Raw genomic sequence first — 115,343 nt, forward strand, 5'->3', positions numbered from 1 at the left:
CCTAAGTTAGCGCCTATACAAGTAGTAATTGTTCCTATTTATAAAGGAGAAGATCAATTAGAAGCTATTTCTGAGAAAATGAATGTAATTGTAAAAGAATTACGCTTAAAAGGAATCTCTGTTAAATTTGATACTAGAGATACATATAGACCGGGTGCAAAATTTGCAGAATATGAATTAAAAGGAGTTCCTGTTAGAATTGCAGTTGGGAATAGAGATTTAGAAAACGGAACTTTAGAGATTGCCAGAAGAGATACTTTAGAGAAACAAATTGTTGCACAAGAGGATACTGTTTCTTTTATTGAAAATCTTTTAGAAGAAATTCAAGAAAATTTATTTAAAAAAGCAATAGATTTTAGAGCAGCCCATACAACTGTTGTAGATGATTTTAAAGAATTTAAAAGCGCAATAAAAAATAAAGGAGGTTTTGTTTCTGCCCATTGGGATGGTACAGAAGAAACAGAAGAAAGGATAAAAGAATATACTAAGGCTACAATTAGATGTATTCCTAATGATGCTAAAGAAGAAATAGGTGTTTGTGTTTTAACAGGAAAACCGTCTTCTAAAAGGGTGCTTTTTGCAAAAGCATATTAATTTTGAAAAAAAACTATTTTTTTTTCAAAAACTATTGCAAGATATAAAAAACATTGTATATTTGCACCCGCAATTGAGTTATGCTTGATTGTTCTGGTCCGTTCGTCTAGGGGTTAGGACGCATGGTTTTCATCCATGTAACACGGGTTCGATTCCCGTACGGACTACAATGTTTTAATACAAAAAACAAATTAAAGGAATTATGGCAAATCACAAGTCAGCATTAAAGAGAATTAGAAGTAACGAAACTAAAAGGTTACGTAATAAATATCAGCACAAAACTACTCGTAATGCTGTTAGAGATTTACGTACTGTTGAAGATAAAAAAGATGCAGAAGAAAAATTAGTTAAAGTTATTTCTATGTTAGATAAATTAGCGAAGACTAATATTATCCATAAAAATAAAGCGGCTAATTTAAAATCTAAATTAACAAAGCACGTAGCTGCATTGTAAGATTTATTTCCTGAAAAATTTAAAACTCTGAATATTTATATTCAGAGTTTTTTTTGCTCCTATTTTAAATTTACTTCACTTTAAGGACCAAGGATCAAGAACCAAGGATCAAGTCAAAAAGTTGTGGGATTTAAGAATTACGCAAAAATAGTAGTAAGTCTATATAAGAAAAAATCCACATTTCTGACGCCTCTAAACTGTGCTCTAAAGGCTTTAATTTTAGCATTGAATGATTCTGCTGATGCATTCGTACTTCGATTATCAAAATAGTTTAAGATGTTTTTATAATGTATCGACATCGTTCTAGCTATAGTGTTGAAGCTTTTAAAGTGTGCCTGTCTTACTTTTTCATCCCATTTAGCAAGTCTTATAAGTGCTGATGTTTTGTCTGTAGTGTTATTGAATATCCAAGATAGATTTTGACATAACTTGTATGCTTTCTCTATATCAGGATATTTTTCAAACAATATTTCTGCTCTTATAGATTGATTTTTAGTCCATTTACTACTTGATTTATATAATAGATATCTGCTTCTAGCTAATAGTTGTTTGAGTGTATCTCCATTTGGTAATAGTTTTTGGGTGTATTTTAAAGATTTACTTCTGGCGTTTTCAATGGCATCATTCTCAACATCAATCGCTTCCCACCGATGTTTAATTCTTATTTCTTGCAGTGCATCTAATGCTAATTTTTGCACATGAAAACGATCTATTACTAAGGCAGCGTTTGGAAAGGATTTCTTGACTATAAGCCCCATATTTCCTGCCATATCCAAGGTTACTTCCATGACTTTCTTCCTATGTTTTAAAGGAATTTTATGAAGTATTTTTATGACAACTTCAGCTTTGGTTCCTTTAACCATGGCTACTATTGCGCCTTTCTTTCCTTTAGCTGATTTATTTGTTATTATGGTATATAAATCACCGTTGGAAAAGGCAGTTTCGTCAAGTGATAAGTGAGTCCTTAAATTCTTTGTGAACAATAACCAGTCTGTTGCGTGCTTCTGTTGATCCCATGCTTTAAAATCACTTAAATAATCCTTATACTGTCTTTGTAAACTTCTAGGGTTTACGCCGTAGAAATTAGCTACAGTACTAGTGTTAGTTGCGTTATTACTGACTGATATCTTTTAAAAAAGCAGCAAATTCACTAGTTATTCTAGTGCCTTTTGCTACTAATTGCCAATCTCTAGTAACTACTTTTTTAGAATTTTCCTCAACCCAACGTCGTCTAATAACATGTAGAAAAACGTTTTTACCTCGAATTGGAAAATCTTGAATAGTAGCTTCAGAAAAAAAACCTTTAGAACTTAATTTAAGTGCTTTAAATTCTTCTGGAATTGTATTTAATTCTGTGAAATGGAAATGAAGTTCTCCATTTTTAACTTCGTGTTTCGTTAGTTTAAAGTAGTCAACAAGAATTTCTGGTAATAATAGTTTTGTAAGCTCAATTGAAGTGTCCAAAATAGAGATTTATTAGACTGTAAAGTTCATGCTTTTTAATTTACTCCACAACTTTTTGTGTTGATCCGACAAAACTTGTGTGATTTAGGAATTATGTGTAAATAATAATTAATTAGAGATATGAATAAATTAAACTTGCACAAAACAATGGGTAAAATTATTTTAAACTTACTTAAAAAAAGTAGTAAACTATAAATAGTTACCCTTTATTTCTAAATTTATTCAGTTTTAAGAAATGGTCTTATTTATTAAATAATCGATATATTTCTTATTATTTTTAATACAGAATAGAATTGTATCGCTGGTTATAGTTTTATTTTCGAAAACCTTTTTTTCTATGCCTCTGTAATCTATTGTGTACTTTTATGGAGTGGGTTACTTTTCTAACAACAGCAAATATGCCACCAAGCATAGCGCCAAGAAATGCACCCATTGTAATTGGATCGAAATTATGGCCTGTAATAAGGTATTTTAGATAGAAAATAATGATTCCTATAAATATAGCAACAAGAAATACTTTTAGTTTAGATTTAGATAGATGTGCATAAATACCAACAAAAAAACCTGTTATTATTGATGTTGCTGTAATTTTCGTTAGAATTAATTCAATGATATTAATTTCATCGGCAATAAAGATTGATGTTACAAACATGCCTAATAAAAGACCTGAGATTATACCAATTAAAATTTTTTTAATCATTTTTTAATAAAATTATAGCTTATAAAAGTACATCTTTTTTTTTATTAATTTAAGCTTGTTTCTTTTGCCCTTTCGTTCTTCTTTTTTTTGAAGTTTTTAGCTTCTAGATTAGAAAAGTAAACAAAACTTAATAAATTGATTTTGGTTTAAAATTTGATAAAAGATAACTGAGTCTTTATTTTTGATTTTTTCAGCTCTAAACTCTTTAAAAACTGCTGATGTTGTGCTGATTTTTCATTAAAAGGTCTGTGAGATATTCCTTTTTGAATTACTTCAATTTCTTTCATCATCGATTTTGAGCTTTCAGAAAACCAAGTTTCAGAAAACTTTTCCCAAATGTAATTGATGGCTGTTTTATTTGGGTGAATCATATCTTCGGTATAAAACCGATAATCTCTTAATTCATCCATCATAATTTCATAAGAAGGAAAATAGAAGGTGTAGCCTTCATTAAGTATATTGTGTATTGCAGTAATTAAATGCGCTTTACTTAACGTGTTTTCTATAAAACCGTCTTTTAAATGTCTTACAGGAGAAACCGTAAAAAGTACTTTTATTTCTTTATTGATAGATTTTAGCAGTTCAATTATGGCTTCTAAGCTTTCAGAAATCTCATCTACAGATAATAATTCTTTTAAGAACTTTTTCTGCGGAATTTTATGGCAATTAGCAACAATTGTATCTGTTTCTATAAAACGATACACCCAAGAAGTACCTAATGTTATAATAACATGTGTTGCAGCTTCTAATTGATTGTTAGTCGATGAAATTGCGGTATTCAGATTATTTAAAAGCTCGTTTTTATCAGCAGAACTTAAATTAGAATGCGCATCAAAACAATGCCAACGTTCATTTTGAAAGGTTAAATCGTCTACTGTATAAACTTTTTCATTAATAGCGTTTGTAATTAAATTCTCAACAGCTTTTGGATGAAATAGAATACCGAAAGGATTTTGATTAGATTGAAACTTATAATAGGTTAATTTATCTCCAATATTTTCTGAAAAACAAGAACCTAATAAAACAATTTTAGAGTTGTAGTCTATGGTGTTTTTTATTTCTTTTTTTAAGGGAATTTTAGTTTGGAGTTGCATAGTTTTTCTCGGAAAGCTTTAAAGTTTAATTTTTTCTCGCAAAGGCGCAGAGTCGCAAAGTTTTGGTTTTATAACTTGTTATAAAAATTTCTTCGCATCTTAGCGCCTTTGCGAGATAACTTATTTTTACACTAAATACTCTTTTGCTCTATCTAAAGCTTTAGGAATTCCTCCAGGGTTTTTCCCGCCAGCAGTTGCAAAGAAATTTTGTCCACCACCACCACCGTGTATTAGTTTACCTAATTCTCTTACTACTTTTCCTGCATCGTAACCACGTTCATTTGCTAATTCTTTAGAGATATAACAGGTTAACATTGCTTTGTCTTTTGCTGCAGATGAAGCAAAAAATAAGAAAGCATTTTGATGTTCTTTTCCTAATTCGAATGCTAGGTTTTTAATTCCGTTTTGGTCTAAATCTACCTTTGTAGCTAAAAACTGAACACCATTAATTTCTTGAATTTTATTTTTTAATTCGTCAGATAAATTTTGAGCTTTATCTCGTAATAATTGTTCAATTTGTTTCTGTAGAGAAGTGTTTGCTTCCTGTAACTTCTGAACAGCTTTTACAGGCTCTTTTGCATTGTTTAATAAATCTTTAATTTCCAATAATGATTTGTTATTTTCGAAATAAAAGTCTTTTACTGCTTCATTTGTAATAGCCTCAATTCTTCTAATACCAGAAGCAACTGCGCCTTCAGACTTTATTTTAAAATGCCAAATATCACTTGTGTTTTTTACATGAGTTCCGCCACAAAGTTCTATCGATTTGCCAAATTTTATAGCTCTAACAGTATCTCCATATTTTTCTCCAAATAAAGCCATTGCACCATCGTCAATTGCTTCTTGCATTGGTATATTTCTTTTTTCTATTAAAGGAAGTTTACCTTCAATTCTTCTGTTTACAAAGTTTTCTATTTCATGTAATTCTTCTACTGTTAATTTAGAAAAATGAGAAAAATCGAAACGTAAAGACTTAGAATGTACTGCAGAACCTTTTTGTTCTACATGTGTTCCTAAAACCTCTCTTAAAGCTTGGTGTAATAAGTGTGTTGCTGTATGGTTACATTCTGTTCTGTGGCGTTGTTTATCATCTACAACAGCCTTAAAAGTTTCTTTTATATCTTTTGGAAGGTTTTTTGTAAAGTGAATAATAACGTTATTTTCTTTCTTGGTATCTAAAATGTAAATTACATTTCCATGTACATCTTCTAAATAACCTTTATCACCAGCTTGTCCTCCTCCTTCAGGATAAAAAGGGGTTAAATTAAAAACAAGTTGAAACATTTCTCCGTCTTTTTTAGACGTTACTTTTCTATATCTTGTTAGTTTAACGTTTGCTTGTAAAGAATCGTAACCTATAAATTCTTCAGTAATATCATCAACTAAAACAGTCCAATCTTCTGTAGATGTTTCACTAGCTGCTCTAGATCTATTTTTTTGTTTTTGAAGGTGCTCTTGAAATCCTTTTTCGTCTAAAGTATATCCTTTTTCAGATAAAATTAAAGCAGTTAAATCTACAGGGAAACCAAACGTATCATATAATTCAAAAACTTTTTCACCAGAAATTTCTTTTGTCTTAGAAGATGCTATAATACCATCTAATATAACCAAACCTTGGTCTAACGTTCTTAAAAAAGAAGTTTCTTCTTCCTTTATAACATTTTCTATTAATTGCTTTTGTGCTTTTAATTCAGGGAAAGCTTCTCCCATTTTCTTACTTAATACATCTACCAATCTATAAATAAAAGGTTCTTTTTTGTCTAAGAATGTAAATCCGTAACGAACTGCACGTCTTAAAATTCTTCTAATTACGTAACCAGCACCAGTATTACTTGGTAATTGCCCATCTGCAATAGAAAAAGCAACCGCTCTAACATGATCAGAAATTACACGAGTTGCAATGTCTTGTTTCACGTTAGTACCATATTTTGTGTTTGTAATTGTGCTAATTTCACGAATAATAGGTTTAAAAATATCAGTATCATAATTAGATTGTACGTTCTGTAAAACCATACACAAACGTTCAAATCCCATTCCGGTATCAATATGCTTGTTTGGTAATTCTTCTAAAGTTCCGTTTGCTTTTCTATTGTATTGCATAAAAACTAAATTCCAAATTTCTACAACATGCGGGTGGTCTTCATTAATTAAAGAGCTACCAGCTACTTTTGCTTTTTCTTCTGCCGAACGAATATCTACATGAATTTCAGAACAAGGCCCGCAAGGTCCTTGCTCTCCCATTTCCCAAAAGTTATCTTTTTTATTTCCTTTTAAAATTCTGTCTTCAGGAATCAATTTTTTCCAGATGTTATACGCATCAGAATCCATTTCTAAATTGTCATCATCATCAGAACCTTCAAAAACGGTAACATATAAAATGTCTTTATCTATTTTGTAAACTTCGGTTAATAACTCCCAAGCCCAAGCAATTGCTTCTTCTCTAAAATAATCTCCAAAAGACCAGTTACCTAGCATTTCAAATAAAGTATGATGATACGTATCGTAACCAACTTCTTCTAAATCGTTATGCTTACCAGAAACACGCAAACATTTTTGAGAATCTGCTATTCTATTCTTTTTTGGAACCCCATTTCCTAAGAAGTATTCTTTAAAAGGCGCCATTCCAGAATTTACAAACATTAAAGTTGGGTCGTCCTTAGTTACCATAGGTGCAGAAGGAACAATTAAATGAGATTTTTCCTTAAAAAAGTTTAAAAACGTAGCGCGAATATCTTGTGATTTCATAAAAAAAGAAGTTTCCAACAAGTTGGATTATGTTAAATTATTTTTAAAAAAAACTGCGAATAAAAAGCAGTTGTAAAACATTTTGTAAATTCGTAACTTAATAGATACGAGTTTTAAATATAAGACTCTCGTTACAGAACAAAAATAGTATATTTAGCATTATGGCAAAAGTAAAATATTATTACGATGCAGACACACTTTCTTACAGGAAAATTGCTGTAAATAAGGGTGATTACTACAAGAAATCTGTTTTTGGGGTATTGGCTATCGTTTTAACAGCTTTCTTTGGTTTTATTATTTTAAGTCAGTTTATAATGTCGCCAAGAGAACGTTCTCAAAAAAGAGAATTAGAAAATTTAAAGTTGCATTACGAGTTGCTTTCTAAACGAATGGAAGAAGGTTCTTCTATTTTGGCACAACTACAAGAAAGAGATAATAATATTTATAGAACTTATTTTGAAGCAAACCCTATTTCTGATGAACAAAGAAAAGCAGGTTTTGGCGGTGTAAATAGGTATAAATATTTAGAAGGTTTTGATAATTCTACGATGATTACTAAGGTAACTAAAGATATAGATTTACTTTCTAAACAATTGGTTGTGCAATCTAAATCTTTAGATGAAATAGTATTGTTAGCAAAAGAAAAAGAAAAAATGTTAGCTTCTATACCTGCGATTTTACCTGTTAAAATTAAAGATTTAACAAGAATGGCTTCTGGTTATAAATGGAGAATGCACCCGATTTTAAAAATTAGAAAATTCCATAAAGGAATGGATTTTACAGCCCCAATTGGAACACCAATTTTTGCCTCTGGTAATGGAGACGTAATTAGAGCGGAGAAAAGTGCAACTTTTGGTAATGTGGTCTATATAGAACATGGGTATGGGTATAAAACTATTTATGCACATATGAGTAAAATTAAGGCTAGAAGAGGTGATAAAGTAAAACGAGGAGATTTAATTGGTTATGTAGGCAATACAGGGCGTTCTGTCTCTTCTCACTTACATTATGAGGTTCATAAGAATGATAGAGCTGTTAATCCTATCAATTTTTACTACGGAGATTTAACACCAGAAGAATTTTCTGCGATGCAAAAAGCAGCAGAAGAAGAAGGACAATCTTACGATTAAAATGGTGTAATTGCGTAATCGTTTATCTGTTTAAATGAATACACAATTATACTTATACACAGTTAAACAATTACACAATAAAAGATGCACGTAGACTTACCAGAAAAAAGGTATTATAAAATAGGTGAAGTTGCTAAAGCGTTTAACGTAAATACTTCTTTAATTCGTTTTTGGGAAAAAGAGTTTGATATTATCAAACCTAAAAAGAATGCCAAAGGAAACCGTTTATTTACCCAAGAAGATATTAAGAATTTTAAATTAATTTTTAGTCTTGTAAAAGAACGCGGTTTTACGTTAGATGGAGCAAAACAAAAACTAAAACAGAATCCCGAATCTATAGTTCATAATCAGGATATTATTAATAGGTTAGAAGGGGTAAAGGCAGAATTGATTAAAATTAAAAATCAATTGTAACATTTTCTTTATTTAAGTGTCTAATAAATTGATAGGTGCCAATATCCTTTACGTTGTCAAGAATATTCGGTAATTTTGTGAAACAAAAAATCAATCAAAAATTTAAAAATAGAAATTATGAAAAAATGGTTAATTCCGGTAATAGTAATATTAGTAATTGTTTTCGGACTTTACAATTGGGGAAAAGGTTTTAATAACGAAGCTGTTGTTTTACAGGAAGATGCAAAAACAACTTGGTCTAATGTAGAAAGTGCTTACCAACGTAGAAACGATTTAATTGGTAATCTAGTAAAAACAGTACAAGGAGCAGCAGATTTTGAAAAAGAAACCTTAACAGATGTTATTAATGCAAGAGCAAAAGCAACTTCTGTAAATATAAATGCAGGAGATTTAACACCAGAAAAAATGGCACAATTTCAACAAGCGCAAGCAGGTATGAGTGGTGCTCTTTCTAAATTATTAGTTTCTGTAGAGCGTTATCCAGAGTTAAAAGCAAATGCAAACTTCTTAGAATTACAAAGTCAATTAGAAGGAACAGAAAATAGAATTAACGTTGCCAGAGATCGTTTTAATGAAGGGGTAAACGGTTATAATAAGCATATAAAAGTGTTTCCAAATTCTTTGTTAGCAGGAATGTTTAATTTTGATGAAATGGATCGTTTTAAAGCAAACGCAGGATCGGAAAATGCACCTGATGTAAACTTTGATTTTAACAAGAAAAAATAAGAAAAATGTCTAAGGTAGAAGCATTTCTTTCTCCAGAAGAAGAACAAGAAATTATTTCTGCGATTAGAGTTGCAGAGAAAAATACTTCTGGCGAAATTCGTATACATATTGAGGCTTCCACAGAGAAGAATCATGACAAGAGAGCGTTAGAAGTATTTCATCTGCTAAAAATGAACAACACTAAAGATGATAATGCGGTGTTAATTTACGTTGCCGTAAAAGACAAAAAATTTGTTATTTATGGTGATAAAGGAATTAATAAAGTAGTTCCTACAGATTTTTGGAATACCACAAAAGATGTGATGCAAAATCATTTTAAAAAGGGTGATTTTAAACAAGGAATTGTAGACGGAATTTTAAAAGCAGGAGAAGAATTACAAGCTCATTTTCCTTGGCAAATTGATGATGAAGATGAACTTTCTAATGAGATTTCTAAAGGATGAATTTAAAAAAAGTTTACAGTTTTCGATTTTCAGTTTCTAGTAAAAAGGCATTTACTTTACTTGCTTTTTTATGTACGTTAAGTCTTTTTTCTCAAGGATTTAAAATTCCAGAAACGCCTAAATTTCAAACAAGTGTTTATGATTATGTTGGGTTACTTACTCCGAATCAGAAAACGAGTTTAGAAAGTAAATTAGTACGTTATTCAGATACTACATCTACCCAAATTGTAATAGCTATTATTGCATCCACCGAAGGTGAGAATATTAGTTATTTAGCCGCAAATTGGGGTGAGAAATGGGGGATAGGAGATGCAGCAAAAGACAATGGTGTTTTAATATTGTTGGCTCAGAATGATAAAAAAATTGCAATTCAAGCAGGTAGAGGAACAGAACATGTATTAACTGATTTTCAATCGAAAAGAATTATTGAAAGAGTAATTATTCCTGAGTTTAAAAGAGGAGGTTTTTATAGCGGTTTAGACAAGGGATCTGATTATGTTTTTAAAACCTTAAACGGAGAGTTTGAAGGTACTCGCCAAAAAGAAGCTGATGGATTTGATCCTGGAATTATCATTTTTATCATAATCATTATTATCTTTTTTATTTTAATTTCTAGAGGAAATAAAAATAACGGAAGTGGTGGTAGAGGTTTTAGAAGAGGTTCTATTGCAGATACTATTTTCGATGCCATTATTTTAAGTAATGCAGGTAGAGGTGGCGGAAGCTTTGGCGGCGGCGGTTTTGGAGGGTCTTCTGGAGGAGGCAGTTTTGGAGGCGGTGGCTTTGGTGGAGGCTTCGGTGGCGGTAGTTTTGGTGGAGGTGGCGCTTCTGGAGGCTGGTAATAAACAGGTCTTTTACTTTTTTTAGAAATAAAATTCATAGTACATAAAAATAAAATTAAAAATGAGTCCCTTCTGGTTTTACAAAAACTAGAAGGGCTTGTTTATTAACACACAAAAGGTTCTTTATGAAAAAAATAGTTATTGTTTTTAGTTTCTTACTCTCTGTTTCTTGTCAGAATTTTGGCAGTTTAAAACTTATTTCAGATTTATCGAAAGACTTAGAAGAAGTTTCTGGTACAGAAGTAGTTTCTAATTCAGATTTAATTTGGATGTTAAATGATGGTGGAAATAAGCCTAAAATTTATGGGGTTTCTTCTAGAGGAAGCATCGAAAAAGAGCTTACCATAAAAGAAAAAAATAACGATTGGGAAGATTTAACTTCTGATGAAGATGGAAACCTTTATATAGGTGATTTTGGAAACAATGATAGCAAAAGGAAAAACCTTGTTATTCTAAAAGTAAATCATGAAGATTTAACAAGTGATAAAAAAGTAAAAGTAGAAAAAATTAAGTTTTATTACCCTAATCAAACAAAATTTCCACCTAAAAAGAAGCAACTTTTTTTTGATGCAGAATCTTTCTTTTACTATAAGAACTCGCTTTACGTTTTTACAAAAAGTAGAGTAAAAAGTAAATTCGGAAAAACTTCTTTATATCGAATTCCTGCCAAGGAAGGAGAATATGAAGCTCAATTTATTTCTGAATTTAATAATTGTGATGAAATGGATTGTTGGATTACTTCTGCCGATATTTCTAATGATGGGAGTAAAGTGGCATTGTTATCACCATCTTATGTTCTTCTTTTTTCTGATTATAAAGACGATGATTTTTTATCAGGAAAATTCACGAAGATTCATTTAAAGTACAGTTCTCAAAAAGAAGGAATTACTTTTAAAGACAATAACACCTTGCTAATTACCGATGAAAAAGCACATGGTGCTGGTGGTAATTTTTATGAGTTAAAGCTGTAACGTTGTTTTTGTTTTAGAAGTTAAAAAGTACCTTTCGGAAACTATGTGCTTTATCCTTTTATGAGGATTATTATATTTAAGGTATAATAAAAAAAATAAAAGTTATGAAAGTATTCGTTTTAGCATTTAGTATGTTTTCCTTCTTGTTTTTTATGGAAATCGAGAATAATCCAAAAGAAAATCAACCTAAAATAGAGGTTGTAATTGGTAGTAGTTTTAAATTGATAAATGATACAAAAAACAAAGTAAGTATTTATACAGGTACTGGGTTTGTGTCTTTAAACAAAGGTTCTAGTACAAGTGTTGGTTGCAATGTAGGTAAAGAAGTTTGTTGGGCTAGCAAAGGAAAAAAAGGTAAAGTTATTTTTAAAATAGCATCTACACATTGCGGAAAAACAATAAAACTATCTACTGTACTTTAATTCTTTAAGATGAAATATCTAAAATATTATAGGTTAGAATTATTACTCTTTTTTCTATATAGTTTTATATGTTTTCTTCTGGTTGTATTTTAATTTTATAGGTAACCAAAATTATAAAAATAGCCGAAAATAAATAGGTTTACAGCTATTTTTTTATTACTTATATAAACTTATAAATTAACAAGCCCCAACCCAAAATTAAGCACAAACCACCTAATGGAGTAATTGGGCCTAAAAAGCTTAACTTTTTATTATTGGCAGACGAAATAACCAGACCATAAATAGAAAATGAAAATAAAAGAATTCCAATGATAAAGAAGTAAACAATGTAGTTGTCTAAAGTGAGTTGTTGGTTTAATTGAAAACCTAAAACAAGTAAAACGATTGCATGATACATTTGGTATTTTACACCTGTTTCAAAACTTTGTAATTGATCTGTACTTAGTTTTTTCTTTAAAAGATGTGCTCCGAATGCGCCAAAAACTACTGCTGTTAACCCAAAAATTGCTCCTGAAATTAATGCTAATTTATCCATAGTTTGTTAAAAATTGAATCCTAAATTAAATGTAACTCTTAAACCATCATCACTATTAAAAGCACCAATATTTGCTACTAACATATTTGCAGCATTAAAGAAAACGCCTCCTCCAAAAGAGGTGTTAAATTTACTGTTGTTTAATGTTGTATTATCTTGTCCCCAAATAGTTCCGTAATCAAACCCACTATAAATACCCATGTTTAAAGGTACAATACTTGTTTTAAACTTACTTAAAAGTAAACGTAGGTCTGTAGATTGATAAATGGAGTTTTTACCCGTAAATCGTTGGTTTCTAAAACCTCTTAAACCATCATTTCCACCAATGCTTGCAGCTTGATAAAACTCGTAAGAATCCCCAAAATTAAAATGACTTTTTACTTTAGTTGCTAAGACTAATTTTCCGCTAGACACTAATTTATGATCAAAAGAAATAGCAGGAATTAAGTACCCAAAATTGTTGTCATTATTTAAGTTAGAAGTAAATCCTACTTTTAGAGATGTTTTTATCCCCATTGTTGGAAAAGCATTATTATCTACATTTTCGAATTCGTAGCCCGCTTCTGTATTTATAAATTGTTGATTGCTAAAAATAGTAGAATTTGAATCAAACTCTTCAAGTATATATCTAAAGTCGGTTTGTTCTACTTTATAGTTTTGCAGGTTAACACCAATTTTAATTTTTCCACCCAAATCTCCTTTCCAATGCACAAAAGAACCGGCTGTAATTTCTCTTATTCGAACCCTATTGTAGTCCTCTTCTTTTTCTTCATCGTTTGCATTAAGGTTTATAGAATTATTTCCTATTCCAAAATAGTTCATTGCAAAATTAGGACTCGTAAAACGTGCATTTATACCAAGATTCCAATTCTTAAAAACGTTTGCAAACTCGCTTGAATAATTCAGTTCAAAACCACTTGTAGCAAAATAATAAGAAGCATTTAAAGTGTGTTGCGACGTAAATGGGTTTCTCTCAAAACCATAAGCAGTGTATACGTTAGAAATCCCTATTTTTAAACCATCATCCGGATTAAAGCCAATTGTTGGTGTTATTAAAAATTGATTGTTTTTAAGCTTTCTGTAATCATAGATATTTGTTTCGTAATCATCCGTCAGTTTTCTGTTTCCTTTATTGGTGATAAACGTGTTTTTCTTCGATTTGTAATCGTATATTTTTACTTTTTTACCGTTTATAATATTGTAAATATCATTGTTTTGTCCGCCAATAATTCTAACCTTAATTAAGTTTCTATCTTCTCCTTTTACTACAAAATGATCATCATCATCTAAACCATAAATCCAAATTTCTTTGGTTTTAGATTTGTTATATGTTCGTTCATGAAAAACAGGGCCTTTTTCTCCTTTTATAATACGATATCCTATAATTTTTGTGCTACCGTTAGGTAATCTATCAATATCAAACCAATCATCTTTATTTGTTCCCTTTATTACCTGAAACTTATTGATATGATCAAAATAAGTATCAGAAATTTTCTGTAAATTTCTTCTTCTGCCTTGTAGTTTTGTTTTTATTTCTGCCACTGTTTTATCTCTTACTTCAACAGGGAAATTAGTAAAAGCGTCGTCTATTATTGCATCTGTAAGATGTGTCGTTATCATTTTTACTTGTGCATCCCAATCGGCTTTAGTTGCTTTTGTAATTAATGCCATGTCTAAAGGATACGGTTCTAAATTAAACCATTTAGGGCTATTTAATTCTTCTTCGTAAGACTGCATTAAACGTAAAGTGGGTATTATTTTTGTAGCAATACTTAACAAGAATCCATCACCAAAAATAGAAAATGCCTGGTCTCTATCTCTAGGAACTGGTCTATAAATCGTTTGTTCTCCTTCTTCAAATTCAGCCCATCTCCATTGGTCTTCATGTCTATCCCAATCTCCAATTAACATATCAAACAAACGCGCTCTTATGTAAGATTTTTCGTCTAAAATATGATTTTCGTTTTTATTTAATTTCTTCAATAAATCGTCTGTACTAATTACTTTATCAGAAAAACCAAAGCTTTCTTTGTCTCCATGCCCAGAGGCAGCACGTTCTTCAATCATGTATAATTCGTCTCCAAATTCATCATTAAAACTGCCTAAACTATTTTGTTTAGGAATGTAATATAAAACAGGGTTTGTATGATAAATGCCAACCGCGTCAGACAATTTACCAATGGTAAAAGGCGCATATGGGTGCGAGCCTGTAAAAACATCACTTAATAAATCTTCTGTAGCCGTATCATTAAATTGACCTTCTATATATTGATCTTTAAAAGCCACTGCTTGTAAATATTGTACTGCATTTTTACGTAAGGCACGCATTACATATTCTCTTCCTTTTTTATCTTCTAATCTTAAAGATTTAGATTGATGACCGCCACCTTTTCTAACGGGTTTTAAACCACCAAAAAGCGTGTCTAAAGCTACTGTTGGTGAAATTACTTCTGTACCAAAATATTTTCTGTAACGTTTTCCCCATAAAAAACAGTAAACGCCGCTTTTATCAACCTCTTCTTTGGTGTAAATAGAAGATTTTTTCTCTGTAATGTTATTTTTAGGAAACGCAGTATCGTTTTTCTTTTCATTTGCTGGTAAAACGGCTGTTTCATAAACAACTGTATCATCTTTTACAGCATAAAAACGAACGTTAGAAGAACCGTCTTTGTAAATGTCTAATTTAGCAAAACCTTGCGCTGCATACGTAAATTTAGCATTACCGGTTAATTTAGTTGGTGTTGTTTTAGAGCCAGAACCACTAACTATTTGCGGAAGATTGTCTTCTACTATGTATTGTAAATTATGATCGTGACCAGAAACAAAAATAGTTTTATCATTCTCTTGAGAAAGCGTTATAATACGTTTTCTAAGCTCATTGTATTTTTTATTTTGAATGTCGGTATTTGAAAGTCCAGATGTTTTTCTAATTAAATTTTTAAGAGAACCTAAAATTGGTAATGGATTTGTATGACTCTTAAAAGAGTATTTTCCTCCATGAGAACCGTTTGTAAACATTGGGTGATGCAGCGCTACGATGGTTGTTTTTCCTCTTGCCTTTTTGATTAAGCCTTCAAACTCATCAAAGAATTTAGATCTTGTTTTAATTTCACATTCATCATTTATTGTTGGATGCTTGTCCCAATTTGTTAAATACCAATGTGTGTCTACAATAATTAAAACAATGTCATCAGAAATATTAACTTTTTCTAACGGACAACCATTATTCGGTAAAAAAGCTGATTTTCCCAATGCTTTTTCAACTAGTTTTTCTTCTCTTTTTAGGCCATCTAAACCATGATACCAATCATGATTACCAGGAATAAATATAGATTTTCCTTTAAATTTCTTAGCAACATTGGTTTGTGCTTCAATTCTTCTTTTGGCTAAAGGATAGTTTTTAGATGATTTTTTTGGAATACCGGTTTCATACACATTGTCTCCTAAAAAAAGTAAAGTGGACTTTTCTGAAGCGTTTTTAATATGCTTTTTTAAATATTTTAAAGCAGGTGAATCTTCTTCTAATGTTGAGTTTCCTGCGTCTCCAATTAAATAAAAAGTATGTTCAATTTTAGAACTATCCTTTTTAACTACTTTATGTTGGTTTTCTGCAATTTGTTTTTTTATGGTTGCACAAGCAGAAATCAATAAAAAAAGTAGAGAAAGTAATGAGTATTTGAATAATTTCATAAGTACGAAAATAACTGTTTTAAATTGATTTTTTATAATGTAGCAAATCTTCTTTGGTATCTATATCAAAGAAATTGGTGGATTGTTTGGGGCAAATAATTTCGTTTTTTCTTTTGTTGATGAATTCTTTTGCTCCTTTATCTCCTTCAATCAATAATAAATCGGAAAAATATTTTTCAGGAAAAATAGCTGGAACCCCTAATTTTTCTCCATAATTGGAAGCCATAATTACCTCTTTATTTTGTTGAAATAAATGCAACATTTCTTCTAAATACCGAACTTCAATTGCGGGTTGATCTGCTAATAAAATAAAAATACCATCAAAATGATATTTCTTCTTTTTAAAATAAGTGATTCCGGCAACGATGCTAGAACTCAATCCGTTTTCGAAATTTTCGTTTTTAATAAATTCGATATTGTTTGTATGTATTTTAGATTTTATTTTATCCGCATTTGCGCCTAAAACACAATAAATTGTTGAAGAAAAAACAGTTTTAATATTCTCTAAACTTATCTCTAAAAGTGTTTTTTTATTGATTTTTTCTAACTGTTTTATACCATTCATTCTAGATGATTTTCCGGCTGCTAACACTAAAATTGCAATATTTTTCATCAATTTAGTTGTTTATTTTACCTGTAAGATTTCTTAAAGAAAATGGTTCTTTTTTTCTAATTACAGATAGAATTTCTGCAACAATAGAAACCGCAATTTCTTCTGGAGTTTGTGCGCCAATATGCAAACCTGCTGGTGTGTAAATATTGTCTAAAAAAGTATCTGAAAGATCTGGTACAAAATCAAAAAGTTCGTTAAACAAACGTTCTCTTCTATTTGGTGCACCTAAAATACCAATATATTTTGGGGTGTATTCAGACAGTTTTACAACATATTTTAAATCTTGTACATAACTATGATTCATAATTACAATGGCAGTATTTTCTTCGATATTTTTAAACTGAATACTTTCTGGAGAATCTCCAATAACTGAATTTGCCCCAGGAAAATCTTTTAGTTGTTTGCTATCTTTTGCACAGGTAATTACATCAATTTCCCAACCTAAAGTTGCGGCTACTTTACAGAGTTTAACCGCGTCATGTTCACCACCAATTATAATCAATCTAAAACTAGGTTGTAAAATTTGAGTGTAAATTGCAACCTCATTTTTATGCTGAAAATTAAAGTGTTTAGAAAATACAAATTGTGTTTTATTGTTAAAAGTTACTACAGATCCAAAATTGCCAAAAGCTTCATCTTCTTTTGTAAAATGACTGTCAATTTTTATGATTTCTCTTTTAGAATTAGCATCAGAAAACTGATTTATAAATTCATCAGAAATTAAAAAAGGTTCAATTAAAATATATAAAATACCTTCGCAGCCTAACTTATATCTACCATCGTAGGTAATCATTTTTGGTTTGTTATCAACAAAAACACTTTTAGCTCTGTGTATAATTTCTTTTTCTACACAGCCACCACTAACGGCACCAACAGAATTTAAATCTTCAGAAATTAACATTCTTACTCCCGGTTTTCTATAAGAAGAACCTTCTAAATGGACTACCGTTGCTAATACATTTTTCAATCCTTTTTGTTGATTGATAACTGCCTGATGGATGATTTCTTTGAGTTCGTGATTCATTGATAAAAACTAAAATTGAGACCTAAATATAAACCTTTAAAAGTTATAATTTTTTTGATGATTGCAATAAAATATATTTAGTTTAATAACACTTTCAACTTAAAAAGAATAACCAATTGCAAAGTTAAAAACAGGTTCGTCTGCTCTAAAGTCCCAACGTTTTCCTTCTTCTAAAGAAGGATCATGAAACGGAGCCGCCAAATCGAAACGAATTACAAAACCTTGTACATCTACTCGCAAACCAAAACCTGCACCCATTCCTAATTCATTTATAAAGTTGGACGTAAATTTGTCTCTAACATTACCATCCGTATCATTAAAGTCAGAATTAGAAACGGTGTTCCAAACATTTCCTGCATCCGCAAAAACAGCTCCTTTAAGAAAAGAGTAAATAGGAAAACGATATTCTAAATTTGCTTCTAACCGAACATTACCTGTTTTATCAAAAAAAGAACTTGCAGTGTTTGTGTCATTGTCATTATAAGTTCCGGGCCCAAGAGATCTAATACTAAATGCTCTAACGCTATATGGGCCTCCAGAATAATATTGCTTTACAAACGGAATAACATCAGAATTGCCATACGCATAACCATAACCGGCAAAGATTCTGGCAGCAATTGTTTGCTCTTTTTTAGCACCAAAATTATAATGATATCTTGCATCAACATCTGCTTTTGCATATTGTGCATATTCCAACCCTAAAAAAGTATTCGTTTCTGTTGTTTTTTTATCAAATAAACTAATAGAGTTACCAGCCACATCTAAGGTAGATTGTAAATAAAATTGATGACTTTTGGCGGCATTCAACATTTCATTGTAGGTAAAAGAAAAGGTAAGTCCGCTTATAAATTGCTGATCAAAACTGCTCTGTAAATAAGAGTTGTTATCTAAAATTTCTTGAAACGCTGCAGTTGTATTTGATAAACGCGTATAATTTACAGAAATAGGGTTTACCTCATAGGTAATATATTTATTTGCATTCCAGGTATAACCAAAAAGAGCGGTTCCAGATAATAAGGTGTATAATTGACTTCTGTTTAAATACGTTGCACTTAAACTTACTTTTGTTTTTGGAATAGCATAATCAAAATAATCTTTATTGATAGAAAAAGGGGAGATAACTCTAGGGAAAACAAGTTCGCCTTTTAGTCCTAATTCTAAACTGCTTAAACCATTACTATTGCTAGAAATTTGGGTTTCATAACCAATATTTGTGCTGATGTTTAACGTTTCTCCTCCTTTAAATAAATTTCTATTGCTATAGGTTAACGATAATTCTGGACCTGCAAAATTGTTAGATTTGGTAACAGCTTGTAGTTCTGCACGTATAGCACGTTTGGTTAAGGGTGATAAATAAATGTTGGCTTCTAAACTAGCTAAGGTATCTGTAATAGGGTCTTTTATTTCTTTATACTGAATGTTTACAAACTTATATACGCCAATAGAAGAAAGCCTTCTTGCCGTGTTTTTAGAGGTTTCTGGATTAAAAAGAGCGCCTTCTTTTAACGTGATAAATTCATCTAAATATTTTGGATTAAAAAATAAGGTGTCTTGATAATAGTTTTTATCTTGATAACGAATGCCTTTTACTTCTGTAGAATCATTTAAATTATAATTCGGATATACATTGATGTTTTTAATTTGATAAGGAACCGTTGCTTTTTTAGGTACGTTGGCTTTTAGTGTTAAGAATAAATCGAATTTTTTACTCTTGTATCTGTTAGTGTCCGCTTCAAATAGTAAAAACTCCGAATTAAAATTATAATATCCTTTGTTTTTTAATTCGGTATCTAATCGTTGTCTTTCTAGTTTTAAATTCCCCAAGTTAAAACGCATCTCTTTTTTAATTGGAGATGTTGTACTAACACTTTTAATATCTTTATAAATAGGCGAAGCCATAGTATCTATTTGGTAAGTAGCCATTTTATAAGGAGCAGGTATTTTTAAACGATATACTATAGCTGCTTCCTTTTTCTTTTCTTTAAAACTAGACGCAATGGAGCTATAAAAAAAACCATAATTTTCTAATTTATTTCTTAAAATTTCTTTATTCTCAATAGCATTTACATCTGATTGATACACTGGTTTTTGCCCTATTTTTTTATACAACCATCTGTTTAAAAAGTTGGTTTTTTCTTGCTGATTTTTATAGTAATAATACAAGCCAATGTGCATCCCTAAAAATTTTGTATTGGGTTGTTGACTTAATACAGAAGATAAACTCTGTTTTAATTCACTTACTTTTTGTACGGTTGAGTCTGCTTCAATTTCTATAGAAGCACCCGTATACAAACGTTTGTTTTCTGGAATGTATTTTTTAATACCACAGCCGTAAATAAATACGAATAGTAGAATTATAAAAGAATGTTTTTTATAGGATGCTTTCAAATTTTAATTACTTTTTAGGTTCTGAATCATCATCGTTCTTAATTAGTTTTGGTGTTGTTTTACCTTGTTTTTCTTTTACGTTCTTTTTGTCTTTTTCTGAACTTAAAATAGAATTCCAAAGTTGATGAAACTCATTGAATTCTTTGGTGAAAATCAATGCAATTCCGTTTACAATTATTTGTCCGTCTATGACGTTTTCAAATTCACTTTTTCTAAAACCTTTAAGTCGATACCTGCCATCTTCGGTAATTTTGTACTCTAAACTTACATTTCCTATTAAAGGAGATTTTTCTTCAGTAGCACTACTTCCTTGCAAGTCTACTTCGCTACCAACTCTTACGGTTAAACGATCATTAAATAATTTTTTCTGAGCGGCAACATCTAATTGCGTTCTATCTGTTGGCGTGTCTCCTTGGTAGTCTGTATAACTATTTAAACCAAAATCTAATTCGATACCAGAACTCCCTAGAATTTTATCAGAAAAAGCATTTAATTGCCCAGAAACAGCATCATTTAAATTGTTTCTCGCAATGGTTGCAAACCCACCAGAACTACCATCGCTACCAGCATCTGGATAAAAACGATTTAAAACTAATAAAGAAAAAACTTGTTTATTTAACTCTTCTTCTTGTTGATTAATTTGTTGTACACGCTCGTAAACTTGACCACTTATTGCGCCTTGTTGCTCTTCTGGCATGTCTAAATTAAATGATATTTTTGGTTGCAACAATTCGCCTGCAATATTTAAATATACATTAAAAGGTAAAACCTGTTTGTATTTGTTTTTTGTTGATGCATCTTCGCCAGAAGTTTGCGAAGCCATTAAATCTGAAGCAGAGGTTTTTAAGGTGTAAGATGTACGGATGTCTAACTTGGCATCAAAAGGGTCTCCGGCCCAGGAAATTCTACTTCTAGGAACTAAAACAAATCTTCTATCTACTACATTGTATAAGTTTAGTTGGTAATATCCTTCGGAAACTTCATAAGCACCCGTTAAAGACAAACGTCCATTAGGGTTCATTAAAAAGATGAAATCACCATCTCCAGAAACCTTAAAATTATCGCCCGTTTCTTTATCTATGATAATATTTACGGCTGCTTTTTTATCAATTTTTAGCAATGCTTTTATATCAAAACCTGTAATTGTAGCCGTTTGTTCTTCTTTCTGTGTTAAAATAGCATCCGGATTTTCTCTATTTACAAAAGCAACAACACCGTCTCTTTCTTCTATATTTGTATAGCTAGAAGGCAAAACGTAGGTAACATCTGTGTCTGAACCCACAACTAATTTTGCGTTTAATTTAGGTATTTGTAAATCTCCCGTTAGTTTTGCATCAACATTAAAAGAAACTTTTCCGTACAAAGATTCGTTATTTTCTTTGGTGGCATTTAGTACTCTAAATTTATTAGCTTTAACATCTAAATTAAAAGAAGGGTTTATAAAACTCTTCGTTTTGATGTCTCCAGAAAGCACTAACGAATTTTTTTCTGCATCTAATATGGTAAAATTAGATAGATGTAAACCACTGTTGTCTACCCGTAAAGTTTCGTTCTGTAAATTGAATTTTGCGTTTAATTTAGCAACTTTAAAAGCAGCATTTGTAAAAAGTAAATTCCCATTATAGTTAGGGTTAGATGTTGTGCCTGTTACTTTAAAATCACCAGAAAAACTACCCGAAGTTTCTTTAATTTCTCCGAATGAAAGGGTGTTTAACGCTTTCATTTTAAAGCTATTAATCAACAAATCTAAATTTAAATTGGCGTCGTTATTATCTACCAAATAATCGCCTTTTAAGTCTAAGTCGATACTTCCGTCTTTTAATGCCGCATTAAAATCATACTTTCCGTTTTCTAAAGATTTAGCATCTAAACTTAATTCCCCAAAGTCAGTTTTTAATACTTGTAACTCACTAATATTTAGATTTGCAATAATACCAGTGTCTCCAAAAGGTTGTTCTAAAATAAAATCTCCATTTAAAACTCCTGTGCTAATTTCGTTTTCTGGACTTAAATAATTAAAAATTTCATTGATTTGAAAGTCTTTATAATTGATAGCAATATGATCTTTTGTAATACGCGGAATTTTATCTGTAATTTCTATAGATTGCTTGCCTTTGCTAATTTTAAAATCGGAAAATGTAAGTTTATTATCTTCAAAAAAGATGGCATTGGTTTTAGGGATTTTCCAATTATGGCTATTTAAAAATAAACTGTCTTGGTTTATTGTAAACTTTAATTGATCCCTGTTACCAGTAATGCTTGTGTTTACATTCATTAATTTTTCTCCTTTATAGAAACCTAAAAAATTAAGCGATAATTCGTTGTCTTTTTGTGTACCTGTAATGATTGTTTTGGGCACATTTAAAGGACCTGCGGTGATTTCTTTAAAACCTAAATTAAAGTTGAAATCGTCTTTATCTGTATGCATAGAAAAGGCCAAACTATCTAATTCATTATCACTAAAGTTAATGTGAGGAGCAGTAATATTTGCGGTCAATTTTCTTTTTTTCTCCTTAAAATTGACATCAATATTTATGGTATCTAACTCTTTTAAATTGACCAGAAAAACATCTTTTAAAAGTGGCGTTTGAGAAACTTTAGCTTTTAAAATTAAATTTACTGGGTTTGCAATGGTATCAGAAAGCGTAACATTTCTATAAAAATAACAAGAAACATGACGCTGTAATGCGGTACTAAATGTCTGCGGATCTGTGTTTGATTCTAAATTTAAATCAATCATTTTATTTTTTATAGAAACCGCAGTTGTGTCTTTGTCTACAAAGGCATTGGCTATTACATCACCCAATAAAAAGGTTCTATTATTATAGACAACTACACCGTTTTTTATGTTGCTTTTTACGGTATAATTTTCTGCATTTCCTGCAAAGTCTAAAGAAAGTTCCATGCCGGTTTTTACTTTGCGTTGTATTACCCCAAGTGCTTCTAAATCTGCACCAAATAGGTTTAGATTTACAGTTGCTTTAGAGTTTATAGAATCTAATTTTACAAAGGCATTTAGATCTAAATTTAGATTTTCATCTTTATAAGTAGTCGTTATTTTTCCTTTGCTATTTTTTAAATCGCCTTCTAAATGTAAATCTTTAATGGTGTATTTTTCTAACTGAAACTTAGAAATAGTCGTTTTTAAAGTAGCGTCTAAATCTTGCATGTTATTACCACTTCCTGTGGATGTTAAAGCAAGGCTTAATTCTCTAAAATTAGGATTCATTAAAAGAGTACCAATATTATAATTTTCAATTTTTAGGTCTGCATTGTAACTAATTTTAGTTTGGTTTTTAAAGTTTCCTTTAAACGTTGCAAGACCTTGCGATGTTGTTATTTGTGTATTTGTACTGATGTTACTTAAAGTTCCTTTTGCGTTACTCGTTATTAAAATATCTTCAGGTAAATGAATGCCAAAAGCTTTTTCATCTACAATTTTTAAAAGATCATTTCGTTTTGTCTTTGCTTTAAAATTAGCAATATTCAGTTGTAGTTTATTTGGGTTTGTGCTGTTTTTGATGTTTCCATCTAAAGACATTTTAGTTGCAATTCCCCAATTTAAATTTGTATTAGCAATATTTAAATCAGCTAAAACTCCGTTTATATTTACTTCACCAAAAAGTTCTTTTTTACTTAATTTTGATACGTACTCATTTTGTTTTAAACTAGGTTGAAACGTAAAAAAATCATCTAAAAAAATAGAGAAATTAGGAATGCCTAAGTTAATTTTTGCGTTTTCTGGTGATGAAATTAATTGAGAAATTGATTTATAATTAGCGTTTACAAAACCAGCAATCATACTTTTTCCTAATGAGACTTTAAGATTAGAAATTTTTAATTCTGTATCTGTTATTTCTGTGTTTAGTGTAAATTTCTTTAACCTAAACCCTGATTTTTCTTTAAAATTAAATGCAGACAATTGCAAACCCGCTTTTTTATCTTTTAAGAAAATATCGGAAACTTTTAAGGTAAACTTTTCTAAAACAAGTGCATTCGGATTAAAACTATTTTCGACAACTTTCTCGTTATTTACAAAATACTGAATCTTGTTGTTTTCTAGATTGATGTCATCTATTTGCACGTCAAAATCTGGCCAGTTAAATGCGATTTCTTTGTTTGTAGTTCCTTCTTTAACGTTTTTGGTATTTGTTGAAGCTGTTTTTAAAAGAATATCAGAATTTTTAAGCTGAATAGTACTAAGGTTAATGCTGTTTTTAGACAAATTAATTTCAGGAATTTCAGTATAAAATTCATCTATATGTACATCAGCAACTAATTGATCTTGCGGATTCTCATAATCTATTTTTACATTTTTTAGAGAAAAATTATTTATAGATAAAGTTGGTAAAGCAGTTTCTGTAGTTGAGGTACTTGAAATTACAGGGTTCTGAATCAGTCTAATATTTGAATTAGAAAGAGCAATTTTATCAGCATTAAAAATCATTTTCTGTAAATCAACTTTGTCCATGTTGGCAGCTAGATTTCCAATTTTAAAATGACTGTCAATTCCTAATACTTCATCATTAAAAACAACATGAATGTTTTTTAAATCAAAGTTTCCTAGAATAATTTTTAAAGGTTTGGTTGTAGGTTCTTTAACAACCGGAGTAGAATTTTCAGATGCAAATGCATCAATTAAAAACTGAAAATTATAGCCAGAAAGGGTGTCTTTTCTTTTAATGTTGGCACGTAGGCCATCCCAATTTAAATTATCTATACCAACAGCAGCTCCCTTAATCATAGACCAAAGAGGTAGGTTTGCTTCTAAAGATTTAGAATAAACTAAAGTATCTCCTTTGGTATCTTCTACATATAAATCCTCTAATTGCAAGTTGCCTTTAAAGGTTAGAAAAAGCTTGTTTACAGTAATTTTTGTGTTGGTTTTGTCGGTAACAAAGTTTATGGCTTTATCTACAATAATGCTTTGTCCCCAAGGACTTCTAACAAAAAGTAGCAACAAGGTAATAAAAAGTATACTTCCTAAAAAGATTCGTAAAAACCTTCTTAAAAATAGATATTTCTTATGTTTTACTTTTTTCGACACTGTGTTAGACAATTTTAGTTGTGCAAATGTAACTTGCAAATGTTAATCAAATTGTCCTTAAATCAGATTCTTTTAACTCTTTTGCTAAAAATTTAACAATTTTAGGGAAATCCATATTTAGGAATCATAAAAAATGGATTAGATTTAAAAGAACCGCATATATAAATTGTTATTTGTAACCAATATTACAAGTTTCACATTGATAAGTGTCTTTGTTAATAACAATACCACTAATATTACTTTCTACAATTTTATTGATAAAATTGTTATAGGTTTGGTCGTTCCCAACCAATTTATTTCCTTTATTTTGTTTATAGAAATCTCCTTCCCATTCTTGTTTTCCCCAACAATTTGGGCAAATTCCAACAGGTGCTTTTGTAGAAGTGTTTCCTTCTGCTTTAGAGTTAAAGTAAGTTTTTATATTCTCTATAAGGTTCATAATTTGTTGCTTTAAGGTTAGACTAATTCTGTTTCAATAATAATTTCACTTTGTAATGTTTTGTGTACAGGACACTTTGCCGCAATCTCTTTTAGACGTTGTTTTTGGTTATCATCTAGATTACCAATAAAATTTAATTTCTTTTTTAAATAATCGTAACGAGTTGGTTTTTCTACATCAATATCTAAATCGTCACTATGTTTTTTTGAGTAAGTGATGTATACAAAGACTTCTTGTAAATCCCATTTTTTACGCTCTGCATACATTTTTAACGTCATTACTGTACAAGCTGCTAAACCTGCGCTTAAAAAATCATACGGAGAAGGGCCAAAATCGTTTCCACCAACACTAGTAGGTTCATCAGCAATAAAAGAATGATTTTTAGTCTGAATTGATGTTGTAAAATTATCTTCTAACAAGTTTAAATGACCAACTAACTGTTCGCCATCCGTAGAAATCATTTTGTTTTCTTCTGGTTTAAAATAACGTTCTACCCAAGTACCAATCATATTACCCACATAAATGCTATCTGATGATTTTGATAATAAATGATCTGCATCCTCTAAACTTACAAAACTCTTTGGATGCATGGCATTATGATAAATTTCATGCGCATTTTCTATGCCAACTACTTTATCAAAAGGAGCGTGCATTACCAAAATTGGCTTGCGCAAATCTTTAATAATTTTTGGTAAGTCTGTTTTATGAAAATCGTTTACAAACTCTTGGTTTATTTTAAAAGGACGACCGCCTATTTTAACTTCTACATCACCTTTTTCTGGAATAGTATCTATTCCGTGAGAAAATAAATGTGTTACGTGCCCAACAGTTGCTGGTGCACCAACAGTTGCCACAGCTTTTATGTTTTCTAATTTTGATGCAGCTACAATAACTGCCGCACCACCTAAAGAATGACCAACCAATAAAGAAGGTGCTTTGTAGTTTTTATCTAAAAAAGCACTCACATCTAACAAATCTTCTACGTTGGCAGAAAAATGACTTTCTGCAAATTCACCTTCACTTCTTCCTAAACCTGTAAAATCGAAACGTAAAACGCCAAAACCGTGATTAGATAAAGAACGGCTGATGTTTTTTACGGCATTAAAATTACTATTGCAAGAAAAACAATGTGCAAAAATGGCAAATTGATTGGGTTTCTGATTTGCGGGTAATTCTAAATATGCTTGTAATTTTAAGCCTTTTCTATTTTTAATTTCTAATCTAACGGTGTTCATTCTTTTTTTGATTTCTTAAATAGTCGAAATAAGGTGATGAACTTTACATTTGTCTACGTTTTTAGAGAATTGTTGTAATAAAAGTTTCAACTTTGGGTTGATATAATTCTTACAAAATGGCTTCTCTGGATTTGATTGATAATAATTTTGAAATTCATAGGTAGAAGGTTTAAAGGTTTTAAATGCTATTACTTTCGTAATAATGCTATCGCTGAAGCTTCCTTGTAATTGTTCAATAATTTGTATGCTTTCTTCTTTTTGTTGATGATAAAAATAATATATCGCAGACCGATATTTTGTTCTCATAGAATGATTACTCGTGCTTTTATGCGTTAATAAATGGATTTCAATAAGCGTTTTTAAAGCTATTTTTTCGATATTAAAATGTACAATTACGGCTTCAGAAAAAGTGTTGTTTATATCTGTTGATGCAACCCAACCTTGTTCCACTTTTTCTACTCCAATTAGAGTCTGAAAAACGGCTTCTGTACACCAATGACAACCACCACCAAAAGCAATTTTGGTTAATTCCATTGTAATTGCTTTCTTTCTGTCCAGTATGCATCTGGAGAAACTTTTAAAGAATTTAAGGTTTCTATGTCATCAGCAGATAAGGTAAAAGAATCCATTTCTAAATTCTGTTTTAATTGTTCAATAGAGCTTGCACCACTTAAAACCGTGCTTTCCGGAATTGTTTGTGCGCAATATTTTAATGAAAGAGCATCCACACCAACGTTGTGTTTTTTTGATAAACTTTCTAAAGTGGCGTACATTCTAGTGTAATTCGTGTAGTTTTCATTCTTAAAAACCCTTCCATTAGCCAAAGCTTCTTTAATTACAATCGATTTATTTTGACGAACTAATTCCCCTGAAATTTCTATGAAACTTTGGTCTAAAAAATTATAGGTTACTTGAAATAAATCAAAAACCGGCGCTCCATCAACCAAAACATTTAAAGCTTTTTTAATGACTTCAACTTGGTTGGTTCCTGTTGTTGTTAATCCTATTTTTAGGTTGTGTTCCTTTTTTAAGAAAGCCAATTGCTTTAAAACTTCTGTATTCTCTAAAACACCAGTTTCTAAAGTTGCAGAATGAATTTGATACACTTTTAAATAGGGTAGTAGCTGTTTAGAGAAATTCCATTGCTCATTTAATTTAGACAAACTATGCTCTTTTACCTCGTGAACCGTTGCATTTGCATCAAAATTTGCCGTGTATGTATATCCCCATTTTGTAGCAACTTCAATAGAATTGTCATTTTTGGTTTGTATCCATTCTAACAATAATTCTTCTGCTAAACCGTAACCCGGAGCCGTATCAAAATAACGAATTCCTAAATGATAAGCCTCTTCTAAAACTGCAAAACTCTGGTTTCTAAATTCCGATAAGTCAGAGTTATCACATGTTTCTGTTCTAACATTAATGTATTGAGGTCTTCCTAAAGCTGCGGTTCCTAATCCTAATTTCATTTTTGTATTATTTTAAGAGACCTCACAGGTTGTGAGGTCTTAATTTGTAAATAGTTTTATGAACTACAAGATAACATAGAGCAACCTACTTTGTTTCTTGCCCATTCTGGTCTTTTTGCAAACCATTTTTCGTTTTCTGGTTGTTCTGCGTATGGATTTTTTAAGAGTTGAAATAATTCATCAATTAAAGCGTAATTTCCGTTATCTGCTTCATCAATTGCCATTTGAGACATATAGTTTCTAAGCACATATTTAGGATTTACAAGATCCATTTTTTCTTTTCTTTCTTCGGATGAAATTCGTTCTATTTGAAGACGTTCATCGTATTTCTTGAACCAAACGTTCCAGCTATTTTTTACTTCATCAGAAATATTTTTAGAGTCGTAAAAAGCTTCTTCTATCAACTCTAAACCCGATTTTTCATCCGTAAAATTGCTTAAATTTCTAAAAAATACTGTCATATCTGTTTCTACCAATTGTAAAGTATCCTCTAAATTCTGAATCAATTTTAGATCGTCTTCATCCGAAGTAGATAAACCTAATTTAGATTTCATCATCTGTAAAGATTGTATTTCAAAATCGATTTTATATTGTTCTAAAATAGCATTTAAAGGATCTACTTCTTCAATTATTGGATATAAAGCATTTGCAAGTTGATACAAATTCCACAAACCAATATTTGGCTGATTTCCGTATCTATATCGTTTATGCTGACTGTCGGTTGTATTCGGAGTCCAGCCAAAATCGAACCCTTCTAGCCAACCATAAGGTCCAAAATCTATGGTTAAACCAAGAATAGACATGTTATCTGTATTCATTACTCCGTGTACAAAACCAACACGTTGCCAATGAATAATCATGGCTAAAGTACGTTCTGAAACTTCCTTAAAAAACTGAATATAATTTTCTTTGGATGGTGCTCCTAAATGCGAAAAATGATGTTTGATGGTATAATCCATTAAACCTTTTAAGTTTTTAAGGTCTTTTCTAGCGGCAAAAATTTCGAAACTACCAAAACGTAAAAACGAAGGAGAAATTCTTGAAACAATGGCACCTTTTTCATAAGCCGGATTTCCATCATATAAAACATCACGTAAAACTTGATCTCCTGATAAACTTAAAGACAAAGATCTTGTGGTTGGCACACCTAAATGAAACATGGCTTCTGCACACAAATATTCTCTAACGGATGATCGCAAAACCGCCAAACCATCTGCTGTTCTAGAATACGGAGTTTCGCCAGCTCCTTTTAATTGTACTTTCCAGTTTTTAGTATGGTGTTCAATTTCAAACAAATTAATAGCTCTTCCGTCTCCTAATTGTCCTGCCCAATTACCAAATTGATGTCCCGCATAACACATGGCATACGGTCTTGTATTTGGATAAATTTCGTTACCGGTTACAATGTTTTTAAAAAACTCAGATTTTACATCTTCTTTAGAAATACCTAATTCAGTAACCATTTCTGGTGAAACGTGTAAGACTTCTGGTTTTGCTGTTTTCTTTGGGTTTACATAAGAAAAAGCAGCATTTTCTACCTGTCTTCTTGTGTTTTCCAAGTTAACATCCGAAGGTAATTCTGCCGTAAAAGTGTCTTTTATGTTTATGTTCATCATAATGTATCAATCCATTTAAGAAGGTCTTTATCCGAAGGATTTCTTAACTTTTTAGTGTTCATTGTAATTGTAGGAAAATTTAGTTTTCTATTTTCATACAAGTTACGTAATTCCTCTGCATTTTCTATAGACTTTTCTATATCTAAAAACGCGTAATCTATATTACGCGTTTCTAAAAATGTTTTATAATATTGAGTTTTATGGCATCTTTCTGTGCCAAATAATTTAATCATCTTATTTTAAAAAACTTCTAATTCCGTAACTAGCTAAAACGCCTTCACCTGTTGCTGCAGCTACTTGTGCAATTGCGCCTTCTCTACAATCTCCAGCAGCAAAAATTCCATCGATAGAAGTTTGAGCTAATGCGGTAGTTTGTATAAAACCTCTTTTATCTAAAGCTACAATTCCTTTAAAAGATTGTGTGTTTGGTATCAATCCGATAAAAATAAAGACACCATCTGCTTCTAATAAAGACTCTTCGTTTGTAGCATTGTCTTTTACTTTTAATGTTTTAAATAATTCTTTTTCATCAGAAATAAATTCTAAAGATGTTTTATTCATATATGTAGAAATATTATCGATACTTGCTAGTTTCTCTACATAGGTTTCAGATGCAGAAAAGTTTTCTGAACGATGTACTATTTTTACACTTTTACAAAAACCAGCTAAAAAGATACCTTCTTCTAAAGCAGAATTTCCACCACCAATTACAATAATATCTTTATCTCTATAAAAAGCACCATCGCAAGTTGCACAAAAATGAATACCAGAACCAATTAATTCTTCTTCATTAGGGATACCAAGTTTTCTATAGGTAGAACCTGTAGATAATACCACAGATTTCCCTAAATAAGTGGTTCCTTTTGTTTCTATAGAAAATAAATTATCCTTCTTTTCAATACCAACAACTTCTTCTCCTGTTTTAATAACTGCACCATAAGTTTTGGCTTGTTCCTCCATCTTTTCCATTAATTTTGGACCAGAAATAGAAGTAAAACCAGGGTAGTTTTCAATCTTTTCGGTTAAGAAAGCGTTTCCACCAATGGTGGATTTCTCTAAAATTAAGGTGTCAAAACGATCTCTTTGTGCATAAATAGAAGTTGTTAAACCTGCAGCGCCACCACCAATAATAATGGTGTCGAATATTTTATGTTCTTTTTCTATATTTATAGAAAGTAGGTCTGTAAGCTTTACGTTATCTGGGTTTGTGTACGGTACATTGTCAATTAAAATAGTAGGAATAATACGTTTTCCGTTATTAATTTCTTCTACTTTTTTTGTAGCCCAATCGTATTGATCTACATCCACAAAATCGAAATTAATACCATTGTCTCTTAAAAAACTTTTTGCTCTTCTACAATCTGGACACCAATCTGCTCCAAATAACTGAACTTTACCAACTTCATTGATTCCTAAAACAGCAGCCAATTCTACATTGTTAGGGTTTGTATACGATTTTCCTTTGATAATAAGCGTAGGAATAATACGTTTTCCGTTGTTAATAGCTTCTACTTTTGCGGTTGCTTCTTTGTCTAAATCTACATCAACAAAAGTAAACTCTATATTATTTTCTTTTAAGTATGTTTTTGCTCTTCTGCAATCTGGACACCAATCTGCTCCGTATAGTAAAATCTCAGTCATTTTAATTTTTTTTCATACATAGATTTTAGGTTATTTATTCCCTAAAATCTATTTTGTTATTTTAATTTATCTGCGTGTAATTTTCTCAATTTAGTCAATTTTGGGGCAATTACAAAACTACAGTATCCTTGTTGCGTATTTTCTCTGTAATAATTCTGATGCTCTTCTTCAGCCTCATAAAAAATAGCTAAAGGACTAATTTCTGTTACAATTTTATCATCATAATAAGGTTGTACTTGTTTTAAAACTTCATCAGCAATTTTTTGCTGAAGCTCATTATGATAATAAATAACAGAGCGATATTGAGTTCCTCTATCTGCACCTTGTTGATTTAAGGTTGTAGGATCGTGAGTGGTCATAAAAATAACCAAAACATCTTCATAAGAAATGATATTTGCATCGAAAGTAATTTGAATAACTTCTGCATGCCCTGTTAAACCAGAACAAATTTCTCTGTATGTTGGTTTGCCTGGAGCGATCCCTCCTGTATAACCAGAAATCACTTTTTCTACACCTTTTACTTCTTGAAATACAGCTTCTGTACACCAAAAACATCCACCTCCTAAAGTGGTAGTTTGTAAATTTTTATTCATTTTATACCTTTTTGTCAAAACGAGGAAGAATAACGAAGTAATCTCTAATTTAATAATAGATTGCTTCGTAAACTCGCAATGACGTTTTAAATTCCTAATTTCATCGATTCAGAATTAATACAATAACGCAAACCACTTGGTTCTGGTCCGTCAGGAAAAACGTGCCCTAAATGTCCATCACAAGTATTGCACATCACTTCTACTCTTACCATACCAAAAGAAATGTCTTTGTAATATTTAATAGCATTTTCTTTAATCGGTTGTGTAAAACTTGGCCAACCAGAACTAGAATCGAACTTTATGGTAGAATCAAATAAAGGGGTGTTGCAACAGACACAGTTGTATTGGCCTTCATCATAAATAGAACATAAAGCACCTGTATGTGGTCTTTCTGTACCTTTTTGTCTTGTAATTCTAAACTGTTCTGCCGTTAATTGAGCTCTCCACTCTTTTTCGGATTTCGCTACTCTTTTATCTGGAGTTGGATTTCCTTTTACACTAAAATTGATAATCTCTTTCCAAGTAAGCATATTTTGTTCTGTTTCTTTTCTAAATTAATATTGAAATACAATTTGCTTTTTTGACGTAAAAACACTTGTTACCTTACAAATAATTCTTAATTTGTAAACTGTTGAAAGCAATCCATAAATTTACGACGAATATTAAGAAAGTCGTGAATGGAACTATAATTTCTTCTTATTTATTTATAAAATAATTTTACAATGAGCACATTAATTGTTGATGCTGAAAAGCATGTATTTAAGGTTTTAAATACGGATTTAGAGAGAAACTATGTATATCATAATTTAGCTCACACACAAAGAGTCGTGGCAAAAACAAAAGAACTTGTTGAAAACTTAAAAGTAGATAATGAAGCGGCAGAAAATTTAGAAATTGCTGCTTGGTTTCATGATACCGGTTTTATAAAAGGTGCAGAAAACCATGAAGATGAAAGTGTGAAAATTGTTACAGCATTTTTAAAAAAGCATACTATTTCTGAGGAAAGAATTAAGGAAATTACAGACCTTATTTTGGCGACGAAAATAAATTATAAGCCAAAAAATGATTTAGAAAAAATTATTGCAGATGCAGATTGTGCGCATTTAGCTTCTAAGAACTTTTTTGATTATACAGCATTATTAAGAAAGGAGTGGGAGTTAACAGGTTTTAAAAAAGTTTCTGATTCGGAATGGGTTGATGGGAATATTGAATTCTTTACGCAAGATCATCGTTATAATACGGAGTATGCATTAAAAAACTGGACAAAGACAAAAGAGAAAAATTTGTCTAAATTGATTAAAAATAAGAAGGAATTAAAAACCGATGCTAAGAAATTTAATCAGAAACAAGAAGCATTAGATTTAAAAAAAGAAAAAGGAGATGTGCCAGATCGTGGTGTAGAAACAATGTTTAGGGTAGCATTAAAAAACCACATGACTTTAAGTAATATTGCAGATACAAAAGCCAATATTTTGTTATCTGTAAATGCAATTATTGTTTCTTTAGCATTGTCTAATCTATTGCCAAAATTAGATAAAGCTTCTAATGGTTATTTAATTATACCAACCGTTATATTTATAGTATTTACAGTGGCTTCTATTATTTTATCAATTTTAGCTACAAGACCCAATGTTACAGAGGGTAAGTTTACCAAGGTAGATCTTATTAATAAAAAAATTAACTTATTATTTTTTGGAAATTTTCATCAAATGGAATTACCCGATTTTGAATGGGGAATTCAAGAAATGATGCAGGACAAAGATTATTTATATGGCTCTTTAACTAAAGATTTGTATTTTTTAGGACTGGTTTTAAATAAGAAGTATAAAATATTAAGAATTACGTATACCGTTTTTATGATTGGTATTTTAGTAAGTGTATTGGCTTTTGCAATTTCTTTTTATTATCAAGGAATGCCAGCATAAAACCTAGGTATTAAACTTAAGAAATAGCTTATGCTTTATTTTTAAAAGGGCAAAAGAAGAGAAGTCTTAAGCTTCAATTTCTTTCATTAAATCATTAAAAGTAATTGTTTGATTTTCATCAAAACTTGTTTGATATATAACTTCTACTCTTAACGCTTTTAAACCAGTAACACCTTGTAGGTCTTCTAAGTCTAGAAATTCTATTTTGCCTAATTGCTTTTTAGATTGTAAATAGTTTATGTATTTTACATATTCTAAAGCATCTTTATTTTGAGAATATACAATTGCTATTTTCCCTGGTACTGTTAAACGATCTTTTGTGCCTTTTATATGCGCTTTATCTATACGTTTTTTAATGATTTCGTATCTAATATTATAAGCACCATCTACATCAAATTGCTTTTCGTCCATTCTAAATTTTATTGCCATAGGATTACTATGTACTAAAATTAAAGAAGCAACTCGTAAATCGTGTTTCATGTTTTTACGTTCGTAAAAGGCTAGGTTTTCCATTTCATAGGTAGTCTGTAATTGCCATAATCGAAGGTTGTATAGGTATAAACTATCAAAATTTTTATTTTTTGTAATAGATTTTCCTATGTACATGTTGTATTCTACACCATCTGTTTTATATCGCTCAAAATAATGAGGAAACATTTCTTGCGCTTGTATTTGCTTGTCGTCTAAGAATTTAGCGAGCTTATCATTTAATAATGTAACACTGTTTTCGTATTCTTTTCTTTTTTCATACACAACGTTTAGTTTTTTGTCTAAACGATTCATATAAACACTCACCTTTTGAGAAAGCGCTGTACTTATGTTTTTTATATGATTAAAAACAGGGTAGATTTCTCTACTTAAAAAATCTAAGATACTTACTTCATCACCAGCAGATAAGCCTTTTTTTACATCCTTTAAATAAGAAGCAACCCGAAACATTAACTCATTATATATAGGTAGCTGTTCTGTTTTACAGGCATCTTTTAATACTGTAATTGCTAGTGTTAATTGTGTTGTTAAATCTTCTTTTATTGCTAAATTTCTTGCATCAGAAGAGCCTTTTATATCACTTTGTCCAAATAGAGGGTACACCTCATTAAATACAATTTCGTCTAATTTTGCATTTTTATCTATTTGACGTGATACGTGATATTTTTCTGCAGCCTCATAAAAACGCCATTTTACAGAATTATGTATCGATGTGTAGTTTTCTTGAATGGTAGCTTCTAAAATATTTTGTCGTTCTTCTGAAGTTCTTTTTACAGCGGCTTCGAAAACAGGAATAATATCTTTTAACTTGTTGATGTTTACCGAGTTTAAATCAAATGCTCTTGGCGATGCAATTTCTAATAAAGCCAAATCTCCATTATTGGTTGCTTTAATAGGAATTAAAATAATACTTTGAATTCCGTTTTCTTGAAGGTTCTTAGAAAAAAGATTGTGATCTGTATTTAAACCATATTGATCTACATCAGAAATGATAAATGTTTCATGGTTTTTGAACACTTTTTCCATAATTGCATTACAAAAGTAATTGGAATCACAATTTATTTCTGCTCCATGATTTAAAATTAAACTGTTAGATTTATTAACCTTTGTTTCACAAATTTTTATGTTGATATTGTCAAAAATAGAATAGCCTAATTTTAAGTCTTTTATGCTGTAAAAATCTCTTAAATTACTTTGTAGCTTAGGTATTAAATCTGTGCCACCTTCTAATAGGTTTGCTTTAATAGATGAAAGCATCTCTTCGGATGTAACATCAAACAAACTAATAAGACCAAAGCCTTTAAAAATATAACTGTTTGGAGGAAATTTTTCTTTCCAAAGTGCTATGTTATCAAAATTATTAAGTAATTCTTTAAAGTCTTTTTCTGTTAGTAAAGGTGCTTTTTTAGTAGCCGTAATTTCAGAAAAATCTGCATTAAAAGTAGTTCTATAATATTTCATTGTTCCAGATGTTTTATCTGGAATATCAAAATAGAAAGGTCTTTTTACATCTACTTTAAAGCCATAAACATGGCCTAAAATAAATGTACATGCCATAATATACATGTCATCATCTTCAAAATTACGAACAGTTAATTCGTAATTTTCTCCTGCATTTTGTATAATATCTTCAAAACGATCTGTAAATTTAAACGAAGTAAAAGAGAAAGGAATACTTGCTGCTTTTATTTCGTTAGATAGTAAAGGTTCTGGAAATAAAGGGTTTAATAGTAAATTTATTTGATCTTTATATTTGTCTAATAAGGCGTAGTCTGAAAAACCATCATTTAATTCAGGATATTTATTAATTAAAGTTACCATTTCTTTTGCAGAACTATGAAAAGGGTGTTTTGCATGTTCTATATCCGCATACTTTTGAAACAAGGTAAAAACCTTATTAAAAGATACGTTTAGTTGTAATGGTAATTCCGATTCTGAAATTAAATTTGGTTTTATAATTTTCATATCTTATAAATGTAAATAAATTTACAATGTTACTAAGCATTTAGACGTATTACAGTAACAAAAGTTACAAAATGGTATTATTTCTGTCTAAAATAAATAGTAATAGGTACTCCAGAGAAATCATAAATATCTCTTAATTTATTTTCAAGAAAACGTCTGTACGAATCTTTTACATATTGTGGTAAGTTACAGAAAAACACAAATTGTGGTGTTTGTGTAGGTAATTGCATACAATATTTAATTTTTACAAATTTCCCTTTTATAGCTGGAGGTGGAGAATTTTTAATGATCTCTAACATTGTTTCATTAAACTTACTTGTCTGTATTTTAGTTTTTCTTCTTTGAAAAACTTCTACGGCAGTTTCTATTGCTTTAAACAAACGTTGTTTTGTTAATGCAGAGATAAATACAATTGGCACATCTGTAAAAGGCTCAATTTGTTTTCTAACCATTGCTTCAAAATCTCGCATTGTGTTGGTTTCTTTCTCTACTAAATCCCATTTATTAATTAAGATAACAACACCTTTTCTGTTTTTTTCTGCTAACCAAAATATATTTTGATCTTGTCCTTCAAAACCACGAGTGGCATCTACAACTAAAACAATAACATCAGAATATTCTATAGAACGTACAGCACGCATTACAGAATAAAATTCTAAATCTTCTTTTACACGAGATTTTTTACGAATTCCGGCAGTATCAACTAAATTAAAATCGAATCCAAAACGATTGTATTTTGTATCAATAGAATCTCTTGTTGTACCAGCAATATTGGTAACAATATTTCTATCTTGCCCAATTAAAGAGTTTATAAAAGATGATTTCCCTGCATTTGGTCTTCCAACAACAGCAAATCTTGGTAATTCTTCTTTTTCTAAATCTACTTCTTCTGGAGCTGGCATTTTTTCTGCCAAAGCATCTAATAAATCTCCAGTACCACTTCCGTTAATAGAAGCAATTGTATGGTATTCTCCTAAACCTAAGTTGTAGAATTCTATAGCATCAGGTTCACGCATTGCGTTATCAACCTTATTTACTACGGTAAAAATTGGTTTTTTAACCTTACGTAAAAGTTTAGCGACTTCTGCATCCATAGGTGTAATACCATCTTCTACATTTACTACAAAAACAATTAAATCTGCTTCTTCTATGGCTAGATTTACCTGTTTTCTAATTTCGCCTTCAAATATATCATCAGAACCAGTAATATATCCACCGGTATCAATTACAGAAAATTCTTTTCCATTCCAGTCAGATTTTCCATAATGTCTATCTCTTGTAACTCCACTAACGGAATCTACAATGGCTTCTCTTCTTTGCACCAATCTATTAAAAAGCGTTGACTTTCCTACATTTGGTCTTCCTACAATGGCAACAATACTATTCATTTGACTTGAAATTTTTGCAAAGATACAATTTAAGGTTGTAAGAATGATATTAAAAAAAAAGTCTTTAAGCAGTAAAACCAGCAAATTTCTTTGCTGGTTTTCTTACTTAAGAATTGAGTATTATATTTAGTTGTTCTCGTAAATAGTAATTGTACCACTATCTTCGTTAGAAACTACTAATAAATCTTTACCTGTTGGGCTATCATCTGCAGAAATTACTAATAATCCTTCTGGAGCTTCATCACCAGAATGAGAAAGTATTTGTAAAAACTGAGGAGAGGTTGGGTTTGTAATATCATATACTAAAACCTGATCGTTTCTTTCTAAACCTACAAATAAAATATAGCGTTCGTTGCCAAGGTTTAAGATTTCTACACTTTCTGGTTCTGCACCTTTGTCATCACTTCTTTTATCACCATCATTAAATCTATCTGGAGTTAAAGCCAATGTTTCTGTTGCAATGCTATTTCCGCTATCATATACTAAGCTTCCGTTTGCAGACCAAATACTAAAAGAACGCGCTCCGTAGCTAAATAATTCTTCTACTTTACCATCATTATTTGCATCACCTAAAGTGGTAGTTGTTTTTAAACGACCAAGATTTATTTTGTTTAAATAATCATCTGCAGCAGGAAAAATTGTTTCATCTAAAGTTAAATCGTCCATTCTAACTTCTTCACTAAAACCATCATAATCTCTAGAATCTCCTTCGTTTGCAGAAATAATATATTCTACACCGTTAATTTTTACATACACAATTGCATCTGGCATATAAATCCCTTTTACTGGCCAATTTTTTAATTGGGTAGCATCATCTTTATCACTTGCATCTATAGAATTATTTGCTAATGAATAATCTTTATAACCTAAAGGATAAATATTCTCTATAGTTTTTGTTGCAAGATTTATTTTAGCAATTCCGTTGTTTTCTTGTAGAGAAACCCAAGCAGTTTTAGAGTCTTCAGAAATTGCTACATATTCTGGCTCAACATCCTTTGCTAAATCTGCATTAGGACCAAAAACTCTAAATCCATTACTCTCTAGCGCTGCTTCTTGATCATTAAAAGCTGTAAAATCTAAAGTAGTTACCGTATTATTTTCTAGGTTAATGATACTTACACTTCCTTCAGGATCATTTGTGTAATCGTCACTTGGTTCGCCTTCGTTTGCAGAAACAATTGTTTTTCCATCAGGTGAAAATTTTACCATATCTGGTAATGCACCAACTGTATATTCATTTAATAAAGAATTATCTGCGGTACTAAAAACTAAGACTTTGCCAAGGTTTTGTTTTACATGATTTTCTACAGCTATGGCTAATTTACCATCAAAAACAGCAACACTATTAGGAGAGCCATACGCATTTAAATTGATAGGTGTTTCCTTTATTGGAGCATTTAAATCGCTAATATTATTGATAGAGATTTCATTTGACTCCACATTAACGGTAAATAGTTTTTTTGATGTTTTATCAAATGCAGTAATTTCTGATGCGCCTTCATCTCCAATATTTATTGTGGTTTTATGCTGAAAATTGACAGAGGTATTTACGGGAGGTAATACAGGGTCGCTGGTTTGTTGGCAACTGACAACAATTGCTAATAAAGTTACTAAAATAAGTTTTTGTAAGATTTTCATTATTTGGTTTTTATTTTTTGCAAAAGTGCTTCCAAATATTAAAATAAGTGTTAAGTGAATTATAAGTAAATATTAGTATTTTTATCTGTTTGTAAAGAAAAAGGTTGTTTTTTAAGTGTTTTCTGATTGATTTGTTAACAAAACGTAATTTTTGATTACTTTTAAAAAATAATAAGAATTGAATGAGTGTTCAAGAAACAAGAAATAGTGATTTTTTTTTACGACCTAGGTTTTCTATTGATCTAAATGAGAATTCTGATGAATTATTAAAAAGAATTACAATGTACCTAAAAAGTGATGCTTGTATATATAAGAGTAGAGTAGTAGAAAAGCATGTTTTTATTGATATTGCTGATAATAAAAGTCATTTTTGGTCTCCTCAATTGCATTTTGAAGTAGTAGATGTAGTAGAAAATTCATCAACCTTAAAAGGGTTATTTGGACCCAAACCTCAAGTTTGGACACTTTTTATGTTTGTCCACTTTGTTGTGGCAACTTTGTTTTTAGGCTTTTCGGTGTTTGCTTATGTAAAACATCGTCTAGGTGAAAGTTTAGTATTTCCTGTAGCAATTTTGGTTGCACTTCCACTAATATGGATGTTATTGTATTTCTTAGGAAGTATAGGAAAAGAAACCGAAAAAAAACAAATGAAAGAATTACATGACTTTTTAATTGCTATTATTGAGCAATAAGATTTAAAACAAATTCCCGATACCACAATTAAGTGAAGTAACGGGAATGATTATTTTGAATTGAAATCTTTAAACCTATATAATTATGGTTTTTTATTAACTTTGATTATAACCAAAACGTTTTAATTGTGTTTTATCGCTACGCCAGTTTTTATTTACCTTTACATATAGTTCAATAAATACTTTTTTCTCAAAAAACTTTTCTAAATCTTTTCTCGCTTCGGCACCAACACGTTTTAGTGCAGATCCTTTATGGCCAATAATAATACCTTTTTGAGTTTCTCTTTCTACCATTATTATAGATCTAATTCTAACAATGTTTTCTTCTTCTGTAAACTCTTCCGTTTCTACTTCTACAGAATACGGAATTTCTTTTTTGTAATGCATTAGAATCTTTTCTCTAATTTTTTCATTTACAAAAAAGCGTTCTGGTTTATCTGTTAATTGATCCTTCGGATAAAAAGCAGGACCTTCTGGTAATAACTCTTTTATTTTTTCAAAAACTGCCGGAACATTAAATTTTTCTAGCGCAGAAATTACAAACACTTCTGCATTAGGTACTTTATTTTTCCAATATTCAATTTTTTCTTCAACTTCTTCTTGAGAAGACTTGTCAATTTTATTTAAAAGTAGAATAACAGGAATTTCACTATGGATGATTCTTTTAAAGAAAGCTTCATTTTTTAATTCTTTTTCGCCAACTTCTACCATATATATAAGTACATCTGCATCTTCGAAGGCAGATTTTACAAAATCCATCATAGAAGATTGCAACTCGTATGCAGGTTTTAAAATACCTGGAGTATCAGAAAATACAATTTGATAGTCGTCTTCATTTACAATCCCTAAGATTCTATGCCTCGTAGTCTGTGCTTTAGCTGTTATAATAGACAATTTCTCACCTACTAATGCATTCATTAATGTTGATTTACCTACGTTAGGATTTCCTATAATATTTACAAAACCTGCTTTATGCGTCATAGTGCAAAGATAATTCCTTTTTATATTTGTTTAGAATTTAGGGCATTAAAAAATAATTAAAAAATAATCGAAAAAAGTTTGGTCAGTTGTTTAGTTATGTTGTATCTTTGCAGTCGGAAATAACGAATCGAAATTATGAGTCGAAAGTTAAAAGCTAAGAAGTTGTTTTCGGAATTACAACGCGGGATAGAGCAGTAGGTAGCTCGTCGGGCTCATAACCCGAAGGTCACTGGTTCGAGTCCAGTTCCCGCTACTACTTTAAATCATTATAAAACAACAGTTTAGTTCGCTAAACTGTTTTTTTATGCAATCAATTCACGAATTCATTACCTTTACTTGGATCAAGTCAAAAAGTTGTGGGATTTAAGAATTACGCAAAAATAGTAGTAAGTCTATATAAGAAAAAATCCACATTTCTGACGCCTCTAAACTGTGCTCTAAAGGCTTTAATTTTAGCATTGAATGATTCTGCTGATGCATTCGTACTTCGATTATCAAAATAGTTTAAGATGTTTTTATAATGTATCGACATCGTTCTAGCTATAGTGTTGAAGCTTTTAAAGTGTGCCTGTCTTACTTTTTCATCCCATTTAGCAAGTCTTATAAGTGCTGATGTTTTGTCTGTAGTGTTATTGAATATCCAAGATAGATTTTGACATAACTTGTATGCTTTCTCTATATCCGGATATTTTTCAAACAGTATTTCTGCTCTTATGGCTTGATTTTTAGTCCATTTACTACTTGATTTATATAATAGATATCTGCTTCTAGCTAATAGTTGTTTGAGAGTATCTCCATTAGGTAATAGTTTTGGGTGTATTTTAAAGATTTATTTCTGGTGTTTTCAATGGCATCATTCTCAGCATCAATCGCTTCCCATCTATGTTTAATTCTTATTTCTTGCAGTGCATCTAATGCTAATTTTTGCACGTGAAAACGATCTATTACTAAGGCAGCGTTTGGAAAGGATTTCTTGACTATAAGCCCCATATTTCCCGCCATATCCAAGGTTACTTCCCTGACTTTCTTCCTGTGTTTTAAAGGAATTTTATGACAACTTCAGCTTTAGTTCCTTTGATCATGGCTACTATTGCGCCTTTCTTTCCTTTAGCTAATTTATTTGTTATTATGGTATATAAATCACCGTTAGAAAAGGCAGTTTCATCAAGTGATAAGTGAGTCCCTAAATTCTTTGCAAACAATAACTAGTCTGTTGCGTGCTTCTGTTGATCCCAAGCTTTAAAATCACTTAAATAATCCTTATACTGTCTTTGTAAACTTCTGGGATTTACCCCGTAGAAATTAGCTACAGTACTTGTGCTAGTGGCGTTATTACTGACTGATATCTTTTAAAAAAAGCAGCAAATTCACTAGTTATTCTAGTGCCTTTTGCTACTAATTGCCAATCTCTTGTAACTACTTTTTTAGAATTTTCCTCAACCCAACGTCGTCTAATAACATGTAGAAAAACGTTTTTACCTCGAATTGGAAAGTCTTGAATAGTAGCTTCAGGAAAAAAACCTTTAGAACTTAATTTAAGTGCTTTGAATTCTTCAGGAATCGTATTTAATTCTGTGAAATGGAAATGAAGTTCTCCATTTTTAACTTCGTGCTTAGTTAGTTTAAAATAGTCAACAAGAATTTCTGGTAATAATAGTTTTGTTAGTTCAATTGAAGTATCCAAAATAGAGATTTATTAGACTGTAAAGTTCATGCTTTTTAATTTACTCCACAACTTTTTGTGTTGATCCAAAAGTTGTGGGATTTAAGAATTACGCAAAAATAGTAGTAAGTCTATATAAGAAAAAATCAGATCAATACAGAAACTTGTTGATTATGGTAGTGTGATTTGTATTTGTTGTAGAATAAAAAAAAGCTGAATATTTAAAAAATATTCAGCTTTTTGTCGGGGTGGCAGGATTCGAACCTGCGACCTCCTCGTCCCAAACGAGGCGCGATGACCGGGCTACGCTACACCCCGAAAATGATTACTCATTTAAGGACTGCAAAGATACACTCTTTTTGTAAATAGCAATCATATTTTTAATCTTTTTTCATAAAATTATTTAATTATATCTTTTTATGTTTCTATTAGTAAAATTTATAAACATTTGTATTTATAAGTATCAAAAAATGATACTTTTACACTTCTAAATTCGATACAGAATATTATGTCAGATACAATAGAAAAAATTAAATGTTTAATTATAGGTTCTGGTCCTGCAGGTTATACTGCGGCAATTTATGCAGCAAGAGCAGACATGAAACCTATAATGTATACAGGGATGCAAATGGGAGGGCAATTAACAACTACAACAGAAGTTGATAATTTTCCAGGATATCCAGAAGGTACTGATGGTACTGCAATGATGACAGATTTACAAAAACAAGCAGAGCGTTTTGGTACAGAAGTCCGTTTTGGATTGGTAACTAGTGTAGCCTTAAGTGATAAAGTTGGAGGAATTCATAAAGTTATTGTGGATGAGTCTAAACATATTGAAGCAGAAACTATTATTATTTGTACAGGTGCAACTGCAAAATATTTAGGAATAGAAAGTGAACAACGTTTAATTGGAGGAGGAGTTTCTGCATGTGCTACATGTGATGGCTTTTTCTACAAAGGACAAGATGTTGTAGTTGTTGGAGCTGGAGATACAGCAGCAGAAGAAGCTACTTATTTATCAAACATTTGTAGTAAAGTAACAATTTTAGTGCGTAAAGACTTTATGAGAGCTTCTAAAGCGATGCAACATAGAGTTAATAAAACAAAAAATATAGAAGTACTTTACAATACAGAAATAGATGAGGTTTTAGGATCTAATGTTGTAGAAGGTGTAAGGGCTATCAATAATCAAACAAAAGAAACTACAGATATTGCTGTAACAGGTGTTTTTATAGCTATTGGTCACAAGCCAAATTCAGATTTATTTAAAGGAGTTTTAGATATGGATGAAACTGGGTATCTAATTACCAAAGGAAAATCTACAAAAACAAACTTACCAGGAGTTTTTGCAGCTGGCGATATTCAAGATAAAGAATATAGGCAAGCGGTTACAGCTGCAGGTACAGGTTGTATGGCTGCTTTAGACGCAGAACGTTATTTAGGAGCTTTAGAATAAGTTTACTTAAATTAGAGCATAAAAAAAAGAGATTACATTAATATGTAATCTCTTTTTTGTTATCTATCTTTTAAAGAAAGTTCTTAAACTGTAGCAGAAGCTTTCATAGATTTTCTATAAGTAAAAGAATTAAAAATATTTCTTTTACCAAAATTATTCATAGATTTTGCGTTTACAAATTTTCCGAAAAGTATTTTACTAACACCAAAGTATTCGTATTTATTTCCGTCTGTAAAAGTAACCTCTAAAAGCATACTTTTATGGTGCCAATCTGCAACCTGAAATTCTGTTATTGTTGTTTTATAAGCATCTAAATTAGCTTCTTTAGTTTCTGGTGCTATACTTACCAAGAAATGATACCCATCAATAATTTGAGTACTCATAACATCAGCTTCCTCTTTTTTTACTTCATCAGTAAATTTATCTGGATGCCATTCTTTTACTAAACCTCTATAAGCTTTTTTTAAATCTTTTAAATCGATAGGGCCTTCTACTTTAAAAAGTTTTTGATATTCTTTAATACGTTTCATTCGTGTGTTTTCAAATTGCGTGCAAAAGTACTGATATTAAATTGATTGTGATGCAGAAAATAATTATAAATTAGAAATCATTTTTTTACATCATTTTTATTTTTACTACTGTTTTTGTTTCAAAATGTAAAAATCTATTTTAAGTATAAAATTAACGTTTACTGATTATTATCATTTTATTACCCTTTTTTAAGTTGCATCTTTAAAAATATCTAAATTATTTTATTATGAAAACAAGCATTTCTTATTACCAAAGCAAAAATGAGTTTCGTCTTTTTGTGACCAAGTCATTTTCTAGTTTAGTAAAACTAAAAAAAGATGATAATCAAGATTCTTTTAATAAATTGGTATTACAAATTTTACCAGAAATAAGAAAATATGTAAATCGAAGATTTAACACCGCGATAAAGAAAGGACATTTTTCTAAAAAGAAATACAAGGCTGATGACATTATAGATCAACTTTTTATAATTATTTATGATAACATTGGAGAAGTTGAAGGTGAAGATGATTTTTATTTATGGTTATTTAAAAAAACGAATGAATTATTAGAAGATGTTATTATAGAAGAAGAATTTAATGACTTATTTTTTAAAAATATTGATGATTATTCTAAACCAGAATGGAATGAGATGCAAGAGGAATTTAGTACAGATGGAGGTGGAGATTTACTTATGATAGAAGAGTTAGATGATATATCTTACAACCATAATGATTATAGTTTAGACCATGTCTTTGTAGAGGATAATGAGAAAGGTTTGGCAGATCAATTAGATAAGGAAATAGGAGAAGATAAAATTAATGAACATATAGAGTTGGTGCTACATAAAATGCCTTCGGCCATGCGTATTGTTTTTTATCTATTTACAAATCAAAAATTAAGGATAGAAGAAATTTCAGAAATACAAAAGAAAACGATCTCTGAAGTTGAAAAACTTTTAAGTGATGCAAAAAAAGTAATTCAACAAAGTTTATTAAACCGATATGTTGTTGGTAAATAGTGTTTTATGCTTAAATTAAGTACACACTAAAAATCCCTTTTTATAAGATTGATAAAAGAATCAACTTAATAAGAAGTGATTTTTGGCACAATTTCATAAAGTGTGTAAGTTTTAAAAACTCAGGATTGTTCAAATTCTGAGTTTTTTATTTTTATTAACTTTAAATTTAATATACTTATGAGACCAGAAGATTTATTAAACGATGATTTTTTAAAACAATTTAACAACGAATCAGGGCTAACTAACTTCATTGAACAACTTCACAAACGAGGAACTAAAAGGTTTTAGAAGGTGAACTCGATGCTCATTTAGATTATGATAAACATCAAAAAAGTAAAGTCAATAACTTAAGAAATAGCTGTTTCAGTTGAGTTATTTCTTCCCTTTTTATTGATTTTTAGTTATTCGTTTTGTGTGCTTCTATAGGGTGAAGTAATAATTGCTTTAAACTCTCAAGATATTCCGCCATCACTTTGGTATTCATTTTTGGATGATCGATTGAAGGAATAGTTATTGGATCTTCATCCAAATACCTGTATAGTTCAGGGTAATTCATTTCAATCTTTGTGGTTATTTGTGTAATTTCAGTTAAAATTGTTTGAAGTTTTTTCATAATTAATTGTATTTAATTAATGATAGTTTCAATCATTTTGATTTTAAGTAAATTTATGAATTTTAAGTTGTTTGCGTGAGTTTAATATACAAAAAAACCATCATATTAAATGATGGTTTTATAACAAACAACTAATTTTAATCTAAGAATAAAGATTAATTTTTTAATATTTATTTGATAGTCAGTTGAGCTTGAAAAAGAATATGAAAACTTTAACAAACTCAATTTGACATCAAGAGGTTTTAGAAGCAGTATTTATTTTCTGCTTTTACTTTTTCTGCTATTTCGTTACGTAAATCTACAATATCCGGATAGTTTTGGTATTTTGTAAAACGCTTTAAGCCCATTAACATCATACGTTGCTCATCACCTTCAGCAAAAGAAATAATACTTTCTTTCCCTTTTTCTTCAATAATATCTACGGCATGGTATAAGTATAGTTTAGACATTGCAATCTGTACAGATTGTGCTGCTTCACTGGTGCGTTTTACATTTTTCTCTGTTCTTAAAATAGCAGATTCTGCCATATAGATTTCTATTAAAATATCTGAAGCAGCAATTAGTAACTGTTGATGCTTCTCAATTTCTTGACCATATTTTTGAAGTGCTGCGCCTGCAACCATTAAAAATGTTTTCTTCAACTTAGCAATCATGTGTTTTTCTTCAGAAAATAATTCAGAATAATCTGGTGTATCAAAAGAAGGAATCCCCATTAAGCTATTTGCAACTTCTGTTGCAGGGCCTAATAAATCTACATGCCCTTTCATTGCTTTTTTAATTAACATACCAACAGAAAGCATTCTGTTAATTTCATTGGTACCTTCATAGATACGCGCAATTCTTGCGTCTCTCCAAGCAGATTCCATAGGCGTTTCTTCAGAGAACCCCATTCCACCAAAAATCTGAATTCCTTCATCGGCACAACTTTGTATGTCTTCAGAAACAGCAACTTTTAATATAGAACATTCAATAGCATATTCTTCTACTCCTTTTAATTCTGCTTCTTGATGTGTGTTTCCTGCAGCAACTCTTAAAGCAATTCTATCTTCAATATCTTTTGCAGATCTATATGTAGCAGATTCACCAACATAAGCATTGGTAGTCATTTCTGCTAATTTTACTTTAATTGCACCAAAATCTGCAATAGGAGTTTTAAATTGTCTACGCTCAGTTGCATATTTTACTGCATGTGTAATTACTCTTCTTTGAGAATCTAAACAAGCACCAGCTAATTTAATACGACCAACATTTAATGCATTCATGGCAATTTTAAAACCTTCGCCACGACCCGCTAACATATTTTCTACAGGTACAACTGTATCGTTAAAAAACACTTGTCTAGTTGATGATGCTCTAATACCTAATTTATGTTCTTCTTCACCTAACGTAATTCCGTTTGGGCTTTCTTTATCAAACTCAACAATAAAACCAGTAATGTTTTTATCACCATCTATACGAGCAAAAACAATCATTAATTTACAAAAACCTGCGTTTGAAATCCACATTTTTTGACCGTTAATTTTGTATGATTTTCCATCAGCAGACAATTCTGCAGTAGTTTTTCCTGAATTTGCATCAGAACCAGCACCTGGTTCCGTTAAACAATAAGCGCCAAACCATTCTCCAGTAGCTAATTTAGGAACATATTTTTGTTTTTGTTCTTCGGTTCCATATAACGTAATTGGCATTGTTCCAATTCCGGTATGTGCACCAAAAGCAGTACTAAAAGAACCTGTTCCACTAGAAATATAATCACAAGTTAATAATGTAGAAACAAAACCCATTCCTAAACCTCCATAAGCTTCAGGAACAGCAACACCTAAAAATCCTAATTCACCGGCTTTACGCATTACTTCTTCTGTAAGTGCATAATCTTTTGCTTCAAAGCGAGCTTTGTGAGGAATGATCTCTCGATCATTAAATTCCATCACAGCTTCTTTCATCATTTGTTGTTCTTCAGAAAAATCTTCTGGAGTAAATATATCTTCACAGTTTGTTTCTTTTACAAGAAATTGACCACCTCTTAATAATTCTGCCATTTTGTTAATTGTTTTATTTGGTTATAGAAGAAAGAATATAGAAAATCGACCGCTTTGTTGGTTGTTCTGAAATTCCATTGTTATCCTTTGGAATTCTTCTATTACTTCTTCAGTTTTTTTTAATTTTTTATTTTTACGAAAGAAATTCGAATACACCTGCAGCACCTTGACCAGTACCTACACACATCGTTACCATTCCGTATTTGTTTTTCATATCGCGCTTGCGCATTTCATCAAATAATTGCACAGATAATTTTGCTCCTGTACAACCCAATGGATGACCTAATGCAATGGCACCACCATTAACATTTACAATATCTTGGTTTAAATCTAACTCACGCATTACAGCTAAAGACTGAGAAGCAAAAGCTTCATTCAATTCAATTAACTCAATATCATTTTGTTGTAAACCTGCTTGTTTTAAAACTTTAGGTATTGCAGCAACAGGCCCAATTCCCATAATTCTTGGTTCTACACCAGCAGCAGCATAATTTACTACTCTGGCAATTGGTTCTAGATTTAATTCTTTTACCATTTCTTCGCTCATTACCATAACAAAGGCAGCTCCATCACTCATTTGAGATGAATTACCCGCTGTTACACTTCCTCCAACAGCAAATACTGCTCTTAGTTTTGTTAAAGCTTCAATGCTAGTTCCTTTTCTAGGACCTTCATCTTTATTTACGGTATATTTTCTTGTTGCTTTCTTTCCGTTTTCATCTAGATAAGTTTGCTCTACTTCAATAGGAACAATTTGATCTTGAAAACGATTTTCTGCTTGTGCTTTTAAAGCTTTCATGTGAGATTTAAAGGCAAATTCATCTTGGTCTTTTCTAGAAACCTTAAACTGATTTGCAACTGCTTCTGCAGTATTTCCCATTCCCCAATAATAATCTGCGTGACCAGATTTTACGGTATCGTAATTTAATTCTGGTTTAAATCCTGTCATTGGTACAGAACTCATGCTTTCTGCTCCACCGGCAATAATACAACTTGCCATTCCTGCTTGAATTTTAGCTGCTGCCATTGCAATTGTTTCTAATCCAGAAGAACAGAATCTGTTTACAGTAACACCAGGAACATCCACAGAATTTAATCCTATTAAAGAAATAAAACGTGCCATGTTTAAACCTTGTGCGCCTTCTGGCATTGCGTTACCAACAATTACATCATCTATACGTTTTACGTCTAAATTTGGTAATTCTTTCATCATGTGCTGAATGGTTTCTGCTCCTAATTCATCTGCACGTTTAAAGCGAAAAACACCTTTTGGAGCTTTTGCAACTGCGGTTCTATATGCTTTTACTATATATGCTTGTTTGCTCATAATTTTCTTGATTTTTAGATTATTGGATTTTTAGATATTTAGATTTCTAACAATCGAGAAATCTAACGTTCTAATAATCTAATTTCTTAACGGTTTTCCAGTTTTTAACATGTGTTGAATTCTTTCTAATGTTTTACGTTCTGTACAAAGAGACAAGAACGCTTCACGTTCTAAATCTAATAAATACTGTTCTGTAACCAATGTTGGTTCAGATAAATCTCCACCAGCCATAACGTATGCTAGTTTATTGGCTATTTTCATGTCGTGTTCAGAAATGTATTTAGAATCTTGCATAGAATCTGTACCTACTAAGAACATCCCTAAAGCTTGCTTACCTAAAACTCTAACATCGTTTCGTTTTACAGGTTGTGTATAACCACTTTCTGCCATTAGTTTTGCATGTGCTTTGGCAGTTGCTATTTGTCTGTCTTTATTAACAACGACTACATCTTTTCCTTGTTGCAATAAACCTAAATCGAAAGCTTCGTAAGCAGAAGTAGATACTTTTGCCATACCAATAGTTAAAAAGTTTTCTTGTAAAATGTTTAACTCTACGTCTCCTTTCTGAAAAGAATCTGATGCTCTTAAAGCCATTTCTTTAGAACCACCACCACCAGGAATTACACCAACTCCAAATTCTACTAATCCCATATATGTTTCTGCTGCTGCAACAACTTTATCTGCGTGTAAAGAAATTTCGCAACCACCACCTAAAGCCATTCCATGAGGCGCAGAAATAGTAGGTATAGAAGAATAACGCATACGCATCATAGTGTCTTGAAAATATTTAATGGCATAATTTAATTCATCATATTCTTGCTCTACAGCCATCATAAAAATCATACCAATATTTGCACCCACAGAAAAATTTGCTGCTTGGTTACCAATAACCAAACCTTGAAAATCTTTTTGAGCAATATCAATACCTTTATTAATACCTGCTAAAACATCACCACCAATGGTATTCATTTTAGATTGGAATTCTAGATTTAAAATTCCATCTCCAATATCCTCTATTACAACACCAGAATTTTTAAAAACTTCGTTTGATTTTCTAATGTTATCTAAAATGATAAATGATTCCTGACCCGGTTTTTTAGTTTGAGATTTAGAAGGAATATCATAAAAATAAGTAGCTCCTTCTTTTACTGAATAGAACGATTTAGAACCAGAAGCTAACATTTCTGTTACCCAAGTTGCAGGTGCTGCTCCTTCTGCTTTCATTAACTCAATTCCTGCTTCTACACCAACGGCATCCCAAATTTCGAAAGGACCATTCTCCCAACCAAAACCAGCTTTCATTGCATCATCAATTTTGTAGATTTCATCAGAAATTTCTGGAATTCTATTCTGAACATACGCAAACATTGCCGCAAAGTTCTTTCTATAAAATTCACCAGCTTTATCTTTACCACCAACTAATACTTTAAATCTATCAATAGGCTTATCAATCGTTTTCGTAAGTTCTAAAGTTGCAAATTTTGCTCTTTTAGACGCACGATATTCTAAAGTATCTAAGTCTAATGTTAAGATTTCTTTCTTACCATCAACAACTGTCTTTTTGTAGAAACCTTGACCTGTTTTACTTCCTAACCATTTATTTTCCATCATTGTATTGATGAAACTAGGAAGCTTAAATAAATCATGTGCTTCATCATTAGGGCAGTTTTCATAAATACCATTAGCAACATGTACTAAAGTATCTAAACCAACAACATCTACAGTTCTAAAAGTTGCAGATTTTGGACGACCAATTACTGGTCCCGTCAACTTATCAACTTCTTCAACCGTTAAACCTAATTCTTTTACTTGATGAAATAAAGATTGAATTCCGAAAATTCCAATTCTATTTCCTATAAATGCAGGTGTATCTTTAGCTAAAACCGAAGTTTTTCCTAAGAATTTTTCACCATACATCATTAAAAAGTCTGTAACTTCTTGTTTACAATCTGGACCCGGAACAACTTCAAAAAGTTTTAAATATCTAGGAGGATTAAAAAAGTGAGTTACAGCAAAATGTTTCTGAAAGTCTTCACTTCTTCCTTCATTCATAAACTTGATAGGAATACCAGAAGTATTCGAAGAAATAATAGTTCCGGGAGTTCTGTATTTCTCTAGTTTATCAAAAACAATTTTTTTAATATCTAATCTTTCAACTACCACCTCCATAATCCAATCTACATCAGCAACCTTTGCAATATCATCATCTAAATTACCAGTGGTAATTCTATTTGCAAATTTCTGATTATAAATAGGAGAGGGCTTCGATTTAAGGGAAGCTGTAAGTGCATCATTTACCAAACGATTTCGTACCACTTTGTCTTCGAGCGTTAATCCTTTAGCTTTTTCTTTGTCGTTTAATTCTCTTGGCACAATGTCCAATAATAGAACTTCAACTCCAATGTTTGCAAAATGACACGCAATGCCACTTCCCATAATTCCAGAGCCAACTATTGCTACTTTTTTAATTCTTCTAGTCATTTGTTTTAAAATTATTTGACGTATGATTTAAAAAGACGTAAGACGTAAGACTTTTGCATTCAGTCTAATTATCTTATGTCATTTAGTCTTTAGTCATTTTTGTTATACTGCTTTATTGTTGACGTTTTCATAAATTTCTTTATCCGCAATTAATTTATTAATTGTTGATGTTACCTTAAAAAAACCTGCTAAATCTTTTTCAGAAACATTATCTTTTATGGTATCATTAAACAGAATAACATGTCCTCTAGATATTTTGCGCATTTCTCTACCATAATCTGTTAATTTAATAATAACACTTCTACCATCATCTGGGTTTTTTTCTCTACAAATAGCACCTTTATCTTCCATTGTTTTTAAAATTCTAGAAAGACTAGTTGGTTCCATTCCCATTAAAGGACCTAATGCCGTAGATGGGGTTCCGTTTTGTTTATCAATATTTAATAAAACAAAAGCAGTTGCCATTGTGCTATCGTGTTTTACTGCCTGCTCATTATACACTTTTGCAACAGCTTGCCACGTTGCCCTAAGTTCATGATCTATTGATTTGTACTTGTCCATTCTGTCAAATATATAAAAATTTATTATGCACGCATAGTAAATTTAGAAAAAGTTATGCATGCATAGTAAAATTTAACAAAAAATATAGACGCTTTTTTAAAACGTATTGATGCTTTATAATAGTTTTTTCCAATATTTATTGGGGTTAAAGGAATATTTTAACCTTTAGATTCTTAAATTAAATAAAACCTTTTAGAGGTCAGTATTTAAATTCATATCTTTAAAAACAACAAATACAGTAATATTATGAATATATTTAAAGGACAAAACCTTCTAGAGTTTGCTGATCGGTTTAAAACGGATGAAGATTGCAAGAAATACTTGGCAGATATTAAGTGGAAAGATGGATTTCAATGTGTTAAATGTGGTCATAAAAAGGCTCAAATAAGAAAAGATTTTTCACGGACATGTAATATTTGCTCTCATCAAGAATCATCTACATCAAACACACTTTTTCATAAAGTAAAGTTTGGTGTTAGAAAAGCTTTCTTTATTGTTTTTGAAATGAGTACGAGTACTAAAAGCCTTTCTGCTAGTTATGTTGCAGTTCGTTTTAGTGTAACAGAAAAGACTGCACGTTTATTTATGCTCAAAATTAGAGAAGCTATGGAAAGTAGTGGAAATAGTCCTATGACCGGTATTGTTCATGTGGATGAATTTGTTTTGGGTGGACGAGAAAAAGATAAAGTAGGAAGAAGTTATAATGCTAAGAAAAAGAAAGCTATAACTGCTGTTGAACTAACTCAAGATGGAAAAGTTAAAAGAATGTATGCCATGAGAATCGAAGATTTTTCAGCTAGTTCTTTGCAATATATTTTTGTGAATCATATCAGTCTAGAAGCTAAAGTGATAACCGACAAATGGAGAGGTTACAGACCTATTGCGAAAGCTTATAATATTACTCAAATAGAAAGTAATGGAGGTATGAATTTTAAAGCACTTCATACAATGATTCATCAGGTGAAATCTTGGATAAGAACAACGTATTCTTGGGTAAGTGACTTTAATCTAAATAGATATTTTAATGAATTTTGTTTTAGAATTAATCGATCACAAAGTAAAGCAACAATATTCAATAACTTAATAACAAAAATGGTTCAAAAGGATAAAGTAGAGCAGCACAAAATTATATGTAACTAACTACTGACCTCTAAAACCTTTTTTTTAAAGGAGGATCTTTAGATAAAAACGAAAAGTGATTCTTTTAATTTAAATTGTAACGTTTTACTCTCTTTGAATACTAATATTATTAAAATATGTAAGTTTGTAGTTACTGAGAACTTTTCAGAAAAATTTTAAAGAGGCAATGAAGAATTTATTAGAAGTAAATAATGTTGTAAAAAATTATGGAGATTTTAGAGCATTAAATGATGTTTCATTGCACATTCCTAAAGGATGTGTTTTTGGTTTATTAGGGCCAAATGGAGCAGGTAAAACATCCTTAATTAGAATTATCAATCAAATAACAATGCCAGATAGTGGTACTATCATTTTAGACGGAGAACCATTGGCACCGCATCATACAGCACAAATTGGGTATTTACCAGAAGAGCGTGGTTTGTATAAATCGATGAAAGTAGGGGAGCAAGCATTGTATTTAGCACAATTAAAAGGTTTGAGTAAAGCCGAAGCAAAAAAACGGTTAAAATATTGGTTTGATAAGTTTGATATTTCTGCTTGGTGGAACAAGAAAATTGAGGAGCTTTCTAAAGGAATGGCACAAAAAGTACAGTTTATTGTTACGGTGATGCACAACCCTAAATTATTAATTTTTGATGAACCTTTTTCTGGGTTCGACCCAATTAATGCTCAATTAATTGCAAAAGAAATTTTACAACTTCGTGATGAAGGCGCAACGATTATTTTCTCGACTCACAGAATGGAATCGGTAGAAGAAATGTGCGATGAAATCGCTTTAATAGATAAATCGAACAAAATTTTAGATGGAAAGTTAGATGATATCAAACGTCAGTTTAGAACACATACTTTTCAAGTAGGGCTGCAAACGAGTAATCCTAAAGAAGTAGAAGCAAAATTAAAAGAGAGCTTTGAGGTATCGCCATCAAACTTTAAATTATTGAATGATAGTTTAACGTTGAATGTAAAATTAACAGCAGGAAATTCATCTAACGATTTACTATCTTTTTTAACAAGTAGAGGAGAAGTGCAGCATTTTGTAGAGTTAATACCAAGTGCAAACGATATTTTTATTCAGGCAATAAATAAAAACAGTTAAGAAAATGAGCAAGTTAAAACTAATAATACAAAGAGAGTTTATTGCAAAAGTTCGTAACAAATCTTTTATAATGATGACTTTTTTAAGTCCATTATTAATGCTTGGTATGGGAGCCTTAGTTTATTTTCTGATGAAAAAAAATGACGAAAAGGTAAAGGAAATTGTCTATGTAGATAATTCTAAAATGTTTTCTAAAGACGATTTTAAAGACACAGAAACCATCCATTATTTAGATTATACTGCATTAGGAGTTGATGAAACAAAGAAGAAGGTAGAAGAAGGTAATTATTATGGCGCGCTAATTATACCTAAACAAGACAGTTTAGAATTGTTAGCAAAATCCATTGAGTTTTATTCTACAGATTCTCCAGGCATGTCTGTTATAGGATCTTTAGAAAATAAAATAGAAACAAAGATTAGAAATGAAAAACTAAATGACTTTGGTATTGATTTAGAGAAAATAAAAGCATCTAAAATTAATACAGATATAAAAATGTTTAATTTTTCTGGAGAAGAATCCTCAAAATTAATAAACGGGTTAAAAATAGGTATTGGAGCCGTTGCTGGTTATTTATTAATGATGTTTGTTATTATTTATGGTAACTCTGTAATGCGTAGTGTTATTGAAGAGAAAACAAGTAGAATTATAGAAATTATTGTATCGTCTGTAAAACCTTTTCAGTTAATGTTAGGTAAAATTATAGGGAACGCTTCTGCAGGTTTGTTACAGTTCTTTATTTGGGGAATTATACTGTTTGTAATTACAACGGTTGCTTCATCTGTTTTTGGAGTAGATGTGGTAGAAATGCAAACAGCAAGAGTGCCTGCAGAACAAATGGAAGCTGTAAAAGCAGCAACCGGAGGCAGAGAAATGCAAATGATTATGCAAGAAGTTTTAAGACTACCTATTTTAAAAATGTTTGTGTTGTTTATTTTTTACTTCTTAGGTGGGTTTATGTTGTATAGTTCTCTGTTTGCCGCAGTTGGTGCAGCGGTAGATAATGAAACAGATACACAACAATTTATGTTACCAATTATGTTGCCTTTAATGTTAGGAATTTATGTTGGTTTTGCAACGGTTATGAACGATCCTCATGGATCTATAGCAATATTGTTTTCTTACATTCCGTTTACAAGTCCTATTGTGATGCTAATGAGAGTTCCATTTGGAGTTTCTTGGTATGAGTTGGCAATTTCTATGGCATTATTATTGGTTACCTTTGTATTTATGGTTTGGTTAGCAGCAAAAATATATAGAGTAGGTATTTTAATGTATGGTAAAAAACCAACTTATAAAGACTTGTATAAGTGGTTAAAGTATAAAGGCTAATTTTTATGGAAAAGCTAAAAGAATTTCTTAATTATTCGTTTAATTTAACAGACGGTATTCATCTTAATGTAAAAACAATTTTGGTTGTAACCATTGTTTTTGTTTTAACAAGTTTATGTATAAATTTGATAAGAAAGTTTGTTAATAAAAGTTTAAATGAAGAAGATAAAGGGAAGTTTAAAGCTGTTTTTTCATTTGTAAAATATGTAATCTACACTGTTGTTTTAGTAATAGCCTTAGAGTCTTCTGGTATTAAAGTTGGGGTGTTATTAGCGGGTTCTGCTGCATTGTTAGTAGGTATTGGTTTAGGGTTACAAACTTTATTTCAAGATATTGTATCTGGGATATTTATTATTCTCGATAAATCTTTACATGTTAATGATATTATAGAAATTGATGAGAAAGTTGGTAAAGTTGCAGAAATAAGATTAAGAACAACAAGAGCAATTACCATAGATGATAAAGTACTTATTATTCCGAATCATAAATTTTTAACCACAAGTTTATTTAATTGGACCCAAAATGGGTCTCAAACAACAGAAAGTGTTGCCATTGGTGTTGCTTATGGTTCGGATGTAGCATTGGTTAAAACGCTTTTAATTGATGTTGCAAAAGCGCATCCAAGAGTTTTAACATTAAAAGAACCAAGAGTTTTGTTTGATGATTTTGGAGACAGTGCTTTACAATTTAAGTTGCTTTTTGTAATCAATAATAGTTTCGAACACTTAATCATAAAGAGCGATTTACGTTTTGCAATTGATCAAAAATTTAGAGAAAATAATATTTCAATTCCATTTCCACAAAGAGATGTACACCTTATAAAATAAGAAAAAGATGCCAAAAATATTAATAATAGAAGATGAAGCTGCTATTAGAAGAGTTTTAACAAAAATAATATCAGAAGAAAATGAAACGTATCATGTAGAAGAGGCAGAAGACGGATTATTAGGAATTGAAATGATTAAAAATAATGAGTACGATTTGGTTTTATGTGATATTAAAATGCCAAAAATGGACGGTGTTGAGGTGTTAGAAAAGGCGAAAAAAATAAAACCAGAAATACCAATTGTTATGATTTCTGGTCATGGAGATTTAGATACAGCGGTAAACACAATGCGCTTAGGAGCTTTCGATTATATTTCTAAACCACCAGATTTAAATAGACTTTTAAATACAGTAAGAAATGCTTTGGATACAAAAGTGTTGATTGTAGAGAATAAAAGGCTAAAGAAAAAAGTGAGCAAGAACTATGAAATGATTGGTGAAAGCGAAGCTATTTCTCATATAAAAGACATCATTGAAAAAGTAGCAGCTACAGATGCCAGAGTTTTAATTACTGGACCAAACGGAACAGGAAAAGAATTGGTAGCGCATTGGTTACATGAAAAATCGGACAGAGTAAAAGCACCAATGATTGAAGTAAATTGTGCTGCAATTCCATCAGAATTAATAGAAAGTGAATTGTTTGGACACGTAAAAGGTTCTTTTACGGGGGCAAATAAAGATAGAGCAGGTAAGTTTGAAGCTGCAAATGGTGGGACTATTTTTTTGGATGAAATAGGAGATATGAGTCTGTCTGCGCAAGCAAAAGTATTACGAGCTTTGCAAGAAAATAAAATTCAACGTGTAGGGTCTGATAGGGATATTAAAGTAAATGTTAGAATTGTTGCAGCAACCAATAAAGATTTAAAAAAAGAAATAGCAGAAGGTCGTTTTAGAGAAGATTTGTATCATAGATTAGCGGTTATTTTAATTCAAGTTCCTTCTTTAAATGATAGAAGAGGAGATATTCCTTTATTAGTAGATTTTTTTACAGATAAAATTTCTGTAGAACAAGGAACTCCAAAAAAAGGATTTTCTTCTGCAGCAATTAAGTTGTTGCAAGAATATGATTGGACAGGTAATATACGTGAATTAAGAAATGTGGTAGAACGTTTAATTATTCTTGGCGAGAAAGAAGTTTCTGCAAACGATATTAAACTCTTTGCTTCAAAATAAGGTAAAACTATTGTTAATTCAATTAGTTATAAGTAAAATTTATAGTAATATAAAAAGTTATCATTAAAAAGGTAGCTTTTTTTTTGCTTTACTTTCTACCTTTGCAGCTGTAAAAAGAACATATTAATAATTATAAAATTTATATAGAATGGCAACAATAGTTGGTAAAAAATTTCCAGATTTAAATGTAGACGCAATGAATGAAATGGGAGATACGTTTAAATTAAACGTATTGGAAGAAGCAGTTAATAACAAGAAGAAAGTGTTATTATTCTGGTACCCAAAAGATTTTACATTTGTTTGTCCTACAGAGTTACACGCTTTTCAGGCAGCTATCGCAGAATTTGAAAAAAGAAATACAATTGTAATTGGTGCTTCTTGTGATACTCCAGAAGTGCATTTTGCATGGTTAAGTACTTCTAAAGACAATGGTGGAATTGAAGGTGTTACTTACCCAATTTTAGCAGACAGTAACAGAAACTTATCTTCTATCTTAGGTATTTTAGATATTACTAATGAAACTTTTGATGAAGCTTCACAAACAATTCAAGTAGAAGGAGATAACGTAACTTATAGAGCTACTTATTTAATTGATGAAGAAGGAACTGTTTTTCATGAAGGAATTAACCACATGCCAGTTGGTAGAAATGTAAATGAATTTTTACGTTTAATCGATGCGTATGCACACGTACAATCTCACGGAGAAGTGTGTCCTGCAAACTGGGAAGAAGGTAAAGAAGCAATGGCTCCTAATGCAAAAGGAACTGCAGCATATTTAGCATCTAACTAATAAAAATGATTAATAAAGGGTTCGTGTGTATATCTGAAGATAAATTCGCGTACTGCTTTATTTAAAATATTTAATATTATGGTACAAGAATTAACAGAAGATAATTTACAAACAATTGTAACTGGAAATGATAAAGTAATTGTACAATATTCTGCTACTTGGTGTGGAAATTGTAGAATTATGAAGCCTAAATTTAAAAAATTAGCTTCAGAAATGGATAATATAAAATTTGTAATTGTTGATGCAGAAAAATTTCCTGAAAGTAGAAAATTAGCAGATGTAAGTAATTTACCAACTTTTGCTATTTTTGTAGATGGAGAAAAGAAAAATCAAACACAAACCAATAAATTTGATGTATTGAAGGAATTGGTAAATGAAATTGCTTAATCATGAAATTACCTGTAATTAAACATCTTACTAACTTTATCGAAGAAAACGATCAAGATTATCTATTAGAAACTATTGAAACCCTAGAGGCTTTAACAGAAGTTCCGTCTTTAAAAGATGAAGAATTAGATGTTATTGGCGAGTTAATTTCTAATATGTATGGTGCTCTTGAAGTTGATAAAATGATAAAAGAAGGCACACCAAAAAAAGAAGCATTAAACGCTTTTATGAAACGCGTTTTAGGTTCTATTGATAAATAAATAGAAACCAATATAATATATAAAATCTCAAGTGTAAGCTTGAGGTTTTTTTTGTTTATTGAAATTTATTTTTTAGCTGTTCTGAAATTTCATTTCCTCTATAAATAGCACCTTCCATATAGCCTCCGTAACTAGCTGAGGTTTCAGAACCCGCTACTATAAACTTACCATTTAAAAATTCTTGTTGATAAATTGAATGTCCATTATTAAAATGTGGATTGATAAAGTGGTCATTTTCAAAATTCACTAGTTTTTCTTTATTCCATACTTTATCTTCATAAGAAAGATAATTTATACCTTGTTCTCCAAAGAATTTAAAGAGTTGTGCTCGTATTAACTCTTCTCTAGCTTCTTTTGATTCATTTACCAAAGCACCGTTTAAAAACCCCATTAAAGCAAATTTGTTGTTTTCAAAATTAGAATGATCATACATTTCTGTAAACGGACCAACATTACTAAAACTAACACCAGACAAACCTTGTTCTTTCCAGAAAGGAGTTTTATAAACGATGGCAAACTTTATAGAATCTTTCATCCAAGTATAGGTGTTGTTTGCAATTTTGATGAGGTTTGTATCTAATTTTGTAGAAAAAGAAACGGAATTAACTAGTAGCTGAGGTGGAATAGTAGAAACAACAATATCCGTAATAAATTCATCATTTTTAGTAGTAAACGTGAGTTCGATGTAAGAAATTTTAATTAAACCTATAAAAAAAGCAGAATATTTAGTATATTAAAGTACTGAATTCTAATATATTAATAAATATCCTGCTTATGATTTCTGATAGTAAAATTATAGAAATTTTCTGTTCTTTAGATGATTTTATGAAAGAATTTAACTTAATTCTTAATAAAAACAGCATTTCTGATGGTTCAACAACTAAAAAACGTAATAGAAAGTTCAAAATGTCTGATAGTGAAGTGATGACCATACTTGTTATATTTCACCTAAAGTCTTACCGAAACCTTAAACACTTTTACTTAAACCATATTTGTAAATACAGACAAGATCTGTTTCCAGATTGTGTTTCTTATAATAGATTTGTAGAACTTCAAAAAAAGGTTACACAACCTTTAGCCGTTTTTATGAAAATGTATTGTTTAGGCGATTGCACAGGTATCTCTTTTATTGATTCTACTCCTTTAAAAGTATGTCACTATAAAAGAGAAAAACAACATCAAGTATTTAAAGATATTGCCAAAAAAAGCTATGGAACTATGGGGTGGTATTTTGGATTTAAACTACATATTGTCTGCAATGACAAAGGAGAAATTATTGATTTTATGTTCACTCCAGCCAATGTAGATGACAGATTCCCTCTCAAACAAAAGAAGTTTCACGACAAATTATTTGGAAAAATTTTTGGAGACAAAGGATATATTGGGAAAGATTTATTTGAAAGACTTTTTGTAGACGGAATTCATTTAATAACTAAAGTTCGAAAAAACATGAAAAAGAAAGCAATGGACTATATGGATAAAGTTATCCTAAGAAAAAGAGCAATCATCGAAACAGTAAATGATGTACTAAAAAACACTTGCCAAATTGAACATTCTAGACATAGATCTTTTGATAATTTCATAACAAATATGATCTCTGGATTAATTGCATATTCTTTTTTACCTAAAAAACCTTCTATAAAAATCCCGAATATGTTACCGAATATTGCGATTGATTAGCTCGAACTCACGTTAGTAACTTTTATCGAAGCTTCGTTATCATCAATTTTTAAAACTTTTTCATTTAGTTGAATTTCGTCCTCAGAAAAATATTTAGCCAATTCTTCTAAGATTGTTGCGGTTCCCCCAATAATTCTATAACTTATTTCTTGGTTTTTAGGAAGCTTAAAACGTTCTGGTAAATTAGTTCTAGTCCCTTCAAACAAAGCATCTCCATTCATATTTTGTTCAAATAAAGAGATGTTTAATTCTTTACATACTTTTAATAGTTCTTCATTATATTTCCATAGCCATGTTGCACCTAATTCAACTTTTGTATCATTTGTTTTTTTTGTGTAAATCCTACCACCAACTCTATTGTTGGCTTCTAAAATTTTGATAGAAAATCCTACTTTCTTTAATTTATAACCTAAATAAATACCAGAAATTCCAGCTCCAAGAATAATAATTTTTTTCATCATTTTGATAAAGGAAAATCTTATTTATTTAATTTCGATTTAATATAAAGAGCCATTTCTTTTCCCCAAATCTTATAAGTCAATGCTGATGGATGTACACCATCACTAAAATAGATTTTAGTATCATCATTAGGTAATGCGTGTTTTTTACTCCATTGCTCTAAGGTAATTACTTCATTGTAGTAAAAAACATTCTTTTTGTTCTTAGTTAAAGTATGTAGTCTTTCTCCAAAAATTTCTACCAAATTACCAATCACAAATTTTATTACTGTTGTAAAAGCAGGAAACTCTTTTATTGGAGGCATATTTGTAAAGAAAATAGGTGTTTCTGGGAATTTATCTTGAACTAAATAAATGAGTTCTTCTATAGTTTTATGCCATTTTTTAGGAGAGTTTAAAGTAAAGGCATCATTTCCACCCATTCCAATAATGATTATATCCGTTGTAGTTTCTTCAATTTTAGGAATAATTTTTTTACAAACTCTATTTACTGTATAGCCACTTCTAGCATACACTCTCCAGTTTATGTTTGCATCTAATTCCGCAGATAGTGTATTTGCTAAAGCTCCTGTAAAACCGTTTTGATGATAGTCTACACCAACTCCTGCAATGGTACTTTCTCCAATAGAAAGTATGCTTAGGGTTTTATTAAAATTTCCATTTACAAATCCTGTTGGTTCTTTTGCTTCGGGAAGTGTAGGAACTTTTTTTCTGATACTTTTTCCTTGAAAATAGAGTAAAGGCAATAAAGGAAGTGAAACAATACTGCCTAGAAAGTATTTTAATTTATTTTTCATTCTCTTTTTCTTCGTTTACTTTTTTTATAATAGCTTTTAAACGTTCTTTATTTAATTGCTTTTCTAGTTTTACCTTGTTGATTTTTTGATTCATCAATTTGGTATGTTTTGCTTTATTAACGGAGTTTTTTGCTTTTCCTTTTCCTTTTTTTGGCATCTTAATAAAATTATAAATTAATTATTTTCTGCTGAATAACCACCAATTCATATCTCGGGTTAATTTGTATCCTAATTTCTCATAAAGCGGAATTGCAGAGTTACCTTTATTGGTGTGTAAAATAGGTAGTTTATTCTCTTTTAAAATTTCGTTTGTTGTATGTGAAACTAATTGTTTTGCTAATCCCCTTCTTGTGTAATCAGGATGCGTAACAACGCCACTAACTTCAATAAAATCATCAGTTTGCATTCTTTGCCCTGTAATTGCAACTAATTTGTCATCTTTAAAGATACCGTAATATTTACCCATTTTAAAACCTCCTCTTTGATAAAAACCAGGCATTACCAACCAAATTAAATTGTAAACTTCATCAATGTGTTCTTCATCTAATAAAACAATATCTTCTGTTATTTCTAATGCTACATGGTTTTCTAAGACCATTTGACAGCCATCAATCTTTTTTTCTAGAATAACATGGTTGGTATCTATTGTTGGTGTTTCTTTTTCTACAACTAAAAAGAATTTTTTAGCTATTTTAGAATGTTCAGTTAATGCTTTTGCTGTTTTTGTTGGGTCATGAAATGCACCAAAAGAACAGATTTCTGGCAGGTAGAATTGTACTCCATCATATTGTATTAAAAATTTATGATGGGTATCGTCTAAGGAATACCAAACCGGGTTTTTTAGTTTTTCTTCTAAACTTTTCATGAGGAATAAATATATAAAATAAAAGCTCGCAAATTGCGAGCTTTTTATATTTTGATTTCTAGCAATTTTATAATTCTTTTTTAGATAATGTTGAAGAGCCAGTAAAACTTTGTATAATTATTTGAGGTTCTCCATATACTTCGGTTTTACTTTTGTCAGAAGCATCTATCGTTATTTTATCCGATGTTTGAATCGTAAAACTAGCACTTTCTTTTACCGTGGTATTGCAATTAGTTACAATTAATTCTTCTCCTTTAAAATTAGAATCTTCAAGTGTTAATGCTTCTAGTGAAATTGCCGAACCTTTAATACTTACTATAGCATTTTTCATTAACCTAGTAGTTAAACTATCTGCTTTAATGGTTATTTCTGTGTTACTAGATTCGCTTAAATCTAAATTAACCTCTTTACTATTAATATCTATTTTAGATTTAGAACGTAATTGAAATCTAGATTTATTATTATTGATAAGGTTAAATTTGTTAGATTCTACAGATAGGTTTGCAATTGTATAATCATTTATCTGAAGCAACATAGCAGGTGTCTTTATTACGTTTAACGATTCTATTTCTGCATCGTTATTTAGTATAATTTCTTGCAATGGGTTGTTGTAGTATACCGTAATATTAAGACGTTTTGCTCTTAATTTTGCTGTAGTAGAAATAGTAAGTATAGAGTCTATAACTTTTATTTCGATAGCATTATGTAAATTATCATCAGTTTCTACTTCAACGAAAGAATTTGCCGATTTAAATAAAACTACTTTAAAATCATTATTAACAGAGATCTTATTAAACTGATTTAGATCTGTTTTAATTCTTGTTATATTCTTATTACCTTTTATTTTTTCTTGGCTAAACGTTGTGTTGTAGACTGTTGTAAATAATAATAGTAGTAATGTAATTTTGTTTCTCATGATTTTTAGTTCTTTTTTTAACCGAAAAAAACCATTCCAAAATTTGAAATGGTTTTTATATATACTATAAAAAACAGTTACGCTAACATGGTAACTGGGTTTTCGATAAACGTTTTTAATGTTTGTAAAAATTGTGCTCCAACTGCACCATCAACCGTTCTGTGATCGCAGGTTAAAGTTAAATTCATTGTGTTACCAACAACTATCTGACCGTCTTTAACAACTGGTTTTTGTACAATTGCACCAACAGATAAAATAGCCGAATTTGGTTGGTTAATAATAGAATTAAAATTCTGAATACCAAACATACCCAAGTTAGAAACTGTAAAAGTACTTCCTTGCATATCTGCAGGAGCTAATTTTTTGTTTCTTGCTTTACCTGCTAAATCTCTAACACCTGCACCAATTTGAGTTAAACTTAATTGGTCTGTGTGTTTTATAACCGGTACTAATAAACCATCTGCAACCGCAACCGCAACACCTACGTGTATATGACTGTGATAAATTGTATTAGCATCTGTCCAAGATGTGTTTACTTGTGGATGTTTTTTCAAAGCCATTGCACATGCTTTTACTACCATATCATTAAATGATACTTTAACATCTGGAATTGCATTAATAGTTTTTCTAGAAGCCATTGCATTGTCCATATCCACTTCAATATTTAAACTGAAATCTGGAGCAGTAAATTTAGAGTTACCTAAAGATTTTGCAATTGCTTTACGCATTTGAGAATTCTTAACTTCTTCTGAGCTTTCTACGCCAGCAGCAGGTGCACTTGCAACAGCAGGAGCAGCTTCAACAGCGGCAGCAGGAGTATAGTTTTCTACATCTTTTTTAATGATTCTTCCGTTTTCACCAGAACCACTAACATTTGCTAAGTTAATTCCTTTATCAGTTGCAATTTTTTTAGCTAATGGAGATACAAAAATACGTCCGTTTGCAGTATTGTTAGTCGTAGAAGTTGTTTTAGTTTCTTCAACTTTAGCAGCTGGTTTTGCAGCAGCCTTTTCAGGAGCTTTAGCAACAGGAGCAGCAGTTTCTTCAGCCGGAGCAGAAACACCACCACCATTTGCAACTAATGCAGAAACATCAGTTCCAGCAGGGCCAATAATAGTTAATAAACTATCTACAGGTGCAGTTTCTCCTTCTTGTACACCAATGTATAAGATTGTTCCTTCATAGAAACATTCAAATTCCATTGTTGCTTTATCTGTTTCAATTTCAGCAAGCATGTCACCTTCAGTAACCACATCACCAACTTTCTTTAACCAAGTTGCTATGGTTCCGTCAGTCATTGTATCACTTAAACGAGGCATTGTTATTACTTCAACACCTTCAGGAATTGCAACTCCATCAGCAGCATTAGCTTCAGTAGTCGTTTCTTCTTTTGCTTCTTCAGTAGCTGTTTCTTCTTTTGCTGATTCTTGATTACCGTTTATGATTGCAGAAATATCTTCACCTTCTTCACCGATAATTGCTAATAAAACATCAACAGGAGATGTTTCTCCTTCTTTAATACCAACATATAAAAGAGTTCCTTCGTAGAAAGACTCAAATTCCATTGTTGCTTTGTCGGTTTCGATTTCAGCTAAAATATCACCTTCTTCAATTTTATCTCCAACGTTTTTTAACCATTTTGCCACAACACCTTCTTCCATGGTGTCACTTAGTCTGGGCATATTTATAATTGTTGCCATATCTTAACTTATAAAAGGATAATCTTCTTGTTCATAAACCATATCATACATTTGCTCAGGCTCTGGATACGGAGAATCTTCAGCGAATTTCTCACATTCATTTACCTTTGCTTTTACCTCTTTATCTATAACAGCTAATTCTTCTGCCGTAGCATATCCCTGCTCTAAGATAATGTCTTTTACTTGCGTAATAGGATCTATTTTTTTGTACTCTTCTACTTCGTCTTTCGTTCTGTAGTGTTGTGCATCAGACATTGAGTGACCTCTATATCTGTATGTTTTCATTTCTAAGAAAGTTGGGCCATCACCACGTCTTGCTCTATCTAAAGCTTCGTCAATAGCTTCTGCAACCTTTATAGGATTCATAGCATCTACAGGTCCACAAGGCATTTCGTAGCCTAAACCAAGTTTCCAAATATCAGTATGGTTAGCAGTTCTTTCTACAGAAGTACCCATTGCATATCCATTGTTTTCACAAATAAAGATTACAGGTAGTTTCCATAACATTGCTAAATTAAAAGCTTCATGCAGAGAACCTTGTCTTGCAGCACCATCTCCAAAACATGTCAATGTAACACCGCCAGTATTATTATATTTATCACCAAAAGCAAGTCCTGCACCTAAAGGAATTTGACCTCCAACAATACCATGACCACCATAAAAACGAAATTCTTTAGAAAAAATATGCATAGAACCACCCATTCCTTGAGATGTTCCTGTAACTTTTCCATATAATTCTGCCATTACACGTTTAGGATCTTCTCCCATACCAATAGGTTGTACGTGGTTTCTGTATGCAGTAATCATTTTGTCTTTAGATAAATCCATTGCATGCAATGCACCTGCTAAAATTGCTTCTTGACCATTATATAAATGTAAGAAACCTCTAACTTTTTGTTGTATGTAAACAGAAGCAAGTTTGTCTTCGAACTTACGCCAAAAAAGCATGTCTTGGTACCAATCTAAATAGGTTTGTTTGGTGATTTTTTTCATTTTAGTGATATTGTTTGTTTTTTAAGACTATCAAAATATTCTTTTCAATAATCAATGGCAAAAATAACTGTTTTAGATAGAATAAAAAAACAAGATGAGTTTAAAATAAAACAAAATATTTTTGAAGGATTATTTGTCTTTTGCTATGACTATGGTAGCTTTAGCACCCGTTGCTAAGTTCCACTCATTAGAAGATAGTAATGTGCCTTCTGCATTATAAACTTTAAAAGCAGCCGTATTTGGCCCAGAAGAACCTTGATTAAGTGCTTTAAAAGCTATTTTATTTAAACCAACTTCTAAAGGAATATTAAACTTTTGATAACGTTGTTTTAGTGTAATGTTAATAATAACAGGTATGTCGTTTACAAGTATACTAACCATATCTCCATCAGGGTATTGAAAATCTCTGCAGATAATATTAACACTTTTAGAATCTGTTCTAAAACTACCTAAATCTTGGTCTATTTTTGGGTATATAAATTGCCCGTTTATTTTTTTAAAGGCTTTTAAAAAACGCTCTTCACGTTGTTTTTCTACTGTTAAGATACCTTTATTATTAAGGTTGTTATCTGCTTGTTGTTTTTTTAAATTTTCATTTTCCTTATCAAAAGCACTTTTAAAACCATCATTTCCTTTTAATTCTACAGAATTTGGTTTTGATACTTCTTTAGAATTGTTTAAAACAAGTCCTTTAATGTTACCTTTTTCTTTGTTTCCAGAATTATTATCTAATTGGGCAGATAACTGAATTACAGTTAATAATAGAATAGGTAATAGAAGTTTGATTTTTAATTTCATCTGTATCATACTTTTAAATAATATTACAAATATAATGCCGATTTTAAGTGAAGCTGTTTCTATTTTGTTAAAAAAGTACTTATTCTATAGGGAAATTATAAAAAGTAGTAGGAAAAGGTTCGTGTCTTAATGTAAAATGCCACCATTCGTTTTTATAAGGTCTAAAATTATTTTGAATCATTATATTACGGAGTAACATTCTGTTTTTTTGCTGTTCTGCTGTAATCTCTTTAGATAAAGGATGAGACTTTATTCCGAAAAAATCATAAGGACTTCCCATATCTAATTCTTTACCTGTTTTTACATTTACAATTGTTAAATCTACAGTGCTACCTCTAGAATGCCCAGATCTAGAAGATATATAGCCTTGTTTAAATAATTGAGATTTTGGTAAACTTGGGTAATATTGTCTTTTCATTAATGTGTCTCCAAGTACTTTTGCCCAACGTACAAAGTGGTTTACGGCTTGTTGTGGTCTATAAGCATCAAATACCTTAAGGCTTAATCCATCTTTTAATAATGCTTCTTGGACTTTTACTAAGGCGGTAGCAGATTTTTTGGTAACTATAATGCAGTTTTTATGGTATCCATCAATCGGTTTCCCTATAAAGTTATTGTTACCTAAATAACGCAATTCAGATTGTATCGTTTTATCTAGATCTGATAAATAAACAAATCCATCAGGTAGCACTTGTCCGAAGGAAAAAAGAGAAATAAAGATTATATAAAAGGGAACTAATTTTTTCATAAAGTAAAAATAAGCAAAAGAAAATAGGTGTGCTCATCTGATTGTTTTTTAGACTAAAAAAAATAAAGTTATAGAAATCTATGCAAATAAAAAAAAGCCTAATTTTGTATTAAATATAATGACTTAAATGAATCAAACTACCAATACAATATTAATGATTCGTCCTATCAATTTTAGGATGAATGAGCAAACTGCTGTAAACAATTATTATCAAAAAGAAATTGATAATGCACTTCCATCAACAATTAATATTAAGGCACAAAATGAGTTTGATGCTTTTGTAGAGAAATTACGCAGTTTTGGAATTCATGTAATTGTAGTTTCTGATACAAATGCTTCTGATACTCCAGATTCTATTTTCCCCAATAATTGGATTTCTTTTCATGAAGATGGTACAGTTGCAATGTACCCTATGTTTGCAGAAAATAGACGTTTAGAAAGACGTGAAGATGTTTTAGAAGAATTAGAAAAGGAAGGTTTTTTAATAGAAAACATTGTAGATTATACTTCTGCAGAAGAAGATAATATCTTTTTAGAAGGAACAGGAAGTATTTGTTTAGATAGAGAAAATAATAAGGCGTATTGTGCCCTTTCTCCAAGAGCAGATGAAGAGTTGTTTATAGAATTCTGTGAAGATTTTGAATATACACCAGTAGTTTTTACGGCAAAACAAACTGTAAATGATAAGAGAGAAGCAATTTATCATACCAATGTTATGATGTGTGTTGCAGAAACTTTGGCAATTATTTGTTTAGCATCTATTGATGATAAGACAGAACGTAAAAATGTGTTAAAGCATTTAAAAGAAGATGGTAAAAAAGTAATCGATATTACAGAAGAGCAAGTAAATAATTTTGCGGGTAATATGTTACAAGTTCGTGGTAAGGATGATGAGCGTTTCTTAATAATGAGTGATGCCGCTTTTAATTGTTTAACACAATCTCAAAAAGCACAAATAAACAATCATTGTAAAATTATTTCTAGTTCTTTAGATACAATTGAGTATTGTGGAGGAGGAAGTGCACGTTGTATGATGGCAGAAGTATTTTTGCCAAAAAAATAGATAAATGCACTTACTACTTTTGGCAATTGCTCCAGCAACAATAATTATACTTTATATTTATTTTAAAGATAAATTTGAAAAAGAACCTATTGGTTTTTTGTTTAAAAATTTTCTTTTAGGGGCAACTGCCAGTGTTTTATTAACGGTTATTCTTGGTGGTTTTGCTAGTAAATTAATTCCATTATCAGAAGGAACGAGTATTTTACAACAGTTTCTAAAAGCATTTGTAGTAGTTGCTTTGGTAGAGGAGTTTTCTAAATATGTTATTGTAAGGTATTACTCACAAAGAAACAAAGAGTATAATGAACAGTTTGATGGAATTGTATACGCTGTTATGGTTTCTATGGGGTTTGCTACCTTAGAAAACGTATTGTATGTTTTTCAACACGGAGTTTCTACTGGAGTAATGAGAGCTTTTACAGCAGTTCCGGCTCACGCAACTTTTGCTATTCTTATGGGGTATTTTATGGGGAAAGCTAAGTTTTCTAAAAATAGAATTGTTTTAAATTTAACTGGACTATTTTTTGCAACGCTGTTTCATGGTGCTTATGATTTTTTTCTGTTCATCAACTTTATTCCAGGTACATGGATTGGCGCAATTGTTTCTTTAATTTTAGGAATTATCCTTTCTAGAAAGGCGATAAAAAAACATCAAAATAGCTCTGTTTTTAAAGCTTGATAAATTTCCTTACAATTGTCTTTTTACCATCACCCTGAATTTTTATGATATAAACTCCTTCTTTAAAATAAGAAATATCAATTTCTCCTTTGAGTATTAAATAAAGATATCTGCATTTTCTTAGTTAAAGAATTATAAAGTGCTAGTTTAAGAAAATACAGATTTATATGAAGTTTAAAATTTACTCTTAAGAATGAATTAAAAGTTGTTAATATAATTTTTTACTTTTCTAAAACTTCATCAATAACAACTCCGTTTGTTCCGTTAGGAGACTCAATATTTAATAAGTTTGCAATTGTTGGAGCAATATCTGTAATGTTATATCTTTTAGAAGATGAACCTTGTTTTATACCATTACCATAGAAAATAATAGGCACGTGGGTGTCATATGAATAACCAGAACCATGACTTGTACCAGTTCTTCCACTAATTAAAGTTGCTGGGTTCGGGATCATAAATACATCTCCAGATAATTTTTGATTGTATCCGTTTTGAAGCGAATTTAAAATACCAGAAGAGAAATGCGTTGTTTGTAAAGTTCTTGCAGTTACAGATTTGTATATACCATCAAAGTTAATAACTTCATCAGCTAATTTTTGAGCAACTGTATTAGTATCTAAATTTAAAGATTCAATTTTTTCTTTATTTAAAAATATTTGGTAATTAGAAATATTTTCAATCAACTCATCAGAATTAAAGTGTTTTTTAGTGATTTCTGTAACAAATTCTTTAAATTTTTTCATGTTTAAATAATGAGCAGGAATTTTTAAAGATTGTAAATATGCAGGTACGTGTACTGCTGCATGATCTGCTGTTAAAAATAAAGTGTAGTTGTCTTTCCCTACTTGTTGGTCTAAAAATTTTAAAAAGTCTGCTAAATCTTTGTCTAAACGTAAATAAGTGTCTTCTGTTTCTACAGCAGAAACGCCATATTTATGACCAACGTAATCTGTTGGAGAAAAACTAACGGCTAAGAAATCGGTATATTCACTTTTACCTAAGTTTTCACCTATAATTGCGGCTTTTGCAAAATCTGCAGTAAAGGTGTTCCCAGAAGGAACCGTTTTTATTAAGTCGAAATTTCCGTTTTTTGCACGTAATTTTTTTAAGTCTTTAGGGAAAGTTGGTGCTTTTTGGCCATTTAATTTTCCTTCAAAAATGTTGTTGTCAAGTCTACTATTTGTATAAGTGTTAATATCGTAAAGAGTTTCCCAAGTTGTATTTAAATAGTCATCTGCTTTGTTCTTTTTATTAAAATATTTTACCCATTGTGGCAATTCATTCATATAAAAAGTACTAGTAACCCAAGTATTAAAATTACGCCCATCGTACCAATAAGCTCCATTTGCAGTATGGCCTGCAGGTAAAATTGCTGAACGATCCTTTATAGAAACTCCAATTGTTTTTCCGTGCATATTTTGTGCTAAATGTAATTGGTCTGTTATGGTTGATGTAAAAAGTCTCTTTGGAGATTTTTGTCCATATTTACCCGTATTACCAACGGTTTCAAAAGTAGCATCATCTACACAGTAAATAGATTTTTTTAGATATTTATCATACCAATTGTTAGAGATAATTCCGTGTTCACTTGGTGTTGTTCCTGTGTAAATAGAGGTGTGGCCAACAGCTGTATATGTTGGTATGTAGTTGTAATGTGCGTTTTCTAATGAAAACCCATCCTTTAAAATTCTATTAAATCCATCTTTACCGTACCTATCAGAAAATCGAGTTAAATAATCATACCTCATTTGGTCGATAACAATACCGACTACTAATTTGGGGTTTTTATTTTGTGATGTTAGTTTACTATTTCCGAAAAAAACAAAAAAACATATAAAACTAAAAAGTAACTTGAAATTCATAAGTATATAATTAAATAATTAATCAAAAGTAATTATTTTTTGTTTTGATATGGGGATTTTAACTTTCTATTAATGATATTTTAATACTTTAGCACAAAATTAAAATGAATGAATTACCTAGAACATATTGGTAAATATTTTATGATGTTGGGGCGTGTTTTTAAAAAACCACAAAAAGTGAAGGTTTTTTATGAGGCTTTGCTAAAAGAAATTGATGATTTAGGCTTAAAATCTTTAGGGATTATTATGTTTATTTCTTTTTTTATAGGAGGGGTAATTGCCCTGCAAACAGCTTTAAATTTAGACAATCCTTTTATTCCGAAATCTTTAATAGGTTTTGCGGCAAAACGTTCTATTATTTTAGAATTTGCACCTACTTTTTGCTCCATTATTTTAGCTGGTAAAGTAGGGTCTTACATAACGTCTAGTATTGGTACAATGCGTGTTACAGAACAAATTGATGCCTTAGAAGTTATGGGGATAAATGCATTAAGCCATTTAGTATTGCCTAAAGTTATAGCAACGGTTTTCTTTTATCCTTTTCTAATATCATTAGGCATGTTCTTAGGTATTTTAGGAGGTTGGGTTACTGGTGTATTATCTGGTCTTTTTTCGGGAGCAGACTATATAGAGGGTATTCAAACCGATTTTGATCCCTTTTTATTATCGTATGCTATTATAAAAACTTTAATTTTTGCATTTTTAATAGCTACAGTGCCATCTTATCATGGTTATTATGTAAAAGGAGGGTCTATAGCTGTTGGTAAAGCAAGTACACAAGCAGTTGTTTGGACCACTATTTTAATTGTAATTGCAAATTATTTTTTAACCCAAATGCTTTTAACCTAAGAAATGATAGAAGTAAAAAATTTACATAAAGGTTTTGGAGATGTAAAAGTATTAAAAGGCATTACGGCTACTTTTCTTCCAGGAGAAACCAGTTTAATAATTGGAGAAAGTGGTTCTGGTAAGACGGTGTTTTTAAAATCATTAATTGGTTTGCATACTCCAGAAGAAGGTACTATTTCTTTTGATGGTAGAGTTAATACGCAATTTACAGAAAACGAAAAACAACAATGGAGGCAAGAAATTGGAATGGTTTTTCAAGGAAGTGCCTTGTTTGATTCTCAAACGGTAGAAGAAAATGTGATGTTTCCGTTAAAAATGTTTACAAATCAATCTACTGAAGAGATGTTAGCGCGTGTAAACTTTGTTTTAAAAAGAGTTAATTTAGAAAACTCTAATTACAAACTACCAGCAGAATTGTCTGGTGGAATGCAAAAAAGGGTTGCCATTGCGAGAGCTATTGTAATGAATCCTAAATACTTGTTTTGTGATGAACCAAATTCAGGTTTAGATCCGCGTACTTCTATTGTTATAGATAAATTGATTCAAGAAATTACAGATGAGTATAAAATTACGACAGTAATTAATACCCATGATATGAATTCTGTGATGGAAATTGGAGAAAAAATAATTTTTTTAAAGGATGGTAAAAAAGCATGGGAAGGAACAAGTGAAGATATATTTAAAACTGATAATGAAGCTGTTGTGAGTTTTGTGTATTCGTCTAATTTATTTAAGAAAGTTAGAGAGGCGTATTTAAATGAAAAAAAGATATAAATAGATTTGGTTTGTTTAAAATAAAGCATATCTTTGCAGCCGCTAAAAAGGAAATAAATTGACCTGGTAGCTCAGTTGGTAGAGCATCTCCCTTTTAAGGAGAGGGTCCTGGGTTCGAGCCCCAGCCCGGTCACAAAAAGTTAAAAACTTCATAGAAATGTGAAGTTTTTTTATAAGATAGTTGCTTTTAATAAAAAGTAATTTAAAAGTAAAATATCTTTAGGTTTTAAGATAAAAAATAAAAGACCTGGTAGCTCAGTTGGTAGAGCATCTCCCTTTTAAGGAGAGGGTCCTGGGTTCGAGCCCCAGCCCGGTCACTTAAAAAGCTTCACATTCTTGTGAAGCTTTTTTTATTTACAAACATTTAGAATAGTTTTTTAAAAACTACGAATTAATCAAGATATGAATAATCATTATTCATATCTTGTTTCTATAAATTAATAAAAATATATTAGTATTTTTCAATTCCTTTTAATAAAACAATTCTTACGTTTGGTAAAAGAAAGTTAGTGGTAGATTCTTTTTTACGAGTAGTGATCCGGTATACTTTTGATAGTGAATAAGAATACTGAAAGCTTTAAATTAAAGTTAGATACTTCTTTTTTTAGTAAAATTATAAAAATTATTTTCAGACAACTTTTTTTGTATCTTTCACTCCTTAGAAATTAGTAATTATGGAAGAAAAGAATTTAATTGATGAAACTGCAGATCAATCTAAGCAAGAAGTAAAAGATGGTGCTAGAGGGTTACTTTCTAGTATCAAAAAATATTTAAAAGAACTTTTAGATTTTAGACATGATACAGATCATGAAGCAACCATAGAAGCTATTAAGGCAGATATTCCTTTTAAAGGAGCTACTGCTTGGATTCTTATCTTTGCGGTTTTTGTGGCCTCTATAGGGTTAAATGCAGATTCTACGGCAGTTGTTATCGGTGCCATGTTAATATCACCATTAATGGGGCCTATTCTTGGCATTGGTAGTGCTTTTGCTATTAATGATATTGATGTTTTTAAAAAATCGTTAGTAAGTCTTGCTACAATGATTGTTTTAAGTTTGCTTGCATCATTTGTATTTTTCTATTTCTTTCCATTAAGTGAAGATACTTCGGAGTTGCTAGGAAGAACAAAACCAGATATTAGAGATGTGTTAATTGCCTTTTTTGGTGGTTTGGCATTAATGGTTGCGAGAACAAAAAAAGGAACAGTAGCTTCTGTAATTTTTGGAGTAGCAATTGCTACCGCTTTAATGCCTCCTTTGTGTACTGCTGGTTATGGTTTGGCAAAGGGACTTTCTGGAGATCCTGTTGGATTTACCTATGCTTTCGGAGCAATGTATTTATTTACCATTAATACCATTTTTATTGCTTTGGCAACATTTTTAGTATTAAAACTGTTGAGTTTTCCAATGCATAAATATGCAAATGCAGCCAGAAGAAAACGATATGCAACTGTTGCAACAGTTGTGGGTATTGCAGTAATGATACCTGCTTTTTATACATTTATACATGCTTTAAATGAAAGCAGAATGACTTCTGAGCTAAAGAAGTTTGTAAATTCTGAAATTAAAACAATTACCGAATTACAATTAATAGAGCAGGAGCCATTAATATCAGACAAGGTGTTAAAGCTTAACTTTTTTAATGAAGTGCCAGAAAGCACTGTAAACGTATTGTACAATCAATTAAGAAACAATATTCAGTATAAAAATATAAAAGACTTTAAGTTAGATATTAAAGGAAGTGATACAAAGAGTTTCGATTTAATTACAACGGCATATAATGATAAAAGGCAAGAGTTGGCAGAAAGTAAAAACATAATTGACGGACTTCAAAAACAAATTGAAGAGTTAAAGGGGATCGTATCTAGTTTAAATTATAGGCTAGAGCAAGGTGTTTTAGGTAAGAGTAATAATGAAATTGCTTTTAGTAGTGTTGTAAAAGATGCTAAAATTAGATATCATGATATTCGAGAAATTGGTTTTGCAAGAGTATTGTCTTCTAAAGATTTTATAGAAATAGATACCATACCAATGGCAATTATAAAATGGAATACAAGTATACCAGATAGTATTATTCAGTTTAAAGAAAAAGAATTAAGAACCTGGTTGCAAAAAGAAATGAGTTTAGATACGCTGTTTATTAAACGAGAATATTAAATAAAAAAAAGCTTCCAAATAGGAGGCTTTTTTTATTGTTTTGAATTGAGTTTCTTATAAAATAAATTCAGAAACCGTAATACTTTTAGTCGTTTTTATAGAATTCTATTTCTACGTTTTGATTAAATAAGTATACCTTATTATTACTCATATTTAAACATTCAAAACGTGTTCTACGTTTGTTTCCTCTTTTGTAAATGATATTTTTAAAGACAAACAAGCTTCCAAAAGGAATTTCGAAAATAAAATTCTTGCCAGTTTCGGCAACGTTTCCTCTTAGAGCTAAAGATAAATCTACATCAGCATCTGTACTTGCTTTTGGGTTTTTAAAATATTTAGCTAAATAAGGAAGCATTTCCATAGGGTAAATTTCTGGACGTAAAAAGGGCAACATTAAATGCTGAAAAATCATTTTCCATTCTTTACCATGTGGTTGTACTCTTCCAAATTTTTGATGTGTTACGTGATGTGCAATTTCATGCACTAAGGTTAACAAAAATTGATATTTGTTTAGGTTGTTGTTAACGGTTATTTGAAATTGTCCGTTTGGTAGTTTTCTAAAATCGCCATGTTTTGTTTCTCTCTGATTTACAATTTTTAAGGTAAAATTATGATCATTGATCAGGAATTCTATAAAAGGAATTGCTTTTGGCGGAACGAAATTTTGATAATTAGAACTCAATTGATACGCTTTTTACGGATTTGTAGATGAAACTTGTAATACTTTTCCGTTATAATACTTATTACCTGTTAAAGAAAAATCAAAGATATAGTTTGCCATTTCTGTTGCAGATGTTGGTGCAAGGTATCCTGGAAAAGCTTCTTCTAACATTTCTGTTTGTACAGCTCCTAAAGCCAAAACATTAAAAGCTATTTGTTGTTCTTTGTATTCTTCTGCTAGTAATTCTGATAAAGTAATTACAGCGCCTTTGGCGGATGAATAAGCAGCTAAACCAGGAAATTTTAAGCTTCCTTGAATTCCACCCATCGAGCTAATTGTAACAACGTGACTTCCTTTTTGTAAAAACGGAATTATTAATTTGGTAATCTCTGCAACAGCAAAAATATTTACTTTATAGACTTCTAAAAAATCATCCGAAGACAATTCTGTAAAAGGTTTGTTAATTAATTTTCCGGCATTATTAATTAAGATATCAACTTGCTTCCAGTTATTTTTGATGAAATTTGTTACTTTTTCTAAATCTGAATTTATGGATAAATCAACAGAAAGTATCGTAATGTTTTTATGATTAAATTCTGAAAGTGGTTTTGTATTTCTAGATAAAGCTAAAACTTGATGCCCTTTTTCTGCAAATTTTTTAGCAAGTTCAAAGCCAATTCCTCGGCTTGTTCCTGTGATAACTACATTTTTCATTTGTAAAAATTTAAATAAGTAATTTACTTAAAGTTATTAAGATAGAATTTAGAGAACAGAAGTTACTCTTCTTTTTCAAAAACAATATGTTGGTATGCGCCAATATCAGCATTTGTAGTTCTGTCTAGGCCTAAAATATCAGTAGTAAAGGTGGTCGATTTTGCGTTGTTAATGGCATCAGATTCTTCACCAATAATAAAATCATTTTTTTGAGTATTTCTAAAATCAGCGTTTCCGTTTAAAATAATGTCTTGGTAAGAAGAATTTGTAAAGTCTAAGACTTCATTGTCTTTATAAGAATCATTAGTATCTATAAATTTAATCATAGAATTGCTAATGTTATAGTTAAACAAGCCACCTCCATCTACTTTGTCTAAAACAAATTCTATGTTGTTATTTCCTTCAAAAATACAATTGGTAAAGTTGGCAGCGTGCAAATTTCTAGTTTCAATAATTTCTTGTCCAGAAGCATCTGTATATGTAAAAAAATTATTTACCAAAACAGCTGGTAATTGACGTAAGCCATTGTTCCAATAGTTTGCAAATGTAGCATGCGTAAAATTATAAGTACCGCCAACAGTTGCAGCTAAAGAAACCTGACCTGCAGAACCAACAACCACGTTGTTTGCTTCTATATTAGTTTCTCTACCTAGAATTCCGTAGCTAGAATGATTGTAAATTTCTGTGTTTTGTAGTTTTAGAGTTGGGGTAGAAGGTGTGCCAATACTATCAACCAAAACACCAATAATTCCGTTTTTAATAATAGCGTGGTTTATTTCATTGTTTTTGCTTCCTGCACGCATCCAAATAGTTCCCCATTGTCCTGCAGTTTCACTAAAAGAATGTTCTAACCTATCACCTTCAAAAACTACTTTGTTAGAAAGTGTTCCGTTTACTTTTAAAGTTGCTTTATCGTCTACAATTAAACCAGAATTATCATGAAAATAAACTTTTGCTCCGGCTTCTATGGTTAATGTTTTGTTAGCTGGTACTGCGGCAAAACCATAAATAACGGTTGGTTTTGCGTTTGTAAAAGTTAATTCGGTATTGGTTAAAAAACGCCCTTTTAAAGTTGTGGGCTCTCCGTTTAAAGTTAAACTATCAATTTTCATAGAGATTGCATCTTTACCCGGATAGATAAAGTTTGCATTTTGTACTAAAGTTACTAAATCTACCTTTTGTTGGTTGGTGCCGTTATCAAACAAAATCTTGTCTGTATATAATGGATTTACAACATTGTTTGCATCTATTGTGGTTTCTACAAAAATAAAAATACTATCTTTTGCAAGAATATCAATGTTTTTAAAATCTTTACCTGGTATTCCGTCTACATTTAATCTGTAGTTAGAATTTGTGCCGTTTTCTAATTTTATTTCAGGAATAGTAACAGCGTTGTTTCCTCGATTATAAACCTTTAAATTGTATGTTGATGAACCAATATTTGTAAATACGGTGTCTAAAAAAACGGTGTCTTTAGAAAATTGTAGGCTACCAAAACTAGGTGCGGTATTAAAATCTTTTCTACAAGAACTTACAGAGATAAAGGCAATACAAATAATAAAAGAAATAAAGTAACGCATATATTTAGTTTCTGTTTGTTTGATGGTTGTTGAGAGGTTGTATTAAGGTCTCAACGGACCCTCGACCTGATGTTTTTATGTAATGATATAAACAATAGAACTTTTAATTAATTCAATTATTGCTTTTTAATTAATTCAATTTCAAATAATTTACCCCAATGTTTACCAGTTACAAAAAGGCGGTTGTTTTCTTCGTCAAAAGCAATTCCGTTTAAAACTTCGTCTTGCGGAACTAACTTCTGTGTTTTTTCCATTTCTGTTTTTAAAGATTTTAAATTTGCAATACCTTCTACAACACCCGTTTTTGGGTCTATAATAACAATGGCATTTTGCTGATATTTGTTTGCGTAAATTTTGCCGTTTATCAATTCTAACTCATTTAAGTTATCTACCGCGTATTTATTGGTGTAAACCTGAATCGATTTTTGTTCTTTTAAAGTCTCAGGATCTAAAAACCAAATTTTAGAAGACCCATCAGATTTAATTAATTCAGTTCCATTATGTGTAAAGCCCCAACCCTCTGCACTTTGGTTGTATGCAAACTCTTTTTCTTGTTTAAAGGTTTCTAAATTGTATACAAACCCTTTTTTAGCCTGCCATGTTAACCAATAGATTTTATTGTTAAGAATGGTCATTCCTTCTCCAAAATACTTTTTATCTAAATCTACAGTCTGTAAAACTTTACCCGTTTTAATTTCAACCTTTCTTAAAGTAGATTGTCCTCTACGACCTGTAGTTTCATATAAAAAACCATCATGATATTCTAAACCTTGTGTGTATGCTGTTTTATCATGCGGATATTCATTTACAATATTGTATCCATATACTACAGGTGCTTTATCTGCTAAAACCTCAAAAAAGCTATTTTCTTTTTTTGTTTTTTCAGGATAAAAAACCAACGCAGAAATTTGATGCTTACCAACACCTAAATCTGTTGTGTTTATAGAAACTGTATTTCCTTCAGAAGAAATTTCTTTACCATTCACAAAAAACTGAACACTATTTATCGGTTTGTCTTCTTGTTCTTTAAGAGTTACATCAATATTAGAATTTAAAGCAACTTGTTTTTTATGATTTAGACTAAATTTATACACATCAGAACAAGATGTTATAAGCAGAAAGCACGCTAAAAAAGCAACAAATAAAGTACTATTTTTCATTTTTAAATTTTTTATATTTAATTTTTAGTCTTTTTACAGTTTAAGTAAAGTGATGAAAAACCACTATTTATAGGTAAAAACAAGTGTAAAAGTAACTATTGTGGTGGTTAGACCAAATAAAAACAAAATAATTATTTGTTAATTAAAAAATATAGTTAAATTTGCATCCTCAAAATAGTAAAAAACAACTATTTAGAGAACAGAGTGAGCTTTACCAACTTTACTCATGCAAACATAACATTAAAGTATTAAAATATAATAAAATGAGAAAAGGAATTCATCCAGAAAATTATAGAATGGTAGCATTTAAAGACATGTCTAATGAAGATGTATTTTTAACACGTTCTACTGTAGACACTAAAGAAACATTAGAAGTTGATGGTGTTGAGTATCCTTTAGTAAAATTAGAGATTTCTAGAACATCTCACCCATTTTACACTGGTAAATCTAAACTTATTGATGCTGCAGGACGTATCGATAAATTTAAAACGAAATACGCAAAATTCAAAAAATAATATTTTTAGAATTTTCAACATATTTAAAACTCCAACATTTATTTGTTGGAGTTTTTTTTTGCCATGTACTTAATGCTGTATTTCATTAATTTAAGTACTTAGTTTGTCTGTGTATGGGCGTTCCCTAAAGGTCAGGCTTTTCGCTATATCTTTTTGCTGAAAAAGCAAAAAGGATGCCGCTGCAATCCTTAACGCAAACTATTTGTAAGGCTAGTGCAAAATATCGTACTAAATGAGTATTTTTAAAGTCTTTTTAAATAACTATTATATAATGAGAAATACCATACTTTCTATTTTTATAGGAATCACAATTTTGTTCGGAGTTTTAGCCTATTTTATCCCACAAACAGGAACCATTATTCTAGTATCCATTTCTGGGTTACTTACCTTACTTGCAATTTACGATAGTTTACAAACTACGCATTCCTTATTAAGAGCATTTCCGGTAATAGCAAGGTTACGTTGGTTTTTTGAAGATGAAAGAGGTAAAATTCAACAATATTTTATAGAAGATAATTTAAACGGTACACCCATTAATAGAGAAAAAAGGAGTATTGTGTATCAGCGATCTAAATTATCTAAAGAAACCGTTCCTTTTGGTACACAGCATAATGTATATGCAAAAGGCTATGAGTTTGTAAAACACTCTTTGTTTCCTACAGATCATCATAAAATAGCAGGAGAAAGAATTGTTTTTGGTTCTGATAAGTGTACTCAAAAATACGAAGGTTCTATTATTAATATTTCTGCCATGTCTTTTGGTTCTTTAAGTAAAAATGCAATTATGGCATTAAACCAAGGAGCAAAAATGGGTGGTTTTGCACACAATACAGGAGAAGGAGGAATATCACCTTACCATTTACAAGGAGGGGATATTATTTTTCAAGTTGGTACAGGGTATTTTGGAGCAGGAAAACACGATACTAATGGAAAACGGTATTTTGATAACGAAACATTTAGAACGAATGCCATTCGTCCAGAAGTAAAAATGATAGAAATTAAATTTTCTCAAGGAGCAAAACCTGGTCATGGAGGAATTCTTCCTGCTGCCAAAAATACAGAGGAAATTGCAAAGATTCGTTCTGTAGAGCCTGGTACACAAGTAGATTCGCCTCCAGGTCATTCTGCATTTTCTAATTATCAAGAAATGATTGTTTTTATACAGAAGGTACGAGATTTATCTGGCGGTAAACCAGTAGGAATTAAACTTTGTGTAGGTAATAATGAAGAAATAGAAACCATGATGCAAGCATTTGCAGATGCCAATAATTACCCAGATTTTATTTCTGTAGATGGAGGAGAAGGTGGTACAGGTGCTGCACCAATGGAATTTACAAATTATATAGGTACGCCACTTATAGAAGGATTGGTTTTTGTAAATAAACTTTTAATAAAGCATCAATTAAAAGATCAAATTAAAATTATTGCTTCTGGTAAAGCTATAGATGCTTTCGATATTATAAAATACTTGTCTTTAGGAGCAGATGCAGTGGGTATGGCAAGAAGTTTTATGCTAAGTTTAGGCTGTATACAAGCAAGAGAATGTAATTTAGATACTTGCCCTGTTGGTGTTGCTACACAAGATGATGATTTGGTAAAAGCTTTGGTGGTAGAAAAGAAAAATGTACGTGTTAAAAATTACCACCATAAAACTATTGAAGCTGTAAAAGAAGTTGTTGCTGCTATGGGGGTTGCTTCTATTGCAGATATAAAAGCAAACCAAGTTTTTAGACGAAGAAAAGATGAGGAAGTGGTAAGTTTAGAAGAAATTTTTTATAATAATTAAGGCAATTTTTATTTCTATGGAATATTTTGATATTGTTATTATTGGTGGAGGTCCCATTGGTATTGCTTGTGGCTTAGAAGCTCAAAAAAAAGGATTATCCTATGTAATTATAGAAAAAGGTCCTATTGTAAATTCGGTATATAATTACCCTGTAAACATGCAGTTTTTTTCTTCTTCAGAGAAATTAGAAATAGATGAAATTCCGTTTATTAGTAAAGAAAATAAACCAAGAAGAAGTGAAGCTTTAGAATATTACAGAAGAATTGCTACTTCAAATAAATTGAATATTCATTTATTTGAAAAAGTAACATCAGTTTCTAAAACGGCAACTGAGTTTACTGTTGTTTCTGATAAGAAGACCTACAAATCTGCCAATATTATTATTGCAACAGGTTTTTATGATATTCCGAATATTTTAAATGTACAAGGAGAAAATTTATCAAAAGTGTCTCATTATTATAATGATCCACATTTTTATGCAGGACAAAAATTAGCGGTTATTGGAGCAAGTAATTCGTCTGTAGATGCAGCTTTAGAGTGCTATAGAAAAGGAGCAGAGGTTACTATGGTTATTAGAGGAGCAGAAGTAGGTCAACGTGTAAAATATTGGGTGAGACCAGATATCATCAACAGAATAGAAGAAGGTAATATTAAGGTTTATTATAATACTACAGTTAAAGAAATAACTAAAGATACTATTGTTCTAAATAAAAAAGAGGGTGCAGAAATACTGCAAAACGACTTTGTTTTGGCGTTAACGGGTTACAAGCCAAACTTTACACTTTTAGATGAAATAGGAGTTTCTTTTTCTAAGGATGAAAAGAAAATTCCGACTTATAATGATGAGACTATGGAAACCAACGTGAAAGGTGTTTATTTAGCAGGGGTTATTTGTGGAGGGATGGAAACGCACAAATGGTTTATAGAAAACTCTCGCATACATGCAAAAATGATTATTGCAAATGTTTTAAAGCAGAACGTATAAGTAAATTGATATAAATTAAAAAAAGCCCAAACAGTTAATTGTTAGGGCTTTTTTTAATTCATCTTTGTCGACTTGAGTTTAAGTTTTTCTAAAACAATTTTTTATAATAATCAGCTGCCATTCTTTGGGTTGTAAATTCAGGAATAACATCATCCATAGCCTTAAAAACTATTTTTTGCCATGTTTTAGGAGCGTCATAATAGGTTGGTAATACTTTGTTCTCTAGAATACTGTATAAATTATCGGTGTCTATTTTATCTTGTTCGTAAGTTGGTAAAAGATTATCTAGTGCAGGTAATACAAAACAATTTTCTTCATCCTTTTTAAATTCAGGAATCCAACCATCATCCGTAGAAACATTTACAGAACCATTCATTGCAGCTGTCATACCACTTGTACCAGAAGCTTCACGTGTAATTCTTGGCGTGTTTAACCAAACATCAGAACCGCATTTTAATTTTCTAGACAATCCTATCTCATAACCAATAAGCACTGCAAGGTTTGGTTCTTGTTTAGATTGACGTACCAAGTGGTTAAAGGTGTCTATGGCACCATAATCAAACGGATAAGGTTTTCCTGCCCAAATAATTTGTACTGGATATTTTTCATTATAAATTAACCTTTTAAAACGATCGTAATCATGTAAAAGTAAATCAGCTCTTTTGTAACCTGCAAATCTTCTTGCCCAAACAATTGTTAAGATGTTAGGATCTAGTTTTTTTCCGGTTTGTTTATATACTTCATTAAAAAGTTTGCTTTTTAACTGCGATTTTTTATTTTTATAGGCAGTAGCATTTCCTTTTTTCCAAGACTTTTTAATCGTTTCATCTTGCCAAAATTTTTGATTTTGTGCATTTGTAATCGGAATAATTTCACAAATACCTTCGTAATCTTTCCACATGTCATTCGCAACGATGGCATGTAGTTTAGATACTCCGTTAGCTTTTCTAGCCATTCTTAATGCAGTAATGGTATAATTAATCATACCTCCGTTAACCATTTCTTTGTATAGTTCTTCTTCAGAAAGTGTTCTTCCAAAGAAACCACATCTGTTTAAATGACGTGCATCTCGTTCTTCGTTTCCTGCTTTTTCTGGTGTATGTGTTGTAAATACCATTTGTTCTTTGGTAACGCCTTTATCTCTTAAATAATAAAAAGCAGGTAAGGCATGTCCTTCGTTTAAATGATACGTATCTGCGCCTCCTAAAATTTCTACTACCTTGGCGCCAGCAATTCCTAAAACAATACTTTGAGATATTCTTGTTACTTGGTTTTGGTCATACAAATGGTTGGTTATGGTTCTAGACAAGTGGTCGTTTCCATCTACATCTGTACTTAAAAAATACATGGGTACAGTGCCAAAAACCTCTGGTTTTAAAACGTAGGCTCTTACTTTTACATTTGGGTTGTCATGTAGTTTAATTTCTACTTCGATGCCTGTATACTCTAAAAACTCGAAATGTTTTTCGTTAAACTCTGTTTTTAAGGTTTGGTCTTCATTTCTTGCTTGGTCGTAATAGCCATATTTCCAAAGCATACCAATACCAATCATATTTTGTTTTAATTCCAGTCCAGAACGCATATGTGAACCAGCTAAAAAGCCTAAACCTCCAGAATAAATATTAAACGCTTGGTCGATACCAAATTCCATACTAAAATAAGCTACTTTCTTTTTATATTTTGCTACCGGTTTGTATGGGTGATGCCATTTACTATATATATGTTCCATATTTTTTTTTTGATTTTATAGTATTAAAAGTAAGGAAAATACACAACGTATAATACTGTTTGTGAGTTAAGTTTAGGTATCTAAAGTTAATTTATAATGCTTTTAAATTTAAGTTAAGTTGGCTGTTTGTAGGTTTTTATGATATTAATCATTTCTAATTTAAAGAGGTTTCTTAAATGTCTTTTTTAGTTTTATGTGATTCCTCAATTGCTTAAAAAAAGTTTATTTAGAAATGACTTTCGTTTTATTATTCCGAAGTATGAGGGTTTGATAAAAAAAATTAAAAGAAAAGATAAAAGGTTTTTAGTTATTATTAAAACAAAAAAAACCGTTTCAAAAAAGAAACGGTTTTAAAATACTAAAAGAACAGTGTGTGTTCTACATGTAATCTTCTATTGGGTTACAAGAACAAATTAAGTTTCTGTCTCCAAAAGCATCATCTACTCTACGTACAGAAGGCCAAAATTTATTTTCAGCAATATATGGTAAAGGAAAAGCAGCCTGTTTTCTGGTGTATGGTAATGTCCAATCATCTGCAGTTAGCATTTCTTGTGTATGCGGTGCATTTTTTAAAGGATTGTTTTCATCCTCTTTAGAGGTGTTTTTTATTTCTTCACGAATAGAAATCATCGCATCACAAAAACGATCTAATTCTGCCATAGATTCAGATTCTGTAGGTTCAATCATCATAGTTCCTGCAACAGGAAAAGAAACGGTTGGTGCATGAAAACCATAATCTATTAAACGCTTTGCAATGTCTACAACTTCAATTCCGTTTTGTTTAAAATCACGGCAATCAATAATCATTTCGTGCGCAGCTCTATTCATTTCTCCCGTATACAAACTATTGTAATGTCCGTGCAAACGTTCTTTAATATAGTTAGCATTTAAGATGGCATTCTTGGTAGAATCGGTCAGTCCTTTAGCACCTAACATGGTAATATATCCGTAAGAAATTAAACATACTAAAGATGAACCCCAAGGAGCAGCAGAAATGGCTGTAATTGCATTTTCTCCTCCTGTAGCAACTACAGGATTTGTTGGTAAGAATGGTACTAATTGTGGAGCTACACAAATTGGGCCAACTCCAGGACCACCACCACCATGCGGAATGGCAAATGTTTTGTGTAAGTTTAAGTGACAAACATCAGCACCAATCGTTGCAGGGTTTGTTAACCCAACTTGTGCATTCATATTTGCGCCATCCATATATACTTGTCCGCCGTTATTATGAATAATTTGGGTAATTTCTTTAATTGCTCTTTCGTACACTCCATGAGTAGAAGGATAGGTAACCATTAAAGCAGCTAAATTATCTTTATGTAAAATTGCTTTAGCACGTAAATCTTCTACATCAATATTTCCTTTTTCATCGGTTTTGGTAACCACAACCTTCATACCAGCCATAACTGCTGATGCAGGATTTGTTCCGTGGGCAGAAGCAGGAATTAAACAAATATTTCTGTGAGAATCGTTGTTAGATTCGTGATAAGCTCTAATAGTCATTAAGCCGGCAAACTCACCTTGTGCACCAGAGTTTGGTTGTAAAGAGGTACCTGCAAAACCGGTAATGATATTTAATTGATGCTCTAATCTCTTTAAAACTTGTTGATACCCTTCCGCTTGATTTAACGGCACAAATGGGTGAATATTTCCCCATTGTGGATTACTTAAAGGCAACATTTCTGAGGCTGCATTTAATTTCATTGTACAAGAACCTAAAGAAATCATAGAATGATTTAATGCTAAATCTTTACGCTCTAATTTTTTAATATAACGCATCATATCTGTTTCTGATTGATACGTGTTAAATACATCGTTTTCTAAAAACGGTGTATTTCTTGCTATATTTTCTGTAATAACTTCAAAATCTGCACTAAAAGATTCTTTAGTTAAAATTTGATGAAAATCGTCTACAATTTCAGCATCAGCAGAAGTCGATTTCTTTTTAAGTTGACCAAAAATGGTAAACAAGTTCATTAAATCTTTCTGTGTAGTTGCTTCATTTATAGAGATAGAAATGTGTTTATTATCTACATAATTAAAATTTACTTTAAAAGACTCTGCAACAGATTTTAATTTAATAGAATCTATTTCTACTAATAAAGTATCAAAATAAGAAGTATTTAATTGCTTAAACCCTGCTTTTTCTAAATAATCTGCAACTAACTTTGTTTTATTGTGTACAGAATCTGCAATAAATTGTAAACCACTTTTACCATGATAAACAGTGTACATACTTGCCATAACAGCTAATAAAACTTGCGCCGTACAAATATTAGAAGTCGCTTTCTCTCGCTTAATATGTTGCTCTCTTGTTTGCAATGCCATACGCAAAGCACGCTCTCCGTTTCTGTCTTTGGTAATACCAATAATACGTCCAGGAATACTTCTTTTATATTTTTCTTTAGTAGCAAAGTAAGCCGCATGCGGGCCACCATAACCTAACGGAATACCAAAACGTTGTGTAGTTCCTACAACAACATCAACTCCAAATTCTGCAGGAGCTTTTAATTTTACTAATGATAAAATATCTGCAGCAACGGCAACTTTTATATTGTTTTCATTTGCTTTTGCAACAAATTGTGCATAATTATAAACCTGACCATGTTTTCCTGGGTATTGTAAAATTGCTCCGAAAAAATCCTCAGAAAAATCAAACTCTTCATGGTTACCAATTACTAATTCAATACCAATAGGAGTAGAACGAGTTTGTAAAACAGAGATGGTTTGTGGTAAAATTTCTTCAGAAACAAAAAATTTGTTTACACCCGCTTTCTTTTGTGCTCTTTCTCTAATATCATACAATAAAGCCATTGCTTCTGCAGAAGCCGTACTTTCATCTAATAAAGAAGCGTTTGCCAATTCCATTCCTGTTAAATCACAAACCATTGTTTGAAAATTTAACAATGCCTCTAATCTACCTTGTGCAATTTCTGCTTGGTAAGGAGTATAAGCAGTGTACCAACCCGGATTTTCTAATATATTACGCTGAATTACACTTGGCACAATAGCTTCATGATATCCTAAACCAATGTAACTTTTAAAAACTTTATTCTTTTCAGATAATTCTTTAATATGTGCTAAATATTCATATTCACTCTTTGCAGGTGCTAAATCTAACTCATTTTCTAAACGAATATCATCCGGAACGGTTTCGTAAATTAACCGTTCTAAACTTTCCGCTTTTATCGTTGATAACATTTTTTCTTGTTCCTTTTTATTAGGTCCAATATGTCTGTTTTGAAACAAATTTGTATTCATGTAATAAAGTTTTGTTTAGGTTTAGTTCAATCGATATAGTTTGTGTTATTGCTTGTTTAAACCAATTGATTTTAAAGGCTCAAAAGTAGGGAAATAATAAAAAAATTTAGGTCAGATTTTTAGTTAAAAAAGGTTAATTATTAACCAAATTTAAATGTTATGAACATAAAACCTATTTTTGCCGAATGAGATTCTTAAAATTGGTTTTAGATTTTTATATAAATGCAAGTATTCATGTTGCATTTTCTGTGTATGCGCTGCTAAGAATTACAGAAGTTTATTTAGATCTACCTTATAATAGCGACTTAAATTATTTTATGTTTTTGGGAACTATTACAGGGTATAATTCTGTAAAATATGCAGGTGTGGCAAAATTACATCATAAAAGTTTAACCAAAAGCTTAAAGAATATACAAGTGTTTTCGTTCTTCTGTTTTTTAGCATTGTGTTATTTTGCATATCAAACTTCTTTAAATACATTATTATACACCCTTCCTTTCTGCTTATTAACAGTATTGTATGCGGTTCCTTTTTTAAGTGGAGTAGCTAAAACATTAAGACAAGTTAGTTATTTAAAAGTAATTATTGTGGCACTCGTTTGGGCGGGTTTTACGGTATTAATTCCTGCAGTTGATGCAGGTAAAGAAATTTCTATAAATGTACTTTTACTAATGCTACAACGTTTTTTAATTGTGGTGGTTCTAATTTTACCTTTTGATATAAGAGATGTAAAGTATGATGCTATTTCTTTACAAACGATTCCGAAGAAAATAGGGATCGCAAAGACCAGAAAGTTAGGATTAATGTTGTTGGTTTTTTCTTTAGTTTTAGAATATTTGATTATAACCAATACGTTTGTAAAAACACCTTTTATGCTTTTCTTTTTTCTGTTGGTAATTTTCTTAATGAGAGCTAAAACAGAGCAGCCAAAGTACTACAGTTCTTTTTGGGTAGAGTTGCTACCTATTGCTTGGTGGATGTTTCTTTTAGGATTCCATAATTTTTAAGTACGAAATCATCTAATTATACATATATTTTTAAATTATCAGAATAAATAAAATAGATATCATAAAACTTTAAAATAGCTTCTTATTTCCCTACTATATTTGTAGATTTACTCACTTAAATTCAACCAAGATTCTTAAGTAATGATTAGTACAAAAAGAAATTATATTTTCGATTTTGACAGTACCTTAACTAAGGTAGAAGCATTAGATGTTTTAGCAGAAATAACATTAGAAAATAATCCTAAAAAAGAGGCTATTATTCAAGAAATAATAGATATTACCAATTTAGGCATTGATGGTGAAATATCCTTTACAGAATCTTTAGAAAGAAGAATAAAGTTATTAAAAGCAAACAAAGCTGATTTATCCAGCTTAATTGCTGCTTTAAAAAAACAAGTATCAAAATCTATAGAAAGCAACAAAGAGTTTTTTGAAAGCTATGCGGATGATATTTATGTGATTTCTTGTGGTTTTAAAGAATTTATAGATCCTATTGTAGCAGAATACAATATACCTTCAGAAAGAGTGTATGCAAATACTTTTGAGTTTGCAAACGATGGTGAAATTATTGGTTTCGATGCCAACAATCCACTTTCTCAGCACAACGGAAAAATAAAGTGTTTAAAAGACATGAATCTCGAAGGAGAAATACAAGTTATTGGTGATGGGTACAGCGATTATGTAACTAGACAAGCAGGTGTAGCAGATAAGTTTTTTGCTTACACAGAAAATGTTTCTAGAATTAAAACAACAGAAAACGCAGACCACATTGCCCCAAGTTTAGATGAATTTTTATACGTTAACAAGTTGCCAAGAAAAATATCGTACCCAAAGAATAGAATTAAAATATTATTATTAGAAAATGTACATCCAGATGCTTTTAAAAAGTTATCTACAGATGGGTTTTCTGTAGAAACTGTTTCTAAAAGTTTGTCTGAAGACGAGTTGATAGAAAAAATTAAAGACGTACACGTTTTAGGTATTCGTTCTAAAACAAACGTTACGCAAAAAGTAGTAGACGCTGCAGATAAATTAATGGTAGTTAGTGCATTTTGTATTGGTACCAAACAAATAGATTTAGAAGCGTGTAAAGAAAAAGGAATTGTTGTTTTTAACGCTCCTTACAGTAATACGCGTTCTGTAGTTGAGTTGGCTATCGGAGAAATTATTATGTTAATGCGTAGTGTTTTTCAAAGAAGTACAGAAATTCACAACGGTCAATGGAATAAAACTGCAGAAGGTTCTAGAGAAGTTCGTGGTAAAAAATTAGGTATTGTTGGTTATGGTAATATTGGTAAGCAATTATCAATTTTAGCAGAAGCTTTAGGTATGGATGTCTACTATTATGATGTAGAAGATACATTAGGCTTAGGTAATGCCACTAAAGTAGATCAATTATCAGATTTATTAGCACTTTCAGATGTGGTTACTTTACACATAGATGACAATGCAGCAAACAAAAACTTTATAGGAGAAACAGAAATTTCTCAAATGAAAGATGGCGCAATTTTAGTAAACTTAGCAAGAGGTTTTGTGGTAGATATTCCTGCTTTGGTTGCTGCTTTAAAAAGCGGAAAATTAGCCGGTGCAGCAGTAGATGTGTATCCTTCTGAACCAAGAAAAAATGGTGAGTTTTTTACAGAGTTACAAGGATTGCCAAATGTAATTTTAACACCACACGTTGGTGGAAGTACAGAAGAAGCGCAAAGAGATATTGCAGATTTTGTACCAAGTAAAATTATGGCGTATATGAATTCTGGTAATACTGTAGACGCTGTAAACTTTCCAAATATTCGTTTACCTAGACAAACAAATGCACACCGTTTTTTACATATTCATAAAAATGTGCCAGGTGTTATGGCTAAAATTAATAAAGTTTTAGCAGAATACGAATTAAATATTAACGGTCAGTATTTATCTACAGATCCAAAAGTTGGGTATGTAATTACAGATTTGGATAAAGAATACAACAAAGAAGTTATAGAAGCCTTAAGAGAAATTGAAGGAACTATTAAATTTAGAGTTTTGTATTAATCTAACCAATGAATAAATATTTATATATCGTTCTTTTATTAATCTCTTGTAGTTCCTTTTCTCAAGTAGACTTTAAAACCTATTTTAAAAAAGTAGACAACGGATTTGATTTTTTAGCAGACAATAATGAATATTGTCCGGTTTCGGTAGAAGTAGATTTAGAGTTGGTAAACATGTCTACCACTAACGGAAACTTTAAAACGTATGTAATTCCTGCAAGATCAAAAGGCGTTGTAATTACTACGTTAAAGGCAATAAAAGCAGGTAAGTACAAGTATAATTCTAAAACCAGATATAATTACGGAGATCTTGTTACTAAAGATACCGTTGCATCAGCAGAGTACATTTACAACCTTCCTTTTAAAAAAGGAAAAAAGTTTAAAGTATCTCAAGGCTATAACGGTACAGAAACGCATCAGAAAGTAAATGCAATAGATTTTACCATGCCAATTGGCACAGCTATTTATGCAGCTAGAGAAGGCGTTGTTATTAAAGTTGTAGATACTAACACAAAAACATGTGTTACAAAAGGATGTTTAGAGTATAATAATGTAATTTTAATCTATCATAATGATGGTTCAATTGCAGATTATTCTCACATTAACACCAATGCAGCAGTCGTTAAAAAAGGTGATAAAGTAACAAAAGGTCAGTTAATAGCAAAAAGTGGAAATATTGGTTGGTCATCTGGCCCACATTTACATTTTGAAGTTTTTAAGCAAGAAATTCTCAAGCGAGAAACGCTTAAAACGAAGTTCAAAATTAACGACGGAACGGAAGTGCCTATTTACTTAGAAGAAAAAGTAAAGTATCTTAGAAAGTATTAATTCACGTTATAAAAAAAAAACACCCTTCAGATTTTTAAATTTGAAGGGTGTTTTTTTTTGAAGCTATTTCCTGCTTTCACTACTCGCTTTTTTTATCCTAAAAAGGAATAAAAAAGAGCTCAAACAAACCGTTCAATCAGGGCTACAGTTATTTGCTAGCATTCTGTCATTGCGAGGAACGAAGCAATCTGTCTATAAAAGAACAAATCTTGTAGGTTATTGACTACAATAATTTAAAAAACAACTTTGCACTTTATTCATTCTCATAATCATGCACAAATTTAATATGAGGACTGCTGGCCATCAAATTAGGATTTGTACCTTCGATCCCCTCAGGAATTGGCTGGTTACGTGTTTTGTAATAAGCTTTCCAACTAGGCATTGGGTTTCCTGTGCTGTCGTTAAATGTCATTGGATGCGTAAGAAAAGGAATAGCATCTTTTGGTAAATCTTGAGAAGAAAACATTTTATAAACTAATTCTGAGCAATAATAAGAGTTGTCATCCCATAAAAAAATCTCATCATAAGGTGTATTTATTCTTTCTACTCCATATGCTATTGCTTTAGCAATATAAGGTTGGTAATAATTATCTAGTCTTGCAACCGTGGTGGCCGATTTGTTAAACTTATTTTTATTTCTGTTCAGAAACTTTACTATAGGAGTTTGAGAAATTCCCACTTTAGGAATCGCTTCTATTACAAACCATTTTCCATCTTTTTTCATTGCCATACCAACATGCGAATAGTTTTTAGATACGGAAGTTGCCGTTACATCTTTAATAGCATTATCAATTTCGCCAGTTCCTGTATTTTGAAACAGTAAATCACCTTGTTTTAATTCAAAATTATTTTTGTTTTTATTGTTTTGGCAACTGAACAAAACAATAGATAGTAAAATAGGGATGCAAGTTTGCTTTAATGTTTTATGCATGGTTATTTTGTGATTTATTTTTTAGGATGTTTTTAAATTACACTGAAGTTATTTTAAGTATTAGAATTAACAAATAAATACTGACAAAGAAAATTCTCGCAGATTTTCGTAAGTAAATAAAAAGCAAGCAATTAATTCTGTAAGTTGTTGTGTGTAGTTTTTTTAGAAACTATTCAAAAACAACTTTCCAGAGTTGTCTTTATCATTCAATCTTAAACAAATATCTTTATCTTCAATTAAATTAGGCATATCTTTCGGTAAATCAGAATCTATTAAAGTGCCTATATATTGTAAGTCATATTCTTCACAAAACTCTTTTATTAGATTTATATATCTAATTTTAATTCTGTCGTCCAAACCTTCTAAAACTCCATCGTGATAAACAAATTTGTAGAATGATTTGTCAGAATAATTAACTAATAGTGATAAGTCAAATGCAACGCAAAGTAATTTTTTATATGTTGTTCCCTGTGATTCAGAAGTTTTTAATAAATCAGTTTTGTTTTGGTAATCAGCATTAAATTCAACATTCCCTTGATTATTTAACTTCAATGAAATTAAAGCATTTGTATCTAATATCTCTTTAATTATAGAGTTAAAAACTTTATTAATATTTGAGTGTTTTCTTTCAGTTAAAGATATTTTTAATTCTGAAATTTTATCATTTATTATTTCTCGTTTTTCTTTTATGTCGTTTTCTAAAATTAATGTGCTGTCTATGGCTTTTAATTTATCTTTAATACGCTCAATTTCTACCTCAATACCAATTGTTTTTTTCTGATACTCTTTAAATTTAAAATAACTGTCTTTTTCTGTTAATAAAGATAATAAATCACTTTTTTGAGATTCAATTTCTTTAATACTTTTGTTTAATTTGGTGTAATCAACTTTTAACAGACTTAAAGTTTCAGAAAGATACTCTTTGCGTTCTGTTGTTAAGGATTTTTGAAAATTAATTAAATCGTCATATTCCTTTTTTAATTGCTTAGGGTAATACAAGTTTACATCTTCAAATAGACTATTAATTTCTTTATCGTCAACATCATCATTTATTTGAGATAATGATGATTCTATTTTGTTAATTTCATATGAAATTCTATATCTATCAGTATTGAATGCCTGAAGTTTTGTATCAATTTCTTCAACAAGTTGCTTGTTTGTAAGAATATCTTCTTTAAAAAAATTAAATTTATCTATTTGGCTTTTAATCCCTGAAAGTTCAATTTTCTTTATTTCTAAAAGCCCTTCTAATCTATCTTTTTCAGAAGTATCTATTTGTGCTTCCAGTTTTAAGGTCTTTGTTCTTTTCTTTAAGTCTTCAATATCTTCTTCAATTTCTAATTTTTCTAAAATTAGACTCCCATTAAATCCTAATAAATCAAAAACAAAAGGTTTCCAATCTTTATGTTTACCTTTAAATTTATTCAATTTAAAAACATCTAAAAAATCTTGTTGACTTCTTAAAAAATAGGTTATAGATTTTCTATAATCCCAATTTGGTAATACATTAAAATCTAAGTATTCATTTAACTTTACTCTTGCTTTTTTGAATGTTAATTCTTCATCCCAATCAATATCCAACTTAAAACCATCTAGCTTAGAGTCATTCAATTTGAAAAATACTTTAGTAGCTGAATTTATGGCACGTTTAATAACTAAATATTTTTCATTATTTAGTTTGAATTCACCATAAAACTCTTGACCTATAAAAAGATCATTACCTAAAAGCTTATCTGTGTTCTTATTATAACTTGATATGAGTAAAAAATCAATAACTCTAATTAATGTTGATTTACCTAAACCGTGTGTATCTTTCTTTTCATCTGATTGTTTTGACGCAACAATAGCATTGAATTTTTCATTAAATTCAATATTCTTAAAATTTTTATTAGAATATATTTTACTAATCTTCATTATTCTCGTTGATTAACGTAATTGCGTCAATGTTTTTCAAGTATTCTATTTTACCGATAGAAAATAAAAAGGTTAAAGAATAATTGATATTGTTTTTTGCATTTATTCCAATTTCACTTACTAACATTTCTTTTAAATCTTCATATTTTATTAAAGTTTCCTCTTTTAGGAAGCCCAAAACTTTGCCTGCAATATAAATCACAGAATATTTAATGTTTGTATGTTTTGTTGGTGTTAGCATAATTTATTCATTAATTCCAATGTCACAGTTATAATACATATAATGTAGAAATAATCGAACCAATCTACGTTTATTTTTTAACTCTGTATTATTTTCAACTATAAAATCATATAAGAACTCTAATATCATTTCAAATTTTTCGAAGTCAGTTCTGTGCACAGTAATTTTCGCATTTATATCATCAATAGTATTTTCATACTTATCTAAATATTCTTTATTGATTGAATCTGTTAGAAATGCTCTTATCTGTCCGAAATAGATTAGATTTTTTTTGATTACGTTGTCAAAATATTCTTTGCTTAGTGCGTTTAATTTGTTTTTATTTTCAATATCACGATTTTCTGGAATTTTTGATAACTCTCCTTTTTTCTTATCTAATTTGCTGAAAGAATTGACTATAAGCCTTAAATCATTTTCGTCAAAATTTAGAGGTAAAAGTAGTTTGTTAAGATTCATTTTTTTTACAATTAAAGGATATGAATTTATCCATAAATCAATTTGCTCTAAACCAATTACTCTATTTTCAATTCCAGTTTTTGTATCAAAAAGATCCTCAATTTTAGGATGCTGACCACCACTTAATTTTCTGTTTGTAAAAAGTAAATAATAATCTATCTCATCTTTCTTTTTTAATTTTTGGATTGCGGGAATAACACTTTTTTTTAGAATTGATTGAAAGTCGCTTTCTGAACAACTTGCATTATTTCTTTGAGTGTGTTTTGCTTGAATAATAATTTTACCTCTCCAAGGTTCTATTTTACTTGGGTAATTATTAGCTGTTCCGTTAAATTCGGCATCCCTTCCACCATCCTTACCTTCAGAAAAAACTATAGTTCCAATTCCTAAAATCTCACTACAAATTAATGCAACTAAGATTTCAAAATCACTATCTGTTAAGTATTCTAATGGGTATTTCATATTGTTTGCAAAGGTATTAAATTATAACTTTAGGTTTGTTTGAATTTAGATTTTTAAATGCACGACAACATACAGTTCCTAAAGTTTCATTTTTTTCTTTAAATCAACAATCATTTTGTCATCAACATTAAGATAACGCCTACTACCTAAATACCTGTTTTTATTAAACGCATCATAATTAGGTTCTTTAGAATCCATAGAGCTTACATGTACGTTTCCAGAAGAGTGAATAAATTCCATTTTATCGTTTCCTAACCAAATACCAACATGTGTAACACGTTGTTTTTTATTTGAGGTAGCTTTTTTACCAAAGAACAATAAATCGCCTTTTTCTAAACCTTTAAAATTTAAATCAGTGTCAACAACTTTACCAGCGTTAATTTGTTGAGAAGCATCTCTAGGAATGATAAAACCATTCATTAAATACACCATTTTAGTAAAACCACTACAATCCACTCCTTTGCTAGAAGTTCCTCCCCATAAATAAGGTAAGCCCATCATTGTTTTTGCAGTAACTTCAATATTTTCTTGAGATATTGCTAAGTTTTTAATCCAAGAATTATAAATAACAGCTTCATCTTTTTTTATAAATCCAGTTCTATCATCAGGATATTTTACTTCATAAAAATGATCATCTTCAGAAATATATTGTAACAATCCGCCTAAAGTAATATCAGAAACAATTTCAGCATCAATTGATTTATCAGCATAGACGAATCCAAAATTTTTGGTAAAAAGCACTTTTTTAGCAGCGTTCCATGCATCAAAATCTTTTTTGTTCATTCTGGTAATTCCTCCTTTATCTACCCAAGAAATATAATTATCCGGAGTTTGAACTCTATAAAAATCGCCTTTCTTATCTAAGACTTTTAAAGGCATTCCCAGTAAACCTTGTGTTCCTAATTCAGCAGAATGTCTAGGTAGAGATCGAATGTTAATGACTGAGTTTCTAGCAACGGCAAATTGTACGTTTCCAATAGCAGAATCTGGTAAAACACGCACATTATTTGTAAAGGTTAACTGCCTGTTTTTTAAACTATCTAAAAGTATAGAAAAAGCTTTTTTACTTGTTGTTTCTCCTTCTAAAATAAGTTGATTGTCTGCAAGTTCAAAATTAATATCAAACAGTTCCACTCTTTTGTCTGGAGCAAATTCTGTCTTTAAATTGGTATGTATATTTTGAATTTCGGTAATTGATTTTGCTTCATTTTTACAAGACGAAAAAAGAATTAAAATTAGTAGCGTAAAAGGTTTTATAATTTTCATTAATAAAATATTTTCAGCTAAAGTACAAAAAATCGAAACTCAAAAAATTGAATTCTCAATAGGATTGTTTTATATTTGGAGACACTCATTTTTAAGCTGATGAAATATCAAAATAATTTAGAATTTGCCAAACAGCAAGATAAAGAAGATGCACTTGCTTCTTTAAGAAATCAATTTCATATTCCTAAAGATAAAAACGGAAACGATTGGTTGTATTTTACAGGTAATTCTTTAGGATTACAACCCAAAGCTACCAAAGAATATATCAATCAAGAATTAGAAGATTGGGCAAATTTAGGAGTAGAAGGTCACTTTGAAGCAAAAAATCCGTGGTTAAATTACCATGAATTATTAACTGATAAAATGGCAAAAGTAGTGGGGGCAAAACCTGTTGAGGTTGTTGTTATGAATACACTTACAACCAACCTTCATTTGCTAATGGTTTCGTTTTATAGACCTACCAAAACAAAGTATAAAATTATTATAGAATCTGATGCTTTTCCTTCGGATAGATATGCGGTGCAATCTCAACTAAAATTTCATGGTTTTGATGAAGAAACCGATTTAATAGAATGGAAACCAAGAGAAGGCGAAACCTTATTAAATATAGAAGATTTAGAAACCATTTTAGAGTTTGAAGGCGATGAAGTGGCACTGCTTTTAATAGGTGGCGTAAATTACTATACAGGTCAGTTTTTAGATTTAGAGCGAATCGCTCAGATTGGTCATGCTAAAGATTGCATAGTTGGTATAGATTTAGCACACGGAGCAGGAAACATTCAGCCAAACTTACATAATTCTGGAGTAGATTTTGCAGCGTGGTGTACCTACAAATATTTAAATTCAGGACCAGGAAGTTTAGCAGGATTGTTTGTACATGAAAAACATGCCAAGAATAAAAAATTACCGCGTTTTGCAGGTTGGTGGAATCATAACAAAGAAACACGTTTTAATATGAGAATGCCTTTTGATGTGATGGAAGGAGCAGAAGGTTGGCAGTTATCTAACCCGCCAATATTATCTATGGCAGCAATTTTAGCATCACTAGATATTTTTGATAAAGTTGGTATGGACGCTTTAAGAGAAAAATCAGAAAAGTTAACAGGGTATTTCGAGTTTTTAATTAATGAAATTGGTTCTGATAATATAAAAATTATTACGCCTTCAAAGCCAAAAGAACGTGGCTGTCAATTATCCATTCAAGTTAAAAATGCCGATAAAAGTCTGCATAAAAAACTAATAGAAAAACATCTTATAACAGATTGGAGAGAACCAGATGTTATCCGTTGTGCACCAACACCATTATATAATACTTTTGAAGATGTGTATCAAATGGTTTCAATATTAAAAGAGTTATTGTAGATAGAAGATACCTCACAGGTTTTTAAAACCTGTGAGGTTTAATTTTTGAAAAAATGAACAAAAAAGATAAAATAGTAATAATCGGAGCAGGACTTTGCGGTTCTCTTTTAGCGTTACGTTTAGCACAAAGAGGTTTTAAAGTAGAAGTTTACGAAAGCAGACCAGATTTAAGAACCGTAGATATTTCTGCGGGGAGATCTATCAATTTAGCTTTGTCAGACAGAGGTTTTAAAGCGTTGCGTTTGTGTGGGGTAGAAGAAAAGGCAAGAGAAATTTGCATACCAATGTACGGGCGTTTAATGCATGATAGAGCAGGAAATACGTTTGCTTCTAATTATTCCGGAAGAGAAAATGAATACATCAACTCTATTTCTCGTGGCGATTTAAATGCACTGTTATTAACAGAGGCAGAAAAACATAAAAACGTAAACATTCATTTTAATAAAAAATGTAAAAATGTCGATTTAGAAAATAGCATTGCACATTTTAAAGATTACAAAACCAAAGAAGAATTTGCGGTAAATGCAACTGTTATTTTCGGAGCAGATGGAGCAGGTTCTTCACTTAGAAAAAGTTATTATTTAGAACGTAAATTCTTATTTAGTTATTCTCAAAACTATTTAAACCACGGATATAAAGAGTTAGAAATCCCTGCGGATAAAAGCGGAAATCATCAAATAAGTAACCAGCATTTACACATTTGGCCTCGTGGCGATTTTATGTTAATTGCCTTACCAAATTTAGACGGTAGTTTTACCGTTACACTCTTTTTGAGTTATAATGAAGGCGAATTTAATTTCGAAAACTTAACATCCGAAGAGAAAATAACGGCCTTTTTTGAAAAAGAATTTCCAGATGCGTTGGCAATCATTCCAAATATAAAAGAAGAATTTTTAAACAATCCAACAGGTGCTTTAGGAACCATAAAATGTTCGCCTTGGAGTTATCAAAACAAAACGGTGTTAATGGGCGATGCTGCACATGCAATTGTGCCTTTTTACGGACAAGGAATGAATGCTTCTTTTGAAGATGTTACCGTATTTGATGCGGTTTTAAATGAAAATTTAGAAGATTGGGAAACTGTTTTTAAAACCTATCAAAAAGCAAGAAAAAAAGACACAGATGCCATTGCAGATCTAGCAATCGATAATTTTCATGAAATGAGAGATCACGTTGCGAATCCTATTTTTAAAGAAAAAAGAAAGATAGAAATGGATTTAGAAAAGACGTTTCCAACCGAATATTTTTCTAAATATTCTTTGGTTACTTTCAATGAAAATATGGGTTATGACAACGCCATGAAAAAAGGAAGAGCACAAGACAAAGCCTTGTTAAATTTAATTGCGGGCAATGAAGTACACACGCATTTAAACATGACAAAAGAGGAATTGAAAGTCATTTTAGAAAAAGTAAAAACAGAAACAAATAACATTTTAGAAGAAGATAAAATTGCAGGGTTGTAATTTTTTTTGAAGCTATTTCCTGCTTTCCACTATATCTTTTTTCTTCTGTTCTCGATACAAATTTGCGAAAAAGCAAATTCACTCGAACTGACAGAAAAAAGGATGCCGTTTCAATCAGGGCTAGAGCAATTAATAAAAGCTATTAATTGTAAGAAATAAAGAGACCATTTATAAAGTCAATGAAAAAATATATAGTTTTATTAAGAGGAATTAATGTGTCGGGAAAAAATAAACTCCCAATGGCAGAACTACGTAATTTATTAAACGATTTAGGTTTTAAAAACGTACAAACCTACATTCAGAGTGGAAACATTATTTTAGAATCAGATGAAGGTAAATCTGTAATTTGTAAAAAAATTAATGAAGCCATTAAAAATAAATTCGGTTTTGATGTTCCTGTAATTGCAAGAACAGTTCCTCAATTTAAAAAAGCAATTGCTAGTTATCCTTTTCCAACAGACAATACCAAAATAGTTGCATTTGTTTTCTTAAACAAAAAAGTATATGAAACTAAAATTGATGTAATAGATATTGGTAAAGATCAATATTTAATAGATAATGATACGGTATACATTTATTGCGAAACAGGTTTTTCTAAAACAAAACTTACTAATAATTTATTTGAAAGAAAATTGCTTGTGAGCGCAACAACTAGAAATTACAATACCACATTAAAGTTATTAGAATTGGCAGAAAGCAATTAAATTTGATATGAAATATACAATTATTGGTGCCGGAATTGGAGGGTTGACAACAGCATTGGCTTTTGAAAAAGCAGGAATTGAATATAAAATTTTTGAAAAAGCCCCCGCATTAAATGAGGTAGGAGCCGGAATTTGGTTAGCGCCAAATGCCTTGCAAGTTTTAGATCGTTTAGGTGTTTTAGAAGAGGTAGTTGCTAGCGGAAACCCTATTGATAGAATAACGATTGGGAAACAAGATTTATCGCCACTTTCGGATAGTTTGCAAGGTTTTATAAAAGATAAATTCGGTTTTACAACCATTGCAATTCACAGAGCAGCACTTCAAAAAATATTGTTTAGTAAAATTCCGAAAGAGAAAGTATTTTTAAATAATGGTTTTCAGTCTTTTAAAGAATTAGAATCAGGGATTATAGAAGTTTCTTTTAATGATGATGCTAAAATTAAAACCAACTTTTTAATTGGTGCAGATGGTATAAACTCTAAAGTTAGAAATCAACTTTTTCCAGAAAGTACCAAGCGGTATTCTGGGCAAACTTGCTGGCGTGGAATAACAGATTTAACTTTAAAAGAAGATTTTTTACACAGAGGTTTCGAGCTTTGGGGAGACAAAATTAGGTTTGGAATTTCTAAAGTATCAAAAGACAAAGTGTATTGGTTTGCGGTTGCTTTATCTGAAGAAAATGGTAAAGACGATACTCATTTGGTAAAAGAGAAACTATTAAAAATGTTTGCAGATTTTAATCCATTAATAACAGATTTAATTGAAGCAACAAATGTTAATCAGATTATTAGAAATGATATTCACGATTTAAAACCGCTTAAAAAGTGGCACAAAAATAATATTTGTTTAATTGGTGATGCGGGGCATGCTACAACACCAAATATGGGACAAGGAGGCGCACAGGCAATAGAAGATGCTTTTTATTTAAGCAAATTAATTGCAACGCATAAAGATGAAAATGTGTTTGAATTGTTTCAACAAAAAAGACAAAAAAAAGTCAGTTTAGTTGTAAACCAATCTTGGACAACAGGAAAAATGGCACATTGGAAATATGGTCAATCTTTTAGAAACTTTATCTTAAAAAATGTACCTAAAAAAATGATAGAAAAGAAAATGATTGCATTATATCAACTAGAAAAATAACAAATGAATACAGAAATAAAAGAGAAAATAATTGCAGTTTGTGATGAGAAAATTGCTAAAAAAGGAACCAATGTTGGTTTGTCTTTTTATGCCTTTTTTAAGAATAAAAATGACAATCCGGTTTTGTTAATGGAAGTGGCAAAATGGTGGATTGAAACGCATAAGTTAGATCATTTTGAAAAAGCAGTTAAGATTAAACAAATGATTTTGGAAAACAAATAAGAATCAAGAAGATAGAGGTGAGAGAAAAGACACAGTTGTCTTAATTTTTGTTTCTTAATTCTTACATCTATTTTATATATGAATTTAAACATACAAAACAAGAATGCAATTGTTTGTGGAAGTACACAAGGAATAGGAAAAGCATCTGCAATAGCTTTAGCAAATGAAGGCGTAAATGTTACTTTAATAGCCAGAAATGAAGAAAAATTAAAAACTGTTTTGGCAGAATTACCAAATAACAATCAGCAGCATACTTATTTAGTGGCAGATTTTTCTAAACCCGAAGAATTAAAAAAAGCACTAGAAACTACAGATTTAAAGTTTCATATTTTAGTAAATAATACTGGAGGTCCAAAAAGTGGCGATTTAATTTCTGCTGCTCCATCAGAATTAATAAATGCATTTCAGATGCATGTTGTTTGCAATCAAATTTTGGTGCAAGCAGTGGTTCCTTTTATGAAAGAAGTAAAGTTTGGTAGAATTATCAACATAATTTCTACATCAGTAAAAGAGCCTATTCCTGGTTTAGGTGTTTCTAATGCCATAAGAAATGCGGTTGGTAATTGGGCAAAAACGTTAGCTACAGAACTTGGCGGATTTCAAATTACAGTTAATAATGTATTACCGGGTTTTACAGATACAGCACGTTTAGATGAAATTATTAAGATAAAAGCAAATATATCGAACACCACAGAACCAGAAATGGAACAAATTATGAAAAGTTATGTGCCAGCAAAACGTTTTGCTAAAGCGGAAGAAACTGCTGCTGCTGTAACCTTTTTATCTAGTGAACAAGCAAGTTATATAAACGGAATTAATCTTCCTGTTGATGGAGGAAGAACTAAAAGTTTATAGTAGTTTATAAACTTAAAAATTAATGTATTAACTTTAGTACCTAAATTAACCAAACTAAATATGAATCGTAGAAAATTTATTTTATCATCAATAATGACAACAGGGGCGTTGGCTTTATTTCCAACATCAACTATAGCTAATTCTAACGTAAAAACGTTACCTTGTTTAAATAACCTTATGAATATTTCACAAAGCTTTTCTTTAACTAGTTTACCTCTTGGTTTCTCCAATGCAAGTGAAAGCTTACTGACCACTTTAAAAGAGGAAGGCTATTTTTTTAATGCGAATTCTGTAGTGAAATTAAATAATAACTGTTATGCAATTTCTGTACAGAGAAATCCTTTATTAGGTTTTAAAAGTAATGAGTTGGCTTTATTAGTAAAAGAAGGTGTAACGAGTAAACACTATATTTTAGAAGAAGAAATGGCAACTGAGTTTAACGCATTAATAGATAATTATAGCTATAATATGAATGCCTTAGGGTGTGAGGATAATGTAGCAGATTTTGCTTTTCCTATTAAAGTTAAAGAAGAGAAAAAAGGCAGAAACAGTATTTTTTCTTATCAGAACAATTTAGACAATACAATAGTTTTAAAGAGAAATAAAAAAGGAGTAAGAGCAATAATTTGTTAGATTAAAGTAATTTTTTTTGTAAAATAATTAAAGTATGAGCAATTTAGTACAGCCTTTAAATTTTAAAAAATGGATTGATGAACATCGTCATTTATTAAAGCCGCCCGTTGGTAACAAGCAGGTTTGGGATAATGGCGAGTATATTGTAATGGTTGTTGGCGGACCTAATAATCGAAAAGATTATCATTATAACGAAACGCCAGAGTTTTTCTATCAAGTAGAAGGAGATATGATTTTAAAAATCATAGATGATAAAGGTAAAATGATTGATGTAGCAATTAATGAAGGTGATATTTATTTATTACCAGCAAAAGTGCCACATTCGCCACAAAGAAAAGCAAATACGGTTGGTTTGGTTATTGAATATCCACGTTCTGAAGGGATGCTAGATGCTTTAGAATGGTATTGTGAAAACTGTGGAAACCAGTTGTATAGAGAAGAATTTGCATTGGGGAATATTGAAACAGATATGCCCGTTATTTTTGATAAATATTATTCTGATAAACAAAAATGTACCTGTAATAATTGTGGTACAATAATGGAAGCACCTCAAAAACTTAAATAAATCGTGTTCGTCATTACGAGGAAGAATGACGAAGTAATCTCTAATTAAAAGATTGCCACGGCTTGTGCCTCGCAATGACAAAAGCATGGAAAAAAGAAAACTACGCATAAACGGGCATTCACATTTGTTACCTTATCCAGAAGAAATTCCGGATTTTATGAAGGAAAAAGAGATTTTCTGGGTAGATGATGAACGCAAACACATGTTGCAAAAAGGGTGGAAAAGACCTGTAACCCATTCTAGTTTTTTCTTAGATGAAAAATTGCTTTGGATGGAAAAAAACAAACTAGATCATGCAGTTGTTTTAAATCTATCTCAGTTATACGGGAATGGTTTGCGTTTAGAAGAAATGAAAAAAGCGTTGCGTTTTCAGAATGATTTTAATGCAAAAGTGCAGCGAGAACATCCGTCTAAATTTACCTGTGGTTTTGTGGTGCATCCGGGTTTTATTTATGGAGCTTTAGATGAAATAAAACGTTGTGTAGAGGAATTAGGTTTAAAAGTGTTGTGTTTGCCAACGCATTTTATGGATTCTATTGGGCAATGGCGTTGTGTCTTTGATGAAGAAAATGATCGAATTTTTGAATTGGCAGATCAATATAAATTGGCAATTGAAATTCATCCGTATGATGGAGATAAAATGATAAAATTAGAGAATACCAATTGGCGTTTTCATTTAATTTGGATGTTGGCACAATGTGGTGATGCGTATCATTTTTATACGTTAAACGGAATGCAAGAGCGCTTTAAAAATATTAGAACGTGTTTTGCGCATGGAGGTCAATTGGCACAAATGAATTTAGGTAGAAGGATTCAGGGTTTTGACGGAAGACCCGATTTATTTGAAGGGAAAACACATCCAAGAAAAGCAGTAGGACATAAAAACATTTTTTTTGATACGCTCGTTCACGATACAGATTCTTTAAAATTAATGTTTAAAAGACAAGGTGTAAGTCAGGTTTTAATGGGCTTAGACGATCCGTATCCGTTAGGAGAAATGGAAAGTGATAAACAATCTTCTTATCCTGGAAAAATTTTAGATTTAGCTATTGATGAAAAAATTATTACCGAAACAGAAAAAGGACAAATTTGGGAAGATAATGTGTTGCAATGGTTGTTTGGTGATGATGAGGTTGCTAAGCAAGATTTGATTACTAAAATACTTTTTTAAAAGTTTTCATTATCCAATCTCAATATTCAGTTGCAGTTTCCAATAAGATGATTACTGCAAACTACAACTGAATACTATTTTAAAATAATTTTAGATTTTTTTGATATATTCTTTTCTATATTTTAATTTCAATTGTTTTGTTTTCTGTTAATTGAAATTTAGCATCATCGTATTTTGGAGGTCCCATAAAGCCTCTAGCATTGTTAGAACAACCATAATCTTCTTTAGGGATTTTAAACATATTTGTATCCATTTTTTTGTTGTCATTTTCATCATGAACAAATGAAACAGCATATTCTCCTTTTGGTAAACCTTTAAATATAACTACCGATTTCTTATCTTTAACTTTTACAATATCTCCTTTAAATTGCTTTTTTAAGAAGCTTTCTTTTTTATTGTATAGACCTATTAATAGTGTTCCTTTATCAGAATTTAAACCAGAAATATGAACGGTTAAATCTGCGGATTCCTCTTGTGCGTTTGTTGTTAAAATTCCACTAAAAAGAATAGTGAAGATTAAAAGTAATTTTTTCATAATTAGATGTTTTATTTGATATTGTAAATATCTAAAGTTATTTCCTTTTTTAATTAAGAAACATACCGAATTGTTGTTTTTTAATTCTTAGTTGAGGTTTTATAAATCATTTCATTTGGAAATGCGCTTTTTCTACTATTTTTTGCAATTTTAGTAGAAATCATTTTTTAGATTTTTGTAAGTAATAGAATATAAATCCGCTTGCAAAATAAAGAATAACATCTACAATGTCTTTGGTATATCTTGCTAAATATTTTGGAAAAATAGATTCAAATAAAATACTGTACATCAAACATAAATATAAAATTACCCATAAACTTAAGGTGTAATTTACATCATTTTTAGACCATTTTAAAATTTGTAAACTGATATAAAGAATGATTGGAACAATTAAAAAGTCATTCAGATAAAAACGAATGATTCTAGGTAAAGGAACAGAAAAATATTGAAGGAAATAAACTGTAGTTCCTGTTAATAATGAAAAGATAAAATAATAAAGTAACGTTTTTTTCATTTTTAACCCGCAGCAACCATTGCAATAAACCATGCTAAACCAGCGCCAATTGTGCTAATAATCATAATTGTAGAATATAAAAACCATCCCGCAATTCTGTATAACCAAAAAGGATGTTTTTTTAACCTTTCTGCTAAATTAGGATGCTCCTTTTCGTAAATAGCTTTATCAACTTGTTGCTGTTTTACATTTTCTGCTCTAATTTCTACCTTTTTTTGATGAGAGATTAAAGTATTGCAGTTTGTACAATATTCTTTATCGGTATTGAAAATGCCACATTTGGGGCATCTTATCATTCTTTTAGTGGCCATAAATTAGCTTTTAAAAGAATATTTATTTTTCTTTTTATAAGGTCTTATAATTAAACGAGTTTCTCTATCAAAACGAATATAATTATACACCCAATTTAGAAAAACGATGGCTTTGTTTCTAAAACCAATTAAAGAAAAAAGATGTACAAACATCCAAACAAACCAAGCAAAAACTCCTTGAAATTTCCATTTAGGCAAATCTACAACCGCTTTATTTCGTCCAATGGTTGCCATAGAACCTTTGTCTTTATAAACAAATGCTTTTTGTTCTTTGTTAAAAAGTTTTGCTAAAATATTTTTTGCTACTAATTTACCCTGTTGAATGGCAGGTTGTGCCATCATTGGGTGTCCGTAAGGTTTTTTTTCTGAAGACATACAAGCAACATCACCAATTGCATAAATATTTGGGTGATTTAAAACTTGATTAAACTCATTTACTTTTATTCTTGCGGCTCTTTCTATAACACATTCGGTGTTTAAACCATCAATCATTTGCCCTTTAACTCCTGCTGCCCAAATTACAGTTTCTGCATTAAAATGATCCTCGCCATTTGTAGTAACCGTTTTTCCATCATAATCTAAAACACGTAAATTTTTCCAAACATTCACGCCTAATTTTATTAGAAAATCTTCTGCTTTTTCAGAAGCTTTTGCGCTCATTCCTTTTAACAAACATTCAGAACTTTGAATTAAGTTTATCTGCATTTGTCTAATATCTAAATCCGGATAATCTTTTGGTAAAATTCCTTTTTTCATTTCTGCCAAAGCACCTGCTAATTCTACACCTGTTGGTCCGCCACCTACAATTACAAAATTCATTAAGGCATTTCTTTCTTCTATGTTAGAAGTTAATAAAGCCTCTTCAAAATTTTCTAAAATTAAACTTCTAATGTTTAAAGATTGCGGAATGGACTTCATTTCCATCGTATGTTTTTTGATATTGGTATTACCAAAAAAGTTGGTTGTAGAACCTGTAGCTATAATTAATTCATCATATTCTAAGTTTCCAATAGAGGTTTCAATGGTGTTGTTTTCTGTGTTTATTTTTTCTACTTCTGTTAATCTAAAATAGAAATTATTAACATCATTAAAACGTTTTCTTAGTGGAAAAGCAATAGAATCTGGCTCTAAACCACCTGTAGCAACTTGGTATAATAAAGGTTGAAATGTATGATAGTTGTGTTTGTCAATTAAAACAACTTGCAATTCTTGTTCTTCTAATCCTTTTGCAGCTGCTAAACCCGCAAAACCACCACCAATAATTACAACTCTTGGAAAACTAGTTTGTGGTATGTTCATGTAAATTATTGACTTTAGAAATGTTAGAATTTTAAAGTGTAAATTTACTGAAATAAAAAAGAAAATATTATTTATGCGCTAACTTAATCTCTTGTAAAGTTTTATTTGTATTGACGAATTCTGTTATCACTTTAAAACGCATGGTATCTATATCATCTTCAAAATAGTTGGCCCACTTGGTTTCTTTAAATAAAATGGATATTTGTTTTACTTTTTGTTGGGCTTCATTTAATGTAAAACGGATGTTATTAGCATCTTCTTTTTTAGGAAGAATATTAGCCGTTTTTTCTTCAAAATTTACAGCAATAAAAAATATTTTCTCTGTTGAATTGATGGGGTAGAAGCTGTTCCATTTTGCAAATCCAATTACTATTTGTTGGTTTTTATAATCTTCATTAGCAATTAACTTCCATCTACAATTGGCAACGCGTCCCCAATGATTCGATTTTCTATACACACCTTCATCAGTATAAAAATACATGCTTTCAGATTTACTTTTGTAATTGGTGTTTTCTGGAATTTGAAAATTATCAACTTGGGTAAATTTACAGAAAGTATGTTTAAAAAAGTTGGTTTTGTTATAGGTTTTCAAAAATAATATTTTTACAAAAGTAATTAAAAACGTCATTGCGAGGAACGAAGCAATCTCATAATTTAATAAAAAGATTGCTTCAGTCATTCTTTCTTCGCAATAACGAATAAAAAAAACGCAATCAAATGAATGATTGCGTTTAAGGTTCCTTAGAAAATTAGGAGTTTATTTTTTTATAATCTTTTTCATTGCAATTTTCCCACTTTTAGTTTCTATTTTTAGAATGTATATTCCAGGTGAAATACTATGAATATCAATTTTATTTTTCTGAAATATTTTAATTTCTTTTCCTGTTAGGTCTAAAATTTTTCCAATTTTTATTTTTTCATCCAATTGAATGGTAACAAGATTACTTATAGGATTTGGAAAGACGGAAACATTAATTTGATTGACATCTTTAATGCTTGCTGTTGCATTACAGTTTGTACTATAACTAGCGGTAACATCTTTGTTCCATACTGGTGAAGCTGGAGTAAAACTGGCATCTATTTGAATACAAGTTAAATCTGGGTTTCCATCTGTACCCATATAAGTAAAATTTGAATTATTACCATTGGCTACATTTAAATTGATTAATTTACTATTTCTAATAAATAAATAAGTTAAAACAGGGTTTTGAGATACATCTAAACTAGTAATTAATGTTTTATAAAGTCGAAGAGTTGTTAATGATGAATTATTAGAAACATCAATAGCAGTAAGATCATTTTCATTACAAACCAATTCTTTTAAATTTGTATTTGTAGAAAGGTCTAAACTTGTTATTTTATTTATTTGAGCATCTAATTTTGTTAGTTTTGTTAATCCAGTAGTATTTAAAGATGTTATTTGATTTATTCGGCAATTTACCTCAGTTAAATTAGGGTTGTTAGATAAATCTAGCGCAGTTAATTTATTATTAAAACAAACTAACTTAGTTAACGTTGTGGTTTGTGGTAATATTAATGTTGTTAAACTTGCGGCTTGTTGCGAGCAATCTATTTCTACTAAAGCGGTGTTATTAGATAAATCTATAGAAGTTAATTTGTTTCTGTCTACTGTAAATTTGGTCATTTTTGTAAATGCCTCTATTCCTGTTAAATCTGTAATATTCTTATAAGTTATAGTTAAAGCTCCACTAAAAGCATTTGCTTCTGTACATTGTATTTGACCATCATTATTTAAATCAATATTTGTAGCATTATTTAATAATGCATTTTTAAAATTATTATCAGGTGTATTTAAAATACAGATTGTACTAAAGTTAGCTGTTATATTTTTAACGGCATCCATAGTTACATTAATAGAATTTGTGTAACCACTTACATCTCCAGACCAACCATCAAATTGATATCCAGCATTTGGTGTTGCTGTTAAGGTAACCAGAGTGTTATGAATATAAGTGCCATTTATTGGAGATGGGTTACTTGTTACTACTCCGTTTGTAGATGTAACAGTTAATGTATGTTTTAGTTGACTAAAATTTGCTGTAACTATTTTATCTTCATCTAAAGTAACATTAATTGGGTTTGTAGTTCCTGTAGCATTTCCAGACCAACCATCAAATTGATATCCAGTGTTTGGTGTTGCTGTTAAGGCTACAACCTCTCCATTATTATAAGCTCTGTTTGTAGGGTTTGGATTTGGATTACTAGTTACCGATCCATTTACAGCATTTATTTTTAATATTTTTGACGTAGAAACAGGCGAACCATATTCATAAGCACCTATATCTATTGTTGTGTTAAATATTCTATCGTTTCTTAAAATGTCTGTATTTCCGAAAAAATAAATGTTATTTCCTGTATTTATTGCAGGTGATGTTGCTTGTAATGAAAAATCTGTTGCACTTACAAATAATGGATCTGCTGTAGTTGTTGCAACTTTACTACTTATACTATCATCATTAAAATTGTAGGAATCAATAGAATTATTAACAACTAACGAATTTAAAGGATTTTTGTATAAATCTGTAATAGATCTTGTTTTTGCACCACCAACTGTAGTATTATCCCAAAAAATGCAGTTATTAACAGTCGCATTAAATGTACTACTAATTCCGGGTTGTTTACTTATACCCACTGTAGCTCTACTAAAATTGTTTAATGATTGATCTGTACCTAAATCTAAATTGTTTACATAGGTGTTATTTGTTAATTTTAGTGAAACGTTAGACGTATTGTCAATAACTCTAATCCAAGATGCGCTTCCTCCTAGTCCTTTTACTGTTGCACTTAAATCTCCTGCTAAATTACCATTAAACAAAGAGTTTGCTACAGTGATATCAACATTTGTATTGGCTCTTACAAAACTATAAATACCACTTGCCCAACGTGACATATTGTTAATAAATTGAGAGTTTTCAATAATTAAAGTACCTCTATCTCCTGATGTATTATTTAATTCGAATTCTGCTATTAAACCTGCATTATCATTTCTAGAAACATTGTTTTTAATGATACAGTTTTTTATACTTAATTTAGCTACTGTTTTTTCTTTAACTATTGCACCTCCTCTTTCTGTAGCACTTAAATTATTATGAGCATCACTAATAATTAAACCATCTAATAATAAATTATTTCCTGTTGCAGTAACATTAATAATATGATGGCTATTATCTGCATTTCTAGAAGTATTTGCATAATTATTTGCATAATCAGTAACGTTAACATCATTTGCTTGTAAATCACCAGATAAAATAGTTTTGTTTGCTATAAAATCTCTTTGATTACGTGTTGTTTCTGTACCTATAAAACCACCATAAATTCTTAAATCTTTTTTATTTATTGTATAGTAAACAGTTCTATTAGAAGTATGAGGTTTGTAAATACCAGCTGCCATCCAAATTTCTTCACCTGCAAGTGTATTTGTAATTGCATTGTCTAAATTTGTATAAGCATTTGCCCAGTTACTACCATCGTTATTACCTGTAGCATCAGATTTTACAAAAGTAGGTAGTCCTAAATTTTTAAATACAACTGGGTAAGACCATGTAGAAAAGCTACCTGTTCCACAATTTTTTCTAATATATACATTATAAGTTTCTGCTACTGTATTAGAAATAGAAATTGTAGATCCGCCAGAAACACCTGTAGTAATAGTTGCACTTGAAAAAGGTTCGGAGGCTTTATGGTATGCAATATCTACAGTTTGTGTGTCAGAAATTTTTACATCCATATTTGTATTTGTAATGTTAGTTGCAGATAAGTATGAGTTACTTATTTCTTTACAGAAATTATTGTAGTCTCCAATACTATTAATTTCTGCGTCTGTAAGTAATCTTTTATAGACAAGTACGTCATCAATAACATCTTCATATCTGCTATTACTTGGAGCTGCACCGTTTCTTAAATTTCCAAGTACAAAAAGATTTCCATTTGCATGCCCGTTGGTTACATTAAGTTGTCTGTTTTGAAAAGTCCTTGGACGATTATTTTTTGTGTCGTTGCTATCTATAGCACCGTCTACATAAATTTTTATAACATTATTTATACCTTTACTAGTACCAAGATTATCTGATCTATTATAAATTGAAACAACTATATGATGCCAATCACCATCGCTAATTACTGCATTAGAAAGAATACTATGGTTTACTACTGATGTTGCACCATTATAATACGTAAATTGATAACCAGCTTCTACTCTAATTTTACCTTCTTCTAGTCTTATAGAGAGTCCGCCCCAACCAACAGCTGTAACACTTGCTCTTGCACTTTTCTCTAAAATAATTTTTGTGTCGTTAGAGTTTGTTGTTGTTTTTACCCAAAAACTAAGGCTAGTATCAGTTGTAGTATTCGGAAAAGAGAAGTTACTGCTAAAGTTGCTTCCGTTAAGCTGTAATGCACTTGTTGGAGCATTTCCAAAACGATCATTAACTTCTGTATAAGAAGTGCCTGTGTACGTTAAATTATTTCCGTTTACCCCGTCTGTAACTAAATTTCCATTATCAAACCCATATTGAACCATAATATCGGAGGTAGGAAACTGAGCATTCATAAAACCACTAATTAATAGCGATAGCATAAGTATTTTTTTCTTCATAACATTTTTTTAGATTAATGAAAAGTAAAAAAAAGCTATTTGCTTGTAAAGAATATTAAATAGGTTCCGAGTGATTTGTTTTAGTTTCCGAATGTGTTTTTAAGTGAAGAAAATAGCTTCAAATTCTTCTTTGTAACTTTTACTTACTGGGATTTTGATATCATTTTTAAGTTGAATACATTTTTCTTTTTTAGAATACATTTTAATGGCATTACTGTTTACAATCCAAGATCTATGTATTCTTAAAAATTCGTTTTCTTCACAAAGTAAACTTTCATAATAACTTAGTTTTTTTGCGGCAACATATTTTTTACCTTTTTCGGTGTAAAGTATAGCATACATTCTATCTGCTTCTATGCAAAAAATGTTTTTAAGATCTAAAATTACATAATCACTTTTATAAGGAATTGCAATTTTTTTTACTTTTTTTCTATTGCTTTTAAGTAATTCTAGTTTATCAAAAGTTAAATTTTTTATTGCTATTGCAGATGCTTTTTTTACTGCTTTTTTAAGCCTTTCTATATCTATTGGTTTTAATAAATAATCTAAAGCTGCAAACTCAAAAGCTTTTATGGCATATTGATCATAAGCTGTTATAAATATAATTTGAAAGTTAATAGTATCAAAAGCTTCTAAAAGTTGAAAGCCATTTTTTTGAGGCATTTCTATATCTAAAAAAATAAGTTGAGGTTGATGTTCTTTTATTTGAATAACAGCTTCGTCTACGTTTTTAGACTCGGCAACAATGATTACATTTTTACAAAATTCATTTAATAAAAAGCGTAAGTTTTCACGTGCATTAATTTCATCATCAATAATAATTGCATTTAATGTGTTCATAATTATTTTGTAAAAGGGATTTTTAAAACCACTTGCGTGCCTTTTTTAACATCTTGGTATGTAAAACCGATATCTGCATTGTAGTAGCTTTTTAATAAAGCCAATCGTTCTTGTATTGCCTTTGTAGAGAATGATGTTTCTTTATTAAGGTTGTTTTTGTTTATTTCTTTGGATGCTTGCAGGCCAATACCATTATCTGTTATGATACAGGTAAATACATGGTTCAAATAAAATTCAATTTTCACTTTTTTAATACCTTCTGTTTTATGAAGTAAGCCATGTTTTATGGCGTTTTCTATAAAAGGTTGAATAATCATAGAAGGAATTTTAATATCTCCAATCTCATTTTCGTTACTAATTTCGTATTCAAAATCTTCTCTAAAGCGTAATTTCTCTAGTTCTAAGTACTTATTTAAGAGTGATAATTCTTCATCAAAATAAACAAAACTTTTTTCACTCATGTTTAAATTCTCTCTAATTAATGATGAAAATTTAGTAAGATAATTATAGGCTTCATATTTGTCGCCTTTTAAAACTAAACTTTGTATGGAGTTCATGGCATTAAACATAAAATGAGGATTCATTTGTGCTTTTAAAGATTTTAATTGTAAATGAGCAAGCTCCCCTTTTTGTCTTTTTTCTAATTCAGAGTATGCTTTTTCCAAAGCGTCTTCGTTTCGTTTGTTTTGATGTTTAAAATAATAGACAAATACAAATGAACCAATAAATAGAAATACCACATTTATGTAACCAAAATAATTTTCAGGATATATGTTTAAATATAAGTTTGGCATATAAAAGGAAACAATACAAACTAATAAAATAGAAAAGTAGAAGTATTTGTTTTCAAAGAAAAATAAAGAAATTAGGGGTAATAAAATATACATATATTCACCATAAAAACCTCTGTAAGCAAAGTTTGCGTTATAAAAAAGGATAAAAAAACCAAAGATTAAGAAAAGTAATCTGGCAGAAATGTATTTTTTGTTTTTCTGAAGAAAAAGAGCTGTTAATAATGTAATTAATTGCAGATTAAAAGATAAAAAGGATTGAAGAGTTATTTGTTGTAAAATAATTTCTAGTAAAAAAAAGAAGAACGAATTTACCAAACCAACAATAGTACAGTAATTTAAAACTTTTATTTTTTTTATTTCTGAAGGTAAAGTATCAGGAAAAATACCAATAGATATTAATTGTGAAA

106 protein-coding genes, 5 tRNA genes and 1 pseudogene (2 of these 112 only partly in view) are annotated in these 115,343 nt (G+C 30.5%); 47 read left to right on the forward strand and 65 right to left on the reverse strand.

Going from position 1 to position 115,343, the window contains the following annotated elements; translation table 11 throughout:
* The 3 genes from proS to rpsT all read left to right on the forward strand — a co-directional run.
* Nucleotides 1–594: the 3' end of a proline--tRNA ligase gene (proS, locus tag GQR92_RS14440; RefSeq protein WP_158840742.1), read on the forward strand. 885 nt of this gene lie to the left of the window's left edge; only the last 594 of its 1,479 coding nucleotides appear in the window; its start codon lies beyond the left edge, outside the window; the stop codon is at nt 592–594.
* A gap of 95 nt (nt 595–689) precedes the next feature.
* Nucleotides 690–761, forward strand: a tRNA-Glu gene (locus tag GQR92_RS14445).
* Between the two features lie 35 nt (nt 762–796).
* Nucleotides 797–1,048: a 30S ribosomal protein S20 gene (rpsT, locus tag GQR92_RS14450; RefSeq protein ID WP_158840744.1), complete on the forward strand. Its 252-nt coding sequence runs from the start codon at nt 797–799 to the stop codon at nt 1,046–1,048.
* Between the two features lie 137 nt (nt 1,049–1,185).
* Here rpsT and GQR92_RS14455 read toward each other — a convergent pair whose 3' ends face one another.
* From GQR92_RS14455 to alaS, 5 genes are all read right to left on the reverse strand, one after another.
* Nucleotides 1,186–2,175, reverse strand: coding sequence for an ISAon1 family transposase (locus GQR92_RS14455; protein ID WP_158842179.1), 990 nt, complete (start codon nt 2,173–2,175; stop codon nt 1,186–1,188).
* The gene (locus tag GQR92_RS14460) at nt 2,162–2,512 is read right to left on the reverse strand and encodes an ISAon1 family transposase N-terminal region protein (protein ID WP_158840746.1); all 351 of its coding nucleotides are present in this window, start codon (nt 2,510–2,512) and stop codon (nt 2,162–2,164) included. The genes GQR92_RS14455 and GQR92_RS14460 overlap by 14 nt, the downstream gene beginning before the upstream one ends.
* Nucleotides 2,513–2,825: 313 nt before the next feature.
* A complete protein-coding gene (locus GQR92_RS14465) occupies nt 2,826–3,212 on the reverse strand; it encodes a hypothetical protein (RefSeq protein ID WP_158840748.1) in 387 nt (128 codons plus the stop codon).
* Nucleotides 3,213–3,358: 146 nt separating this feature from the next.
* Nucleotides 3,359–4,306 carry a GSCFA domain-containing protein gene (locus tag GQR92_RS14470; RefSeq protein ID WP_158840750.1) on the reverse strand — a complete coding sequence of 316 codons (948 nt, stop codon included), beginning with the start codon at nt 4,304–4,306 and terminating at the stop codon, nt 3,359–3,361.
* Between the two features lie 126 nt (nt 4,307–4,432).
* Nucleotides 4,433–7,051, reverse strand: coding sequence for an alanine--tRNA ligase (gene alaS, locus GQR92_RS14475; protein ID WP_158840752.1), 2,619 nt, complete (start codon nt 7,049–7,051; stop codon nt 4,433–4,435).
* A gap of 161 nt (nt 7,052–7,212) precedes the next feature.
* Between alaS and GQR92_RS14480 the strand changes: the two genes are divergently transcribed.
* The 7 genes from GQR92_RS14480 to GQR92_RS14510 all read left to right on the forward strand — a co-directional run bounded on the left by GQR92_RS14480 (nt 7,213) and on the right by GQR92_RS14510 (nt 11,999).
* The gene (locus GQR92_RS14480) at nt 7,213–8,181 is read left to right on the forward strand and encodes a M23 family metallopeptidase (protein WP_158840753.1); all 969 of its coding nucleotides are present in this window, start codon (nt 7,213–7,215) and stop codon (nt 8,179–8,181) included.
* Nucleotides 8,182–8,265: 84 nt separating this feature from the next.
* Complete coding sequence (locus GQR92_RS14485; RefSeq protein WP_158840755.1) at nt 8,266–8,595, forward strand: MerR family transcriptional regulator; 330 nt, start codon at nt 8,266–8,268, stop codon at nt 8,593–8,595.
* 117 nt (nt 8,596–8,712) lie between these two features.
* Nucleotides 8,713–9,321 (forward strand): LemA family protein, encoded by a 609-nt coding sequence (locus GQR92_RS14490; RefSeq protein WP_158840757.1) that lies wholly within the window; start codon nt 8,713–8,715, stop codon nt 9,319–9,321.
* Nucleotides 9,322–9,326: 5 nt separating this feature from the next.
* Nucleotides 9,327–9,764 carry a TPM domain-containing protein gene (locus GQR92_RS14495; protein ID WP_158840759.1) on the forward strand — a complete coding sequence of 146 codons (438 nt, stop codon included), beginning with the start codon at nt 9,327–9,329 and terminating at the stop codon, nt 9,762–9,764.
* Nucleotides 9,761–10,606 carry a TPM domain-containing protein gene (locus tag GQR92_RS14500; protein WP_158840761.1) on the forward strand — a complete coding sequence of 282 codons (846 nt, stop codon included), beginning with the start codon at nt 9,761–9,763 and terminating at the stop codon, nt 10,604–10,606. Before GQR92_RS14495 ends, GQR92_RS14500 begins: the two co-directional genes overlap by 4 nt.
* A 125-nt stretch (nt 10,607–10,731) precedes the next feature.
* Complete coding sequence (locus GQR92_RS14505) at nt 10,732–11,577, forward strand: hypothetical protein (RefSeq protein WP_233269874.1); 846 nt, start codon at nt 10,732–10,734, stop codon at nt 11,575–11,577.
* Nucleotides 11,578–11,681: 104 nt separating this feature from the next.
* Nucleotides 11,682–11,999 (forward strand): hypothetical protein, encoded by a 318-nt coding sequence (locus GQR92_RS14510; protein WP_158840763.1) that lies wholly within the window; start codon nt 11,682–11,684, stop codon nt 11,997–11,999.
* 160 nt (nt 12,000–12,159) lie between these two features.
* Here GQR92_RS14510 and GQR92_RS14515 read toward each other — a convergent pair whose 3' ends face one another.
* The 15 genes from GQR92_RS14515 to msrB all read right to left on the reverse strand — a co-directional run bounded on the left by GQR92_RS14515 (nt 12,160) and on the right by msrB (nt 32,819).
* On the reverse strand, nt 12,160–12,534 hold the full coding sequence (locus GQR92_RS14515) for a DUF423 domain-containing protein (RefSeq protein WP_158840765.1): 375 nt from the start codon (nt 12,532–12,534) through the stop codon (nt 12,160–12,162).
* 6 nt (nt 12,535–12,540) lie between these two features.
* Nucleotides 12,541–16,224: a metallophosphoesterase gene (locus GQR92_RS14520; RefSeq protein ID WP_158840767.1), complete on the reverse strand. Its 3,684-nt coding sequence runs from the start codon at nt 16,222–16,224 to the stop codon at nt 12,541–12,543.
* 19 nt (nt 16,225–16,243) lie between these two features.
* Nucleotides 16,244–16,837 (reverse strand): nucleotidyltransferase family protein, encoded by a 594-nt coding sequence (locus tag GQR92_RS14525; RefSeq protein ID WP_158840768.1) that lies wholly within the window; start codon nt 16,835–16,837, stop codon nt 16,244–16,246.
* Between the two features lie 4 nt (nt 16,838–16,841).
* Nucleotides 16,842–17,861 (reverse strand): XdhC family protein, encoded by a 1,020-nt coding sequence (locus GQR92_RS14530; RefSeq protein WP_158840770.1) that lies wholly within the window; start codon nt 17,859–17,861, stop codon nt 16,842–16,844.
* Nucleotides 17,862–17,960: 99 nt separating this feature from the next.
* On the reverse strand, nt 17,961–20,249 hold the full coding sequence (gene tamL / locus GQR92_RS14535) for a translocation and assembly module lipoprotein TamL (RefSeq protein WP_158840772.1): 2,289 nt from the start codon (nt 20,247–20,249) through the stop codon (nt 17,961–17,963).
* Nucleotides 20,250–20,256: 7 nt separating this feature from the next.
* Nucleotides 20,257–25,296, reverse strand: coding sequence for a translocation/assembly module TamB domain-containing protein (locus tag GQR92_RS14540; protein WP_233269876.1), 5,040 nt, complete (start codon nt 25,294–25,296; stop codon nt 20,257–20,259).
* 169 nt (nt 25,297–25,465) lie between these two features.
* A complete protein-coding gene (locus GQR92_RS14545; protein ID WP_158840774.1) occupies nt 25,466–25,735 on the reverse strand; it encodes a hypothetical protein in 270 nt (89 codons plus the stop codon).
* Between the two features lie 17 nt (nt 25,736–25,752).
* Nucleotides 25,753–26,970 (reverse strand): bifunctional alpha/beta hydrolase/OsmC family protein, encoded by a 1,218-nt coding sequence (locus GQR92_RS14550; RefSeq protein ID WP_158840776.1) that lies wholly within the window; start codon nt 26,968–26,970, stop codon nt 25,753–25,755.
* Between the two features lie 15 nt (nt 26,971–26,985).
* Nucleotides 26,986–27,504, reverse strand: coding sequence for a peptide-methionine (S)-S-oxide reductase (locus tag GQR92_RS14555; RefSeq protein WP_158840778.1), 519 nt, complete (start codon nt 27,502–27,504; stop codon nt 26,986–26,988).
* Nucleotides 27,495–28,439, reverse strand: coding sequence for an aldo/keto reductase (locus tag GQR92_RS14560; protein ID WP_158840780.1), 945 nt, complete (start codon nt 28,437–28,439; stop codon nt 27,495–27,497). Before GQR92_RS14560 ends, GQR92_RS14555 begins: the two co-directional genes overlap by 10 nt.
* A gap of 56 nt (nt 28,440–28,495) precedes the next feature.
* The gene (locus GQR92_RS14565; RefSeq protein ID WP_158842185.1) at nt 28,496–30,052 is read right to left on the reverse strand and encodes a protein adenylyltransferase SelO; all 1,557 of its coding nucleotides are present in this window, start codon (nt 30,050–30,052) and stop codon (nt 28,496–28,498) included.
* Nucleotides 30,052–30,288 carry a glutaredoxin family protein gene (locus GQR92_RS14570; protein ID WP_158840782.1) on the reverse strand — a complete coding sequence of 79 codons (237 nt, stop codon included), beginning with the start codon at nt 30,286–30,288 and terminating at the stop codon, nt 30,052–30,054. The genes GQR92_RS14565 and GQR92_RS14570 overlap by 1 nt, the downstream gene beginning before the upstream one ends.
* A gap of 1 nt (nt 30,289) precedes the next feature.
* Nucleotides 30,290–31,696: an FAD-dependent oxidoreductase gene (locus tag GQR92_RS14575; protein WP_158840784.1), complete on the reverse strand. Its 1,407-nt coding sequence runs from the start codon at nt 31,694–31,696 to the stop codon at nt 30,290–30,292.
* A 56-nt stretch (nt 31,697–31,752) separates the two neighbouring features.
* A complete protein-coding gene (gene msrA / locus GQR92_RS14580; RefSeq protein WP_158840786.1) occupies nt 31,753–32,289 on the reverse strand; it encodes a peptide-methionine (S)-S-oxide reductase MsrA in 537 nt (178 codons plus the stop codon).
* 86 nt (nt 32,290–32,375) lie between these two features.
* Nucleotides 32,376–32,819, reverse strand: a complete 444-nt coding sequence (gene msrB / locus GQR92_RS14585; RefSeq protein WP_158840788.1) for a peptide-methionine (R)-S-oxide reductase MsrB — start codon at nt 32,817–32,819, stop codon at nt 32,376–32,378.
* Between the two features lie 192 nt (nt 32,820–33,011).
* On the opposite strand from msrB, the gene GQR92_RS14590 reads away from it, so the two are divergent.
* Nucleotides 33,012–34,214 carry a Pycsar system effector family protein gene (locus tag GQR92_RS14590; RefSeq protein WP_158840790.1) on the forward strand — a complete coding sequence of 401 codons (1,203 nt, stop codon included), beginning with the start codon at nt 33,012–33,014 and terminating at the stop codon, nt 34,212–34,214.
* Between the two features lie 66 nt (nt 34,215–34,280).
* Here the strand turns inward: GQR92_RS14590 and GQR92_RS14595 are convergent, their stop codons facing one another.
* From GQR92_RS14595 to GQR92_RS14605, 3 genes are all read right to left on the reverse strand, one after another.
* A complete protein-coding gene (locus GQR92_RS14595; protein WP_158840792.1) occupies nt 34,281–36,668 on the reverse strand; it encodes a GAF domain-containing protein in 2,388 nt (795 codons plus the stop codon).
* A 77-nt stretch (nt 36,669–36,745) separates the two neighbouring features.
* Nucleotides 36,746–38,056 (reverse strand): ribosome biogenesis GTPase Der, encoded by a 1,311-nt coding sequence (der, locus tag GQR92_RS14600; RefSeq protein WP_158840794.1) that lies wholly within the window; start codon nt 38,054–38,056, stop codon nt 36,746–36,748.
* A 126-nt stretch (nt 38,057–38,182) separates the two neighbouring features.
* Nucleotides 38,183–39,694: a choice-of-anchor I family protein gene (locus tag GQR92_RS14605; protein ID WP_158840796.1), complete on the reverse strand. Its 1,512-nt coding sequence runs from the start codon at nt 39,692–39,694 to the stop codon at nt 38,183–38,185.
* A gap of 182 nt (nt 39,695–39,876) precedes the next feature.
* Here GQR92_RS14605 and GQR92_RS14610 point away from each other — a divergent pair, with 182 nt between their 5' ends.
* On the forward strand, nt 39,877–40,386 hold the full coding sequence (locus tag GQR92_RS14610) for a GTP-binding protein (RefSeq protein WP_158840797.1): 510 nt from the start codon (nt 39,877–39,879) through the stop codon (nt 40,384–40,386).
* A gap of 96 nt (nt 40,387–40,482) precedes the next feature.
* Here the strand turns inward: GQR92_RS14610 and era are convergent, their stop codons facing one another.
* Entirely contained in the window at nt 40,483–41,367 is an 885-nt protein-coding gene (era, locus tag GQR92_RS14615) for a GTPase Era (protein WP_158840799.1), read from the reverse strand.
* A 180-nt stretch (nt 41,368–41,547) separates the two neighbouring features.
* On the opposite strand from era, the gene GQR92_RS14620 reads away from it, so the two are divergent.
* Nucleotides 41,548–41,620 (forward strand) — tRNA-Met (locus GQR92_RS14620).
* A 117-nt stretch (nt 41,621–41,737) separates the two neighbouring features.
* Here the strand turns inward: GQR92_RS14620 and GQR92_RS18180 are convergent.
* The 5 genes from GQR92_RS18180 to GQR92_RS14635 all read right to left on the reverse strand — a co-directional run bounded on the left by GQR92_RS18180 (nt 41,738) and on the right by GQR92_RS14635 (nt 43,348).
* Nucleotides 41,738–42,196 (reverse strand): transposase, encoded by a 459-nt coding sequence (locus GQR92_RS18180; RefSeq protein WP_368074182.1) that lies wholly within the window; start codon nt 42,194–42,196, stop codon nt 41,738–41,740.
* Entirely contained in the window at nt 42,139–42,369 is a 231-nt protein-coding gene (locus GQR92_RS18185) for a transposase (protein ID WP_233269878.1), read from the reverse strand. The genes GQR92_RS18180 and GQR92_RS18185 overlap by 58 nt, the downstream gene beginning before the upstream one ends.
* A gap of 35 nt (nt 42,370–42,404) precedes the next feature.
* Nucleotides 42,405–42,569 (reverse strand): hypothetical protein, encoded by a 165-nt coding sequence (locus GQR92_RS18190; protein ID WP_233269879.1) that lies wholly within the window; start codon nt 42,567–42,569, stop codon nt 42,405–42,407.
* A 104-nt stretch (nt 42,570–42,673) separates the two neighbouring features.
* Nucleotides 42,674–43,051: an ISAon1 family transposase N-terminal region protein gene (locus GQR92_RS14630; RefSeq protein ID WP_158840801.1), complete on the reverse strand. Its 378-nt coding sequence runs from the start codon at nt 43,049–43,051 to the stop codon at nt 42,674–42,676.
* Between the two features lie 222 nt (nt 43,052–43,273).
* A tRNA-Pro gene (locus GQR92_RS14635) sits at nt 43,274–43,348 on the reverse strand.
* Nucleotides 43,349–43,538: 190 nt separating this feature from the next.
* On the opposite strand from GQR92_RS14635, the gene trxB reads away from it, so the two are divergent.
* Entirely contained in the window at nt 43,539–44,486 is a 948-nt protein-coding gene (gene trxB / locus GQR92_RS14640) for a thioredoxin-disulfide reductase (protein ID WP_158840803.1), read from the forward strand.
* A gap of 83 nt (nt 44,487–44,569) precedes the next feature.
* On the opposite strand, the gene GQR92_RS14645 is transcribed toward trxB, so the two are convergent.
* Nucleotides 44,570–45,016, reverse strand: a complete 447-nt coding sequence (locus GQR92_RS14645) for a KTSC domain-containing protein (RefSeq protein ID WP_158840805.1) — start codon at nt 45,014–45,016, stop codon at nt 44,570–44,572.
* A 227-nt stretch (nt 45,017–45,243) separates the two neighbouring features.
* On the opposite strand from GQR92_RS14645, the gene GQR92_RS14650 reads away from it, so the two are divergent.
* Nucleotides 45,244–46,017: an RNA polymerase sigma factor gene (locus GQR92_RS14650; protein WP_158840807.1), complete on the forward strand. Its 774-nt coding sequence runs from the start codon at nt 45,244–45,246 to the stop codon at nt 46,015–46,017.
* 177 nt (nt 46,018–46,194) lie between these two features.
* Nucleotides 46,195–46,373 (forward strand): annotated as a pseudogene (locus GQR92_RS18265) (IS256 family transposase); the annotation flags it as partial.
* A gap of 41 nt (nt 46,374–46,414) precedes the next feature.
* Here the strand turns inward: GQR92_RS18265 and GQR92_RS14655 are convergent.
* The 5 genes from GQR92_RS14655 to GQR92_RS14675 all read right to left on the reverse strand — a co-directional run bounded on the left by GQR92_RS14655 (nt 46,415) and on the right by GQR92_RS14675 (nt 53,038).
* A complete protein-coding gene (locus GQR92_RS14655; protein WP_368074162.1) occupies nt 46,415–46,573 on the reverse strand; it encodes a hypothetical protein in 159 nt (52 codons plus the stop codon).
* 299 nt (nt 46,574–46,872) lie between these two features.
* Nucleotides 46,873–48,669 (reverse strand): acyl-CoA dehydrogenase family protein, encoded by a 1,797-nt coding sequence (locus tag GQR92_RS14660; protein WP_158840811.1) that lies wholly within the window; start codon nt 48,667–48,669, stop codon nt 46,873–46,875.
* A 133-nt stretch (nt 48,670–48,802) separates the two neighbouring features.
* Nucleotides 48,803–49,996, reverse strand: coding sequence for an acetyl-CoA C-acyltransferase (locus GQR92_RS14665; RefSeq protein ID WP_158840813.1), 1,194 nt, complete (start codon nt 49,994–49,996; stop codon nt 48,803–48,805).
* Nucleotides 49,997–50,074: 78 nt separating this feature from the next.
* Nucleotides 50,075–52,477 carry a 3-hydroxyacyl-CoA dehydrogenase/enoyl-CoA hydratase family protein gene (locus GQR92_RS14670; RefSeq protein WP_158840815.1) on the reverse strand — a complete coding sequence of 801 codons (2,403 nt, stop codon included), beginning with the start codon at nt 52,475–52,477 and terminating at the stop codon, nt 50,075–50,077.
* Nucleotides 52,478–52,579: 102 nt separating this feature from the next.
* Nucleotides 52,580–53,038, reverse strand: coding sequence for a MarR family winged helix-turn-helix transcriptional regulator (locus GQR92_RS14675; RefSeq protein WP_158840817.1), 459 nt, complete (start codon nt 53,036–53,038; stop codon nt 52,580–52,582).
* A gap of 246 nt (nt 53,039–53,284) precedes the next feature.
* Here GQR92_RS14675 and GQR92_RS14680 point away from each other — a divergent pair, with 246 nt between their 5' ends.
* The 8 genes from GQR92_RS14680 (at nt 53,285) to GQR92_RS14715 (ending at nt 60,039) form a co-directional block, all read left to right on the forward strand.
* Nucleotides 53,285–54,178 carry an IS1595 family transposase gene (locus GQR92_RS14680; RefSeq protein ID WP_158840819.1) on the forward strand — a complete coding sequence of 298 codons (894 nt, stop codon included), beginning with the start codon at nt 53,285–53,287 and terminating at the stop codon, nt 54,176–54,178.
* A gap of 166 nt (nt 54,179–54,344) precedes the next feature.
* Nucleotides 54,345–55,274, forward strand: a complete 930-nt coding sequence (locus GQR92_RS14685) for an ABC transporter ATP-binding protein (RefSeq protein WP_158840821.1) — start codon at nt 54,345–54,347, stop codon at nt 55,272–55,274.
* A gap of 4 nt (nt 55,275–55,278) precedes the next feature.
* On the forward strand, nt 55,279–56,604 hold the full coding sequence (locus GQR92_RS14690; RefSeq protein ID WP_158840823.1) for an ABC transporter permease: 1,326 nt from the start codon (nt 55,279–55,281) through the stop codon (nt 56,602–56,604).
* A 5-nt stretch (nt 56,605–56,609) separates the two neighbouring features.
* On the forward strand, nt 56,610–57,431 hold the full coding sequence (locus tag GQR92_RS14695) for a mechanosensitive ion channel family protein (protein ID WP_158840825.1): 822 nt from the start codon (nt 56,610–56,612) through the stop codon (nt 57,429–57,431).
* Between the two features lie 7 nt (nt 57,432–57,438).
* On the forward strand, nt 57,439–58,602 hold the full coding sequence (locus GQR92_RS14700) for a sigma-54-dependent transcriptional regulator (protein ID WP_158840827.1): 1,164 nt from the start codon (nt 57,439–57,441) through the stop codon (nt 58,600–58,602).
* 148 nt (nt 58,603–58,750) lie between these two features.
* Nucleotides 58,751–59,392, forward strand: a complete 642-nt coding sequence (locus GQR92_RS14705; protein ID WP_158840829.1) for a peroxiredoxin — start codon at nt 58,751–58,753, stop codon at nt 59,390–59,392.
* 78 nt (nt 59,393–59,470) lie between these two features.
* On the forward strand, nt 59,471–59,779 hold the full coding sequence (locus GQR92_RS14710) for a thioredoxin family protein (RefSeq protein WP_158840831.1): 309 nt from the start codon (nt 59,471–59,473) through the stop codon (nt 59,777–59,779).
* A gap of 2 nt (nt 59,780–59,781) precedes the next feature.
* On the forward strand, nt 59,782–60,039 hold the full coding sequence (locus GQR92_RS14715) for a DUF6952 family protein (RefSeq protein WP_158840833.1): 258 nt from the start codon (nt 59,782–59,784) through the stop codon (nt 60,037–60,039).
* Between the two features lie 55 nt (nt 60,040–60,094).
* On the opposite strand, the gene GQR92_RS14720 is transcribed toward GQR92_RS14715, so the two are convergent.
* The gene (locus GQR92_RS14720; protein ID WP_158842187.1) at nt 60,095–60,748 is read right to left on the reverse strand and encodes an FAD-dependent oxidoreductase; all 654 of its coding nucleotides are present in this window, start codon (nt 60,746–60,748) and stop codon (nt 60,095–60,097) included.
* A 65-nt stretch (nt 60,749–60,813) separates the two neighbouring features.
* On the opposite strand from GQR92_RS14720, the gene GQR92_RS14725 reads away from it, so the two are divergent.
* Entirely contained in the window at nt 60,814–61,719 is a 906-nt protein-coding gene (locus GQR92_RS14725; protein WP_158837965.1) for an IS982 family transposase, read from the forward strand.
* Here GQR92_RS14725 and GQR92_RS14730 read toward each other — a convergent pair.
* The 9 genes from GQR92_RS14730 to GQR92_RS14765 form a co-directional block, all read right to left on the reverse strand.
* The gene (locus tag GQR92_RS14730; RefSeq protein ID WP_158840835.1) at nt 61,716–62,180 is read right to left on the reverse strand and encodes an FAD-dependent oxidoreductase; all 465 of its coding nucleotides are present in this window, start codon (nt 62,178–62,180) and stop codon (nt 61,716–61,718) included. The two genes, GQR92_RS14725 and GQR92_RS14730, sit on opposite strands and share 4 nt — an antisense overlap.
* A 17-nt stretch (nt 62,181–62,197) precedes the next feature.
* Nucleotides 62,198–62,974: an SGNH/GDSL hydrolase family protein gene (locus GQR92_RS14735; RefSeq protein ID WP_158840837.1), complete on the reverse strand. Its 777-nt coding sequence runs from the start codon at nt 62,972–62,974 to the stop codon at nt 62,198–62,200.
* Nucleotides 62,964–63,131 carry a hypothetical protein gene (locus GQR92_RS17840; RefSeq protein ID WP_199269145.1) on the reverse strand — a complete coding sequence of 56 codons (168 nt, stop codon included), beginning with the start codon at nt 63,129–63,131 and terminating at the stop codon, nt 62,964–62,966. The genes GQR92_RS14735 and GQR92_RS17840 overlap by 11 nt, the downstream gene beginning before the upstream one ends.
* 21 nt (nt 63,132–63,152) lie before the next feature.
* The gene (locus GQR92_RS14740) at nt 63,153–63,839 is read right to left on the reverse strand and encodes a GNAT family N-acetyltransferase (RefSeq protein ID WP_158840839.1); all 687 of its coding nucleotides are present in this window, start codon (nt 63,837–63,839) and stop codon (nt 63,153–63,155) included.
* 67 nt (nt 63,840–63,906) lie between these two features.
* Nucleotides 63,907–64,755 (reverse strand): GIN domain-containing protein, encoded by an 849-nt coding sequence (locus GQR92_RS14745; RefSeq protein WP_158840841.1) that lies wholly within the window; start codon nt 64,753–64,755, stop codon nt 63,907–63,909.
* A gap of 77 nt (nt 64,756–64,832) precedes the next feature.
* Complete coding sequence (locus tag GQR92_RS14750; RefSeq protein WP_158840843.1) at nt 64,833–66,455, reverse strand: pyruvate dehydrogenase complex dihydrolipoamide acetyltransferase; 1,623 nt, start codon at nt 66,453–66,455, stop codon at nt 64,833–64,835.
* A 3-nt stretch (nt 66,456–66,458) separates the two neighbouring features.
* Complete coding sequence (pdhA, locus tag GQR92_RS14755; RefSeq protein ID WP_158840845.1) at nt 66,459–67,448, reverse strand: pyruvate dehydrogenase (acetyl-transferring) E1 component subunit alpha; 990 nt, start codon at nt 67,446–67,448, stop codon at nt 66,459–66,461.
* Nucleotides 67,449–67,577: 129 nt separating this feature from the next.
* Nucleotides 67,578–68,246: a hypothetical protein gene (locus GQR92_RS14760; RefSeq protein ID WP_158840847.1), complete on the reverse strand. Its 669-nt coding sequence runs from the start codon at nt 68,244–68,246 to the stop codon at nt 67,578–67,580.
* A 79-nt stretch (nt 68,247–68,325) separates the two neighbouring features.
* Complete coding sequence (locus GQR92_RS14765; protein WP_158840849.1) at nt 68,326–68,994, reverse strand: M15 family metallopeptidase; 669 nt, start codon at nt 68,992–68,994, stop codon at nt 68,326–68,328.
* A 127-nt stretch (nt 68,995–69,121) separates the two neighbouring features.
* On the opposite strand from GQR92_RS14765, the gene ctlX reads away from it, so the two are divergent.
* Nucleotides 69,122–70,057 (forward strand): citrulline utilization hydrolase CtlX, encoded by a 936-nt coding sequence (gene ctlX, locus GQR92_RS14770; protein WP_158840851.1) that lies wholly within the window; start codon nt 69,122–69,124, stop codon nt 70,055–70,057.
* Between the two features lie 4 nt (nt 70,058–70,061).
* Nucleotides 70,062–70,736: a PrsW family intramembrane metalloprotease gene (locus tag GQR92_RS14775; protein WP_158840853.1), complete on the forward strand. Its 675-nt coding sequence runs from the start codon at nt 70,062–70,064 to the stop codon at nt 70,734–70,736.
* Nucleotides 70,737–70,957: 221 nt separating this feature from the next.
* On the opposite strand, the gene pafA is transcribed toward GQR92_RS14775, so the two are convergent.
* Nucleotides 70,958–72,598, reverse strand: a complete 1,641-nt coding sequence (gene pafA / locus GQR92_RS14780) for an alkaline phosphatase PafA (RefSeq protein ID WP_158840855.1) — start codon at nt 72,596–72,598, stop codon at nt 70,958–70,960.
* Between the two features lie 108 nt (nt 72,599–72,706).
* Here pafA and GQR92_RS14785 point away from each other — a divergent pair, with 108 nt between their 5' ends.
* The 5 genes from GQR92_RS14785 (at nt 72,707) to GQR92_RS14805 (ending at nt 76,377) form a co-directional block, all read left to right on the forward strand.
* Nucleotides 72,707–73,447 (forward strand): MlaE family ABC transporter permease, encoded by a 741-nt coding sequence (locus GQR92_RS14785; protein WP_158840857.1) that lies wholly within the window; start codon nt 72,707–72,709, stop codon nt 73,445–73,447.
* A gap of 3 nt (nt 73,448–73,450) precedes the next feature.
* Entirely contained in the window at nt 73,451–74,221 is a 771-nt protein-coding gene (locus tag GQR92_RS14790; protein ID WP_158840859.1) for an ABC transporter ATP-binding protein, read from the forward strand.
* Between the two features lie 60 nt (nt 74,222–74,281).
* Nucleotides 74,282–74,354, forward strand: a tRNA-Lys gene (locus GQR92_RS14795).
* Between the two features lie 111 nt (nt 74,355–74,465).
* A tRNA-Lys gene (locus tag GQR92_RS14800) sits at nt 74,466–74,538 on the forward strand.
* Nucleotides 74,539–74,895: 357 nt separating this feature from the next.
* Entirely contained in the window at nt 74,896–76,377 is a 1,482-nt protein-coding gene (locus GQR92_RS14805) for a DUF389 domain-containing protein (RefSeq protein ID WP_158840861.1), read from the forward strand.
* 85 nt (nt 76,378–76,462) lie between these two features.
* Here the strand turns inward: GQR92_RS14805 and GQR92_RS14810 are convergent, their stop codons facing one another.
* From GQR92_RS14810 to GQR92_RS14825, 4 genes are all read right to left on the reverse strand, one after another.
* A complete protein-coding gene (locus GQR92_RS14810; protein WP_158840863.1) occupies nt 76,463–77,059 on the reverse strand; it encodes a SprT-like domain-containing protein in 597 nt (198 codons plus the stop codon).
* A 12-nt stretch (nt 77,060–77,071) separates the two neighbouring features.
* A complete protein-coding gene (locus GQR92_RS14815; RefSeq protein ID WP_158840865.1) occupies nt 77,072–77,752 on the reverse strand; it encodes an SDR family NAD(P)-dependent oxidoreductase in 681 nt (226 codons plus the stop codon).
* A gap of 62 nt (nt 77,753–77,814) precedes the next feature.
* Entirely contained in the window at nt 77,815–79,332 is a 1,518-nt protein-coding gene (locus tag GQR92_RS14820; RefSeq protein WP_158840867.1) for a hypothetical protein, read from the reverse strand.
* 116 nt (nt 79,333–79,448) lie between these two features.
* Nucleotides 79,449–80,492 (reverse strand): glutaminyl-peptide cyclotransferase, encoded by a 1,044-nt coding sequence (locus GQR92_RS14825; protein WP_158840869.1) that lies wholly within the window; start codon nt 80,490–80,492, stop codon nt 79,449–79,451.
* 263 nt (nt 80,493–80,755) lie between these two features.
* On the opposite strand from GQR92_RS14825, the gene GQR92_RS14830 reads away from it, so the two are divergent.
* The 3 genes from GQR92_RS14830 to GQR92_RS14840 all read left to right on the forward strand — a co-directional run bounded on the left by GQR92_RS14830 (nt 80,756) and on the right by GQR92_RS14840 (nt 83,778).
* Entirely contained in the window at nt 80,756–81,007 is a 252-nt protein-coding gene (locus GQR92_RS14830; protein ID WP_036822520.1) for a type B 50S ribosomal protein L31, read from the forward strand.
* 232 nt (nt 81,008–81,239) lie between these two features.
* Nucleotides 81,240–82,793: an FMN-binding glutamate synthase family protein gene (locus GQR92_RS14835; RefSeq protein WP_233269881.1), complete on the forward strand. Its 1,554-nt coding sequence runs from the start codon at nt 81,240–81,242 to the stop codon at nt 82,791–82,793.
* 16 nt (nt 82,794–82,809) lie between these two features.
* Complete coding sequence (locus tag GQR92_RS14840) at nt 82,810–83,778, forward strand: YpdA family putative bacillithiol disulfide reductase (protein WP_158840870.1); 969 nt, start codon at nt 82,810–82,812, stop codon at nt 83,776–83,778.
* An 88-nt stretch (nt 83,779–83,866) separates the two neighbouring features.
* On the opposite strand, the gene glgP is transcribed toward GQR92_RS14840, so the two are convergent.
* Both glgP and gcvP read right to left on the reverse strand, forming a co-directional pair.
* On the reverse strand, nt 83,867–85,507 hold the full coding sequence (glgP, locus tag GQR92_RS14845; RefSeq protein ID WP_158840872.1) for an alpha-glucan family phosphorylase: 1,641 nt from the start codon (nt 85,505–85,507) through the stop codon (nt 83,867–83,869).
* Between the two features lie 378 nt (nt 85,508–85,885).
* A complete protein-coding gene (gene gcvP, locus GQR92_RS14850; protein ID WP_158840874.1) occupies nt 85,886–88,771 on the reverse strand; it encodes an aminomethyl-transferring glycine dehydrogenase in 2,886 nt (961 codons plus the stop codon).
* A 185-nt stretch (nt 88,772–88,956) separates the two neighbouring features.
* Between gcvP and GQR92_RS14855 the strand changes: the two genes are divergently transcribed.
* From GQR92_RS14855 to GQR92_RS14865, 3 genes are all read left to right on the forward strand, one after another.
* A complete protein-coding gene (locus tag GQR92_RS14855; RefSeq protein ID WP_158840876.1) occupies nt 88,957–89,778 on the forward strand; it encodes a hypothetical protein in 822 nt (273 codons plus the stop codon).
* A gap of 141 nt (nt 89,779–89,919) precedes the next feature.
* A complete protein-coding gene (serA, locus tag GQR92_RS14860) occupies nt 89,920–91,812 on the forward strand; it encodes a phosphoglycerate dehydrogenase (protein ID WP_158840878.1) in 1,893 nt (630 codons plus the stop codon).
* A gap of 8 nt (nt 91,813–91,820) precedes the next feature.
* A complete protein-coding gene (locus GQR92_RS14865; RefSeq protein ID WP_158840879.1) occupies nt 91,821–92,639 on the forward strand; it encodes a M23 family metallopeptidase in 819 nt (272 codons plus the stop codon).
* Nucleotides 92,640–92,892: 253 nt separating this feature from the next.
* Here the strand turns inward: GQR92_RS14865 and GQR92_RS14870 are convergent, their stop codons facing one another.
* The 5 genes from GQR92_RS14870 to GQR92_RS14890 all read right to left on the reverse strand — a co-directional run bounded on the left by GQR92_RS14870 (nt 92,893) and on the right by GQR92_RS14890 (nt 97,909).
* Nucleotides 92,893–93,570, reverse strand: coding sequence for a YiiX/YebB-like N1pC/P60 family cysteine hydrolase (locus GQR92_RS14870; RefSeq protein WP_233269882.1), 678 nt, complete (start codon nt 93,568–93,570; stop codon nt 92,893–92,895).
* Between the two features lie 162 nt (nt 93,571–93,732).
* Nucleotides 93,733–95,484, reverse strand: coding sequence for a DUF2326 domain-containing protein (locus tag GQR92_RS14875; RefSeq protein WP_158840881.1), 1,752 nt, complete (start codon nt 95,482–95,484; stop codon nt 93,733–93,735).
* Nucleotides 95,474–95,725, reverse strand: a complete 252-nt coding sequence (locus GQR92_RS14880) for an ABC-three component system middle component 8 (protein WP_158840883.1) — start codon at nt 95,723–95,725, stop codon at nt 95,474–95,476. Before GQR92_RS14880 ends, GQR92_RS14875 begins: the two co-directional genes overlap by 11 nt.
* 3 nt (nt 95,726–95,728) lie before the next feature.
* The gene (locus tag GQR92_RS14885; RefSeq protein WP_158840885.1) at nt 95,729–96,643 is read right to left on the reverse strand and encodes an ABC-three component system protein; all 915 of its coding nucleotides are present in this window, start codon (nt 96,641–96,643) and stop codon (nt 95,729–95,731) included.
* 78 nt (nt 96,644–96,721) lie between these two features.
* The gene (locus GQR92_RS14890) at nt 96,722–97,909 is read right to left on the reverse strand and encodes a C40 family peptidase (protein ID WP_158840886.1); all 1,188 of its coding nucleotides are present in this window, start codon (nt 97,907–97,909) and stop codon (nt 96,722–96,724) included.
* Between the two features lie 99 nt (nt 97,910–98,008).
* Between GQR92_RS14890 and kynU the strand changes: the two genes are divergently transcribed.
* The 9 genes from kynU to GQR92_RS14935 all read left to right on the forward strand — a co-directional run bounded on the left by kynU (nt 98,009) and on the right by GQR92_RS14935 (nt 106,028).
* A complete protein-coding gene (gene kynU / locus GQR92_RS14895; RefSeq protein ID WP_158840888.1) occupies nt 98,009–99,271 on the forward strand; it encodes a kynureninase in 1,263 nt (420 codons plus the stop codon).
* A gap of 53 nt (nt 99,272–99,324) precedes the next feature.
* A complete protein-coding gene (locus tag GQR92_RS14900; protein WP_158840890.1) occupies nt 99,325–100,734 on the forward strand; it encodes an FAD-dependent oxidoreductase in 1,410 nt (469 codons plus the stop codon).
* A gap of 179 nt (nt 100,735–100,913) precedes the next feature.
* Nucleotides 100,914–101,438 carry a DUF1697 domain-containing protein gene (locus GQR92_RS14905; protein WP_158840892.1) on the forward strand — a complete coding sequence of 175 codons (525 nt, stop codon included), beginning with the start codon at nt 100,914–100,916 and terminating at the stop codon, nt 101,436–101,438.
* Between the two features lie 7 nt (nt 101,439–101,445).
* Complete coding sequence (locus GQR92_RS14910) at nt 101,446–102,582, forward strand: FAD-dependent monooxygenase (RefSeq protein ID WP_158840894.1); 1,137 nt, start codon at nt 101,446–101,448, stop codon at nt 102,580–102,582.
* A 3-nt stretch (nt 102,583–102,585) separates the two neighbouring features.
* Nucleotides 102,586–102,804, forward strand: coding sequence for a DUF6500 family protein (locus GQR92_RS14915; protein WP_158840896.1), 219 nt, complete (start codon nt 102,586–102,588; stop codon nt 102,802–102,804).
* A gap of 78 nt (nt 102,805–102,882) precedes the next feature.
* Complete coding sequence (locus GQR92_RS14920; protein ID WP_158840898.1) at nt 102,883–103,659, forward strand: SDR family oxidoreductase; 777 nt, start codon at nt 102,883–102,885, stop codon at nt 103,657–103,659.
* 60 nt (nt 103,660–103,719) lie between these two features.
* The gene (locus GQR92_RS14925; RefSeq protein ID WP_158840900.1) at nt 103,720–104,292 is read left to right on the forward strand and encodes a hypothetical protein; all 573 of its coding nucleotides are present in this window, start codon (nt 103,720–103,722) and stop codon (nt 104,290–104,292) included.
* A gap of 34 nt (nt 104,293–104,326) precedes the next feature.
* A complete protein-coding gene (locus GQR92_RS14930; protein WP_158840902.1) occupies nt 104,327–104,857 on the forward strand; it encodes a 3-hydroxyanthranilate 3,4-dioxygenase in 531 nt (176 codons plus the stop codon).
* Nucleotides 104,858–104,942: 85 nt separating this feature from the next.
* Nucleotides 104,943–106,028: an amidohydrolase family protein gene (locus GQR92_RS14935; protein ID WP_158840904.1), complete on the forward strand. Its 1,086-nt coding sequence runs from the start codon at nt 104,943–104,945 to the stop codon at nt 106,026–106,028.
* Nucleotides 106,029–106,143: 115 nt separating this feature from the next.
* On the opposite strand, the gene GQR92_RS14940 is transcribed toward GQR92_RS14935, so the two are convergent.
* The 8 genes from GQR92_RS14940 to GQR92_RS14975 all read right to left on the reverse strand — a co-directional run.
* Nucleotides 106,144–106,563 carry a DUF2141 domain-containing protein gene (locus GQR92_RS14940; RefSeq protein ID WP_158840906.1) on the reverse strand — a complete coding sequence of 140 codons (420 nt, stop codon included), beginning with the start codon at nt 106,561–106,563 and terminating at the stop codon, nt 106,144–106,146.
* Nucleotides 106,564–106,723: 160 nt separating this feature from the next.
* On the reverse strand, nt 106,724–107,077 hold the full coding sequence (locus GQR92_RS14945) for a hypothetical protein (RefSeq protein WP_158840908.1): 354 nt from the start codon (nt 107,075–107,077) through the stop codon (nt 106,724–106,726).
* A 2-nt stretch (nt 107,078–107,079) separates the two neighbouring features.
* Nucleotides 107,080–107,388: a hypothetical protein gene (locus tag GQR92_RS14950; protein ID WP_158840910.1), complete on the reverse strand. Its 309-nt coding sequence runs from the start codon at nt 107,386–107,388 to the stop codon at nt 107,080–107,082.
* 3 nt (nt 107,389–107,391) lie between these two features.
* Nucleotides 107,392–108,687, reverse strand: a complete 1,296-nt coding sequence (locus tag GQR92_RS14955) for an NAD(P)/FAD-dependent oxidoreductase (RefSeq protein ID WP_158840912.1) — start codon at nt 108,685–108,687, stop codon at nt 107,392–107,394.
* 67 nt (nt 108,688–108,754) lie between these two features.
* Nucleotides 108,755–109,279: a hypothetical protein gene (locus GQR92_RS14960; RefSeq protein WP_158840914.1), complete on the reverse strand. Its 525-nt coding sequence runs from the start codon at nt 109,277–109,279 to the stop codon at nt 108,755–108,757.
* A 165-nt stretch (nt 109,280–109,444) separates the two neighbouring features.
* Nucleotides 109,445–113,302, reverse strand: coding sequence for an InlB B-repeat-containing protein (locus tag GQR92_RS14965; protein ID WP_158840916.1), 3,858 nt, complete (start codon nt 113,300–113,302; stop codon nt 109,445–109,447).
* Between the two features lie 99 nt (nt 113,303–113,401).
* The gene (locus GQR92_RS14970; protein ID WP_158840918.1) at nt 113,402–114,142 is read right to left on the reverse strand and encodes a LytR/AlgR family response regulator transcription factor; all 741 of its coding nucleotides are present in this window, start codon (nt 114,140–114,142) and stop codon (nt 113,402–113,404) included.
* A 2-nt stretch (nt 114,143–114,144) separates the two neighbouring features.
* A protein-coding gene (locus tag GQR92_RS14975) for a sensor histidine kinase (protein ID WP_158840920.1) crosses the window boundary here: on the reverse strand, nt 114,145–115,343 show its 3' portion. The gene runs 13 nt beyond the window's last position; the window shows 1,199 of its 1,212 coding nt (coding positions 14–1,212); the start codon falls outside the window, past its right edge; it ends in the stop codon at nt 114,145–114,147.

Source organism: Polaribacter sp. L3A8 (assembly GCF_009796785.1).
Taxonomy (GTDB): Bacteria; Bacteroidota; Bacteroidia; order Flavobacteriales; family Flavobacteriaceae; genus Polaribacter.

Bases quoted from the DNA above. Each gene is read 5' to 3' on its own strand.
- rpsT (WP_158840744.1), top strand. From the start codon at position 797: ATGGCAAATCACAAGTCAGCATTAAAGAGAATTAGAAGTAACGAAACT.
- GQR92_RS14465 (WP_158840748.1), bottom strand. From the start codon at position 3,212: ATGATTAAAAAAATTTTAATTGGTATAATCTCAGGTCTTTTATTAGGC.
- GQR92_RS14470 (WP_158840750.1), bottom strand. From the start codon at position 4,306: ATGCAACTCCAAACTAAAATTCCCTTAAAAAAAGAAATAAAAAACACC.
- alaS (WP_158840752.1), bottom strand. From the start codon at position 7,051: ATGAAATCACAAGATATTCGCGCTACGTTTTTAAACTTTTTTAAGGAA.
- GQR92_RS14480 (WP_158840753.1), top strand. From the start codon at position 7,213: ATGGCAAAAGTAAAATATTATTACGATGCAGACACACTTTCTTACAGG.
- GQR92_RS14485 (WP_158840755.1), top strand. From the start codon at position 8,266: ATGCACGTAGACTTACCAGAAAAAAGGTATTATAAAATAGGTGAAGTT.
- GQR92_RS14490 (WP_158840757.1), top strand. From the start codon at position 8,713: ATGAAAAAATGGTTAATTCCGGTAATAGTAATATTAGTAATTGTTTTC.
- GQR92_RS14495 (WP_158840759.1), top strand. From the start codon at position 9,327: ATGTCTAAGGTAGAAGCATTTCTTTCTCCAGAAGAAGAACAAGAAATT.
- GQR92_RS14500 (WP_158840761.1), top strand. From the start codon at position 9,761: ATGAATTTAAAAAAAGTTTACAGTTTTCGATTTTCAGTTTCTAGTAAA.
- GQR92_RS14505 (WP_233269874.1), top strand. From the start codon at position 10,732: ATGAAAAAAATAGTTATTGTTTTTAGTTTCTTACTCTCTGTTTCTTGT.
- GQR92_RS14510 (WP_158840763.1), top strand. From the start codon at position 11,682: ATGAAAGTATTCGTTTTAGCATTTAGTATGTTTTCCTTCTTGTTTTTT.
- GQR92_RS14515 (WP_158840765.1), bottom strand. From the start codon at position 12,534: ATGGATAAATTAGCATTAATTTCAGGAGCAATTTTTGGGTTAACAGCA.
- GQR92_RS14520 (WP_158840767.1), bottom strand. From the start codon at position 16,224: ATGAAATTATTCAAATACTCATTACTTTCTCTACTTTTTTTATTGATT.
- GQR92_RS14525 (WP_158840768.1), bottom strand. From the start codon at position 16,837: ATGAAAAATATTGCAATTTTAGTGTTAGCAGCCGGAAAATCATCTAGA.
- GQR92_RS14530 (WP_158840770.1), bottom strand. From the start codon at position 17,861: ATGAATCACGAACTCAAAGAAATCATCCATCAGGCAGTTATCAATCAA.
- GQR92_RS14545 (WP_158840774.1), bottom strand. From the start codon at position 25,735: ATGAACCTTATAGAGAATATAAAAACTTACTTTAACTCTAAAGCAGAA.
- GQR92_RS14550 (WP_158840776.1), bottom strand. From the start codon at position 26,970: ATGAACACCGTTAGATTAGAAATTAAAAATAGAAAAGGCTTAAAATTA.
- GQR92_RS14555 (WP_158840778.1), bottom strand. From the start codon at position 27,504: ATGGAATTAACCAAAATTGCTTTTGGTGGTGGTTGTCATTGGTGTACA.
- GQR92_RS14560 (WP_158840780.1), bottom strand. From the start codon at position 28,439: ATGAAATTAGGATTAGGAACCGCAGCTTTAGGAAGACCTCAATACATT.
- GQR92_RS14565 (WP_158842185.1), bottom strand. From the start codon at position 30,052: ATGAACATAAACATAAAAGACACTTTTACGGCAGAATTACCTTCGGAT.
- GQR92_RS14570 (WP_158840782.1), bottom strand. From the start codon at position 30,288: ATGATTAAATTATTTGGCACAGAAAGATGCCATAAAACTCAATATTAT.
- GQR92_RS14575 (WP_158840784.1), bottom strand. From the start codon at position 31,696: ATGACTGAGATTTTACTATACGGAGCAGATTGGTGTCCAGATTGCAGA.
- msrA (WP_158840786.1), bottom strand. From the start codon at position 32,289: ATGAATAAAAATTTACAAACTACCACTTTAGGAGGTGGATGTTTTTGG.
- msrB (WP_158840788.1), bottom strand. From the start codon at position 32,819: ATGCTTACTTGGAAAGAGATTATCAATTTTAGTGTAAAAGGAAATCCA.
- GQR92_RS14590 (WP_158840790.1), top strand. From the start codon at position 33,012: ATGAGCACATTAATTGTTGATGCTGAAAAGCATGTATTTAAGGTTTTA.
- GQR92_RS14595 (WP_158840792.1), bottom strand. From the start codon at position 36,668: ATGAAAATTATAAAACCAAATTTAATTTCAGAATCGGAATTACCATTA.
- der (WP_158840794.1), bottom strand. From the start codon at position 38,056: ATGAATAGTATTGTTGCCATTGTAGGAAGACCAAATGTAGGAAAGTCA.
- GQR92_RS14605 (WP_158840796.1), bottom strand. From the start codon at position 39,694: ATGAAAATCTTACAAAAACTTATTTTAGTAACTTTATTAGCAATTGTT.
- GQR92_RS14610 (WP_158840797.1), top strand. From the start codon at position 39,877: ATGAGTGTTCAAGAAACAAGAAATAGTGATTTTTTTTTACGACCTAGG.
- era (WP_158840799.1), bottom strand. From the start codon at position 41,367: ATGACGCATAAAGCAGGTTTTGTAAATATTATAGGAAATCCTAACGTA.
- GQR92_RS18185 (WP_233269878.1), bottom strand. From the start codon at position 42,369: ATGGCGGGAAATATGGGGCTTATAGTCAAGAAATCCTTTCCAAACGCT.
- trxB (WP_158840803.1), top strand. From the start codon at position 43,539: ATGTCAGATACAATAGAAAAAATTAAATGTTTAATTATAGGTTCTGGT.
- GQR92_RS14645 (WP_158840805.1), bottom strand. From the start codon at position 45,016: ATGAAACGTATTAAAGAATATCAAAAACTTTTTAAAGTAGAAGGCCCT.
- GQR92_RS14650 (WP_158840807.1), top strand. From the start codon at position 45,244: ATGAAAACAAGCATTTCTTATTACCAAAGCAAAAATGAGTTTCGTCTT.
- GQR92_RS14655 (WP_368074162.1), bottom strand. From the start codon at position 46,573: ATGAATTACCCTGAACTATACAGGTATTTGGATGAAGATCCAATAACT.
- GQR92_RS14660 (WP_158840811.1), bottom strand. From the start codon at position 48,669: ATGGCAGAATTATTAAGAGGTGGTCAATTTCTTGTAAAAGAAACAAAC.
- GQR92_RS14665 (WP_158840813.1), bottom strand. From the start codon at position 49,996: ATGAGCAAACAAGCATATATAGTAAAAGCATATAGAACCGCAGTTGCA.
- GQR92_RS14670 (WP_158840815.1), bottom strand. From the start codon at position 52,477: ATGACTAGAAGAATTAAAAAAGTAGCAATAGTTGGCTCTGGAATTATG.
- GQR92_RS14675 (WP_158840817.1), bottom strand. From the start codon at position 53,038: ATGGACAAGTACAAATCAATAGATCATGAACTTAGGGCAACGTGGCAA.
- GQR92_RS14680 (WP_158840819.1), top strand. From the start codon at position 53,285: ATGAATATATTTAAAGGACAAAACCTTCTAGAGTTTGCTGATCGGTTT.
- GQR92_RS14685 (WP_158840821.1), top strand. From the start codon at position 54,345: ATGAAGAATTTATTAGAAGTAAATAATGTTGTAAAAAATTATGGAGAT.
- GQR92_RS14690 (WP_158840823.1), top strand. From the start codon at position 55,279: ATGAGCAAGTTAAAACTAATAATACAAAGAGAGTTTATTGCAAAAGTT.
- GQR92_RS14695 (WP_158840825.1), top strand. From the start codon at position 56,610: ATGGAAAAGCTAAAAGAATTTCTTAATTATTCGTTTAATTTAACAGAC.
- GQR92_RS14700 (WP_158840827.1), top strand. From the start codon at position 57,439: ATGCCAAAAATATTAATAATAGAAGATGAAGCTGCTATTAGAAGAGTT.
- GQR92_RS14705 (WP_158840829.1), top strand. From the start codon at position 58,751: ATGGCAACAATAGTTGGTAAAAAATTTCCAGATTTAAATGTAGACGCA.
- GQR92_RS14710 (WP_158840831.1), top strand. From the start codon at position 59,471: ATGGTACAAGAATTAACAGAAGATAATTTACAAACAATTGTAACTGGA.
- GQR92_RS14715 (WP_158840833.1), top strand. From the start codon at position 59,782: ATGAAATTACCTGTAATTAAACATCTTACTAACTTTATCGAAGAAAAC.
- GQR92_RS14725 (WP_158837965.1), top strand. From the start codon at position 60,814: ATGATTTCTGATAGTAAAATTATAGAAATTTTCTGTTCTTTAGATGAT.
- GQR92_RS14730 (WP_158840835.1), bottom strand. From the start codon at position 62,180: ATGATGAAAAAAATTATTATTCTTGGAGCTGGAATTTCTGGTATTTAT.
- GQR92_RS14735 (WP_158840837.1), bottom strand. From the start codon at position 62,974: ATGAAAAATAAATTAAAATACTTTCTAGGCAGTATTGTTTCACTTCCT.
- GQR92_RS17840 (WP_199269145.1), bottom strand. From the start codon at position 63,131: ATGCCAAAAAAAGGAAAAGGAAAAGCAAAAAACTCCGTTAATAAAGCA.
- GQR92_RS14740 (WP_158840839.1), bottom strand. From the start codon at position 63,839: ATGAAAAGTTTAGAAGAAAAACTAAAAAACCCGGTTTGGTATTCCTTA.
- GQR92_RS14745 (WP_158840841.1), bottom strand. From the start codon at position 64,755: ATGAGAAACAAAATTACATTACTACTATTATTATTTACAACAGTCTAC.
- GQR92_RS14750 (WP_158840843.1), bottom strand. From the start codon at position 66,455: ATGGCAACAATTATAAATATGCCCAGACTAAGTGACACCATGGAAGAA.
- pdhA (WP_158840845.1), bottom strand. From the start codon at position 67,448: ATGAAAAAAATCACCAAACAAACCTATTTAGATTGGTACCAAGACATG.
- GQR92_RS14760 (WP_158840847.1), bottom strand. From the start codon at position 68,246: ATGAAATTAAAAATCAAACTTCTATTACCTATTCTATTATTAACTGTA.
- GQR92_RS14765 (WP_158840849.1), bottom strand. From the start codon at position 68,994: ATGAAAAAATTAGTTCCCTTTTATATAATCTTTATTTCTCTTTTTTCC.
- ctlX (WP_158840851.1), top strand. From the start codon at position 69,122: ATGAATCAAACTACCAATACAATATTAATGATTCGTCCTATCAATTTT.
- GQR92_RS14775 (WP_158840853.1), top strand. From the start codon at position 70,062: ATGCACTTACTACTTTTGGCAATTGCTCCAGCAACAATAATTATACTT.
- pafA (WP_158840855.1), bottom strand. From the start codon at position 72,598: ATGAATTTCAAGTTACTTTTTAGTTTTATATGTTTTTTTGTTTTTTTC.
- GQR92_RS14785 (WP_158840857.1), top strand. From the start codon at position 72,707: ATGAATTACCTAGAACATATTGGTAAATATTTTATGATGTTGGGGCGT.
- GQR92_RS14790 (WP_158840859.1), top strand. From the start codon at position 73,451: ATGATAGAAGTAAAAAATTTACATAAAGGTTTTGGAGATGTAAAAGTA.
- GQR92_RS14805 (WP_158840861.1), top strand. From the start codon at position 74,896: ATGGAAGAAAAGAATTTAATTGATGAAACTGCAGATCAATCTAAGCAA.
- GQR92_RS14815 (WP_158840865.1), bottom strand. From the start codon at position 77,752: ATGAAAAATGTAGTTATCACAGGAACAAGCCGAGGAATTGGCTTTGAA.
- GQR92_RS14820 (WP_158840867.1), bottom strand. From the start codon at position 79,332: ATGCGTTACTTTATTTCTTTTATTATTTGTATTGCCTTTATCTCTGTA.
- GQR92_RS14825 (WP_158840869.1), bottom strand. From the start codon at position 80,492: ATGAAAAATAGTACTTTATTTGTTGCTTTTTTAGCGTGCTTTCTGCTT.
- GQR92_RS14830 (WP_036822520.1), top strand. From the start codon at position 80,756: ATGAGAAAAGGAATTCATCCAGAAAATTATAGAATGGTAGCATTTAAA.
- GQR92_RS14835 (WP_233269881.1), top strand. From the start codon at position 81,240: ATGAGTATTTTTAAAGTCTTTTTAAATAACTATTATATAATGAGAAAT.
- GQR92_RS14840 (WP_158840870.1), top strand. From the start codon at position 82,810: ATGGAATATTTTGATATTGTTATTATTGGTGGAGGTCCCATTGGTATT.
- glgP (WP_158840872.1), bottom strand. From the start codon at position 85,507: ATGGAACATATATATAGTAAATGGCATCACCCATACAAACCGGTAGCA.
- gcvP (WP_158840874.1), bottom strand. From the start codon at position 88,771: ATGAATACAAATTTGTTTCAAAACAGACATATTGGACCTAATAAAAAG.
- GQR92_RS14855 (WP_158840876.1), top strand. From the start codon at position 88,957: ATGAGATTCTTAAAATTGGTTTTAGATTTTTATATAAATGCAAGTATT.
- serA (WP_158840878.1), top strand. From the start codon at position 89,920: ATGATTAGTACAAAAAGAAATTATATTTTCGATTTTGACAGTACCTTA.
- GQR92_RS14865 (WP_158840879.1), top strand. From the start codon at position 91,821: ATGAATAAATATTTATATATCGTTCTTTTATTAATCTCTTGTAGTTCC.
- GQR92_RS14870 (WP_233269882.1), bottom strand. From the start codon at position 93,570: ATGCATAAAACATTAAAGCAAACTTGCATCCCTATTTTACTATCTATT.
- GQR92_RS14875 (WP_158840881.1), bottom strand. From the start codon at position 95,484: ATGAAGATTAGTAAAATATATTCTAATAAAAATTTTAAGAATATTGAA.
- GQR92_RS14880 (WP_158840883.1), bottom strand. From the start codon at position 95,725: ATGCTAACACCAACAAAACATACAAACATTAAATATTCTGTGATTTAT.
- GQR92_RS14885 (WP_158840885.1), bottom strand. From the start codon at position 96,643: ATGAAATACCCATTAGAATACTTAACAGATAGTGATTTTGAAATCTTA.
- GQR92_RS14890 (WP_158840886.1), bottom strand. From the start codon at position 97,909: ATGAAAATTATAAAACCTTTTACGCTACTAATTTTAATTCTTTTTTCG.
- kynU (WP_158840888.1), top strand. From the start codon at position 98,009: ATGAAATATCAAAATAATTTAGAATTTGCCAAACAGCAAGATAAAGAA.
- GQR92_RS14900 (WP_158840890.1), top strand. From the start codon at position 99,325: ATGAACAAAAAAGATAAAATAGTAATAATCGGAGCAGGACTTTGCGGT.
- GQR92_RS14905 (WP_158840892.1), top strand. From the start codon at position 100,914: ATGAAAAAATATATAGTTTTATTAAGAGGAATTAATGTGTCGGGAAAA.
- GQR92_RS14910 (WP_158840894.1), top strand. From the start codon at position 101,446: ATGAAATATACAATTATTGGTGCCGGAATTGGAGGGTTGACAACAGCA.
- GQR92_RS14915 (WP_158840896.1), top strand. From the start codon at position 102,586: ATGAATACAGAAATAAAAGAGAAAATAATTGCAGTTTGTGATGAGAAA.
- GQR92_RS14920 (WP_158840898.1), top strand. From the start codon at position 102,883: ATGAATTTAAACATACAAAACAAGAATGCAATTGTTTGTGGAAGTACA.
- GQR92_RS14925 (WP_158840900.1), top strand. From the start codon at position 103,720: ATGAATCGTAGAAAATTTATTTTATCATCAATAATGACAACAGGGGCG.
- GQR92_RS14930 (WP_158840902.1), top strand. From the start codon at position 104,327: ATGAGCAATTTAGTACAGCCTTTAAATTTTAAAAAATGGATTGATGAA.
- GQR92_RS14935 (WP_158840904.1), top strand. From the start codon at position 104,943: ATGGAAAAAAGAAAACTACGCATAAACGGGCATTCACATTTGTTACCT.
- GQR92_RS14940 (WP_158840906.1), bottom strand. From the start codon at position 106,563: ATGAAAAAATTACTTTTAATCTTCACTATTCTTTTTAGTGGAATTTTA.
- GQR92_RS14945 (WP_158840908.1), bottom strand. From the start codon at position 107,077: ATGAAAAAAACGTTACTTTATTATTTTATCTTTTCATTATTAACAGGA.
- GQR92_RS14950 (WP_158840910.1), bottom strand. From the start codon at position 107,388: ATGGCCACTAAAAGAATGATAAGATGCCCCAAATGTGGCATTTTCAAT.
- GQR92_RS14955 (WP_158840912.1), bottom strand. From the start codon at position 108,687: ATGAACATACCACAAACTAGTTTTCCAAGAGTTGTAATTATTGGTGGT.
- GQR92_RS14965 (WP_158840916.1), bottom strand. From the start codon at position 113,302: ATGAAGAAAAAAATACTTATGCTATCGCTATTAATTAGTGGTTTTATG.
- GQR92_RS14970 (WP_158840918.1), bottom strand. From the start codon at position 114,142: ATGAACACATTAAATGCAATTATTATTGATGATGAAATTAATGCACGT.